The sequence below is a fragment of the Mesorhizobium sp. USDA 4413 genome (genome assembly GCF_056280365.1).
Genome location: NZ_JBVPRP010000001.1, coordinates 3,554,051 through 3,663,107 on the forward strand (window position 1 = coordinate 3,554,051; position 109,057 = coordinate 3,663,107).

Annotated in this window: 113 protein-coding genes and 1 pseudogene (2 of these 114 cut by a window edge); 55 read left to right on the forward strand and 59 right to left on the reverse strand. The window is 64.8% G+C overall.

The window, feature by feature from the left end; genetic code table 11:
* Window positions 1–943, forward strand: partial view of a DMT family transporter gene (locus ACVMIM_RS17170; protein WP_476113420.1) — the 3' portion only. Its footprint begins 14 nt before the window's first position; only the last 943 of its 957 coding nucleotides appear in the window; the start codon falls outside the window, past its left edge; the stop codon is at window positions 941–943.
* Between the two features lie 150 nt (window positions 944–1,093).
* Window positions 1,094–2,653, forward strand: coding sequence for a bifunctional AfsR/SARP family transcriptional regulator/alpha/beta hydrolase (locus tag ACVMIM_RS17175; protein WP_476113421.1), 1,560 nt, complete (start codon window positions 1,094–1,096; stop codon window positions 2,651–2,653).
* An 18-nt stretch (window positions 2,654–2,671) separates the two neighbouring features.
* Here ACVMIM_RS17175 and ACVMIM_RS17180 read toward each other — a convergent pair whose 3' ends face one another.
* The 14 genes from ACVMIM_RS17180 to ACVMIM_RS17245 all read right to left on the reverse strand — a co-directional run bounded on the left by ACVMIM_RS17180 (window position 2,672) and on the right by ACVMIM_RS17245 (window position 13,685).
* Window positions 2,672–2,851, reverse strand: a complete 180-nt coding sequence (locus tag ACVMIM_RS17180; protein ID WP_476117471.1) for a hypothetical protein — start codon at window positions 2,849–2,851, stop codon at window positions 2,672–2,674.
* The gene (locus tag ACVMIM_RS17185) at window positions 2,812–3,129 is read right to left on the reverse strand and encodes a MaoC/PaaZ C-terminal domain-containing protein (protein ID WP_476113423.1); all 318 of its coding nucleotides are present in this window, start codon (window positions 3,127–3,129) and stop codon (window positions 2,812–2,814) included. The genes ACVMIM_RS17180 and ACVMIM_RS17185 overlap by 40 nt, the downstream gene beginning before the upstream one ends.
* The gene (locus ACVMIM_RS17190; RefSeq protein WP_476113425.1) at window positions 3,126–4,421 is read right to left on the reverse strand and encodes an NAD(P)/FAD-dependent oxidoreductase; all 1,296 of its coding nucleotides are present in this window, start codon (window positions 4,419–4,421) and stop codon (window positions 3,126–3,128) included. Before ACVMIM_RS17190 ends, ACVMIM_RS17185 begins: the two co-directional genes overlap by 4 nt.
* A 12-nt stretch (window positions 4,422–4,433) precedes the next feature.
* Window positions 4,434–5,660: a flavin-containing monooxygenase gene (locus ACVMIM_RS17195; RefSeq protein ID WP_476113426.1), complete on the reverse strand. Its 1,227-nt coding sequence runs from the start codon at window positions 5,658–5,660 to the stop codon at window positions 4,434–4,436.
* Window positions 5,661–5,725: 65 nt separating this feature from the next.
* Entirely contained in the window at window positions 5,726–6,304 is a 579-nt protein-coding gene (locus ACVMIM_RS17200) for an OsmC family protein (RefSeq protein ID WP_476113428.1), read from the reverse strand.
* A gap of 246 nt (window positions 6,305–6,550) precedes the next feature.
* The gene (locus ACVMIM_RS17205; protein WP_476113430.1) at window positions 6,551–6,799 is read right to left on the reverse strand and encodes a YjiS-like domain-containing protein; all 249 of its coding nucleotides are present in this window, start codon (window positions 6,797–6,799) and stop codon (window positions 6,551–6,553) included.
* A 180-nt stretch (window positions 6,800–6,979) separates the two neighbouring features.
* Window positions 6,980–8,137 (reverse strand): ABC transporter ATP-binding protein, encoded by a 1,158-nt coding sequence (locus tag ACVMIM_RS17210; protein WP_476113431.1) that lies wholly within the window; start codon window positions 8,135–8,137, stop codon window positions 6,980–6,982.
* Complete coding sequence (locus tag ACVMIM_RS17215; protein WP_476113433.1) at window positions 8,130–9,272, reverse strand: extracellular solute-binding protein; 1,143 nt, start codon at window positions 9,270–9,272, stop codon at window positions 8,130–8,132. The genes ACVMIM_RS17210 and ACVMIM_RS17215 overlap by 8 nt, the downstream gene beginning before the upstream one ends.
* Complete coding sequence (locus tag ACVMIM_RS17220) at window positions 9,269–10,111, reverse strand: ABC transporter permease (RefSeq protein ID WP_476113434.1); 843 nt, start codon at window positions 10,109–10,111, stop codon at window positions 9,269–9,271. The genes ACVMIM_RS17215 and ACVMIM_RS17220 overlap by 4 nt, the downstream gene beginning before the upstream one ends.
* Window positions 10,108–10,986, reverse strand: coding sequence for an ABC transporter permease (locus ACVMIM_RS17225; RefSeq protein ID WP_476113436.1), 879 nt, complete (start codon window positions 10,984–10,986; stop codon window positions 10,108–10,110). Before ACVMIM_RS17225 ends, ACVMIM_RS17220 begins: the two co-directional genes overlap by 4 nt.
* 139 nt (window positions 10,987–11,125) lie before the next feature.
* Complete coding sequence (locus ACVMIM_RS17230) at window positions 11,126–11,419, reverse strand: hypothetical protein (RefSeq protein ID WP_476113437.1); 294 nt, start codon at window positions 11,417–11,419, stop codon at window positions 11,126–11,128.
* Between the two features lie 84 nt (window positions 11,420–11,503).
* Complete coding sequence (locus tag ACVMIM_RS17235) at window positions 11,504–12,013, reverse strand: class I SAM-dependent methyltransferase (protein WP_476113439.1); 510 nt, start codon at window positions 12,011–12,013, stop codon at window positions 11,504–11,506.
* Between the two features lie 104 nt (window positions 12,014–12,117).
* Window positions 12,118–12,540 (reverse strand): nuclear transport factor 2 family protein, encoded by a 423-nt coding sequence (locus ACVMIM_RS17240; protein WP_476113441.1) that lies wholly within the window; start codon window positions 12,538–12,540, stop codon window positions 12,118–12,120.
* Window positions 12,541–12,626: 86 nt separating this feature from the next.
* Window positions 12,627–13,685 carry a class I SAM-dependent methyltransferase gene (locus ACVMIM_RS17245; RefSeq protein WP_476113443.1) on the reverse strand — a complete coding sequence of 353 codons (1,059 nt, stop codon included), beginning with the start codon at window positions 13,683–13,685 and terminating at the stop codon, window positions 12,627–12,629.
* Window positions 13,686–13,839: 154 nt separating this feature from the next.
* Here ACVMIM_RS17245 and ACVMIM_RS17250 point away from each other — a divergent pair, with 154 nt between their 5' ends.
* Together ACVMIM_RS17250 and ACVMIM_RS17255 are read left to right on the forward strand one after the other, a co-directional pair.
* Window positions 13,840–16,386 (forward strand): BTAD domain-containing putative transcriptional regulator, encoded by a 2,547-nt coding sequence (locus tag ACVMIM_RS17250; protein ID WP_476113445.1) that lies wholly within the window; start codon window positions 13,840–13,842, stop codon window positions 16,384–16,386.
* Complete coding sequence (locus ACVMIM_RS17255; RefSeq protein ID WP_476113446.1) at window positions 16,328–17,707, forward strand: tetratricopeptide repeat protein; 1,380 nt, start codon at window positions 16,328–16,330, stop codon at window positions 17,705–17,707. The genes ACVMIM_RS17250 and ACVMIM_RS17255 overlap by 59 nt, the downstream gene beginning before the upstream one ends.
* Before the next feature lie 316 nt (window positions 17,708–18,023).
* On the opposite strand, the gene ACVMIM_RS17260 is transcribed toward ACVMIM_RS17255, so the two are convergent.
* The 3 genes from ACVMIM_RS17260 to eglC are packed head-to-tail and all read right to left on the reverse strand — an operon-like array spanning window position 18,024 to window position 22,529.
* Window positions 18,024–19,340 carry an HlyD family type I secretion periplasmic adaptor subunit gene (locus ACVMIM_RS17260; protein WP_476113448.1) on the reverse strand — a complete coding sequence of 439 codons (1,317 nt, stop codon included), beginning with the start codon at window positions 19,338–19,340 and terminating at the stop codon, window positions 18,024–18,026.
* Between the two features lie 12 nt (window positions 19,341–19,352).
* Complete coding sequence (locus tag ACVMIM_RS17265; RefSeq protein WP_476113450.1) at window positions 19,353–21,089, reverse strand: type I secretion system permease/ATPase; 1,737 nt, start codon at window positions 21,087–21,089, stop codon at window positions 19,353–19,355.
* 12 nt (window positions 21,090–21,101) lie between these two features.
* A complete protein-coding gene (eglC, locus tag ACVMIM_RS17270) occupies window positions 21,102–22,529 on the reverse strand; it encodes an endo-1,3-1,4-beta-glycanase EglC (RefSeq protein WP_476113451.1) in 1,428 nt (475 codons plus the stop codon).
* 400 nt (window positions 22,530–22,929) lie between these two features.
* Here eglC and ACVMIM_RS17275 point away from each other — a divergent pair, with 400 nt between their 5' ends.
* Both ACVMIM_RS17275 and ACVMIM_RS17280 read left to right on the forward strand, forming a co-directional pair.
* A complete protein-coding gene (locus ACVMIM_RS17275) occupies window positions 22,930–23,373 on the forward strand; it encodes an SRPBCC family protein (RefSeq protein WP_041001510.1) in 444 nt (147 codons plus the stop codon).
* Window positions 23,374–23,459: 86 nt separating this feature from the next.
* Window positions 23,460–23,690 (forward strand): hypothetical protein, encoded by a 231-nt coding sequence (locus tag ACVMIM_RS17280; RefSeq protein ID WP_041001508.1) that lies wholly within the window; start codon window positions 23,460–23,462, stop codon window positions 23,688–23,690.
* 37 nt (window positions 23,691–23,727) lie between these two features.
* On the opposite strand, the gene ACVMIM_RS17285 is transcribed toward ACVMIM_RS17280, so the two are convergent.
* Window positions 23,728–24,432, reverse strand: coding sequence for an SDR family oxidoreductase (locus tag ACVMIM_RS17285; RefSeq protein WP_476113453.1), 705 nt, complete (start codon window positions 24,430–24,432; stop codon window positions 23,728–23,730).
* Window positions 24,433–24,600: 168 nt separating this feature from the next.
* Entirely contained in the window at window positions 24,601–25,500 is a 900-nt protein-coding gene (locus tag ACVMIM_RS17290; protein ID WP_476113455.1) for an SMP-30/gluconolactonase/LRE family protein, read from the reverse strand.
* Window positions 25,501–25,599: 99 nt separating this feature from the next.
* On the opposite strand from ACVMIM_RS17290, the gene ACVMIM_RS17295 reads away from it, so the two are divergent.
* The 7 genes from ACVMIM_RS17295 (at window position 25,600) to ACVMIM_RS17325 (ending at window position 32,029) form a co-directional block, all read left to right on the forward strand.
* Window positions 25,600–26,319: a FadR/GntR family transcriptional regulator gene (locus ACVMIM_RS17295; RefSeq protein WP_476113456.1), complete on the forward strand. Its 720-nt coding sequence runs from the start codon at window positions 25,600–25,602 to the stop codon at window positions 26,317–26,319.
* A gap of 15 nt (window positions 26,320–26,334) precedes the next feature.
* On the forward strand, window positions 26,335–27,537 hold the full coding sequence (locus ACVMIM_RS17300; RefSeq protein ID WP_476113457.1) for a mandelate racemase/muconate lactonizing enzyme family protein: 1,203 nt from the start codon (window positions 26,335–26,337) through the stop codon (window positions 27,535–27,537).
* A 22-nt stretch (window positions 27,538–27,559) separates the two neighbouring features.
* Window positions 27,560–28,537 (forward strand): substrate-binding domain-containing protein, encoded by a 978-nt coding sequence (locus ACVMIM_RS17305; protein WP_476113459.1) that lies wholly within the window; start codon window positions 27,560–27,562, stop codon window positions 28,535–28,537.
* A gap of 143 nt (window positions 28,538–28,680) precedes the next feature.
* A complete protein-coding gene (locus tag ACVMIM_RS17310) occupies window positions 28,681–29,658 on the forward strand; it encodes an ABC transporter permease (protein WP_041001498.1) in 978 nt (325 codons plus the stop codon).
* 3 nt (window positions 29,659–29,661) lie between these two features.
* Entirely contained in the window at window positions 29,662–30,393 is a 732-nt protein-coding gene (locus ACVMIM_RS17315; RefSeq protein ID WP_476113460.1) for an ATP-binding cassette domain-containing protein, read from the forward strand.
* A 10-nt stretch (window positions 30,394–30,403) separates the two neighbouring features.
* The gene (locus ACVMIM_RS17320; RefSeq protein ID WP_476113461.1) at window positions 30,404–31,159 is read left to right on the forward strand and encodes an SDR family oxidoreductase; all 756 of its coding nucleotides are present in this window, start codon (window positions 30,404–30,406) and stop codon (window positions 31,157–31,159) included.
* Between the two features lie 12 nt (window positions 31,160–31,171).
* Entirely contained in the window at window positions 31,172–32,029 is an 858-nt protein-coding gene (locus ACVMIM_RS17325; protein ID WP_476113462.1) for an aldose 1-epimerase, read from the forward strand.
* Window positions 32,030–32,042: 13 nt separating this feature from the next.
* Here ACVMIM_RS17325 and dinB read toward each other — a convergent pair whose 3' ends face one another.
* The gene (dinB, locus tag ACVMIM_RS17330) at window positions 32,043–33,308 is read right to left on the reverse strand and encodes a DNA polymerase IV (RefSeq protein ID WP_476113463.1); all 1,266 of its coding nucleotides are present in this window, start codon (window positions 33,306–33,308) and stop codon (window positions 32,043–32,045) included.
* 268 nt (window positions 33,309–33,576) lie between these two features.
* Window positions 33,577–33,957, reverse strand: coding sequence for a cupin domain-containing protein (locus ACVMIM_RS17335; protein WP_476113465.1), 381 nt, complete (start codon window positions 33,955–33,957; stop codon window positions 33,577–33,579).
* Between the two features lie 405 nt (window positions 33,958–34,362).
* Here ACVMIM_RS17335 and ACVMIM_RS17340 point away from each other — a divergent pair, with 405 nt between their 5' ends.
* From ACVMIM_RS17340 to ACVMIM_RS17350, 3 genes are all read left to right on the forward strand, one after another.
* A complete protein-coding gene (locus tag ACVMIM_RS17340) occupies window positions 34,363–34,554 on the forward strand; it encodes a hypothetical protein (RefSeq protein ID WP_476113467.1) in 192 nt (63 codons plus the stop codon).
* A gap of 354 nt (window positions 34,555–34,908) precedes the next feature.
* Complete coding sequence (locus ACVMIM_RS17345; RefSeq protein ID WP_476113468.1) at window positions 34,909–35,169, forward strand: polymerase; 261 nt, start codon at window positions 34,909–34,911, stop codon at window positions 35,167–35,169.
* A 29-nt stretch (window positions 35,170–35,198) separates the two neighbouring features.
* Complete coding sequence (locus ACVMIM_RS17350; protein ID WP_278050150.1) at window positions 35,199–35,435, forward strand: hypothetical protein; 237 nt, start codon at window positions 35,199–35,201, stop codon at window positions 35,433–35,435.
* Window positions 35,436–35,460: 25 nt separating this feature from the next.
* On the opposite strand, the gene ACVMIM_RS17355 is transcribed toward ACVMIM_RS17350, so the two are convergent.
* A complete protein-coding gene (locus ACVMIM_RS17355; protein WP_476113470.1) occupies window positions 35,461–36,678 on the reverse strand; it encodes a TadE/TadG family type IV pilus assembly protein in 1,218 nt (405 codons plus the stop codon).
* A 346-nt stretch (window positions 36,679–37,024) separates the two neighbouring features.
* On the opposite strand from ACVMIM_RS17355, the gene ACVMIM_RS17360 reads away from it, so the two are divergent.
* Genes ACVMIM_RS17360 through ACVMIM_RS17370 form a run of 3 tightly spaced genes read left to right on the forward strand, consistent with a single transcriptional unit; the run spans window position 37,025 to window position 39,058 of the window.
* Complete coding sequence (locus ACVMIM_RS17360) at window positions 37,025–38,206, forward strand: pilus assembly protein TadG-related protein (protein ID WP_476113472.1); 1,182 nt, start codon at window positions 37,025–37,027, stop codon at window positions 38,204–38,206.
* Between the two features lie 5 nt (window positions 38,207–38,211).
* On the forward strand, window positions 38,212–38,652 hold the full coding sequence (locus ACVMIM_RS17365; protein WP_476113473.1) for a TadE/TadG family type IV pilus assembly protein: 441 nt from the start codon (window positions 38,212–38,214) through the stop codon (window positions 38,650–38,652).
* Entirely contained in the window at window positions 38,642–39,058 is a 417-nt protein-coding gene (locus tag ACVMIM_RS17370) for a TadE/TadG family type IV pilus assembly protein (protein ID WP_476113475.1), read from the forward strand. The genes ACVMIM_RS17365 and ACVMIM_RS17370 overlap by 11 nt, the downstream gene beginning before the upstream one ends.
* A gap of 169 nt (window positions 39,059–39,227) precedes the next feature.
* On the opposite strand, the gene ACVMIM_RS17375 is transcribed toward ACVMIM_RS17370, so the two are convergent.
* Entirely contained in the window at window positions 39,228–39,518 is a 291-nt protein-coding gene (locus tag ACVMIM_RS17375) for a hypothetical protein (protein ID WP_476113476.1), read from the reverse strand.
* A 362-nt stretch (window positions 39,519–39,880) separates the two neighbouring features.
* Between ACVMIM_RS17375 and ACVMIM_RS17380 the strand changes: the two genes are divergently transcribed.
* Complete coding sequence (locus ACVMIM_RS17380) at window positions 39,881–40,735, forward strand: hypothetical protein (protein ID WP_476113477.1); 855 nt, start codon at window positions 39,881–39,883, stop codon at window positions 40,733–40,735.
* Window positions 40,736–40,826: 91 nt separating this feature from the next.
* Here the strand turns inward: ACVMIM_RS17380 and ACVMIM_RS17385 are convergent, their stop codons facing one another.
* Entirely contained in the window at window positions 40,827–41,039 is a 213-nt protein-coding gene (locus tag ACVMIM_RS17385) for a hypothetical protein (protein WP_476113479.1), read from the reverse strand.
* A 49-nt stretch (window positions 41,040–41,088) separates the two neighbouring features.
* Complete coding sequence (locus tag ACVMIM_RS17390) at window positions 41,089–41,793, reverse strand: DnaJ domain-containing protein (protein WP_476113480.1); 705 nt, start codon at window positions 41,791–41,793, stop codon at window positions 41,089–41,091.
* A 235-nt stretch (window positions 41,794–42,028) separates the two neighbouring features.
* Here ACVMIM_RS17390 and ACVMIM_RS17395 point away from each other — a divergent pair, with 235 nt between their 5' ends.
* Complete coding sequence (locus ACVMIM_RS17395; protein ID WP_476113482.1) at window positions 42,029–42,436, forward strand: hypothetical protein; 408 nt, start codon at window positions 42,029–42,031, stop codon at window positions 42,434–42,436.
* Window positions 42,437–42,701: 265 nt separating this feature from the next.
* On the opposite strand, the gene ACVMIM_RS17400 is transcribed toward ACVMIM_RS17395, so the two are convergent.
* Window positions 42,702–43,049 carry an exopolysaccharide production repressor protein gene (locus tag ACVMIM_RS17400; RefSeq protein ID WP_476113484.1) on the reverse strand — a complete coding sequence of 116 codons (348 nt, stop codon included), beginning with the start codon at window positions 43,047–43,049 and terminating at the stop codon, window positions 42,702–42,704.
* 289 nt (window positions 43,050–43,338) lie between these two features.
* Window positions 43,339–44,481 carry a DUF1236 domain-containing protein gene (locus tag ACVMIM_RS17405; RefSeq protein WP_476117268.1) on the reverse strand — a complete coding sequence of 381 codons (1,143 nt, stop codon included), beginning with the start codon at window positions 44,479–44,481 and terminating at the stop codon, window positions 43,339–43,341.
* A 39-nt stretch (window positions 44,482–44,520) separates the two neighbouring features.
* Between ACVMIM_RS17405 and ACVMIM_RS17410 the strand changes: the two genes are divergently transcribed.
* Together ACVMIM_RS17410 and ACVMIM_RS17415 are read left to right on the forward strand one after the other, a co-directional pair.
* Window positions 44,521–44,820 (forward strand): DUF1236 domain-containing protein, encoded by a 300-nt coding sequence (locus tag ACVMIM_RS17410; protein ID WP_224529617.1) that lies wholly within the window; start codon window positions 44,521–44,523, stop codon window positions 44,818–44,820.
* Between the two features lie 217 nt (window positions 44,821–45,037).
* Window positions 45,038–45,259, forward strand: coding sequence for a hypothetical protein (locus ACVMIM_RS17415; RefSeq protein WP_041002718.1), 222 nt, complete (start codon window positions 45,038–45,040; stop codon window positions 45,257–45,259).
* A 188-nt stretch (window positions 45,260–45,447) separates the two neighbouring features.
* Here the strand turns inward: ACVMIM_RS17415 and ACVMIM_RS17420 are convergent, their stop codons facing one another.
* Window positions 45,448–45,753: a DUF982 domain-containing protein gene (locus ACVMIM_RS17420; RefSeq protein ID WP_476113486.1), complete on the reverse strand. Its 306-nt coding sequence runs from the start codon at window positions 45,751–45,753 to the stop codon at window positions 45,448–45,450.
* A 254-nt stretch (window positions 45,754–46,007) separates the two neighbouring features.
* On the opposite strand from ACVMIM_RS17420, the gene ACVMIM_RS17425 reads away from it, so the two are divergent.
* The 3 genes from ACVMIM_RS17425 (at window position 46,008) to ACVMIM_RS17435 (ending at window position 46,998) form a co-directional block, all read left to right on the forward strand.
* Window positions 46,008–46,307, forward strand: a complete 300-nt coding sequence (locus tag ACVMIM_RS17425; RefSeq protein WP_476113487.1) for a DUF1236 domain-containing protein — start codon at window positions 46,008–46,010, stop codon at window positions 46,305–46,307.
* A gap of 123 nt (window positions 46,308–46,430) precedes the next feature.
* Window positions 46,431–46,640 (forward strand): hypothetical protein, encoded by a 210-nt coding sequence (locus ACVMIM_RS17430; RefSeq protein ID WP_476113488.1) that lies wholly within the window; start codon window positions 46,431–46,433, stop codon window positions 46,638–46,640.
* Between the two features lie 103 nt (window positions 46,641–46,743).
* Complete coding sequence (locus ACVMIM_RS17435) at window positions 46,744–46,998, forward strand: DUF2934 domain-containing protein (RefSeq protein ID WP_476113490.1); 255 nt, start codon at window positions 46,744–46,746, stop codon at window positions 46,996–46,998.
* 197 nt (window positions 46,999–47,195) lie between these two features.
* On the opposite strand, the gene ACVMIM_RS17440 is transcribed toward ACVMIM_RS17435, so the two are convergent.
* The 4 genes from ACVMIM_RS17440 to ACVMIM_RS17455 form a co-directional block, all read right to left on the reverse strand.
* Window positions 47,196–47,405 (reverse strand): hypothetical protein, encoded by a 210-nt coding sequence (locus ACVMIM_RS17440; RefSeq protein WP_041001461.1) that lies wholly within the window; start codon window positions 47,403–47,405, stop codon window positions 47,196–47,198.
* Window positions 47,406–47,556: 151 nt separating this feature from the next.
* A complete protein-coding gene (locus ACVMIM_RS17445; RefSeq protein WP_476113492.1) occupies window positions 47,557–47,901 on the reverse strand; it encodes a hypothetical protein in 345 nt (114 codons plus the stop codon).
* A 171-nt stretch (window positions 47,902–48,072) separates the two neighbouring features.
* Entirely contained in the window at window positions 48,073–51,654 is a 3,582-nt protein-coding gene (locus ACVMIM_RS17450) for a tetratricopeptide repeat protein (RefSeq protein WP_476113493.1), read from the reverse strand.
* 234 nt (window positions 51,655–51,888) lie between these two features.
* Window positions 51,889–52,521 (reverse strand): LexA family transcriptional regulator, encoded by a 633-nt coding sequence (locus tag ACVMIM_RS17455; protein ID WP_041001455.1) that lies wholly within the window; start codon window positions 52,519–52,521, stop codon window positions 51,889–51,891.
* A 205-nt stretch (window positions 52,522–52,726) separates the two neighbouring features.
* Between ACVMIM_RS17455 and ACVMIM_RS17460 the strand changes: the two genes are divergently transcribed.
* From ACVMIM_RS17460 to ACVMIM_RS17470, 3 genes are all read left to right on the forward strand, one after another.
* Window positions 52,727–53,056: a hypothetical protein gene (locus ACVMIM_RS17460; RefSeq protein WP_476113495.1), complete on the forward strand. Its 330-nt coding sequence runs from the start codon at window positions 52,727–52,729 to the stop codon at window positions 53,054–53,056.
* Between the two features lie 86 nt (window positions 53,057–53,142).
* A complete protein-coding gene (locus tag ACVMIM_RS17465; RefSeq protein ID WP_476113496.1) occupies window positions 53,143–53,946 on the forward strand; it encodes a GcrA cell cycle regulator in 804 nt (267 codons plus the stop codon).
* Between the two features lie 132 nt (window positions 53,947–54,078).
* Entirely contained in the window at window positions 54,079–54,675 is a 597-nt protein-coding gene (locus ACVMIM_RS17470) for a DUF6456 domain-containing protein (RefSeq protein ID WP_476113498.1), read from the forward strand.
* A gap of 229 nt (window positions 54,676–54,904) precedes the next feature.
* Here ACVMIM_RS17470 and ACVMIM_RS17475 read toward each other — a convergent pair whose 3' ends face one another.
* The 4 genes from ACVMIM_RS17475 to ACVMIM_RS17490 form a co-directional block, all read right to left on the reverse strand.
* Window positions 54,905–56,185: a DUF763 domain-containing protein gene (locus ACVMIM_RS17475; protein WP_476113500.1), complete on the reverse strand. Its 1,281-nt coding sequence runs from the start codon at window positions 56,183–56,185 to the stop codon at window positions 54,905–54,907.
* A gap of 86 nt (window positions 56,186–56,271) precedes the next feature.
* Window positions 56,272–56,631, reverse strand: coding sequence for a hypothetical protein (locus tag ACVMIM_RS17480; protein WP_476113502.1), 360 nt, complete (start codon window positions 56,629–56,631; stop codon window positions 56,272–56,274).
* A gap of 142 nt (window positions 56,632–56,773) precedes the next feature.
* The gene (locus ACVMIM_RS17485) at window positions 56,774–57,100 is read right to left on the reverse strand and encodes a hypothetical protein (RefSeq protein WP_476113503.1); all 327 of its coding nucleotides are present in this window, start codon (window positions 57,098–57,100) and stop codon (window positions 56,774–56,776) included.
* A gap of 147 nt (window positions 57,101–57,247) precedes the next feature.
* Window positions 57,248–57,565, reverse strand: coding sequence for a hypothetical protein (locus ACVMIM_RS17490; RefSeq protein WP_476113505.1), 318 nt, complete (start codon window positions 57,563–57,565; stop codon window positions 57,248–57,250).
* A gap of 262 nt (window positions 57,566–57,827) precedes the next feature.
* On the opposite strand from ACVMIM_RS17490, the gene ACVMIM_RS17495 reads away from it, so the two are divergent.
* The gene (locus tag ACVMIM_RS17495) at window positions 57,828–58,181 is read left to right on the forward strand and encodes a cupin domain-containing protein (protein ID WP_476113506.1); all 354 of its coding nucleotides are present in this window, start codon (window positions 57,828–57,830) and stop codon (window positions 58,179–58,181) included.
* A 53-nt stretch (window positions 58,182–58,234) separates the two neighbouring features.
* Here ACVMIM_RS17495 and ACVMIM_RS17500 read toward each other — a convergent pair.
* Both ACVMIM_RS17500 and ACVMIM_RS17505 read right to left on the reverse strand, forming a co-directional pair.
* Window positions 58,235–60,236 (reverse strand): annotated as a pseudogene (locus tag ACVMIM_RS17500) (acyltransferase family protein).
* A gap of 384 nt (window positions 60,237–60,620) precedes the next feature.
* A complete protein-coding gene (locus ACVMIM_RS17505; protein ID WP_476113507.1) occupies window positions 60,621–60,842 on the reverse strand; it encodes a hypothetical protein in 222 nt (73 codons plus the stop codon).
* A gap of 307 nt (window positions 60,843–61,149) precedes the next feature.
* Between ACVMIM_RS17505 and ACVMIM_RS17510 the strand changes: the two genes are divergently transcribed.
* On the forward strand, window positions 61,150–62,082 hold the full coding sequence (locus tag ACVMIM_RS17510; protein WP_476113509.1) for a hypothetical protein: 933 nt from the start codon (window positions 61,150–61,152) through the stop codon (window positions 62,080–62,082).
* 854 nt (window positions 62,083–62,936) lie between these two features.
* Window positions 62,937–63,059 (forward strand): hypothetical protein, encoded by a 123-nt coding sequence (locus tag ACVMIM_RS17515; protein WP_476113510.1) that lies wholly within the window; start codon window positions 62,937–62,939, stop codon window positions 63,057–63,059.
* Between the two features lie 25 nt (window positions 63,060–63,084).
* On the opposite strand, the gene ACVMIM_RS17520 is transcribed toward ACVMIM_RS17515, so the two are convergent.
* Window positions 63,085–63,312, reverse strand: coding sequence for a hypothetical protein (locus ACVMIM_RS17520; RefSeq protein ID WP_476113511.1), 228 nt, complete (start codon window positions 63,310–63,312; stop codon window positions 63,085–63,087).
* A gap of 484 nt (window positions 63,313–63,796) precedes the next feature.
* On the reverse strand, window positions 63,797–64,726 hold the full coding sequence (locus tag ACVMIM_RS17525; RefSeq protein ID WP_476113513.1) for a LysR family transcriptional regulator: 930 nt from the start codon (window positions 64,724–64,726) through the stop codon (window positions 63,797–63,799).
* A 132-nt stretch (window positions 64,727–64,858) separates the two neighbouring features.
* Here ACVMIM_RS17525 and ACVMIM_RS17530 point away from each other — a divergent pair, with 132 nt between their 5' ends.
* From ACVMIM_RS17530 to ACVMIM_RS17540, 3 genes are all read left to right on the forward strand, one after another.
* Window positions 64,859–66,301 (forward strand): MFS transporter, encoded by a 1,443-nt coding sequence (locus ACVMIM_RS17530; protein WP_476113514.1) that lies wholly within the window; start codon window positions 64,859–64,861, stop codon window positions 66,299–66,301.
* A gap of 761 nt (window positions 66,302–67,062) precedes the next feature.
* Complete coding sequence (locus tag ACVMIM_RS17535) at window positions 67,063–67,254, forward strand: hypothetical protein (RefSeq protein ID WP_476113516.1); 192 nt, start codon at window positions 67,063–67,065, stop codon at window positions 67,252–67,254.
* A 127-nt stretch (window positions 67,255–67,381) separates the two neighbouring features.
* Window positions 67,382–67,693, forward strand: a complete 312-nt coding sequence (locus ACVMIM_RS17540) for a hypothetical protein (RefSeq protein ID WP_476113517.1) — start codon at window positions 67,382–67,384, stop codon at window positions 67,691–67,693.
* Between the two features lie 93 nt (window positions 67,694–67,786).
* On the opposite strand, the gene ACVMIM_RS17545 is transcribed toward ACVMIM_RS17540, so the two are convergent.
* The 5 genes from ACVMIM_RS17545 to ACVMIM_RS17565 all read right to left on the reverse strand — a co-directional run bounded on the left by ACVMIM_RS17545 (window position 67,787) and on the right by ACVMIM_RS17565 (window position 72,710).
* On the reverse strand, window positions 67,787–68,629 hold the full coding sequence (locus ACVMIM_RS17545; protein WP_476113518.1) for a slipin family protein: 843 nt from the start codon (window positions 68,627–68,629) through the stop codon (window positions 67,787–67,789).
* Between the two features lie 359 nt (window positions 68,630–68,988).
* Window positions 68,989–71,283 carry a xanthine dehydrogenase family protein molybdopterin-binding subunit gene (locus ACVMIM_RS17550; protein ID WP_476113520.1) on the reverse strand — a complete coding sequence of 765 codons (2,295 nt, stop codon included), beginning with the start codon at window positions 71,281–71,283 and terminating at the stop codon, window positions 68,989–68,991.
* Complete coding sequence (locus ACVMIM_RS17555) at window positions 71,280–71,582, reverse strand: hypothetical protein (protein WP_476113521.1); 303 nt, start codon at window positions 71,580–71,582, stop codon at window positions 71,280–71,282. The genes ACVMIM_RS17550 and ACVMIM_RS17555 overlap by 4 nt, the downstream gene beginning before the upstream one ends.
* Window positions 71,560–72,264 carry an FAD binding domain-containing protein gene (locus tag ACVMIM_RS17560; RefSeq protein WP_476113523.1) on the reverse strand — a complete coding sequence of 235 codons (705 nt, stop codon included), beginning with the start codon at window positions 72,262–72,264 and terminating at the stop codon, window positions 71,560–71,562. Before ACVMIM_RS17560 ends, ACVMIM_RS17555 begins: the two co-directional genes overlap by 23 nt.
* Window positions 72,264–72,710, reverse strand: coding sequence for a (2Fe-2S)-binding protein (locus ACVMIM_RS17565; protein WP_476117270.1), 447 nt, complete (start codon window positions 72,708–72,710; stop codon window positions 72,264–72,266). Before ACVMIM_RS17565 ends, ACVMIM_RS17560 begins: the two co-directional genes overlap by 1 nt.
* A gap of 364 nt (window positions 72,711–73,074) precedes the next feature.
* Between ACVMIM_RS17565 and ACVMIM_RS17570 the strand changes: the two genes are divergently transcribed.
* On the forward strand, window positions 73,075–73,671 hold the full coding sequence (locus tag ACVMIM_RS17570; protein WP_476117272.1) for a TetR/AcrR family transcriptional regulator: 597 nt from the start codon (window positions 73,075–73,077) through the stop codon (window positions 73,669–73,671).
* Between the two features lie 155 nt (window positions 73,672–73,826).
* Window positions 73,827–74,657 (forward strand): aldo/keto reductase, encoded by an 831-nt coding sequence (locus tag ACVMIM_RS17575; protein ID WP_476113524.1) that lies wholly within the window; start codon window positions 73,827–73,829, stop codon window positions 74,655–74,657.
* 57 nt (window positions 74,658–74,714) lie between these two features.
* Here ACVMIM_RS17575 and ACVMIM_RS17580 read toward each other — a convergent pair whose 3' ends face one another.
* Window positions 74,715–75,014 carry a hypothetical protein gene (locus ACVMIM_RS17580; RefSeq protein WP_041001420.1) on the reverse strand — a complete coding sequence of 100 codons (300 nt, stop codon included), beginning with the start codon at window positions 75,012–75,014 and terminating at the stop codon, window positions 74,715–74,717.
* A 137-nt stretch (window positions 75,015–75,151) separates the two neighbouring features.
* Between ACVMIM_RS17580 and ACVMIM_RS17585 the strand changes: the two genes are divergently transcribed.
* Window positions 75,152–75,754: a sulfotransferase family protein gene (locus ACVMIM_RS17585; RefSeq protein ID WP_476113526.1), complete on the forward strand. Its 603-nt coding sequence runs from the start codon at window positions 75,152–75,154 to the stop codon at window positions 75,752–75,754.
* Window positions 75,755–75,956: 202 nt separating this feature from the next.
* On the opposite strand, the gene ACVMIM_RS17590 is transcribed toward ACVMIM_RS17585, so the two are convergent.
* On the reverse strand, window positions 75,957–76,739 hold the full coding sequence (locus ACVMIM_RS17590; RefSeq protein WP_278050180.1) for a DUF2270 domain-containing protein: 783 nt from the start codon (window positions 76,737–76,739) through the stop codon (window positions 75,957–75,959).
* 119 nt (window positions 76,740–76,858) lie between these two features.
* The gene (locus tag ACVMIM_RS17595; protein WP_201414746.1) at window positions 76,859–77,065 is read right to left on the reverse strand and encodes a hypothetical protein; all 207 of its coding nucleotides are present in this window, start codon (window positions 77,063–77,065) and stop codon (window positions 76,859–76,861) included.
* Window positions 77,066–77,373: 308 nt separating this feature from the next.
* Between ACVMIM_RS17595 and ACVMIM_RS17600 the strand changes: the two genes are divergently transcribed.
* A complete protein-coding gene (locus ACVMIM_RS17600; RefSeq protein WP_476117274.1) occupies window positions 77,374–79,605 on the forward strand; it encodes a cation:proton antiporter domain-containing protein in 2,232 nt (743 codons plus the stop codon).
* A gap of 35 nt (window positions 79,606–79,640) precedes the next feature.
* Here the strand turns inward: ACVMIM_RS17600 and ACVMIM_RS17605 are convergent, their stop codons facing one another.
* Complete coding sequence (locus tag ACVMIM_RS17605; RefSeq protein ID WP_476113528.1) at window positions 79,641–80,849, reverse strand: MFS transporter; 1,209 nt, start codon at window positions 80,847–80,849, stop codon at window positions 79,641–79,643.
* Window positions 80,850–81,117: 268 nt separating this feature from the next.
* On the opposite strand from ACVMIM_RS17605, the gene ACVMIM_RS17610 reads away from it, so the two are divergent.
* Window positions 81,118–81,537, forward strand: coding sequence for a VOC family protein (locus ACVMIM_RS17610; protein ID WP_476113529.1), 420 nt, complete (start codon window positions 81,118–81,120; stop codon window positions 81,535–81,537).
* Here the strand turns inward: ACVMIM_RS17610 and ACVMIM_RS17615 are convergent.
* Window positions 81,527–82,135, reverse strand: a complete 609-nt coding sequence (locus ACVMIM_RS17615) for a DUF922 domain-containing Zn-dependent protease (RefSeq protein WP_476113531.1) — start codon at window positions 82,133–82,135, stop codon at window positions 81,527–81,529. The genes ACVMIM_RS17610 and ACVMIM_RS17615 overlap by 11 nt on opposite strands.
* A 115-nt stretch (window positions 82,136–82,250) precedes the next feature.
* Between ACVMIM_RS17615 and ACVMIM_RS17620 the strand changes: the two genes are divergently transcribed.
* The 4 genes from ACVMIM_RS17620 (at window position 82,251) to ACVMIM_RS17635 (ending at window position 84,815) form a co-directional block, all read left to right on the forward strand.
* On the forward strand, window positions 82,251–82,484 hold the full coding sequence (locus ACVMIM_RS17620) for a hypothetical protein (RefSeq protein WP_476113532.1): 234 nt from the start codon (window positions 82,251–82,253) through the stop codon (window positions 82,482–82,484).
* 90 nt (window positions 82,485–82,574) lie between these two features.
* The gene (locus tag ACVMIM_RS17625; protein WP_476113534.1) at window positions 82,575–83,675 is read left to right on the forward strand and encodes a flavin-containing monooxygenase; all 1,101 of its coding nucleotides are present in this window, start codon (window positions 82,575–82,577) and stop codon (window positions 83,673–83,675) included.
* Window positions 83,676–83,836: 161 nt separating this feature from the next.
* Window positions 83,837–84,469 carry a glutathione S-transferase family protein gene (locus ACVMIM_RS17630; protein ID WP_476113535.1) on the forward strand — a complete coding sequence of 211 codons (633 nt, stop codon included), beginning with the start codon at window positions 83,837–83,839 and terminating at the stop codon, window positions 84,467–84,469.
* A 118-nt stretch (window positions 84,470–84,587) separates the two neighbouring features.
* Window positions 84,588–84,815, forward strand: a complete 228-nt coding sequence (locus ACVMIM_RS17635; RefSeq protein ID WP_041001406.1) for a hypothetical protein — start codon at window positions 84,588–84,590, stop codon at window positions 84,813–84,815.
* A 14-nt stretch (window positions 84,816–84,829) separates the two neighbouring features.
* On the opposite strand, the gene ACVMIM_RS17640 is transcribed toward ACVMIM_RS17635, so the two are convergent.
* From ACVMIM_RS17640 to ACVMIM_RS17650, 3 genes are all read right to left on the reverse strand, one after another.
* Complete coding sequence (locus ACVMIM_RS17640; RefSeq protein ID WP_476113536.1) at window positions 84,830–85,831, reverse strand: aldo/keto reductase; 1,002 nt, start codon at window positions 85,829–85,831, stop codon at window positions 84,830–84,832.
* A gap of 66 nt (window positions 85,832–85,897) precedes the next feature.
* Complete coding sequence (locus tag ACVMIM_RS17645) at window positions 85,898–87,181, reverse strand: D-tagatose-bisphosphate aldolase, class II, non-catalytic subunit (RefSeq protein WP_476113538.1); 1,284 nt, start codon at window positions 87,179–87,181, stop codon at window positions 85,898–85,900.
* Window positions 87,178–88,155 (reverse strand): tagatose kinase, encoded by a 978-nt coding sequence (locus ACVMIM_RS17650; protein WP_476113540.1) that lies wholly within the window; start codon window positions 88,153–88,155, stop codon window positions 87,178–87,180. Before ACVMIM_RS17650 ends, ACVMIM_RS17645 begins: the two co-directional genes overlap by 4 nt.
* Window positions 88,156–88,435: 280 nt before the next feature.
* Between ACVMIM_RS17650 and ACVMIM_RS17655 the strand changes: the two genes are divergently transcribed.
* From ACVMIM_RS17655 to ACVMIM_RS17680, 6 genes are all read left to right on the forward strand, one after another.
* Entirely contained in the window at window positions 88,436–89,755 is a 1,320-nt protein-coding gene (locus ACVMIM_RS17655) for an ABC transporter substrate-binding protein (RefSeq protein WP_476113542.1), read from the forward strand.
* Between the two features lie 248 nt (window positions 89,756–90,003).
* Window positions 90,004–90,774 carry an L-iditol 2-dehydrogenase gene (locus tag ACVMIM_RS17660; protein WP_476113543.1) on the forward strand — a complete coding sequence of 257 codons (771 nt, stop codon included), beginning with the start codon at window positions 90,004–90,006 and terminating at the stop codon, window positions 90,772–90,774.
* 31 nt (window positions 90,775–90,805) lie between these two features.
* Complete coding sequence (locus tag ACVMIM_RS17665; protein ID WP_476113545.1) at window positions 90,806–91,816, forward strand: zinc-dependent alcohol dehydrogenase family protein; 1,011 nt, start codon at window positions 90,806–90,808, stop codon at window positions 91,814–91,816.
* 105 nt (window positions 91,817–91,921) lie between these two features.
* Entirely contained in the window at window positions 91,922–92,932 is a 1,011-nt protein-coding gene (locus tag ACVMIM_RS17670; protein WP_476117276.1) for a LacI family DNA-binding transcriptional regulator, read from the forward strand.
* A 124-nt stretch (window positions 92,933–93,056) separates the two neighbouring features.
* Window positions 93,057–94,211, forward strand: coding sequence for a hypothetical protein (locus ACVMIM_RS17675; protein ID WP_476113547.1), 1,155 nt, complete (start codon window positions 93,057–93,059; stop codon window positions 94,209–94,211).
* Window positions 94,204–94,941 (forward strand): ABC transporter ATP-binding protein, encoded by a 738-nt coding sequence (locus ACVMIM_RS17680; protein ID WP_476113549.1) that lies wholly within the window; start codon window positions 94,204–94,206, stop codon window positions 94,939–94,941. Before ACVMIM_RS17675 ends, ACVMIM_RS17680 begins: the two co-directional genes overlap by 8 nt.
* Before the next feature lie 64 nt (window positions 94,942–95,005).
* Here the strand turns inward: ACVMIM_RS17680 and ACVMIM_RS17685 are convergent, their stop codons facing one another.
* The 4 genes from ACVMIM_RS17685 to ACVMIM_RS17700 all read right to left on the reverse strand — a co-directional run bounded on the left by ACVMIM_RS17685 (window position 95,006) and on the right by ACVMIM_RS17700 (window position 99,936).
* Window positions 95,006–95,503, reverse strand: coding sequence for a GNAT family N-acetyltransferase (locus ACVMIM_RS17685; protein ID WP_476113551.1), 498 nt, complete (start codon window positions 95,501–95,503; stop codon window positions 95,006–95,008).
* Window positions 95,504–95,653: 150 nt separating this feature from the next.
* The gene (locus tag ACVMIM_RS17690) at window positions 95,654–96,862 is read right to left on the reverse strand and encodes an FAD-dependent oxidoreductase (RefSeq protein WP_476113552.1); all 1,209 of its coding nucleotides are present in this window, start codon (window positions 96,860–96,862) and stop codon (window positions 95,654–95,656) included.
* Between the two features lie 267 nt (window positions 96,863–97,129).
* Window positions 97,130–98,407 carry an FAD-dependent oxidoreductase gene (locus tag ACVMIM_RS17695; RefSeq protein ID WP_476113553.1) on the reverse strand — a complete coding sequence of 426 codons (1,278 nt, stop codon included), beginning with the start codon at window positions 98,405–98,407 and terminating at the stop codon, window positions 97,130–97,132.
* On the reverse strand, window positions 98,404–99,936 hold the full coding sequence (locus ACVMIM_RS17700; RefSeq protein WP_476113555.1) for a glucosamine inositolphosphorylceramide transferase family protein: 1,533 nt from the start codon (window positions 99,934–99,936) through the stop codon (window positions 98,404–98,406). Before ACVMIM_RS17700 ends, ACVMIM_RS17695 begins: the two co-directional genes overlap by 4 nt.
* A gap of 246 nt (window positions 99,937–100,182) precedes the next feature.
* On the opposite strand from ACVMIM_RS17700, the gene ACVMIM_RS17705 reads away from it, so the two are divergent.
* Both ACVMIM_RS17705 and ACVMIM_RS17710 read left to right on the forward strand, forming a co-directional pair.
* Complete coding sequence (locus tag ACVMIM_RS17705) at window positions 100,183–102,288, forward strand: GumC family protein (protein ID WP_476113557.1); 2,106 nt, start codon at window positions 100,183–100,185, stop codon at window positions 102,286–102,288.
* 1 nt (window position 102,289) lies between these two features.
* Window positions 102,290–103,609, forward strand: coding sequence for a VpsF family polysaccharide biosynthesis protein (locus tag ACVMIM_RS17710; RefSeq protein WP_476113558.1), 1,320 nt, complete (start codon window positions 102,290–102,292; stop codon window positions 103,607–103,609).
* Window positions 103,610–103,730: 121 nt separating this feature from the next.
* Here the strand turns inward: ACVMIM_RS17710 and ACVMIM_RS17715 are convergent, their stop codons facing one another.
* Complete coding sequence (locus ACVMIM_RS17715) at window positions 103,731–105,002, reverse strand: glycoside hydrolase family 5 protein (protein ID WP_476117278.1); 1,272 nt, start codon at window positions 105,000–105,002, stop codon at window positions 103,731–103,733.
* Window positions 105,003–105,013: 11 nt separating this feature from the next.
* Entirely contained in the window at window positions 105,014–106,201 is a 1,188-nt protein-coding gene (locus tag ACVMIM_RS17720) for a DUF1972 domain-containing protein (protein WP_476113559.1), read from the reverse strand.
* A 354-nt stretch (window positions 106,202–106,555) separates the two neighbouring features.
* On the opposite strand from ACVMIM_RS17720, the gene ACVMIM_RS17725 reads away from it, so the two are divergent.
* The 3 genes in view from ACVMIM_RS17725 to ACVMIM_RS17735 are tightly spaced (at most 9 nt apart) and all read left to right on the forward strand, a layout consistent with a single transcriptional unit that may run on beyond the window.
* A complete protein-coding gene (locus tag ACVMIM_RS17725; protein WP_476117280.1) occupies window positions 106,556–107,740 on the forward strand; it encodes a glycosyltransferase family 4 protein in 1,185 nt (394 codons plus the stop codon).
* Window positions 107,737–109,044, forward strand: coding sequence for a polysaccharide biosynthesis protein (locus tag ACVMIM_RS17730; RefSeq protein WP_476113561.1), 1,308 nt, complete (start codon window positions 107,737–107,739; stop codon window positions 109,042–109,044). The genes ACVMIM_RS17725 and ACVMIM_RS17730 overlap by 4 nt, the downstream gene beginning before the upstream one ends.
* Before the next feature lie 9 nt (window positions 109,045–109,053).
* Window positions 109,054–109,057, forward strand: the 5' portion of a protein-coding gene (locus ACVMIM_RS17735; protein ID WP_476113562.1) for a GNAT family N-acetyltransferase. 1,217 nt of this gene lie beyond the right edge of the window; the window shows 4 of its 1,221 coding nt (coding positions 1–4); the start codon lies at window positions 109,054–109,056; the stop codon falls past the right edge of the window.

Sequence of the window (109,057 nt, forward strand, 5' to 3'; positions counted from 1 at the left end):
GATAGCGCATCCGGCGGAGCAACCTGCCGCGATCTCGATAACCTCCGGGGGCGGCTATCCCACCGCCGTGCTATGCTGGCTGCTGTCGGCGGGCGTCTATATCGCGGCCAAATGGGTGGCGCCGGAAATGCCCCCCTGGGGCCTGTGCTTCTGGCGGCTCTTGCTGGCCTGCGCCGTCCTGTTGCCGATCGTGCACCGCCATCACGGCGCGATGATTGCGCTGCTCAAATCGCGGCCGCTGGAGATCGTTGCCGTCGGCGCCATCGGCCTGACGCTTTGCCAGGGCATGATCTACAATGGCCTGAACGACACCGATGCGACCACCGCCGGCATCATCATGGCGATGTCGCCGATCATGACCATGGTGCTCGCGCGCCTCGTGCTTGGCGAACCGCTCGGCCTCTGGAAGTCGCTCGGCGCGGTAGCAGCACTAGCCGGTATGCTGGTAATTGTCGCGCATGGCAACTTCGCGGCGCTGGTGCAACTGCGCTTCAACATTGGCGAATTATGGATCGTCGGCAGCGCCTTCTGCTGGGCGCTCTACACAGTGCTGCTGCGTCGCTCCAAATTCGGCCTCGAGCTCCTGCCGCTGGTGGTCCTCCTGCTCGGGGCCGGCGCGGTGGCGGCGCTGCCGTTCCATCTGTGGGAAATCGTCAACGACGAGCGATCGGCCTTGAACGGCAACGGCCTGCTTGCGCTTGCCTATCTGGCCGGCCCCGGCGGCGCGCTGATGTATTATCTCTACAACAAAAGCGTGGAGATGCTGGGCGCGAGCCGGGCAAGCATGCTGCTCTATCTGCAGACTCTTTTCGTCGCCATCCTCGCCTATCTGCTGCTCGGCGAAAGCCTGCACGACTACGATCTGCTCGGCGCGGCCTTCATCGTGGCCGGGGTCGTGCTGTCCACCGTCATCAAGCCGAAGACGGCTCCGGCCAAGGCGTGAGGAGCGGCGAAGGGCGTCATTTCAGGTCCTCGTGCCTTGGGCGCTCTGTGTCACGCTTTCCTAAATTACCCGATTTTGCTATTGGCTGCCCCTTCGCAGCGTCGGCCAAGGCCGAAGGTGGATCATGGCGATCGACAAGCGCGTGGACGCATGAGCGACAGTCCGCATATCGGAGTGCTGAAGCTGCGCGTGATTGGCGATTTTCAGGTAACGCGCGACGGCCAGCCGCTCGACCTGCCGCCGTCGCGCAAGACACGGGCGCTGCTCGCCTACCTCGCCGTCACCGCAAGGCCGCACCAGCGCGAGCGGCTGTGCGAGATATTCTGGGACATCCCTGACGATCCGCGCGGCGCCTTGCGCTGGAGCCTGTCCAAGATTCGCCAGGTGCTGGGCGGCGACGAATCCGTCCTGAGCGCCGGTCGCAACGCCGTCGCGCTCAACCTCGAGACGGATTATGCACGGCTGGCGCCGCTGGTGAAGTCCGACCTGTCAGCCCACTCGACCGAGGAACTCGAAGCCGCCCTGGCCTCGATCCGCGGCGGCTTTCTCGCCGATCTCTCGCTCGAGCGCTGCTTCGACTATGAAGCCTGGCGGCAGGCCATTGCGAGCGAAGTCGAGATCGTCGAGCTCGGCATTTTGCGCGAGCTGGTCGAGCGCTTGGAGAATGAGCCGCGACGCGCGCTGCCGTTCGCTCAGCGCCTGCGCCGCCTCGTGCCCCACGACGTCAGCCTCGCCGCCGAGATCGAGATGCTGGAGGAGAAGGTCCGGTCGGCGGCCGCGCAAGCCAGTGGCCGCGCGCCGCAGCCTGCTTCCCCCGCGCCCCCGCAGGGACCGTCGAAACCCGCTGCGTCGCCGCAGGATCCCGGCCGCGCCGTGCAGTTCTGCCGTGCTCTCGACGGCACAAGGCTCGCCTATGCCAGCACCGGCAATGGCCCGGCCATCCTGCGCGCCGCGCATTGGATGTCGCATCTCACCTTCGACTGGGACAGCCCGATCTGGCGGCATTGGATGCGGGAACTGTCGCGCAATAACCGGCTGGTGCGCTATGACGAGCGCTGCAACGGCCTGTCGCAGAGGCATGTCGTCGATATCTCGTTCGACACCATGGTGTCCGACCTCGAATGCGTGGTCGAGGCGACAGGTCTCGACCGCTTCACCTTGCTTGGCCTGTCGCAGAGCTGCGCTGTTTCGATCGCCTATGCCATCCGCCACCCCGACAAAGTGTCGGGCATGATCCTCTATGGTGGCTACGTCCAAGGCTGGAGGGCGCGCGGCGACGCCGGCGAGATCGCGACGCGCGAGGCCGTCGCGACGCTGATGCGTGAGAGCTGGGGCAAGCCGAACCCGATGTTCCGCCAGGCCTTCTGCTCCATGTTCATCCCCGGCGCCACGCACGAACATTTCGCCTGGATGGACGATCTGATGCTGCGCACCGTCTCACCTGACGATGCCTGGCGTCTGCAGAACGCCTTTTCGGTGATCGATGTCAGCGGCTTGCTGGAAAAGGTGCGCGTGCCGACGCTGGTGCTGCATGCGCGGGACGACAATGTGGCGCCGGTGGAGTCGGGCCGCACCATGGCCGCCGGCATTCCCGGCGCGCGCTTCATCGAGCTCGAAAGCCAGAACCACATTTTGCTCGAAATTGAACCCGCCTTCGAGGAGTTCATCGATCACGTCCGCGCCTTCATCGCCGAGACAGCGGGCGCGTGACGAGGCATCGAAGAGAGCTCAGCCCCGGGCCAAAGGCACGGTGAACACCGTGGCGTTGCCGGTGAGGCAAAGCTCGCCGGCTTCGTTGCGCACCGCAGTCTCCAGCTTGGTGATCGGCTTATCGGCACGCACCTCCGTGACTTCAACGCGGCCGGTGATCAGCTCGCCGAGGCGCCGACCGCCTTGACGAATTTCCACGAGACTTCGAGGAATACCGAGCCGGGGCCGGGAAGATCCTCCGCCACCACCGCGTTCAGGATGCCGGAGGTGACGCCGCCCTGCACGATGACCTTGCCGAACACCGAAGCCTCGGCCAGCGCCTTGTCGTAATGCAGCGGGTTGCGGTCGCCGGTCATCTCGGCGAAGGCATCGATATCCTGCGGCTGCGTGCGCCGCGAACGCTCCGCGAAGGCGCCCACTCTTGGACGCCCGTTGATGACGCCGGCCCAGCCGTCCTTCATTAGATGCACAGTCATGATCTTGCTCCGGTTCGGTTGCGAGTGAGGTTCGACGGGGCCGCGGCCGGCGGCTCGTCCTGGTTGGCCGGCGCCCGGTGGGCTGTCGGCTGCGATGCAGAGGAAGGGGCGCGGCGAGCCGGCAAGGGCTGTCCGGCCAGCGCCTGCACCTCTGCCTTCAGCACCGCGCTGAAACGGCGATGCCGCTCGCCGATGTCGTCGAGCGTCCAGTCGAAGCCGGCGACGGCGTCCGTGGTGTCGAGGATCTGGTTGGCAACGATGTCGCGCTGTTGCTGCCAGACCGCGAATGCCGCGTCCGAGCCGTCGAGGATGGCCCGCGCCAGGCTCTCGGCGTCGCGCAAGGCGTCGGAAATGCCGTGCGAGGTGATCGGGTCGCGGAAGAAGCCGGCGTCGCCCACCAGCGCCCAGCCGGGGCCGTGCGCCTGGCGGATATAGCCCGGCACGCCGCGGAACGCCTGCAGGCGGGCATCCTTCGGCGCCTGGGTCGCCTGTGCGGCCAGCGCCGGTGAAAGCGCCTCCAGCACATCCATGCGGGCCCGCGCGTGGCCGAGGCGGAAGCGTTGGTCGAACAGGCTTGTCGGCACAGAGGCGACGATGCAGCCGAGACCATCATTGGTCGGGATGAAGGAGCCGGCGATTCCGTCGCGGAAATACCAGTGATAGCCGGCGCCCGGCTCGACCGGCGCATAGCCATAGACATGAGCAGCCGACACCGCGCCGCGCCGCAAGGTCTGGGCGTCGACGCATTTTGCCACCAGCGAGCCGATGCCGTCTGCACCGACCACGATATCGGCGCTGACCCGAAGGGACGCACGGCCGGCGGTGCGGATCTCGATGCCGCGCACGCGGCCGCGCGTGTCGGCGAAGAGATCGCCGACCGCCACCTCATGCAGCACCTCCGCGCCGGCCTTGCGCGCCGCATCCACCAGGATGCGGTCGAGCACGGTGCGCCGCGGCGCGATCAGGCCGGGCAGGTCCGAACCGGCGGCGAGCGGGATGGTGATCTCCTCGTCGCCATAGTGGAAGGTCGTCGTCTCGATGAGCGGCGTGCCGGCCATGAACAGCGGATCGAGCAGGCCCCAGCGCCACAATTGCAGAACCGCGGGCCGCATCAGCGCATGCGTCGACAGCGTGTCGGATCCATAGGGCTTGCGGTCGATCGCCAGCACCTTGAGGCCCGCGCGGGCGAGCAGCATCGCCGTCGCCGCACCTGCGCAGCGCGCTCCGACGATGATGGCGTCGTAATGGCCACGCTTGGGAGTTGCCATGAGGGAGATGAGGTTGCTTGCCATGTTCAAATGTCCTCAGGCCGCCTTGCGGCCGTTGCAGTCGAGATAACGGGAGATTTCGGCGGCGATCGCCTCGGCATCCGTACCGACGCCGCCGATGAAGTTGGAATCGCGCTTGCGCAGGAAGCGGAAGCCGAGCGCGTAGAGGCCGGGCACGCTGGTGACGCCGCCCTGATGTGCGAGCTCGCCATCGGCGCCGAGCGCCAGCGGCTCCAGCCAGCCGAATGAGCGCGCATAGCCGGTTGCCCAGACGATGCTGCGGATCGATCCGTCGGTCAGCGAAAGCCGCTCTGCGCACGTCGCCGGCATCGCCACCGGCTCGGGCCGGTAAGGCGTCGCCGTCCCCACCAAGCGGTCGATCTGGTCGAGCAGGCGTGTCTGCTTGGCTTCCGCCGCCGCGATGTGCTGGCCGAGATCGCCGGCGAAGGCGATCTCGCGGTCGCCGACGCCGCACACCCGCCCGGTCAGCTCCACGCCGAGCGCCTGCAGCGTGGCGAGATCGACGTCGGCTCTGTCCGGCCGGCCGGCGAGCTGCAGCGAGGGCTGGCGCCTGGCGCTTTCGGGATCGGCAAGCTCCTCCCGACGCTGCGCCATCAGGCCGATTGCGCAGAGCCAGAAGAAGATATCCTGGCCGCGCCATGTTCTGGGCAGGCGCGTATGCTTGCCGACCGAAAGCACCACGCGCCGCCCGGCGCGGGCGAGCTCGTCGGCGATCTGCACGCCGGAGGACGAGGCGCCGACGACCAGCACGCCGCCGCCCGGCAGCTCGCCTGGCGAGCGATATTGCGAGGCGTGGATGCTGAGCGGTCCGCGAAGGGTCTCAGCCGAAAAAGGAATGACCGGCCGGTCGCAATGTCCCGTCGCGACGACAACGGCGCGCGCCGACCAGTCGCCGGCGGTGGTGCGCAAGGCAAAGCCGTCGCTGGTGCGCTTGGCGGCGACGACCTCGACATTGGTCTCGACGGGCGCATGCCATTGCCAGGCGTAGCGCTCCAGGCTTTCCACGAAAGTCCCTTTGCTCATGAAGCCGTCGGGATCGCCGCCCTTATAGGGCGAGCCGGGCAGGGCGTTCAGCCAGTTCGGCGTGAGCAGCCGAAGCGAGCGCCAGCTCTGCGAGCGCCAGCGCTCGCCGATGCGGCCGCGCTCCAGCACGGCATGGTCGATGCCGGCCTGGCCGAGGCAATGGCTGAGCGCAAGGCCGGCCTGGCCCGCGCCGGTGATGACGACGTCCGCGCGTCTCATGTTTCATTTCCGTCGACAGGAGGGGAGGCAGCCCGGACCGACTCCGGGCCGCCTGCCGGCTTCAGCTACTGGATAGTCTTGATGCCGACGGTGACCGGCACGCCCTTGGTCAGCACGTCGAACACGGCCGAACGGGCGCGCGATTGCTCGACCAGCTGCTGCAGCTTTTCGGGCGGCGCGTCGCCTTCGATCTCGAATGACACTTGGATGTTCTGAAAGCCGTTGCGGACCTCGTCGGAAATGCCGAGGATGCCGCGCAGGTCGATGTCGCCGTCGACCGAGCACTTCACCTTAGTGAGCTTGATGCCGCGCGCCGCGGCGATGTTGGCGACGCCCGCCATCAGGCAGCCCGCCAGCCCGTGCAGCAGCCACTCGACCGGTGTCGGCGCATTGTCGGCGCCGCAGAGAATCGCCGGATGGTCGGCGTCGGCATAATGCGGCTTCTCATGCTTCTGCTCCTGGCCGGCGCCGAAGAAGCCGTTCATGACGGTCTTGCTGTGCGTGCCTTCGATCCACTCGTTGTGGGCGCGGAACTGGAACCTGGCCAGCTCCGGCTGCCCGGCGACGAAATTGATCGTCGCCAGAAGATTCGGCGTGTCGACGCCATTGAGCGGAAGCCGTGCAGGTTTGGTGGTGGGTTGCATCTTCGTCTCCAAAGGTTGGTTTGCGGCTTGGTTGCCGTGACGGCCTTTGTTTGCCGATGGAGCGTTTGAACGAGAGTGGTTGCGGCCGTGGAATTTTTCCTAGGCCCACCGTGGAAATTGGCGTGGAGATATCGTTTGAAACGACATGGCCCATCGCCTGAACCGAATGCGCCGGAACGCAAAACCCCGGGCGTTGGGAAGCGCCCGGGGCTTGTCGACGGCGTGGTCATGCTCGCCATAGGCGGGTCATCTGATGTTGCCGATATCCATCCGTTCGGCATCGGACGCCGCGTAGCGTATCGAGGTGTAATGGTCGATTTCCGAACGGGCGATGCCCATGTCCTTGAGCAGATAGTCGGGCATGGCCTGCATGGCGGCGCGGTCGCTGCGCATCCTCATCGCGCGATAGAAAAGCCTAAGCGCGCGGCTGGCAAAATCGATCGGGCCGAGGCCCGATCGGCCGGTTTCATAAGCGGTATGTTCCAAACTCGTCATCGTCGTCTCCATCTTTTGCGGCGCGACCGTTCGCGCCGTCGATGGCAGGACTTGTGGCTTACGAACGGGGGAGCCAGCGTTGGAGCGGGCGTCGAAATTGCCGTGGAATCGAGGTTTCGCGACTGACGCCCTGCCGGTCGCGCGTCGATTAGAAGCGGACCGGAATCGAGGATAGCGACCTCAGGAAATCCGCCGTCCGGCCTCGTCCAGCAAAACGCAATCGTTCGGGTCGAAGCCGAGCTCGACCGCCTCGCCTTCACTGAGCACGCGGCCGCCGATCGCGACGTTGGCGCGAATGTTCGTCTTGTCGCCTATGTCGACCTCGTAGATGGCGCTGCCGCCGAGATAGGAGGCCGACACGACCCGGCCGGGTAACCGGTTGGCGCTCGTTCCACCCACCGACAGTTTTTGCGGCCGCACCACGACCGTAACGGCGCTTCCCTGCGCCAGCGCCTTGGGTGAAAGCACATTGACTGTCTGGCCGCTGGCCAGCGTGACAATTATCGGCCCGTCGGACCGGCTTACCGTGCCTGAAAGCATGTTGGCCTTGCCGAGGAAGTCGGCGACGAAGGCGGTGGCGGGCCGCTCATAGACCTCCTCCGGCGTGCCGATCTGCTCGGCCGAACCGGCGTTCATCACCACGATGCGGTCCGACATGGAGAGCGCTTCTTCCTGGTCGTGCGTGACGAAGATGGCGGTGATGCCGGTCGCTTTCTGGATCTTCTTGATCTCGACGCGCATCTCCTCGCGCATGTTCGCGTCGAGTGCCGAGAGCGGCTCGTCGAGCAGAAGCACCTGCGGCTCGAAAACGATGGCGCGCGCCAGCGCGATGCGCTGCTGCTGGCCACCCGATAGTTGCGAGGGCAGTTTCTTCTCGCTGCCCGGCAGCCGCACCATGTCGAGCGCTTGGCCGACCTTGCGCGCGATCTCGGGCTTGGGCACGTTGCGGTACTTCAGGCCGAAAGCGACATTGTCGAACACGGTCTTGTGCGGAAAGAGGGCATAGCTCTGGAAGACAAGACCGATATTGCGCTTGTAGATCGGCACGTCATCGACGCGGCGCCCGTCGATCATGATCTGGCCGCCCGAAATATCGACCAGCCCGGCGATGGAGCGCAGGATCGTCGTCTTGCCGCAGCCGGACGGCCCGAGCAGTGTGACGAAGCTGCCCTTGCGGATCGACAAAGAGAAATCGCGCACCGCGACGAACTTGCCGTAGGCGATGTCGATGTTGCGGAACTCGACCGCCGGGCTGTTGGCCCCGGCGGCCGCGCTCGCGCTGACTGCCCCGGCCCACGTCGGCCGGGGATTGGATAGCGTGTCCTGGCCGTCAGGCACCTTTCGAGATCCTGTTCCACTGCTTGGTCCAGGCGTCCTCGTTGGTCGCCCAGTAGACCGGATCGGCGAAGGTAAGCGCCTTCATGGTGCCCGTCGGATCGAAGGCCGGCAGCTTCTCGATCTTCTCGGTGAGCTTGACCTTGGTCGGGTCGAGCGACGGCGGGTAGCTCTGCCCTTCGGCCACCGCGATCGAGGTCGCCGGGTCGAGCATGAAGTTGATCAGCTCCTCGCATTCCGCCATCGGCGAGCCTTTCAGGATCAGCATGTCCTCCATCCAGGCATAGGAGCCGGCTGGGTCGAGATAACCGATCGGATGGCCCTGGTCCTGCAGGGCGGCGACTCGGCCCGACCAGGCGTCGGTCACCACGATCTCGCCCTTGGAAAGCAGATCCATCAGCTCCGCGCCGGAGCTCCAGAATTTTTTGGCTAGGTCGCGCGTCTCGCGCACCTTGGCCCAGATCGTCTCCATGTCCTTGATGTTGTTCGGGTCTTGCCCGGTGGCCAGAGCCGCGTACCAGACACGCGTGGTCATGTCGGCATAGCCGCCGACCTTGCCGGCATATTTCTTGTCGAGCAGCAGGCTGGCGCCCTTCTCCTTCGCCTCTTCGGGCGATATCACCTTGGTGTTGTAGGCAATGCCGGTGGTGCCGTAGTCGTAGGGCACGGCCGAGAGCTTCGGCGTCAGCTTGCGGAACGGTTCGATCATCGGCTGCAGCACATTCGCCATGTTGGGAATGTTGGCCTCGTTGATCTCCGAGTTCATGCCGGCGTTCACGTATTTGATGTAATAGTTCACGCCGGACGAATGCACGATCTGGAAGTCGCCGGGTTTCGCCGTCTTGATCTTGGTGATGATCTCGTTCTCGTCGCCGAACGTGCCTTGGACCACCTTGATCTTGGTCTTGGCCGTGTAGGGCTGGAAGGCATATTTGTCGATCGCGTCCTGCACCGTGCCGCCCCAGCCGTCGAAGCGGACCTGCTCGACAGCCGCGAGCGCCTTGCGCATCCACGGCATGTCTAGACCGGCGGCGGCCGCCGCGGCGGCGGTCAGCGTCAGGAAAGTGCGGCGGCTCAGATCGCCATTGGCATATCGGTCGTGCAGCCGTTCAAGCCGCTTGGTTGTCGTCAGTTTCATCGTGCTTCCTCCTTTGGTTCTCCGCGTCTTTTCAACTTGGTCAGGCTCTGCAGGATCAGGCCGCCGAGCAACGGAATGCCGACGGTCACCAGGATCATCACGGTGCCGAGCGCGTTGATCTCCGGGCTGATCGAGATTTTCAGCATGGAGAGAATCTGGGTGGGCATGGTCTCCACGCCAGCCGGCCGCCAGAACAGGCTAGCCGAAGTGTTGTCGAACGAGATGGTGAAGGCGAGCAGCGCGCCGCCGACGACCGCAGGGATGAGCAGCGGCAATGTGATCTCGCGGAAGGACGAAAAGCGCGAGGCGCCAAGCGAGAGCGCCGCCTCCTCGTAGACGCGTCTTATGCCGACCATCCGCGCCTGCGCGATCAGCACCACATAGGGCACGGCCAAAAGGATATGGCCGAGCACCAGAAGCAGCATGGTGCGCGGTTGGTCGATCGCCTTGATCAGCACCAGCAGGCCGACGCCGAGGATGGTCTCCGGCACCAGCGCCGGCAGGATCACCAGCGTGCTCAGCGCCTGCTTGCCGCGGAACTCGAAACGCACCAGCGCGAAGGCCGTGACGACGCCGATCGCCGTGGTGGCTATCGCTGTGACCAGCGCGATCCACAGCGAGGTGCGGAAGGCCGTCAGCACCGCGTCATTGTTCATCAGCTTGGCGTACCATTGCAGCGAAAAGCCGGTCATCGGGAAGCCGCCGAACATAGAGGCATTGAACGACAGGATGACGGTCGCCGCGATCGGCGCGAACATGAAGATGTAGACGCAGAGCGTGACGAAGCCGGTCAGCCGCCAGGCCCATTTGCCCTCTTTCTTCGGTCGTGCAGCCTTCATCCGCCCAACCCTTTGACAATCTGCGACATGCCCATGTAGCGGGTGTAGATCGCGGCGAAGAAGCCGAGAACGAGGAACAGCACGATCGACAGCGTGGCGCCCATCGGCCAGTTCAATTCGCCCATGATGGTGTCGTAGATCAGGTTGCCGAACAGCGCGTCGCGGCCCGAGCCGAGCAGTTGCGGCGTCACATAGCTGCCGGCCGCCAGCACGAAGCAGAGCAGCAGCCCGGCCGCGAGGCCCGGCAGCGACAGCGGCAGGGTCACCTCGCGGAACGCCTGCGCGCTGGTGCAGCCCATCGAGCGGGCCGCCGAAATCAGCGTGCGGTCGATGCCCTCCAGGCTCACATAGACGTTCAGGATCATGTAGGGCAGAAGGAAGTGCAGCAGCCCAAGGATCACCGCGCCCTCGTTGTAGAGCATCGGCAGCGGCTCGCTGATGATGCCCATCTTGAGCAGCGTGACATTGATGACGCCCTGTTCGCCCAAGATATTGACCCACGAAAAGGTGCGGATCGTGAAGCTGATCCAGAACGGCACGATGAGCAGGAGCAAGAGCAGCCATTTGTGCCTGAAGCTCGTCGCCCAGATGAAATAGGCCGGGAAATAGCCGAGCACCCCGCACAGCAGCGCGGTGATGGCGCCGACCCGCAGCGTCTTCAGCAGGAAGCCTGAATAATAGCTGTCGGTGAAGAATTCGTGCCAGTTGGCGGTGGTCAGCGCGCTGGTTTCGACGCCGGCGGTGACGAAGGTGACAAACGTATAGGCCGCCATCACCGCGATCGGCAGCACCAGGAAGAAGATCAGCAGCAGAAGCACCGGTGCAACCAGCATCCAGGCCAGGCGTGGATCGTACAAGGTCCAGCGATTGTTCATGCGCACCTGTGCGCTTTCTTCGAAGCGCTTATTGTTCCCGCGGGCAGATTGGGTGATTGGCGCCGCGATGTCTACAGGCGGCGATTGAGCCAGGGATACGTTCGCGATCCTGCCAGGATCGACGACGCCGGCGCTCCGCCTAGCGCTCCCGCCTCGCGGTCACTTTCCACGAGCTGGAGCCCATCATGACGCCGCCGGGCGTCCGGTAGGGCTTGAGTTCGGCCTTGAGCGCTTCGGTTATTCGCGCGTGCTGCCGGATGGCTTCGTCCTCCGCCTCCCGGAAGACCTCGCCGGCCGGTCCGAGCGCGAGCTGGAATTCGACGGCCTCGTCGAGGTCGCGGCCGACAAGCACGTCGGCATCGATGCGCTCGAAGGAAATCCGGCCGTAGCCGGCGCCTTCGAGGAGGCGTGTGACGACATCGGGATCGGCCATCGAGAAGGGCCCGGGACCGCAGGTGCGGGCATTTTCGCTCGGCCGCGGCAGGAAGCGCAGGACGACGTCCTTCGGGATCGACAGTCACGGATTTTCGGCCAGCTCGCGCCAGACGATCATCGTCATCGTGCCGCCGAGCCGCAGTCCGGCGCGCATGTTGCAAAGGGCGGCAACCGGGTCCTCGAAGAACTGGGTGCCGAAGCGCGAGAAGCAGAAATCGTGGATCGGTTCGAACGGATAGGTTTCGACATCGGCTTCGAGAAAGACGGCGTTGCGGATGCCGGCGCGGGCCGCATCGCGGCGAGCATGATCGAGAAAGGCCTCGCAGCAGTCGAGCCCGACAACCAAACCCGAGGGGCCGACGATCCTGGCGAGCTGGAGCGTCGTGTCACCGAAGCCGCAGCCGGCATCGATCACCCTGTCGCCGAGGCCTACCTCCAGCGTCGGGAACACCTGTGCGCTGTGCTGCGCCAGGCCGTCGACGACGATGTGCTTCCAGCGGATGAATTTCGGAACCAGCACGTCGTTCCAGAAGTCCGTGTAGCGCGTTGCGATGAAATGCGGTGGTTGTTGGATCGGTGCCGGGCTGCTCACGGGTGTTTCTCCTTGTTGTCGCGGGTGCGAGCCGGCATCGGCGCCGGCCCGAACCGGAATGGTCGTTGGCGCGAGCCGGCCCTGGGGCCGGCGCGCGGGGTGGATCAGTTCTTGGCGGGTTTCGGTTCGGCGACGAAAGCGAGCGTCAGGTATGCGATGTGGCCGTCCCGGACCACGAAGGTGTCGGCGCCGAAGGGATAGCGGCCGGATGGCGTGTCGCCTTGCCAGAGGAAATAGGCGACGGAGCCGTTCGCCGTGAACTGGCCAGACGTGAATGTCGCGCCCGGTTCCGAGAAACTCTTCACGAAAGTCGTCAGCAGCCCGCGCAGGTTTTCTGTCCCGCTGATCGGCGCCTGGGCGGGCAGTATCACGACGGCGTCGTCGGTAAACGTTTTCAGCATCGCCTCGACGTCGCGCGCGTCCCAAGCCTTCAGATACTGCCTGACCGGCGCTTCGCTGGGGGCTTCATCCGCCATCGCGACAACTGGTACACCGGCTGTTGCGACGAGCACGGTGGCGGCAAGCATTTGCTTCAATCTGGTCATCGTTCTTCTCCTTGCGTGGTGGATTTGCTTCTTGGGTATTGCCGTAGCAGCAGCGATTGCCCGCGGTTTCAGGGCCGTGCTTCGAGGATCATGTTGAAAGGCGTCTCGGTGGCACGGCGGAAACGGCTGAAGCCGCCGGCCTTCGCCACCTCGCGCAGCCTTGCCTCGCCGGCCTGGGCGCCGAGCGCGAGGCCGACCTCCTGGTCGAGCGATGTCGGGGTGCAAACCATGGTCGATCCCGCGTAGTAGATGCGGCCGACCGGGTTGAGGTTATCTTCCAGGCGATCGCCGGCGAATGGCTCGATGATCATCAGCGTGCCGTCGGGCGCGATCGTCTTGCGCACATGCTTCAGGGCGCCCACCGGATCGCCCATGTCGTGCAGGCAATCGAAGAAGCAGACGAGATCATAGCCCGTGCCGGCGAAGGCCTTGGCGCTCTGAACTTCGAATGTCGCGCGCTCAGTGACACCGGCGGTATCGGCAGCCTTGCGCCCTGCCTCGATCGAGCCGGGATGGGCATCGAAGCCGAAGAAGCGCGACTTGGGGAAGGCTTCCGCCATCAGCAATGTCGAGACGCCGTGCCCGCAACCGACATCGGCAACGATAGCTCCGCGTTCGAGCTTCTCAACGACACCGTCGAGCGCCGGCAGCCATTCCTGCACCAGATGATGCAGATAGCTGGTGCGGAAGAAGCGCGCGGTGCCGCAGAACAGGCAAGGGTGGCGCTTGTTCCATCCGACGCCGCGGCCCGTCCGGAAGGCCTCCTCGATCTTGTCGCCATCCATCACCGTGGCGGCGACGATATCGCCGAGCGCGGCCATGAAGACCGGGCTGTCGTCGTCGGCAAAGACGGTTGCCTGCTCCGGCGCCATCGAGAACCGGCCGGACGTGGCATCGTAGGTCACGTATCCGGACGCTGCCTGGGCCGCCAGCCATTCGCGGATATAGCGTTCGGCGGTACCCGTCCGGCCGGCGAGTTCCGACGGGGTCATCGGTCCGCCCGCGGCGAGCGCCTTGTAGAGACCGAGCCTGTCGCCCAATTGCACCAGCGACGCGTTCATCGCGGCGCCGATGTCGTCAAGCATCTTGCCGAGAAAGGCGTTGAGTTTGTCCTGGTCGAGCTGCATTGCATCCTCCGTAGTGACAGTGCCTCGGGAGGATGGTTTACCGGTGTGCCGTCAAAGAACGTCGCGGCGAGCGTCAAAGCTTCGTCAAAAAGAGAACTGCCATCTTTTGTCCGCCCATTGGCGGCTCTATCCTGCGCCGGTGGGGCGAAGCGCGATGGCGAAGATCCGGCTCAGCACCTTCGGCGGTCTTCAGGTCTTCTCAGCGGAAGGCCGACAGATCGCGGTTGCTTCGCGCAAAGCGCAAGCGTTGCTCGTCTATCTCGCCATGGCTGGAGGTCGCCCGCAGTCGCGCGACAAACTGGCCGCGTTGCTGTGGGAGGATCGTGGCGAGGTCCAGGCGCGGGCCAGCCTGCGCCAGGAGCTTCTCGTGCTGCGCCAGGCCCTCGGATTGAAAGGGTCGGAATTGGCGGGAGTCTCCGGGGAGGGGATCGTTCTCGCCCCTGATTGCATCGACGTCGACGCGCTCCACTTCGAGCAACTGCTGGCGGCCCGAACACCGCGAGCGGACGAGGAGGCGGCGGCGCTCTACCAGGGGCCGTTCATGGAAGCTTTCAATCCGAAGGCGCCGGCTTTCGAAAATTGGCTTAGGGCTACGCGGCAGCATCTGAATGAAATGGCCGTCAAGGCGCTGACGGCTTTATTGATAAACCAGATGGCGTCCGGCTCGTCCGCAAGAGCGCTCGAACTGGCGCTCCGCCTGCTGCCGCTCGACCCGCTACAGGAAAATGTTCATCGGGCGTTGATGCAGCTCTATGCCCGTCAGGGTCAAATCGGCGCGGCCCTTCGGCAGTTTCACGTCTGTCGCGAGATCCTGCAGCGCGAGCTCGGCGTGCGGCCCGAGCCGGAGACCGAGCAGCTCTATCAGGAGATTCAGCAAAGGCGGCGCGAGCAGTCCCGGCCTATCGCTGCCGGCCCCGCTGAAGCGGCAAGGTCTTCACGTCAGGAGCCTCAGACCCCCAGCACGGAAGCTACGACCGTGGCGGAGCCGCCGGGACCGGCATCGGAGCTGCGTCAGCTCGTAGTCATGTTTGTCGAGATGGGCGACTTGTCGTTTCTCGCCGACGAGGACGATCCCGAGCGGGAGCGGGCCCTCTCTGCTCGCTTCGCGGACATCGTGCACCGGGTCGTCGCAGACCACGCGGGCATGGTCGACAGGCAGCTCGGCGGCACCACCATCGCCTTTTTCGGCTTGCCGGTTGCCCACGGCAACGACGCAGAACGCGCGTTGCGGGCTGGCTTTGAGATTGTGAGGGCGGTTCGGGCGGCGGAAGACCGCATCCCTCCGGCCCGGATCGGGTTGGCGAGCGGCCGAATGCTGGTCACGAGGCTCGATCAGGACGGCGCGGGCACGCTCACGGTAACCGGCGGCGCCATCCATCTGGCCGGCGCACTCGCCGGAGCGGCGGATGCCGAGGACGTGCTGCTGTCGGACTCGGTGCACCAGTCGGTCGCGCACCTTGTCGACCGCGCCGAACTCCGCACCATCGCTGCCCGGGTTTCGGAAAAGCCGATCGAGGCTTGGCGGCCGGCTGGCCTCTCCTCCGAGGGTGTCGCCAGAACCGCCTTTGTCGGCCGGCAGGTCGAGCTGGCGCAGTTTGCCGGCGCTTTGAAAACGTGTCTCGAAACTGGACGCGGGCTCGTCGTGCATGTCCGCGGCGAAGCAGGAATCGGCAAGACCCGGCTGATCGAGGAATTTCAGAAGCTTGCCGTCGAGCAGGGATTCGAGTGCCACACCGGCCTCGTCCTCGACTTCGGCGCAGGCGCCAAACGCAATGCAATCCGCGCTCTCGTCGAAGGTCTCGCAGTCGAGCCGCGCATCGCCGTCGACAGCGGCCTCGTCGACGCCGATCTGGAAATCCACCTGTACCGGTTGCTGCAGCATTCCCTGCCCGAGGACCGGCGGGCGCTCGATGACGCGATGGACAATGCGGTTCGCCTCAAGGGGCTGGAACAGACATTGCTGCAGTTGGTCGGTCGCGCAAGCGCTCGCCGGCCTCTCGTCCTGACCATTGAGGACGTGCAGTGGGCGGACGCTGAGACGCTGGCGCAGGTCGATGTGCTTGCCGCCTCGGCAACAACGGGCCCGGTACTCGTCGTCACAACTGCGCGCACGGAAGAGGAACCTTCCGGGCCGGCCCGGCAAATGCGAGCCGGCGAGGGGCCGAGGCTCACGCTCGATCTCGCGCCGCTCTACCGCCAGGAGGCCTTGGCCCTCGCGGGTAAATTCCTTGCGCCAACCGATGCTTTCGCCGTCAATTGCGTCGAGCGCGCTGGAGGCAATCCTCTCTTTCTCGAACAACTGCTTCGAAGCGGCGACCGGGGGCCGGACCGGTTACCCGATACCATCCATAGTGTCGTGCTTGCCCGGCTGGACATGCTGCCGCCCGGCGATCGTCACACGCTGCGCATTGCCGCTGTGCTCGGCCAGCTTTTTGCTCCCGATGCCCTCGGCCATCTGCTGGAAAATTCCCGAGCAGGACTACAAGGCCCTGATCCGGCGTGGGTTTCTGAAGCCCGCCGGCAACGACCTTCTGTTCGCGCATGCGCTCATGCGCGATGGCGCATACCTGTCCTTGCCGCGGGAGGAACGCCGAGCGCTGCACCGCCGCGCGGCGCAGTGGTTTGCCGAGCGCGATCCGATCATGCGCGCCGAGCATCTCGAGCGGGCCGAAGATCAGGCCGCGCCCCGGGCTTTCCTTGACGCTGCCGGCCGCGAGAATCGTGCTTATCGCTATGGGCGAGCATTGGAGCTGGTGGAGCGCGGTCTGCGGCTTGTCGGTGATGACGAAACCCATTCCGCGCTCTTCTCATGTCGCGGCGAGATTCTGCTAAGTCTCGGTCGCACCGGTGAAGCCGGCGTCGCATACAGCGAGGCGCTGGCCCTGGCGGACGGTGAGCGCGGGCGCTGCCGGGCGCTCCTCGGTGTGGCAGCGGTCAAGCGCATAGCCGATGATGTCGACGGCGCCTTGGCGGACGTACGGGCCGTGGAGGGCATTGCCGAACGCTCCGGGCTGGACGAGGAAGCCGCCCGAGCGCATTTTCTCCACGGCAATCTGCTGTTTCCGCGCGGGGATATCGACGGCTGCCTGGAACAACATCGGTCGAGCCTCGAACTCGCGCGCCGGGCAGGGTCTACCGAGATCGAGGCAGCGTCATTGGGCGGCATCGGCGATGCGCAGTACATGCGCGGCCGGATGCTCAGCGCGCATCGGCAGTATCGGTCGTGCGTGGAAATCAGTGAGCGCAACGGCTTCGGCCGCATCGCGGTCGCGAACCGCTCGATGGTTGTGGCGACCAGCCTCTATATCGGCGATATCAACGATCTGCTCAGAGAGGCGCTGGCGGCAATCGAGGCGTCGAGGGAGATCGTCCACCAGCGCGCAGAACTGATCGCCCATATGAACGCCTATCTCGCCTGGTCTTCGTTGATGGAACTCGACAGGGCGCTGGCAAGCGCTGAAGCATCCCTCGATCTCGCCCGCGAGATCCAAGCCCCGCGCTTCGAGGCGGAGGCATTGGCTTTTCGCGGCGATGTGCACCGGCTGGCCGGAAGAAACGGCGAGGCCATCGCCGACCTGCAAGAGGCACTGCGCATGAGCCGCAGCACCGGGATGGTGTATCTCGGCCCATGGTATCTCGGCCTGCTGGCTGCGGCCGCCAACGATGCCGCAGCGCGGAAGGCCGCGCTCGAGGAGGGCGAAGCGATGCTGGCGTCGAACGCAGTGAGCCACAACCATCTCCAGTTTCGGCGCTACGCGATCGATGCCTGCCTGGCTGCCGGCGACTGGGCTGGCGCCGACCGCCACGCGGCGAGCCTCGACGCGTTCACGGCAGGTGAACCCTTGCCATGGGCAAGCTTCTTCAGCGCACGCGGCCGCGTGCTCGCGGCCTGTGGCGCTGGCATGCTCTCTCCTTCCCTGGGGAAGGAGCTTCAGGGTCTGTGCAAAGAGGCACGGCGGCTCGGCTTTATCGAAGCAGGCCGGGCGATAGAAGCGGCCGTTGAAGCCGGCGCGGCGGCGTAGTCGCGCGGGGTGCCGCGCGGGGGAACACTCGCGCCTGTCGCAAAGCGGCCGCCCGTTCGAAGCGATGTGCGGAAGAGCCGGAGGCTCCTGAAGCCTGACAGCATGTCGATTGCCCGGTTCTTGTGGAGCGTGTTCCGTACGATGATCGAAGCAAGGCCTGCCGCGCCGCCGCATGCACTGACGAGAAGTTACGTCATTAATCCAATATGAATTGGCCCTCAGGGTCGAGCGATGGACGCGGGGCTAAGCTAGCATAGGTGCGTTCTCGAATTACGGGGCGAGACAACCGATGGTGATCGTTTGGGTTATGGAAGCCCTATCGTTCCCTGAACGCCCGCGCGAAAGAATCCATCATCGGGCGTACCAGATACTCGAAGAAAGTCCGCTCGCCGGTGCTGATGAATGCGTCGACCGGGGTGCCGGGATAAAGCTGCTCGGCCTTCACGCCGGCGGGCAGGGCATCGGTGATCTTCAGCTTGGCGCGGAAATAGGGTTCGTGAGTGGCTTCGTCGATCAGCCGGTCGGCGGAAATCTCGCTGACGGTGGCCGGCACTTCCGGCGTGAGCCTGGTGTTGAGCGCGGAAAGCCTGAGCTTTGCCGGCTGGCCGACATGCACTTGGTCGATGTCCTTCGGCCGCAACCTGGCGTCCACCACAAGGCCGGAGGCCGTGGGCAGGATCTCCATGATCTTTTCGCCGGGCGCGACCACGCTGCCTTGCGAGTTGTAGGTCGAGGACACGACGATGCCCGCCGCCGGCGCGGTGATCGTCGTACGCTCCAGCACCGCTTGCGCGGCGCGCATCCGCTCCTCGATGTCGGCGAGATTGGTCCTCACATCGTCGAGCTTGGTCAGCGCTTCCTCGACGCGCTGCGTGGTGGCGCGCTCGGTCTGCGCCTCCGCCTCGACGATCTGCGTGTTGGCGGAGGCGAGGTCCGCCTCCAGCGCGCCCGCCTGGCCGACGAGGTCGGCCTCCGAGCGCAAGAGCTGCGAATATTCGGTGCGGTTGGTGAGGCCCTTGTCGAGGAGGTCGGTCTTGATGCCGAGCTCCTTCTTCACCACCTCGGCCTGCTGTTCGATTGCCGCCTTCTGCGCGTTCAGCCCTTTGACCGACTCGCGATGCATGGCGACGCGCTGCGCCAGGATAGACTGCTCGGATCGGAAGCGTGCAAGCCTGGCGTCGAACTCCTTCTGCTGTTCGCGGATCAGCTTCTGAAACTCCTGCTGGAACGGCGCCGGGGCGGGCTCGGCGATGGGCGCCAGCGTGGTGAGCCCGTCGCGCTCGGCCTCCAGCCGCGCCGCACTTGCCTTGAGCGCGATCCATTGCCTTGTCAGCCGGTTGAGATCGGCTTCCGCGGCGGTCCGGTCGAGCAGGATAAGGTCCTGGCCTTCGCGCACGCGGTCGCCTTCATGCACCAGCAATTGCTTGATGATGCCGCCCTCTCGATGCTGGATCAGGATGTTGCCGCCGGTCGCCGCGATCGTGCCTTGCGTGATCACCGCGCCGGCCAGAGGCGCTTTGGCCGCCCAATAGCCGAAGCCGCCGGCGAGCAGCGCGATCGCGGCGTAGCCGGCGAAGGCGGTGCGGCGGAAATTGGTGCGCGGGCTGCCGTCGAAGGTGAGGCTCTGCGCCATCGTTCAGGACCCCTAGCGGATGGTCGGCGCGGCGCGGATGGTCGGCGCGAACGATCCTGTCGCCACCGTGCTCCGCTGCGCGGCTTTACCCGGCTGCCGCAACACCTCCGCGCTTGGCCCGAACGTCTCGATGACGCCGCCGCGCAAGACCATCACGCGGTCGCAAGCCACGGCGATCGAAGGGCGATGCGTGATGACGATCGTGGTGACGCCCGCGGCGCGGGTGGCGGCAAGCACGGCTTCCAGCGCGGTCTCTCCGGCGCCGTCGAGATGCGTGCTGGGTTCATCCAGCACCAGGATGCGCGGATTGCCGTAGAACGCGCGCGCCAGCCCGATCCGCTGCCGCTCGCCGCCCGACAGCGTGCCGGCAATCGCCGTCTGGTAGCCGTCGCGCAGCGAAAGGATCAGCTCATGCGCCTCGGCGCGCCTTGCCGCTTCGACGATTGCCGCGTCGTCGGCCTTCGCGTCGAAGCGCGCGATGTTGTCGGCAATCGAGCCGGGGAAAAGCTCCACCTCCTGCGCCAGATAGCCGATATGCCGTCCAAGCTGGTTTTCGTCCCAGGTCCTGAGTTCGGCGCCGTCGATCCTGACCGAACCGCCGCTCGGCTGCGTGGCGCCGACAAGCAGCCGCGCCAGCGTGGATTTTCCGGCGCCGCTCGGGCCGACGATCGCCACCGCTTCGCCGGCGGCTATCGTGAAGCTCAACCGCTTCAGGATCGGCTCGGCGCCGAAGGTGGCATTCGGCGCGATGAAGAAAAGATCCTGCGCGGAGATCGCGCCGGTCGGGTCGGGCAGGATGAGCTTGCTCGCCTGAACCGGCTGCGCCGCCAGGGCTCCTGCGAGGCGCGTCCAGGCGCGCCTGGCCTCGACGAGCTGCCGCCAGGAGCTGATCAACTGGTCGAGCGGCTGCAGCGCGCGCGACGACACTAGCGAGGACGCGAAGATCATGCCGGCCGTCATCTCGCTCTTGAGCACCAGCCAGGCGCCGGTTCCGAGGATCGCCAGCTGCAACATCATGCGCAGCGCCCTGGAAGCGCCGCTGAAGACGGCGTTGGCGCCGGCCGAGCGGTCATGCAGGACAAGCGCCTCGGCCACATGCCGCCCCCATGTGCGCGCGGCGTTTTCCACCATGCCCATGGCGCGCAGCGTGTCGGCGTTGCGGGCAAAGGCCTGCTCGGCCCGGCTCGCCAAGGCCGAACGCTCCGCCGAGAGCGCATCGTTCTTGCCGATGGCAAACTGATTGGCGAAGACCAGCACGACGAGCAGTGCCGCGCCGCCGAGCGTGACCCAGAACAGCAGCGGATGGATCAGGTAGAGCAAGGCGAGAAAGACCGGCGCGAAGGGCAGATCGAAGAGCACCGAGACACCGCGCGAGCGGATGAAGGCGCAGACCGAGGCGAGGTCGGTGAGCGGCGACGGCGCATTGCCGGAGCCGAGCGAAGCCGCGAACGTTCTGGCGCCTAGCCTGTCATTGACGGTCGCGGCGACCCGCTGTGTATAGATGGCGCGGACGGCGTCGAGGAAGCCAAGGAAACCAAGCGCCGCGACCGCGATGACCGAAAGATAGACGAGCGTCTCGACACTGGAGGAGGGCAGCACGCGGTCATAGACCTGGAGCAGGTAGAGCGGGACCACCAGCAGCAGAAGGTTGATGAGCAGCGAGAACAGGCCGACATCGGTTACGGCGCGCAGAAACATCGACCGCAGGCCGGCCTGCCTGATCGCACCCGGAGCGCTCTCCCGTGACATTGGCTCGGCCGCCTAGGCTGTGTGTTCGCCTGCGACGTTCAAATGGCTCTGCTGAAGCTCATCCAGCGTATAAGCATGGATATAGTCGATCTTCATCTGGGCCGGCGTGGCGAGGTGGTCCGGCGGCGCGCCGGCCTGTCCGCCGATCGCGAGATCGACCAGCATATACATCGGCTTGTTCATGTCGGACGGCGTCGCCGCTTCGGCGACCTGCACGCCGTCATAGGTCCACACCAGCTTTTCCGGTGTCCACAGCAGGCCATAGGTATGGAAGCCGGCCGTGTCCATGACGTTCACCGTCGATCCGACCGTCGTGTGCTGCCCCGTTTCGTTGGTATGCGCGGTCACCAGCAGCGAATTCGGCTTCTGGCCATATTTTTCCACCACGTCGAGCTCTGGCGGCCACGAGCCATCTTCCGGCAGCAGCCAGAAGGCCGGCCAGGCGCCGGCGTTTTCCGGCAAGTCGGCCTTCATTTCGAAATACCCGTAGGTCTGCGAAAAGGAGTCGTGCGTGGTCAGGATGCCGGATGTGTACTCGTAATTGTTGATCAAAGGCTTGATATCGGCCGGCGCCTGCGCCGCGGTGATCGTCAGCACGCCATTGTCGACGCTGAAGGGATGCACCGAACTGGTCGGGCCGTAATTGGCGTCGATGTACCACTGCAATTCCCCATTGCGGGTGAGCGTGCTGCCGTTCGGTGCGCCCCACCAGAAATTGGTGTCCCAGGTGCCGCCCTGGGCATTGTGAAGATTGAGCGTGTTGAATTCGTCGCTGAAGGACAGCGTCATGCCGGACTTGTCGATCGGCAGCTCGAATTGGCTGGGCTGCAGCTTGTCGATCGTCATGTTCTTGAATTCGAGGATTTCGCCCGATCCGAGGTTGAGCAGCACATTGGGTCCCGCCTGGATCAGGTTCTCGTGGATGGCGGCGAACGACGTGAACCCGTAGCCATCGAGGCGCACGGTATCGTTCGAGGCGAAATTGACGATCAAGTCGCTCCCGTTGCCCTTCGCGATGATGAAAGTGTCGGCACCGCCGCCGCCGTCGATCAGGACATCGTTGCCCGCGCCGCCGTCCAGCGTCTGGCCGCCCGCCGTGGCGGTGATGATGTTGTCCAGCGCATTGCCGAAGGCGTAATTATGAGCGTTGGTGACGACGAGGTTTTCGACATTGTCCGGCAGCGTGTAGCTCATCCATGTGTTGATCGTGTCGACGCCCTGGCCAGGGTTCTCGACCACCTTGTTGCTCGCCGAATAGAGGTAATAGATGTCGTCGCCTGCGCCGCCATACATGGTGACGTTGACGCCGCTGGCGCCCCAGATGGAATCGTTGCCGCTGGTGCCGTTCAAGGTCGGCCCGGACGAGGACGCCGAAAACCAATGGTTGGAAGCGCCGCTATAGTAAAGAGGAACGCCTATCGCGTTGACGACGAAGCTCATCGGACACTCCTTCCGCGCTGCCCCGCCCGGTGGCTCATTGCAAGTTCAAGTGCCTGGTCCGAACCAACTTGCAACACGGGCTATCGTTCCCGAAAACAAACATTTAGTACAGCGAAAATTGCCGCTATTTTTGTCGATATTTTTGCGCAGATAGAGTAAGCGGAATCTAATACAATTATGGCGCGAGCCATTCTCAATTTTACTTAATTTTGCAAGGTTTTCTGCCAAAAGATTGTGCAGGCAGCCGTGAATGGATGCATTTGTCGCAGCAGGGCGGCCGATTGCCTCCGTTGTAGAGCGGCACGGTAGCGGCGGGACGAAAAATTTGACAGCCTCTGTCGGACCGGCCGAAGTCCGCCGGTCCTTGGGGCATCGATCAACAAAGGAAGGATATCGAGATATGCCCAGCACCATCCAACTGCACCGCGTCCTGGCGACCAAGCCGGAGAAGGTCTACCGCGCATTCGTCGAAGCCGATGCGCTGGCGAAGTGGCTGCCGCCGAACGGCTTCACCTGCACGGTGCACGAGTTCGAGGGCAAGGTCGGGGGCGCCTACAAGATGTCCTTCCGCAACTTCACCACCGGCGACAGCCATTCCTTCGGCGGCGAATTCGTCGAGCTCGTCCCGGGCGAGCGCCTGCGCTACACCGACCGTTTCGACGATCCCAACCTGCCGGGCCAGATCGAAGTGACCGTGATCCTGAAGAAAGTGTCGGTCGGCACCGAGATCAACATCACTCAGGCCGGCATCCCGGACGCCATTCCCGCCGAGGCCTGCTATCTCGGCTGGCAGGAATCGCTGCGCAACCTTGCCAAGCTCGTCGAGCCGGAGATCAACCAGTAAAATGATGGTAAGGCGGCGCCGGTCTCCCGGCCGCCGCCTTACCCAAGGTAAGCAAAACTTCACCAAGCGCTGATAAAAGCCGCTCGATGGATCGCGACAAGAACAACGACCTCTTTGTCCTGATGGCGGCGCTCGCAGCGCTGGCGATCTACAACATTGCCTGCGGCATCAAGACAGGCGAAGTCCGGGGCAAGTTGCATTGGGTCGCGCTGGCGGACGACCCCACTCGCTTTTGGAATATCGTGGTCGGCAATTCGATTGTCTTGGTGGCTGCCATAGCCTTTTTGTGGGTTCTCAATTCCCGCAGAGCGGGATGACCCGAGGCGGCGTCCTCTTTGACCGCATGCTGCCCTTTCACACCGCTCGCGTGATGCCCCCGTCGACGCGGATGTTCTGGCCCGTGATGTAGGCCGCCCCGTCCGAAGCGAGGAACGAGATCGTCGCGGCGATCTCCTCCGACGTACCGTAGCGCTTCATCGGCACGCTGTCGCGGCGCTCATTCGTCGCCGGCAGGCTGTCGATCCAGCCGGGCAGCACATTGTTCATGCGGATGTTGTCGGCCGCGTAGGTGTCGGCGAAGATCTTGGTGAAGGCGGCAAGCCCGGCGCGCGCCACGGCCGAGGTCGGGAACATCGCGCTCGGCTCGAACGCCCAGGCGGTCGAGATGTTGATGATGGCGCCCGATTTCTGTTTCTGCATCACCGGCGTCACCAGCCGGGTCGGGCGCACGGCGTTGAGGAAATAGGTTTCGATGCCCCTGTGCCAGTCCTCGTCGCTGATCTCGATGATCTGCGCGCGAGGCCCGTGGCCGGCGCTGTTAACCAGCACGTCGATGCGGCCCCAGCGTTCCAGCGCGCCGTCGGTGAGGCGCTTGAGGTCGTCGTTCGACTGGTTGGAACCGGTGACGCCGAAGCCGCCGAGCTCCTTGCCCAGCGCCTCGCCCTTGCCGGAGGAAGAGAGCACGCCGACCTTGAACCCATCCGCCGCCAGCCGTTTCGCCGCCGCGGCCCCCATGCCGCTGCCGCCCGCCGTCACCAGAGCTACTTTTTCGCCTGCCATGTCGCTGTCCATCTGTTGGAATTCCCAAAAGTGCTTCTGTTAGCATGGAGCGGGGAGGGCGCGAACCGGATTGGATTGCGCCAACGCGGTCTAGCGATGGGCGGATCGCGCACCGCTCACATCCTAATGGCGCTCATCGCCGCCTTCGACAGTCACATGCAGGGGAGATCATCCGAAGCGGTTGGCCGGAACGCCGCGCATGCCGGGCTTGAGCGAGAACAGGCCGCCCTCGAAAGGGTTGGCGGCAAGATGCTCGGCGCTCATGGTGAAGCGCGCGGAGGTGACGAACAGCGTGTTGAGGTCCGCGCCGCCGAAAGCGCAGCTCGTCGGCCAGCTGCAGGGCAACTCGACGATCCGGTCGAGCCTGCCGCCGGGCGAAATGCGCACGAGGCAGCTTCCGCCCACCACTCGGCAGTTCCAGACATAGCCCTCGGCGTCGAGGCATGAGCCGTCCGGCAGGCCGCGCTCGAAGCCGGCGAAGAAGGGACGCGCTTCGCCGAGCCGTCCAGCCTTCCGGTCCCAGCCATAGCTATAGAGCGCGTTCTTGATCGTGTCGGCGGTGATGAAGCGTCCGTCGGGCAGCCACACCATCGTGTTGGTGATGCCGAACCGGTCCTCGCTGAGGAGCCTCACATCGCCGTCTGGGCAGATCCGGTAGAGCTGGCCCTCATCGCTCGTGATCGCCACCGGTGCGTCGTCCGGCCCGATATTGTTGGCCATGGTGCCGACCCAGAACGACCCGTCCGGCGCGACCACGCCTTCGTTGAGCCGCGTGGCCGGCCGGTCGGCCTCGATCGTCGTGAATGTTCGGAATGGCCCGCCGAAATCCCAGAGCGCGATGTCCTTGCGCAGCCCGACGAGCGCGCCGCCATCGGCGCGCAATCCGATCGACGTGACGAGGTCGCTCGTCGGCCAGCTTTCATGCGCTCCACTTGCCGGATCGAGCCGATGGATCCGGCGGCCGATGATGTCGACCCAGACCAGCCTGCCGACGCGCTCGTCCCATTCCAGGCTCTCGCCGACCACGTCGCGCGCGTCGAAGATCAGGCCGGCTTCCGTTCCGCTCATCGAGTCCCTCCAGATCTGGAATTACGCTTGACACATATCTTTTGCGTGAATTATGAGCAATTCAATAATAACCTGTCATACAGGTCTTGGGGGAGCGGAATGCAAGAGCAGGCGGACCCACCGGATGAGCCGAGCCCTGGCCTAGTCAGCACCGCGATTCAGGCGATCACCCAGCACATCCGTTCCGAGGGCCTTGCGCCAGGCGATCCGCTGCCCAGCGAAGCCGCCATGACGCGCCAGCTCAATGTTTCGCGCACCGTCGTGCGCGAGGCCTTCCGCTCGCTGTCGGCGATGCGCCTGATCGATATGAGCGCCGGGCGCCGTGCCACCGTTGCCAAGCTCGATACCGGCGCCATGTCGATGGTGATCGAGCACGGCATCACCACCCAGCAGATCAGCGTGCAGCAGGTTTATGACGTCAGGCGCACCATCGAGATGCGCACCGTCGCGCTCGCCGCGCTGCGCCGCACCGACCAGGAGGCGGCGGCCATTGGCCGATCGGCCCGGCAGATGCGCGAGAGTTTCAGGAACCCGGAAGCCGTCATGGAGCATGACATCGCCTTCCACGAGGCGATCGCGGCGGCCTCGCACAATCCGGTCTTTTCGCTGATCGTCACCGCCTTCAGCGGCGTCACCCGCCGCACCTGGGTGATCGGGTGGCGCACCCGCTCCTCCGACGAAGCCCAGCTCAAGATGATCAAGGGCCATGAGGACATAGCCGACGCCATCCTCAAGGGCGATCCGCGACTGGCCGCCGAGCACATGGCCGAGCATTTCGACAAGAGCGTCAAGGCGCTCATCGATGCGGGGATCGCCTAGAATGGGGGCAGCCCGATGAAGATCACCGCCATCGAAACAATCCGCATCGAGGAGCGACCGAACCTGCTCTGGGTCGAGGTCCATACCGACGAGGGCATCACCGGGCTCGGCGAGACGTTCTTTCTGTCGCGCACCGTCGAGGAGTATCTGCACGAATATGTCGCGCCCAGGGTGATCGGCCGCGATCCGCTGCAGATCGACCTGCTCGCAGCCGACCTCGTCGGCTATCTCGGCTTCCGGTCCAGCGGTGCCGAGGTGCGCGGCAACTCGGCCTTCGACATCGCGCTGTGGGACATTTTCGGCAAGGCGACCGGCCAGCCGGTCGCGCAATTGCTCGGCGGCTTCAGCCGCCGTTCGATCCGCACCTACAACACCTGCGCCGGCACCGAATACATCAAGGACGCCAAGGGCCAGACGACGGCCAATTACGGCATCGGCGGCGGGCGGGACTATGACGACCTCAACAGCTTCCTCACCCGCGCCGGCGAACTGGCCGAGGAACTGCTGGAGGACGGCATCAGCGCCATGAAGATCTGGCCGTTCGACCACGCGGCCGAAAAGGCGCGGGGCAACGACATCTCGGCCGCCGACCTGAAGGCGGCCCTCGAACCATTTGAAAAGATTCGCAAAGCCGTCGGCGACAAGATGGACGTCATGGTCGAGTTCCACTCCATGTGGCAGCTCCTGCCGGCCATGAAGATCGCGCACGCTCTGCAACCCTACGCGACTTACTGGCATGAGGACCCGATCCGCATGGACAGCCTCGGCGACCTCAAGCGCTACGCAGCCGCCAGCCCGGCGCCGATCTCGGCCTCGGAGACGCTGGGCAGCCGCTGGGCTTTTCGCGATCTATTGGAGACGGGAGCGGCCGGCATCGTCATGCTCGACATCTCCTGGTGCGGCGGCCTCTCGGAAGCGCGCAAGATCGCCTCGATGGCCGAGGCCTGGCGATTGCCGGTCGCGCCGCATGACTGCACCGGGCCGGTCGTGCTCGCCGCCTCGACGCATCTGTCGCTCAACGCGCCCAACGCGCTCGTCCAGGAAAGCGTGCGCGCCTTCTACCGCACCTGGTACCGCGACCTGGTGACCGTGCTGCCGGAGGTCAAGGACGGCATGATCACCGTGCCGCCCGGGCCGGGCCTGGGACTGGCGCTCAATCCGGACCTCGGCCGCGCCTACACCGTCCACCGTCGCGTCAGCGACAGGACAAGCATCTGAAGATCCAAAGGGAGGAACAGATATGAAGAAACTCACCGCAATGCTATTGCTCGGCGTCGCCCTGATCGGCGGCCAGTCCGTTGCCCGCGCCGACGGGCTCAACATCGTCTTCACCCACCATTCGTCGGCCTCGAACACGTTCTGGCAGGCGGTGAAGAAGGGTTTCGACGATGCCTGCGGCAAGGTTGAGGCGACCTGCAACATGGTCTTCACCCAGACCGAGGGCTCGGTCGAACAGCAGGTCGCGAACATGCGCGCAGCCCTTGCCGCCAAGCCTGACGCGCTTTTGACCTCCATTGTCGACGACCACGCTTTCGACGACGTCATCAAGGAGGCGCGCGACGCCGGCGTGCTGGTGATCGCCGTCAATGTCGACGACACCGAGGGCGCCAAGGGCAATGCGCGCCAGGCCTTCGTCGGCCAGGGCTTCAAGCCGGCCGGCTATTCGCTCGCCAAGGCGATTTCCGAGAGCTTCCCGAAGGACGGCCCGATCAAGGTTCTGGTCGGCATTTCGGCCCCCGGCCAGAACTGGTCGGAAAGCCGCGGCGCCGGCATCATTCAATTTGTCGAGGAGTACAAGGCCGCGCATAAAGACCGTGACGTGTCGTGGGAGCGCATCGACAGCGGCACCGATCTCGCCATCACCTCCGACCGCGTCGGCGCCTATCTGAACGCCCATCCCGACACCACGGCCTATTTCGACACCGGCTTCTGGTGCGCCGGCGTGGCGCGCGTGCTGGCCGATCGCGGCGTGGCGCCCGGCAAGGTGCTGCTCGGTGGCTTCGACCTCGTTCCGGAAGTGCTGCAGCAGATGCAGAAGGGTTATGTCCAGGCGCTGGTCGACCAGCAGCCCTACATGCAGGGCTTCATGCCGGTGATGGAGGCCTATCTGAACAAGAAGATCGGCCTTGCTCCTTCGGACATCGACACCGGCCAAGGCATCGTGCGGCCGAAGGAAGCCGACAGCATCATGGCGCTGTCTGCCCAAGGTATGCGCTGAGGTCGCATGCCTTTGAGATTGGCCGAGACGCCCGTCACCGAAATGCTGGCGGGACAGCCCCCCCTCTGTCCGGCAGGACAGAGGGGGTGTGAAGGAACGCGGCGCCCCAGTACTTTTCTCAATCATCGCACCGGAGCCTTTCGTTGAAGCGCCTGTTCAAGACCTATCTCGAAAAACCGGAGCTGGCCGGGCTGATCCTTCTGGTGCTGCTCATCATCCTGTTCCAGGTGCGCTCGCACGGCGTGTTCCTGAACGCCGACAATCTGCGCGGCATCCTTGGCATCCTGCCGGAGGCCGGCCTCGTTGCCATCGGCGTCACCATCCTGATGATCAGCGGCGAGTTCGATCTTTCGGTCGGCTCGGTCTTCGCGCTGATGCCGATGACCATGGCGGTGCTGATGGTGCATGGCGCCCCGTTCCCGCTGGCGTTGCTCGCCGGGCTGCTGGTCTGCGCGGCCATCGGTTTCATCAACGGCTACGTCACCATCCGCTTCGCTATCCCCAGCTTCATCACCACGCTCGGCATGCTGTTCATGGCGCGCTCGCTCACGGTCGTCGTCTCCGGCGGTTTCCCGCCGCTGCTGCCCATCGACCTGCCCAACTGGCTGTTCACCTCCTTTGTCGGCCCCGGCAACATGTTCCGCATGTCATTCCTGTGGTTCGCGGCGGTCGCGGTGTTGACCTCGCTGATGCTCTCGCGCACCAATTTCGGCAACTGGATCAAAGCCACCGGCGGCTTCCTGCCGGCCGCCGCCTCGATGGGCATCCCGACCGCCAGGGTCAAGATCGTCTGCTTTATGCTGTGCTCGGTGCTTTCCGGCTTCGCGGGCATGCTGCAGGTGCTGCGGCTTGGCTCGCCGCTGCCCTCGATCGGCGAGGGGCTGGAATTGCAGGCGGTTGCCGCCGCTGTCATCGGCGGCGCCTCGCTCACCGGCGGCATCGGCACCGTGATGGGCGGGATCATCGGCACGACGCTGATCCGGGTCATCGACAACGGGCTGGTGCTCAGCCATGTCGACGCCAACTGGTTCAAGTTCGCCATCGGCTTCCTGACCATCTTCGCCGTCGTCGCCAATGCCTGGATGCGCAAGCGCGCCAAGGCCATCAAGATGGAGGCTTAAGCCGTGGGTGACGCGATCATCTCGGTGCGCGACCTGCACAAATGGTATTCCGGCGTGCATGCGCTGAAGGGCGTGACCCTCGACTTCCGGCGCGGCGAGGCGCTCGGTCTGGTCGGCGACAACGGCGCCGGCAAGTCGACCTTGATCAACATCCTGTCCGGCGTCCACCGGGCGGACAAGGGTGAGATCAAGGTGGAGGGCAGGGAAGTCAGCATCGCAACCCCGCGCGACGCGATGGATCTCGGCATCGAGACCATCTACCAGTACAACTCCATGGTCCCCACCATGTCGATCGCCAGGAACCTGTTCATCGGCCGTGAGCCGACCCGGTTCTCGATCCTCGGCGTCGGCATCCTCGACCAGAAAAAGATGGCTGAGGAGAGCATCCGCGCCATCGCCAATGTCGACCTGCATCTGCGCTCTCCCGACGCGCTCGTCGGAGAGCTGTCCGGCGGTCAGCGCCAGGGCGTCGCCATAGCCCGAGCTATGCATTTCAAGTCCAAGGTGATGATCCTCGACGAGCCGACCAACCATCTGTCGGTCAAGGAGACGAACAAGGTGATCGGCTTCGTGCGCGGCCTGAAGGAGCAGGGCGTGACAGGCGTCTTCATCAGCCACAATATGCACCACGTCTTCGACTGCTGCGACCGCGTCGTGGCGATGGCGCGCGGCGAGGTCGTGCTGGACAAGCGCGTCGCGGACACCTCGATCGACGAAGTCCACTCCGTTTTGTGAGGAGGAGCCGATGACGATGCTCGCTGGTCGCAAAGTGCTGCTGACGGGTGGCCTAGGCTCGCTTGGCCGGGCTCAGGCTGTGACGCTGGCGCGGGCCGGAGCGCGCGTTCTGGTGCTTGACCGTCCCGATGCCGCGAATGCGGTGGAGATCGTCGCCGGGCTGGCCGGTCAGGCCGGCGGCGATATCGCCTTCGTCGGCTGCGATCTCAACCATCTGGCCGCGGCGGAAGCCGCGGTTGCCGAGCTGGCGGCGAAGGAAGGCGGCATCGACATCCTGATCAACAACGCGGCGCTGATCATCAATCGGCCGTTCGAGGAATTCTCGCTCGCCGAGTATGAGGACCAGATCCGGGTCAACTCCTCGGCCGCCTTCGCGCTGGCGCGGGCTTGCGCGCCCGGCATGAAGGTCAAGGGCTACGGCAAGATGGTCAATTTTTGCTCGATCACGCTCAACGGCCGCTGGGACGGCTACGTGCCCTATGTAGCGTCGAAAGGCGCCATGCTTGGCCTCACCAAATCGCTGGCGCGCGAGCTGGGGCCGCATGGCATCAGGGTGAACGCCGTGTCGCCGGGCGCGGTGGTCTCGGAGGCGGAAGAGCGCGTCTTCGGCGACCGGTTGAAGGAATACAATGACTGGATCCTCGCGAACCAGAGCCTGAAGAAACGCATCGAGCCGGACAATGTCGCCGATCTCGTGCTGTTCCTCGTCTCGCCTGCCTCCGACATGATTAGCGGCCAGAACATCGCCGTCGACGGCGGCTGGTGAGAGATGGCCGGCATGATCGAGCTGAATGACGGGCAGGCGAGGCTGGTCGTGGCGCCTGAAACGGGTGCGGCGATCGCCCGCTATGACGCGCTCGCCGCCGGCGCCGCGCCGGTTCCGCTCCTGAAGCCGGGGGATGGCGGTGGCGCTTCAGGCTGCCAGCTCCTTGTGCCGTGGTCGAACCGCATCTCGGGCGGCGGCTTCACTTTCGACGGCCGCTTCCATGCCGTCGCGCCGAATGTGCCCGGCGAAGCCTTTCCGATCCATGGCGACGGTTTTCAGAAGCCTTGGCGGCTTGCCCGCCGCACCGATACCGAGGCGGAGCTGCTGCTCGACGAGGGCGCTATCGGGCCTTACCGTTATGAGGCTACCGTGACTTATGCGCTGCGCGACGGCGCGCTGGAGGCGCGCCTCAGTGTCGAGAACCGCGCCGGCATGCGCCTGCCTTACGGTCTCGGTTTCCATCCCTGGTTTCCGCGCGGCGAGACAACCACGCTGCAGGCGAAGGCGAGGCGTGTCTGGCTGGAGGACGAGCGGCATCTCCCCGTCGGCGTCGTGCCGGTGAGTGAGCGCCCGATCTGGGATTTCGCGCAAGCCACGCCGCTGCCGCCGGCTTGGGTGAACAACGCCTTCGAGGGCTGGGACGGCCGCGCCACCATCGCCCAGCCGGAGCAGGGCGTCGCGGTCACGCTCGCCGCCTCGCCGGAGCTCGACGTCTACATCCTTTATTCGCCGTCACCGGATGCCGGCTTCTTATGCTTCGAGCCGGTCTCGCACACCGTCGATGCGCATCACGGCGAGGGGCTGACGGTGCTCGCGCATGGGGAGACGATGAGCGCGGCGATGCGGCTGGACTGGGCGGAAACCGATTGAGGGCGCTCCGATCTCACAGCTCCTTCTCCGCCAGTTCCCTGAACCCGTCGGGCACCGAGCGCGTGCCTTCCAGCGCCACCGTGCCGTAGCCAAGCGCCTCCCTGCCGAAGCGCTGGCGGATCTTGTCGATGGCGCGGTCGGCGCCGAAGCGGGCGAGACCCTTGCGGCTGCCGGGCTTCAGCTTCTCGTCCGCCAGGCCGAGCGGCAGTTCGAGCTGCAGTTCGGCTCCTTCCTCCAAATGCGAGACGGAAATCGCCAGCAGCGAGATGTCCCTCTCGCCCGGATGGGCGGCGAGCACGCCGCGAACCAGCTCCTCGGCGATCTCGGCGAGCATCGTGGTGGCCTGGATCGGCTGCTCCAGCGTGACGGAGCGGGTGACCGCGCGCATGTCGGCGAACCGCACGCGCACCGTGACCGTGCGGCCGGGCCGGTCCTTGGCGCGCAACCGGCTGGCGACGCGGTCGGCCAGATGTAGGAGCGTCGGCAGGAAGACGCGCGGCAGCGCGGGCTTCCGGCCAAGCGCCGACTGCGCGCCGGCGGAATGCGCTCGCCGATGCATATCGAGCTTCCGCGGGTCGCGGTTCCAGGCAAGGGCGGCGAGCTTCTGGCCGGCAGCATGGCCGATCAGCCGTTCCAGCGCGCCGCTATGGGTGCGCGCCAGTTGCCCGATCGTCTCGATGCCGATCTCCGCGAGCCTTGCCCTGGTCGCCGGGCCGACGCCCCACATCAGCGTGACGGGCAGGTCGTGCAGGAAGGCGAGCTCGCCGCCGGGCTCGACCATCACCAGCCCGTCGGGCTTCGCCACCTGCGAGGCGATCTTGGCGAGATGCTTCGTCCGCGCCACGCCGATCGAGATCGGCAGGCCGAGCTCTGCCTTCACCCGCTCGCGGATTTTTCGTGCGATCTCTTGCGGCGGCCCGAACAGATGCGTGCAGCCGGCGACGTCGGCGAAAGCCTCGTCGATCGAGATGCGCTCGACCAGCGGCGTGAAGTCGTCGAGCACCTTGATCGCCGCGTCGCCGAGCCGCTGGTATTCGCTGAAGCGTCCGCCCACGAAGATCAACTGCGGGCAGAGCTCCCGCGCCTTGCGGCCGGGCATGCCGCCGCGTACGCCGAAGACCTTGGCTTCATAGGAAGCCGCCAGCACAACGCCGCCGCCGACGGCGATCGGCTTGCCGCGCAGCGACGGATCGAGCAACTGCTCGACCGACGCATAGAAGGCATCGAGATCGGCATGCAGGATGGTGGCGGCACTTGAAGCGGCGTTCGTCCCGAGCATCCCGCGCTCCTGTCTGCGGCCCGCCGCCCTGCCGCGTTGCAGCATTAGATTTCTCTGTTGGAACAGGGCGGATTTCAGGAACAGAAAGAGAACAAAAGAAGTCTCGTGTCAAGGACGCGTAGGGCCGTTTCGTTTGTCTACAGGCAAACGAACGAGGTGCTTCATTCGAATGAATGAGACGGCGTTTGCACCTGCGAAAGGGGTCGGAGCGACGGCTCGCCCCGATCCCACGGCATCGCCTGCCTTAGCGGCGGGTCTATAAGCCGTCCTACGCCGGCTTGGCGTATTCTTCGGCGCTCAAGAACTCGATGCATTGGAACGGCTGGTTGCCTTCGACCCAGGCGTCGTGGCCGGGCGGGATGGTGTAGGAAGAGCCGGCCTCAAAGGTCTTTTGCGTGCCGTCGGTCAGCCGCACCGTGATCGAGCCGGATACGACATAGCCGACATGCGAGACCTGGCAGCTGTCGGTCTTGACCACCGGCTTAACGCATTCGGACCATTTCCAGCCCGGCTGCATGTTCATGCGCGCCAGCGAGTAACCCGGCAGCCGGACGATCTCGACACGCGTCTTGGCGGGCGCGCGGACCTCGTCTGGATTGTTGTGCGATTTGGATTCGAGCTTCGTCACATTCACAGCAGTTTCAGCCACGGCATCCTCCCATGTGTGAAGCGGCGCCTGACGTTGCGATCGTCGGCGACCGCTGTCTCATACATACGCCTTGTTATGAGGGTTCGCTAATATAATTGGAGGCACGCTCGGCCCTGAAGATTTGGCGCTTCTTGTCGAAAGTTATTGCGGACCTGATCGCCGGGTGCTTTCCTGTTTTCGCGCTGGCACGGCGGTGGTTGAGGGACCCATCCGTTCTCGCCCGACAGGGAGAATTCGATGCGACCCTCGGCAACGATTAAGGCGATACCGTCGCGGCTTTTCGCAATCCCCATCAGCATTACGTCCACCTGCTCAGCGCTGGCCGAACGCCGCGCCGGCGCGACATAGCAGGGCAAGGGGACAAACTTTTGGGCGGAGATAATCAACACCACCAGGAGGAAACCAATGCTTGATCCAGCCGTGAAAGGCTATTCGCGCCCGCCGGTCATTGCCGCCCGTCGCGGCCCGCCGGCGCTTCGCCAATGCTGCGACAGCTATGTCTGTCCGGTCTGCAGCCAGGTCGTCGAACTGAAGGATTATCGCCAGGTGCTATGGCACCAGCAGCCCGGCCATCAGCAGATGGACCTCGAGGACTGAGTATCGGGCTCAATCGCTCGGACATACGGCGCGACTAGATGCTCGGTGTGAGATCTACCGTTCAGGGAACGGCCTGCGGTTCGCAAGAACACGCGGACCGAGAGTGAAGCAGCGAAAACCAACGCTTCGCCGGGCACTCGGCTGCATGCATATCAACGGTCTGGGACCATCTTCAGACTGAAGTCTCACCCATCGAACGCAGAGGCCCGAGACATCGATTTGTAAGAAACAAGAGGACATCAATTTCATTTGGTAGCAAGCCGCCGGACAAAGTCCCTTCATCGGCGGTTGACCACGGAGTGCCTGCCATTCCTGCGATATGGCAGGCACTCCTTCCCTCGTGAACCCGGCAACATGATCGCGAACCTGTTTGCCGCGCTGCTTCTGGCGGTATTGATCGGCGGCGTCTTCCTCCTCTTCGGCAGGCCGCTCTGGCCACAACGCGATGCCGAGATGGTGATCCTCCTTCCGATCGACGCGACCGCGACAGGCTCGGTGCGCAGGGCCTGTGTCGAGCCGTGCCTGCCGGCCCGCTTCGATCTCAAGCTCGCGCCCGTCAGGTCACCCGATGAAGGCGGGCGGGGGAACCAGTCCGCGGCTCATGCCGTTGATTGAGCGAAGGGATGGCGCTGGCGGAGGCCGCCATGGGTAATTTTGAACTCATCGATCTTTTGTGCGTCATCGATGCATGCGCGAGCGACCCTTTGGCCGGGCGTGTCGTGCCGATGTCCAAGGCAGTCGAGGAATTGCGCGTGCTGACCGGCGATTTCGTCTCGTCGGATGAGGACGCGACCAACGCCTTGACACAGGTCGCGCTCGAGCGCGGCTGCGCGGTGCTCTTCGACGAGCAGGCGGGCGCGGATATCGTGGACCAGGCGTAATCTCCTCCAGACGGGAGACTGGCGCTCATTTCGCCAGGGTGATCATCCGGCCCGCATACGCCGCCCGGCCTGCGAGTTCGGCCGTGCAATCCGACTTTACGGCCGAGTTCCCTATCATTGCTACAGTATCGCCGACCAGCCTCAGGCAACTGCCCTGGGCTGTCATATCCGAATTTCCGGTATAGGTGATGGCGGCGTCCGGAGCATAGATGAAGCCGCTCACCACCGAGCCGGATCCGCCGTTGAGCAGCAGGGGCTGAGTGTTGCCATGCGCCTGGAAGATGGTGATGCCGGCGTAAGGACCGCTCGTCGGCGGCGAGAGGTTCACCTGCTCGTTGGCGTTGATGGTGAGCCGCGAATTCTCCATCAGGAAGATCGTCACGCCCTGTCCGCTCAGGCTGCCGTTGCCCCCCGGCTTTATGGTGACGTTGCGCATGAGGTAGGTGCCAGGATTGAGGGTGATCTTTCCCGACAAGGTCCTGTCGCAATAGGTGCCCGGCGAGAGCGTCACCGTTTTGCCATTGGGCACCGGCAGGCAGAGCGTGTAGGCAGGCGGAACGACATCCGCCAGCGGATCGAACGAGGCATACTGGTTCTCTTGCGGCGCGCCGCAGGAAAGCGTGGCGTTGGGCGGCGTCAGCCCCTGCGTGCCGCCGACGGTCGAGACGCAGCCGGCGCTGACGATCGCCGAACCTCCTCGGCTGACGGCGTCGGGCGCGTCCGAATTGGCCGCTATCACGCAGCCATTCATCGTCACATCGGTCGAGCCCTGCAGGTTGACCGCGCCGTCGGCGTGCTGATCGAGCGCGAGCACGCAGGCTTGCGCGCCTGGTTTGAGCTTGACCGAGGCGGTGCGCGTCGCCTGCCAGGCCGGCATGCCGCTGACGAAGGCCGGCCGGCTGATGCTCGACGACAGCGAGATGAAATAGGCGCCCGGACCGCCGCTTGCGCTGGCCTGGAAAGCGGCGAGGCTGCCCGACAGCTCCTGTGCGTCGGCTGCGCTCATATTGGCGGCGAAGAAGGTCTGGCCGAGCTGCTGCACGTCGCTCGCCGACATGCTCGCCTGATATTTCGTGCCGATCGCCAGGCCAGCCGCGTCCAGCGAGTTCTGCAACTGCGCGGCGTCGTCGCTCGTGCCTATCAGGTCGATGGATGCCGCGACGCCAAGCATAAGCGGCACCATGGCGACTGCGGCCGCGATCGCGAAGTTGCCGCGTCTCGATGCCAAAAAACGTCCCAACATGAGTCATCCTCGCCGATATGCGGTATGTGATATGCGCGCCGTCTCAACGAGCGATTTGCAAAAAAGATAAAATGCAGAAAAGCTAAAACATTAGCTTCTACAGATGGTTACGCCTTAAGTCCGATATGTGTTGGGCCTTAGGTCTGAGTCTGTGCCGCGCAAGGTGGGAACAAGGGAGCGCTGGAGGCCCACCGGTGCAAATCGAGCGAAATAATTAGGCATTCGTTCACATCGCAATGATGACGTGGCGGCTGGGATAGCTTGGGTGCGCTCGGCCATGGCCTCTTCGGGTCGTTTCTTCAGACATCTTTTTTCTCGAGTTTCTTTTCGACGCTTTTGCGAAGGCATGGGCGGCAATGTCGCGACCATATTCGCGCTCACCCTGCCGGTCGTCGTCGGCGGCGCGGGGCTCGGCGTCGAAACCTCCTATTGGTACTATTCGAGCCTGAAGCTGCAGGCGATCGCCGACGCGGCAGCTTATGCCGGGGCGTTGGAAAAGGTCCAGGGGTCCGACACCGCGGCGATCACGGCGGCTGCCACGTCATCGGCCGCCTCGAACGGGCTGGGCGAGGGCACCATCATCGTCAATACGCCGCCCATTTCGGGGCCGAACACGGCCAAGAAGGCGGTGGAGGTCATTCTCAACCAGAATCTCGACCGGATGTTCACCTCCATCTTCACGCAGACAAAGGTGCCGGAGCGGGCGAGGGCGGTGGCCCTGATCACCGACGCTTCGAAGGCCTGCAACCTGGCGCTCAGTCAGTCGGCCTCGCAGGCAGTGCTCTATTCCGGCAGCACCAGCGTCAAGCTGACCGGCTGCGTCATCATGTCGAACTCTATTGCGAACGATGCCATCAAAGTGCAGGGCGCGGCGGGACTTCAGGCCGATTGCCTGATTTCGGCCGGCGGCATGGTGCTGAACAACCCGGTGACTACGGTATGCAAGGCCCCGATCACTCAGGCCCTGCCGGCGGCCGATCCGTTCGCCAGTCTGCCGGCGCCCGCGAGTAGCGGCTCCTGCCAGAACGTCAACGGTGGTAAGTCGACGCAAACAATCCAGCCCGGAACCTACTGCAATGGCATGAACCTCAACGGCATTGTCACGCTTTCTCCCGGCGTCTATGTCGTCCAGGGCAATTTGAAGATCAACGCGGGCGCGGTCGTCCAGGGCAGCGGCGTAACCATCTACATGGCGGGCAGCAACACCGTCAGCATGAACGGCAACGCCACCGTGACGCTGAGCGCGCCGACCTCGGGCACCTATTCCGGCGTGCTGTTCTACGGCGACAGGACCGGAACCGCGGCGCAGAGCACCTTCAACGGCACTGCGACCTCGCTTTTGACCGGCGCCATCTATTTTCCTAGGCAGCGGGTCAATTACCTTGGCAATTTCTCGGGTCAAAACGGCTGCACCCAGGTTGTTGCCGACACTATCCAGTGGTCGGGCAATTCGACCATCAACCAGGATTGCTCGAGCCTTGGGATGAAGGACATTCCGGCGGCACGGTCGGTCGCGGTCGTCGAGTGAAATTTATGGCCAGGCAACTCCTTACGGCCGTTCGCGACAAGACGGGCATAGCCGCGGTGGAGTTAGCGCTGGTCCTACCGGTCCTATGTGCAGTGTTGCTCGGAATCATGGACGGCTGGTCCTATGTCGCCAGTTCGCTATCGATGCGCGCCGGCGTGAAGACGGCAGCGAACTTTGTGATGGCAGGATCCGTCGATGACAGCGCGACCCAGACTGTCGCGCTGGCGAGCTGGGAGAACAAGCCTTCCGACGCGCAGGTCACGATCAGTCGCATCTATAAGTGCGGCACCACCGTGGTCGATGCATCGACCTTATGCAGTGGACCTAAAGCGCCGTCCGTCTACGTCCAGATTCAGGCATCCGGCACCTGGATTCCGCCCTTCACCTTCGGCCCATACCCGGACAATACCGCAATCGGCCATGTGCAGGTGGTCCGTGTGCGCTGAACGAAGACTCCGGCTTTCGGCATTTGCGGCTAATGAAGCGGGCGGCGCGGGTCTGGAATTCGCGCTGATTGCGCCTTTCCTCATCATGCTCCTGTTCGGCATCTTCGCCTTCGGCTGGTCGATGAACAGCATATCAAGCGTGCGCTACGCCCTCGAAGCTTCCGCGCGTTCGCTGCAACTCAACAACGCGCTGACCCAGGCCGACATCCAGGCGGTCGCGACGCAGAAATTGCAGGCGCTCGGACTGCAGAATGTGAATGTCACCATCACTATCGACCCCGCGAGCGGCGGCTTCCGCATGGCCCACGTCAACGCCAGCTATGCCTTCGTCATCAGCTTCCCCTATTTCAGCAATTTCCCGATCAGCTACACCACCTCGGTGACCGTGCCGCTGGTGGGCGGTTAGGCAATTCCAGGAAAACCGTGGGCAGTCGGGGCCGGATGCCGGCGGCGCAAGGGCCAGAGCGGTCCGGCATACGCGGGATCGCCGAACCGCTGCGAGCCCCTGTTTTTGCGCAATTCCGGCAGAACCGCTGCGCATTTTTCCTGGAATTGTTTAGCTGTGCCCGCTCAGGCTAGCAGCCTTCAGTTGTCGTTTTCATCTGGCCGGGAGCATTCGATTTCGCGCTTGTGTCCTGCTGCCCAGGCGCTGCCTGCTTTGCGCTGCCGGCCTGCTGCCCGGGCGCGCAATCCTTCGCCGAATTCGCGTTGGTCGAATTCGTCGTCGTCTGGTCCGTGCCTTGGCTGCTAGGCATTGTGGTCGTGGTCGACGATGACGAAGAGGTGCCCGACGACGTGCCCGACTGGGCCGTGGCCAGGCCACAGGACAAAGCAACAAAGGCGGCGGTGAGAAGAATTCGGCTCATGATGACTATCCTTTTAGGCAATGTCCCTTCGCTTGTTTAACCCTGACCTTCGGGCAGAGTTCCGACTGATGCATAGGTTGCCGAACGCGGAGATTTCGCGGCTGCAATTACCTCTTCGGACCATGGTCCGGCGGGACAAGGGCCCTCATTGTTCCAAACGGCCCAAGGGCGCTAAGCCCTTTGTATTTTCGTTAAAATTCAACGAGTTAAAGCGATTTTTCGCGAAAGCTGCCAAGCGGTGGCTGCTATGCTCTCATTTCGCGACCGCGATTCCTTAAAGTTTATCCGACGCCGTTAGGAAATTCTCATAAGACGCTGCCTAGCGGTTGGGCCATGCGTCGATTCATCTGCGGAGAAGCACAATGACATTGCGAAAGACACTCCTGGCATCCCTTGCCATTCTTGCGCTCGCGGCCGCGCCGGCGCTTGCCGGCCCCGGCGGTAATGGTGGCGGCCACGGCAATGGCGGCAGCCATGCCGGCGGCAATGGCAATGGCGGCAACGGCGGTAACGGCGGTAACGGCAACGGTGGTAATGGAAATGGCGGGGCCAGCGGCAAGAGCGGCGCCTCGCATGGCAAGTCGGCTTCGGCTCCGGGCCACAACAAGAGCGCCGATGCCAGCACGTCGGATGACAGCTCGACCGACGACACGACAACTGACGATACGACCACGGCCGCCACGCCGAAGGAAAAGAATATTCACGCCAAGCTCGGCCGGCTGAATTCGCTGCAGCGCAACATCAACGCCTACATGAATTCCAAGAGCAAGAAGTTCGCCGGCATCCAGGCTTACGTCACGCAGGCCGCGGCGGCCAAGAACGCTCAGGCCGCGCTCGACGCGGCGAACGCCCAACTGGCCGCCGACCAGAGCAAGCTCGCCGACCTCACTCAGCAGCTCGCTGATCTCAATGCGACGGACACAACGGGCTTCACGCCCGACCAGCAGGCGGCCCTCGATGCGCAGATTGCTGACGTTCAGGCACAGATCGACGCGCAGAACACGGCAATCACGGCCGACAACCAGGCGGTCACCGATGCTCAGACTGCGGTTGACAACACGCCCGCCCCGACCGATGCCTCGTTGGATACGGCTCTCACCGACATGGCCAACAAGCCGGTCGACGCCGACGTCACCGCCTGGGCCAAGGATACGCTGGCAGGCAAGATCGACGCCGTTGCCGCCGCCACGACGACCACAACGACGACAACCCCATAAGGCGGGGCGAACCGACCAGAGGGTGAACGAAGACGCCGCCGGGCCTCGCCCGGCGGCTTTTTTGATACGCCGGCGACCGCGAATTCGCGTCTCAGAAGAAAAATGGCTCGCCTCGGCCCAATGCGTCGGCGCGTCGGACCTCAGCCGCCTTGTATTTGGTGAAGCACAACGCCAATGTAACCGTGCGCTCCCTGTTCTTGCCCGCCATGGTGCATGGCTTAGACTCCGCCCCGGCGAACCGAGCCCAGCTATGGGGAGTTAAGAAGACGACAGTCGATTCCTCGGGGATGTAGCTGTCCTTCATCGAGCCCGCCACTGGTTCAGCGCCAGTAGGCGGGCTTTTGATGGTCGGTCTAATCGGCGTGATCGAGGAGGCGGGTGGCATCGGCTCGCTCTCCGCCGCGTTTCATCCCGGCGTGATCGATGCCTTCGACGGTGATGGCGAATGTTCCGTTCTCGGTCCTGCCGATGAAGCCCTTCGCCTTGAGGTACCACAGATGGAATTCCAAGTGCTCGCGAGGGCAGCCCGACAGGCGTTCGAGCTCTTCGTCGCCGATGCCCGGATTGTTGACGTCCCGCCGGCGCCTCACATAGAGAAGCGACAGCAGATTGGCCTGGATAACGCTATCCCTCTCCATGCCGCCGCCGTCGCGCGCTCCTTCCGTGAGTTCGTGGCGAAGGCCCAGATGCTCGCGATAAAGGATATCGTACTGTGCCCGTTTGACCGGATCGCGAAGTGTATTGTGAGCTTCCACGATCTCGCTGAAGCGCGATTCATTGCCGGTTTCCCGATTGTCGGGATGATAGCGCATGGCAAAGTAGCGGAAGATCCGCTCGATGGTCTCAGAATTCGCGTTCGGGCTTATTTCCAGAAGTTCGTAATAGTCGATGAACATGTAATCGTGCTTCCGAATTACGGAAACCACTCCCCAATGCCAAGCATTGCCCAAATGCCGCGCGCTTGCAAGGCGCGCCCGGGCTGAAGATCGGACGCTGAAGCCGCGCGGATTGAGAGCTTGCCGGATTGATCTGCCATCGCGGTGGAATAAATCCCGCACTCTGCTACGTTAGCCATGTTTGAATTCAGGTAGCAACCTGGATGGGAGCCGACCTCAAGCCCGGCTCTCTTTTTGGCTCGCCTCGAAAGAGGCGAGCCTTTTTTCGCAAAGTTGCCGGCCCATCTTGCAGCTTTCGCCCGAAAGCGGCAGCGACTTAGGTGCGCCATGGCTAATATGGCTTATGGGATGTAGACTTCGTAGAGTCGGGTTTACAGAGGCATTGGGAGGACAACAAATGCCACGCGTATCGGAACTCTTTTTCAAGACGGCCATCGTCTTTCTCATCCTGGGCATCGCCGCCGGACTGCAGATGGCGATTTCGGGCGATCACGGGGCCTTCCCGGCGCATGCTCACATCAACCTTCTTGGCTGGGTCACCAGCGCCATCTTCGGCGGATATTACGCGCTCAACCCGGCCAAGGCCGAGCGCCGCATCGCCATGATCCATTATGGCCTCTATACGGTCGGCATCGTGATCATGCTGCCGGCGCTCTACTGGATGCTGGCGGCAGGCCATCCGGAGATCGAGCCGGTCGTGGCAACAGGTTCGCTGATCGTCGCCGCCGCAGTGCTGGTCTTTGGCTTCGTCGTCTTCTCGTCTTCGGAAACGGTGCGCTCAGTCTCACCGGCTGCCGCGCGCTAGCCTAGCTCGGCAAACCCGGCAGGATTACAGCGAGCCCGGGCTGCAGTTCCGGCGACTGCAAGTTTGCCGTCTGAGTTGCGCCGCTGTAGCTTCGGCAAAGGCGGTCGGCGGCGTGCAGGTTGCCGGCGCTTCGAGGCCTTGAGGCGTAGACCGGCTCCTGCATTCCTTCGAGCAAAGGATGCGGCGTGCCGGGCTATTGCAGCGCGGCCGCCTCTCGAAAAAGGTGAATAGCCCTCGGCCGACCGCGAGATGCCACGCGAAGTGATCAGGGAAGCAGTTTCGGGAAAAGCCGCAAGATGAGAGCGTGGATGATGCCGTCCCGTTCGAACGGGCCGGGTATCTTCGCAGGCGCCGAGCTAGCTTCCGCCTTGCCTTCGTCGCTCACGCGGGTCTCGTCGTGCACGAGCCAGAGCACGGCCACGAAATAACCGGCCTGCAGAACCACGGCCGCCAGGAACGTCCAGCCGATCGCCACCCAGAAAGACCCCGTGGACATGAAGGTCCAGCCGAGGATGGCCAGAAGCGTCGCCACCATTCCCACAAGAAACTGCGGAAAATACATTTGCCCAACCGAGCGCCCCGACCAAATCCGATCGTCGACGATCTCGCCCATGTCTCTACCCATCGTGACCCATGCACCTTTTCCCGGAGGACCGCAAGCTTGAACGATTTGCCGGCGGGCCTATCGCCCTTTCGTCCGGCCCCGATAGGGACGGCGGACGCAGGACTTCCGTTGTGACAACTGTGAATTGCGCCGGATCGTTCCCTCGGCAACGGGAGTAAACGCACATCGAACAAACTGCAGTGCATGTGCAGGCGGATGCCGGGCGTGTTCGGATGTCCCTCTCCCACGCAAAAAGGCCCGCCGGTTGGGCGGGCCCCTATTCGCTATGCTGGCCGGATCAGCTCAGGATCACGACGATCTTGTAGGTGTCCGGGTCGACAATGACGATGCGTCCGTCGGCCAACACGAAATACTCATAACTCTCGTAAGCCGGAACGATCTTGACGATACGGGCCGGCAGGCGATGCAGACGCACCTTGTGGCGCGGCACCTCGACGCCGACGGAGATTTCGAAGCTGACGTCGCGCACCGGCTCGACATGGGTCTCATGAATGACCTGCGTGATCTGCGTCTTCTGCTCCACCGTCACATTGTTGATCGAGGCCGTCTTGTTCTGGTCGGTCTCGACATTGGTGTTACCCTGGGCGTTCTGCTCGGTCTGCATCTTGGTGGTGCCCTGAGCATTCTGGTCGGCGGTTGTGCCGGTCTTGCCCTGGGCGTTCTGCTGGGTCTGCAGCTTGGTAGTGCCGCCCTGAGCGTTCTGCTCAGTGGTTGTGCCGGTCTTACCCTGGGCCTGCTGATCGGTCTGGGTCTTCGTCTTGTCCTGGGCATTCTGCTGGGTGGTCGTACCGGTCTTGCCTTGGGCGTTCTGCTCAGTCTGCATCTTGGTGTTGCCCTGAGCGTTCTGCTCGGTGGTGCCGGTCTTGCCCTGCGCCTGCTGCTTCTTCTTCAACTGTGTGTTGTCCTGGGCGTTCTGGTCGGTACTGGTGCCGGCCTGACCCTGGGCCTGTTCATCGGTTTTCATCTTGGCCTTGCCCTGGGCCTGCTCTTCCGTGTTGGCGCCGGCCTTGCCCTGGGCGTTCTGCTGAGTTTGCGACTTCATTTCGCCTTGGGCCTGGCCGCCGGCCTTGCCACCCTTCTGGCAATCGGCTGTGCCGGCCGCGCAATTGTTGTCGCCGCCGCTCGGCTGCGCGGATTCGGTTTGCGCCATCGCGGCGCCGCAACCGACGCCGAGCGCGATCATGCTTGTGATCAGCAGATGTTTCATTGGATTTTCTCCTCGGAAAGTCGGTCCCTTCGCATGGGTAACCCCGCCCGTAACGCATTGTTCCGAAATTGCCGTGCCGGGCGAAGACGATGATTTCGCGGAAGACGGCGGCAGTTGCTTTGCAAGCGCCAGTCCAACTTTTTGCAGGAACAAGGACAGGCGAATGGCGTTACGACAATGCCGACCCGCTGTGGAAAATCGCAGGCCCAGCATCAAGGCGATTGATTCAAATCCACATAGGAGAGACGACCAATGAAAATGCACCTCACCTCCGCCGCCGCCGGGTTCCTGCTTCTTGCGGGCATTGGCGCGGCTGCCGCGCAGGATGTCGTCATCGCGCCGGAGCAGGAAACCGTTATTAAGGAATATGTGCACAAGCAGCCGCTGGCCTCAGTGAAGGTCCCCGGGGTCGAGTTGAATATCGGCAGCACGCTTCCCGATACGGTCGAGCTGCACGAGGTACCGAACGTGAAATACCGTTACGTTGTCGTCGATAATCGGACGGTTATCGTCGACCCGGGTACGCGAAAGATCGTCAAGGTTCTCGATTAATTGATATCGCGCCAAATCGGATGGCCCGCCGCCGCTCCCGGCGGCGGGCCGTTAACCGATTATTATTTTGTTACCATACACTAACGGAACCTTCCCCCTGCGCTTGAGTTAGCGGCTCTGGATCCGCGCTGTCTCATAGACAACACAAATCGATGGCAGGGTGAAGATTCGGGCGGCGGCGAACAGGTATGGGCGGGCGAGGAGGAGACTAACCGACATGTCGAAACGAGAAATCGGAACATCCCGTTCGCTCGGGATGCGGGTCGCCGATCTGAGAGCCAGGATGCGGGACGCCCGGATCACCGAGCATGAGATGAAGACCTTCCAGAAGGTCGCGGCCATCATGGGGGGCGGCGAGGGCTCCCTACGCATCGAAGCGGACGACCTGATCGCCGCATCCTTCGTCGCCGAGGCGCCGGGCGAATCGACGCCGACCTGACAGCGGCCACCAGCCGAAAAAATATCAGGAATGCAACCGACCGCCAGACGGGAGGCGGCGGGCTGCAGGTGTGCAACTGTACGGGTGCCGCAATGTTTGTCGGCAAAGTCTTTTAATGCGCACCACAACGCAGAGCGGCGCAGGCGACCAAAAGGAGGCAGCCTTGCGCCGCTTCGGCGCGCTGGCGCCTATCCAGGCACGTGTCGGTTCTGCGCTCGGTTTTCGCGCGCCCGGCTGCGCCTGATCTTTGCTTCGCGCAGCACCACGACCGGATCGGCGCCGGTCCACTCGATTCCCGCCTTCTTCGCAAAAATCAGGAATGCCTGCCGCGCCTTGTCCAGATCGATCTCACCGGCCCGCGCCGCCTCGCAGGACCGCAGCGCCGTGATGTAGCTCTCGTCCCGAGCAGCCGGCGGCCATTCCTTGAGGAAGTTCTGCATCGCGGTCAGTGAGGTGATCTCGCGTTTGAAACCGGCGCCGACCGCGATCGCCACCGGGGCTCGAAGTTCGATGTCGCTTCTGATGGAACCTGATCGCATAATTCGCCGCCCTATGATTTCAAAGTCTTGGGATTCAATGCCTTCCAATGCGGGGCGGATGCGAAGGTTCCGCTAAATCAATTAGTCGTCGCTGACGGAACAACACCTTGCCGGGGGCGTTTGCCCCGGGAGCTCCAATGTTCGACCTGCCGGTGTTTCCGCCCCCGCGGAGGCAGGGCGGAGCTCGCCAACGCAACAGGAGAGAAACGATGAAAACCACCCTCATTCCAGCTGTCGCCGGCCTGGCTCTAATGGCCGGCATCGGCGTCGCGGCCGCGGACGAGGTGATCGTCACGCCTGAGCAGCAGACCGTGGTCAAGGAATATGTCCACAAGCACCCGATCGCCTCGGTGAATGTGCTTGGTCTTGAGCTCGGCGTCGGTTCGACCGTACCGGATACTGTCGAACTGCGGGAGGTTCCGGATGTGAAGTACCGTTATGCGGTCGTCAATGACCACACGGTGTTGATCGATCCCGGCACGCGCCGTGTCGTCCAGGTGATCCAATAACACCTGCTCCCTTGAAGAGCCCGATCCTCGTCATCGCAGGATCGGGCTCTTCTCGCATCCGGGCTTAACGGCTAAAATGGTCAGCGGTTTGGGAGGCAACGAAGCGCGGAAGGAGTCGTTGCCATGCATCATCCACACGTCGAATCACCTAGTATCGCCGCCATGGTCGACAAGCTGCTGGCCGAACACAGGACCGGCCTACTGTCGATGCAAGAGGCAATTTCGCTGCTGCGCCAGCGTACAGGGACCGACCGCTCTGACGCGGATTTGGCCGGGTTGATTACAAAGAAGGCAGCGCATCTGGGCGTCGCGGTTGTCGTTGACAGACGCTGAGCGAAATTGCCCTCAAAGTCGGTCGCTATATGCGTGATAGCGAAGACGCCGCGCGAAAATTCGGCTAATGTTCGCGCCGGGGAACCGACATCAGGAGGCGACAGTGACGGACGACAGGCACGAACGCATTCGCCAGCGGGCGCATGAGATCTGGGAGCAGGCCGGTCGGCCGGAAGGCGCGCATCTCGAGCACTGGGATCAGGCGACGGCCGAGATCGATGCGGCGGGCAAGCCGAAGGCGAAGAGCACGAAGAAGGCCGCCGCCGCGAAAGTCGAAAAATCGAAAGTAGCGGCGAAGGCCGAAAAGCCGGCCAAGCCCGCCAAGGCTAAGGCGACCAAGCCCAAAGCCAAGGGCTGAGTCCGTTAGGCGACCGCTTGACCGCCAAGCTTTATTCGATCCTCGGAAGGTGAAGGCGAGGCAACGGCGCCCTTTCGTGTATCCCCCGGTCGCGCTGATTTCTGACGTGCCGATTTGCAGCGTCCTTCAGCGCGCCAAGGCAGCCGGCAGCCAGGTCGGCGGCAATGCCGGGCTGCAGTTCAACTGGTAGGAGGAGGCTACCGCCTTCCTTGATTTCCGGCGTATCGCGCGACCGCGCACAGGAATGCCAGCGCGGCCGTGTCGCAGGCGGCACGCGACGGCGACGGACCCTTGGCGAAAAGAACCGCGTCCGCGACGGGGATCGTCAAGCCGTGCTTCCGGGCGAATGAGGTGACTTCGTAGGGTTGATCGTCGGGCTGTATGCCGATGTCGATGCGCTGGTCCATTAAAACGAATTCCTCCCTGATGTGCGGCTTACCCTCCTTCGCCTGAGAGGAATTAATCACCGGCCGCTCGCGCGCGTCCACCAATTGGCAATTGTGTGAAACGATGCATTTTTCGGCAGGTGGCCTAAGGGTTGTAGCGACTGTCTGGGGCTCACCACGCGTCGCTCGACCGGGCAAACCTCACCCCCGCCGCGATCATCGCGCTTTCACATTCGCTGATCAGCCTCAGATTGCGTGAATACCGCGCCACCGTCTCCGGCAGCCAGGCCGCGCAGGCCTCCACATAGGCGCGGCCATGCACCAGCGTGCCGGTCGAAAGCCGCTCGTCCTTCTCCGCGATCACTTTCAGATATTGCCGGATGAAGCGGATGTCGTCGGCGATATCCTGGCTCGCCATGCGCCAGGCGCCGGCAAGACGTTCGCGCTCCGCGAGCGGCAGTGGCGACAGCAAGGGGCGGGAGAGGTCGGCGAAAGCGGCATGGTTCGCGGTGTCCAAGCAAGTCCCCTCAAAAAGAAGAGAAGTATCGTACTTTATGTACGAAAAGCAATCAAGTACCCGTTCGTACAATTTGAACGACAGGCAGTTATCCGGATTTCCAAAGTTATGAGCAGGATGTTCGGCAACAGCCGACGCCGAACCACAAGGCGACTGGCGGCGCTGCCGAACCTAATCCTTCACAATGGCATAGAGCAGGGCGGTTTTGACATGTCTTCCAGCTTCGCCCGGCAGCGAGAGGGCCGCCGCAAACAGTTTTGCCGTTGCGGGGCACAGGCCAGCGAAATCCTGATTGGCGTTCGCTATGGCCTCCATCTCGGCCGGCGTGCCGCCGTTTTTGGTGAAGGCCTCGGCGACGAGCGACCAGTCCTGATCCTCAGGTTCGGCAGCCGGCAGACCGCTTCTTTTGGCGGCGCCAAGGGCATGCAGCAGCGTTGCGCCGATCCTGTCCAGATGCACCAGAAATTCACTGTCAGGCGCGCTGACCGCGTCCGGCCCAATGCGCAGGTAATTGTTGCAGGTGGCTGGCGTTTGCCGCGCGATCAGATGGTTGAGCATGGCAAGCTGGGCCGAGAGCGCCTGCGCGGCTTCGTTATCCGGAGTGGAAGGCAAAAGCGGCGCATATTTACGCCGCAGTTCGGCGGCCGCAACCCGGCTGGTGTTTCGCACCGCCTGCTTGCCGCCCAAGCGGGCCACGACCATGACGTTGTCAATCAACGCGCTGTAGTCGTCCGGGAACTCCTCGGCGATTGCTTTCAATATCTGCGATTTCTGCTTCTGAACCTCGGCGTTAATGTCGGCTCTGGTCAACGCTTGGGGCGCGGGCGTCTGCTTGCCGGCTTGTCTGGCGAGCTTGCCTGACGTCTTCGAGGCAAGAGCCTTTCTCTTGGCAGCCATCGCCAATTTACGACCTTGCCGGGCCATGTCGGATTTAGGATCGAGCCTGAGAGCCCGGTCGAGATCGGCGGCGGCGCGATCGAAGTCCCCGATAGAGTACCAGGTGCTGCCACGCCCGAAATAAAGCGGGGCAAAGTCCGGCTTCATTTCGATCGCACGGTTGTAATCGGCAATGGCTTTTTCCGGCTCGCGCTTCTTTATCAGTATAAGAGCGCGGGCATGGTAGGCCGTGATGTAGGATGGATCGATCTCAAGCGCTCGGTTGACGTCCGCCAAGGCCCCGTCATAGTCGCCCTGTTGCATACGCGCCCTGGCGCGCGCCGAATAGTTCGACGGTTCGTTTGGCGCGAGCGCCACGGCGCGGCTGTACTCAGTGGCGGCGCGATCGTATTTGCGTTTCCTGTAGAACGCGTCGCCGCGCTCGAGCGCCGCCGCCAAGGCCACCGGATCCGGAGCGGTTTCGGCCGTCGCCGCTTCGTTTTCGCCTTTCGCCGCTACCGCCGCCTTGCGGGCTACGGTGTAATCACCATTGCCGGGATCGAGTTTGAGCGCTTGGTCGAAATCGGCGATGGCACCGGCATAGTCCTTGCGGTCGGCCCGCGCCATGCCGCGCGCATAGTAGCTGCCGTCATCCTTGGGATCGATACCGAGCGCCACCGAATAGGCGGCGATGGCGCGTCCGGCATCGCCCTTGGCGTGCCAGGCCATGCCTTTGCAATAGTGGGCGTCGCGCGCCTTCGGGTCGAGCGTGGCGGCCCGCTCGCAGTCGGCAAGCGCGCCGTCGACATCGCCGGACGTCACCTTGGCGAGGCCGCGGCCAGAATAGGCCGCAGCGAAATTGGGCGCGAGCTGAATGACCCTGTCAAAATCGGCGATCGCCTGGGCGTAGTCGCGTGTGGCTGCCCGGGCTCTGCCGCGGCCGAAATAGCCGAAGCGGTTGTCGGGTTCGAGCGCGATCACCACGTCATAGGAACCGATCGCCTTGTCGTATTTGCCCATGTCCAGCCAGGCATCGCCGCCGAGGATCGCTTGCAGCGCGCGCTGGTCTTTTGTCTCCAGAGACTTTGCAGCCAGAGTGTCGTCCGTGGCCGCCAAATTCGGAAGTACGGGTTGCGGGACCGAAGCGGCGCCCGCCGGCTTGGGCTGCCCCAGGTCTGGCGCCGGGGCGGCTTTGCCCTCATCGCCGGCAGCCTGCTGGTCGCAGCTTCCCGACCGCACGGAATCCAGCTCCATAGCACGCCGGCAATCCGCCGCGGCGCCGGCCTGGTCGCCCTTGAGCGACTTGGCGCGGCTGCGGCCGAGATAAGCATCGGCATTGTTGGGATCGAGGCTGATCGCCTTGTCGAAATCGAGCAGCGCGCCGTCGACACCATATTTTGCCAGACGCGCTCCTGCGCGTTCGACCAGTATCCTGGCGGCGGCCCTATCCTGGGCAGCCTGGTCCTGTGTCGTGGCGGCCGGAACGGTTTGAGCCATGAGCGCGGCGCACGCGTCGGCGCGTTTCGGATCCAGTTCGACGGCGCGCCGGCAGTCGCTGGTGGCGAGGGCATCGTCTCCTTGCGAGGCCGCGGCGACCGCTCGGTCGTAATAGGCCTCGGCGTTGTCCGGATCGAGCGAGATGGCATAGCCGAAGGAAGCGATTGCGCCCGGCACGTCGCCGGAGACCTGCTGCTTCAATGCATCCCGGATTTGCGCGGCAGCATCTTTGGAACGGATCTGCCTGCCAGTGGCCTCCAACTGCTTGGTCAAAGCAGAAAGATCCGGCTTGGTCGTCGTTTCCGCGGCCGGCGCCTCGGCGTCGGCGGGTCCCACATCACAATCACCGGCCTTTTCCGGCTTGAGCGCGATGGCCTTCCTGCAATCGGCCGCCGCGCCGGCCGCGTCGCCGCGCCGCGCTCGTACCAGCGAGCGGGCGAACCAAGCTCCGGCATCGTTCGGATCAAGTGCGATCACCTGGCCGAAATCGGCAATGGCGCGGTCGTCGTTGCCTTTGCCCGCCCAAGCGACGGCTCGGTAGTAATAGCCGTCGACGTTTCCAGCATCGAGCTCGATCGCCTTGTTGGCGTCAGCGATCGCGCGAACCCACTCCTTTTTGTTGGTCCAGGCGGCGCCGCGTTTGGCATAGGCGTCGGCGCTCCTGGGGTCGATGTCCAGGGCCGTGTCGTAATCGGCAATAGCACGGTCGAATCCGCCCTTGGCGGCGTGGGCGATGCCGCGGTTGACCAAGGCGGTCACGTCCGTCGGATCGATACGGATCGCCTCGTTATATGCGGCGATCGCCTTTTCCTGATCGCCCGTCGCGGCCAAGGCGGAGCCGAGTTCGGCATGCGCCCTGCCGTTTCCCGGATCAGCCTCGATCGCCTGCTGGAAGTCGAGGATGGCCGCGTCAACCTTACCCTTGTGCAGGAAGGCCGAGCCCCGGCTGGAATAGGCTTGGCTGTCGGACGGCTCCAGGCTGATCGCAATGTTGAAGTCCGCGATCGCGCGGTCGTCGTCGCCTTTGTCGAACCAGTCGGCGCCGCGGTTGAAGTAGGCCGAAGCCCGCTTGGGATCGAGCGCGATCGCCTCGCCATAGTCGGCGATCGCGCCATCCCAGTCTTGCATGTCGTCCCGAGCCCTGGCCCTGTAGAAATAGGCCTTGGCGCGCAAAGGCAATGCCTCGGCGACGTCCTCGGCAATCGCGGTGCAGGCGGCAATGCGGCGGTCGGCTGCGGCTTTGGCATCGCCGGCGCTTTTTTCATCGCCGAAACAAAGGGCAGGGTCTTTGACAACAGCGGCCGCCGGTTCGCTCAGCCCGCCAAGCACCAGCATCACCGCCAGGACCACCAGCGGCCCGCGCGAAATCCCTCCAAACAAGCGCGCGCAAAAACGCGCCGATGCGGCGTAACATGATGGATCCTCCCCCCGGAGTTACCGCGGCTGCTGCCGTGGCTGCCTATATAGTTCTGTTTTTGTTCCGGAATGCAAGCAGAAATTGTGAAGGCCGCATTGGGGCGCCCAGCCCGCGCTAAGCGGGACCGCCCAGAACACTTGCCGCCGAAGGCCGGCGCGAAGGATCGCGGCCTTTGCCGGAGGCCTCTGGGCTATCCCTCACATATCGATCATCGACCGCTTCACCCGCCCGATAATGGTGATTGCTCCCTCCAGCTCCGGCGGCGGGATATCCAGATAGGACGCGGGCTGGAAGGGCGGATTGTCGTTCGGGCGGTAGCGCTTGTAGGTCGCGCGTCCTGTCTCGTCGGCAATCACGTAGCAGCCATTGGTCACCAGCCGCTTGTCGCGCAAATTGACGAAGATGATCGAATCCGGAGGCGAGATCTTGTTCATCGATGGACCGTCGACGCGCAGCGCAATCCATTCGCCTTCCTCGAGGTCGGCGGTGGGGATGGTCGGATAGTCGGAAAGGTTGACCACGCTGTCCTGACTGCCGAGCTCGCCGGCGCTGATCCAGGACACGATCGGCACGTCGACGGTGACGGGCGCCGAGGCGAGGCTGACCGGCGCCGCTTCCGTGCCATCGGCATTGAACAGCAGCCAGCCGGGATCGACGCCGAACAGCCGGCCGTATTTCTCGGCCGCTTTCCGGGACAACGGCCGGTTGCCGTTCTCATGGCTGATGAGGGTATTCTTGTTGATGTCGCGCAAGGCCCGCGCCGCATCGCTGGGCGAAGCATAGCCGGCCTGGGCGCGCGCCTGCTGCAATCTATGCCGGGAATCCATCATCGTACAAAATGCCTGAAAATAATCGTCCAAACTGTACGATTTCGCTTGCGCGGCTTTCGTACATAACGTACGCTTAGCGCATGAATGAGCATCCCGCAAGCATTTCCGCACTGCCCGTGATTCCCGCGCCGCCCATGAGCATCTCGGGGCTTGTCGCTTCCCGGCTGAGCATGGGCGCTTTCGCCGTCCCGCAAGGGGAGGCGGCATGAACGCGCCCGTATCTTTCCAGTTCGAACCGTCTTCCCCATTCGAATCGCCTGTCGAATTCCAATCGTCCGGACCGTCCTCCTCCCCGGTCCGGGCGCATTCCGGGGCGCTTGCCCCGGATCCGGTCGAACCGCCCGCACCCCGGTTCACCGGAACGGCCGGAGCCGTTCCTCCCCCGGCTCCGGCCGCCGCTTGTGGGGGCGCATCATGCATCCGCACCGAGGACGGCACCGTCATCCTGTTCGACCGTACGACGGGCCTTGCGGTATCGGGCCTGACCCGAGCCGCCGCCGAAGCGACCCTGCTTCGGCTGACCGTCGCCGCCTGACTTCAACCGATCGCTGACCTGACTGCGGCCTCGCGGCCGAACCCCGGCGCTCGTCCGCGCCTTCGACAAGCAAATGGAATGAGACGATGACCGCCGCCTACACCGAAAAGGAAATCGACGAGATCGCCGCCTGGTTGAAGGAGGGGCTTTCGGCCTCGCGCATCGCCGGCCGCTTCAGCGCACTGCGCGGCAGTCCGGTCTCGCGCAACGCCATCATCGGCATCGTGCACCGCAACGCCGGCTTGCGCGCTATCGGCTTCGCCAATCCCAAGGGCGGCCGCGCCGGCGGCAGACCGAGGAACCATGCCTGGCCCGATCGTCCTGGCCGGCGGGGCAGGGTGGCGGCCGGAGGTATGGCGCTCTCCGAACCGGCAGCACTTTCCAGGCATGTCGAATTGCTGGAGGCCGCCGGCGCTGCAACTGCCAATCTCCCCCCTTGCGGAGGAGATGTCCGGCAGGACAGAGGGGGGCGCTGTCCCGCCGACATAGCGATCCATGAGGTGCCCTCACGGTCAGATCACGTCACCGCCTGCACCCCCAAGCCCAGAAAGCCCAAAGCCCGCAAGCCCGCACGCACGCTGCCACCCGCCTGGCTCGCACCCAGCGCCCGCGAGAAATCCGAAGCACATCTCTACAAGCTCCCGGCGCCGCCGCCTCCGGTAAACCCCGGCCGCCAGCCGCATGTCGCCGCGATGCGCTTTCTCGACTGCCTTTTCGGCCGCTGCCGCGCGCCGCTCGACCTCGCGCTGCGCGAGGATGCCGAAGACGATCCCGCCGGCGCGCGCCCGGGACCGGACATGCTCTGCTGCGGCCTGCCGACGTCGGCTACGCGCTCCTACTGCACGCATCACCATGCAAGGTTCCATGGCCATCGGGGGAAGGGGATGTGAGGGCGAGGCGGCGAACGTGCCGTCGCCGGAACCGCTGATCTCCCATTGCGAGGGAGATGTCCGGCAGGACAGAGGGGGGCTGTCCCGCCGGCCTTTCCAATTTCCATTCTCGCCAAACAAGGACCCGCATCCATGCCCCGCAAATCCGCCAAAAAACCGCAGCCTCCGAAACTCCCCAAGGGCGAGGCGGAGCAGGTGCGCATCCGCCGCGAGATCGGCCACGACTTCGCACTCAAGCAAGACGCCTTCGGTCGCCAGCGGCTCGCGTCCGGCACGGCCGAGGCGCGGCGCGTCTACGAAGTGTCGAACGGCGGCTACACCTCCACTGGCGGCGTCGTGCGCCTGCGCAATGTCGATCCGCTCACCGGCATCACCTCGCTCAGCCGTCAGCAGCGCGAGGCCGGCCAACGTTTTCGCGACGATTTCGAGCGCAGCCAGCGTGAGGGCCTGCAGCCGCAATCCTGGAGCGAGCGCGTCGATAGCGGACGCGTCGGCGGCGGCATCCCCGACCGGGTGCTCTCAGCCGGCCGCGCGCACGCCCATGCCGCGGCAGCGCTCGCCCACTGGGAGGTGGCGGAGGTGGTGCGCAAGGTCTGCCTGGACGGACAGTCAGTGAAGGCGATCGCTGAGCGTAGCGGCGATGGGCGCGACGTCGTGGTGAAGTTGCTGAAGGTGGGGCTGGATCTGCTGGCGGTGCATTACGGGATGATGGGGAGGAAAGCTGGGTAGGGGGCGGCATGGACGTGGCCAAATCAAGGGTTTGGCAAAGAAAAGTGACTCACGATCTGAGGTGGCTGACGTGAACTTCCAGAGACATGACGTTGCCCTTGATCCGCCCTTCGGGACCCCTCCCGCCGTAAACGGAGCGAAGGAGAGGCGCGACGCCGGCGCAGCCGCTTTCTCCTCGTTTACGAGGAGAAATGCCCGGCAGAGCAGTGGGGGCGCGTGACCTTCGACGTTATTTGCGGAGTCCGGTATGAGTTTTGGAGGTTGACTCCTCGCCACCCTCAGGTGGTGGTTCCCACCCAAACACACTCCGCCCGCCCAGCAGATGCGACTGGTCCATTTCCCCCGCCACGATCTCCTTCAGGCTCGGCCCCGTCACATAGCGCTCCATCCGGCGTGACTCACCGTCCAACCGCCTCAGTGCCTCCAGTTCCTCGCCGCGCCCAAGCTTGGCCTTCCCCACCGCCGATTTCAGCACGCCGATCGTCTCGTCATAGACCTTCAGCGGCACGGGGAAGGGGTGGCGGTCCTTGCCGCCATGGGCGAGCGAGAAGCGGGCCGGGTCGGAGAAGCGGTAAGGCGCGCCATGCACCACTTCCGAGACCATCGCCAGAGCCCGCACCGTGCGCGGACCGACGCCGGGCACCAGCAGCAGTTCGGGAAAGTCCTTCGGGCCGCTTTCGATAGCAGACGCGATATTGCCGTGCAGGCGGCGCATGACGATGTCGCTCTCGCGCACATCGTGATGCGCGGGCATGACGAGGTTGGGCAAGAGCGGCTGCGCGGCAGGCTCGGGTTCGGGTTGCGGCTCCAGTACGGCAAGCTCGGTCAGGATCTTTTCCGGGCTCATGGTCTTCAGAAGCTCGACCTGCCCGCTGCGGGCCTTTTCCGCGCGACGGTCGGTGAGATTGACGATCTCTCCCTGGCTCTCGCCTTCGATGGCTGCATGCGGCTGGTCGACGAAGCTTTTGAGTCCCTCCGACAGCCAGTGGTAGCGGCGCGCCTGGCGGGCGTCGCCGTTCATGCCCTGCTGCACCACCACCCAGCGCCCGTCATCGGCGACGATGAAGCCATGCAGGTAGAGGTCGTAGCCGTCCTGCACGGCGGCGCTGTCGACCTTGGCGACGAGCCGGCTGGCGGTGGCTAACGCTTCGCCGTCCAGGCCGACGCGGTCGCCGATCGCCAGCAACTCGCCCGGCGTCTTGCGCGAATGCGCGCCGCGCCCGCCGCAGACGTGGATGCCGAGCTCATTGCTGAGCGGATTGAGCCCGCGCTTCAGCGCCCCGATGACGGAAGTGGTGATGCCGGATGAATGCCAGTCCATGCCCATTACGGCGCCGAAGGACTGGAACCAGAAGGGATGGGCGATCCGTCTCAACAGCTCGTCGCGGCCGTAATGGTGGACGATTGCTTCGCACAGCACCGCGCCGAGCTTCGTCATGCGCTCGCCCAGCCATTTCGGAACCCGCCCGCCATGCAGCGGCAGGTCGGCGCTGCCGCTTCGCTGCGTCACTTTTGCTTTCCCTTATGGATGCCGGCTTTTAGATGGCACTTTGGCGGGAATTTGCAAGGCGACGCAGCGGCCCATATCCGGCCTTGTCAGTAACGGCAAACCCGAACCCGTTCCAGCACCCGGCGGTGATGGTGCCAGTGCCTCACCCACTTCACGCGGCAACGGTGGTAGTGGCGGTGCCGGTGGTAGTAGCGATGTGGGTAGCGGGCCATGTAGTCGGGATAATAGCCGCGATAATAGCGCGGACCGTAATAGCGGCCGCCATAGTCGTAGAACGGGCCGCCGCCGTAGAAGGGGCCACCGTAGAACGGGCCGCCGTAGAACGGGCCGAAGCCGCCGAAAGGACCGAAAAAACCGCCCGGACCGAAGAACTGCGCATCTGCAGGCGCGACCGTGGCTGCGGCAGAGGCAATGGCAATCACCGAAGCAAGTAACAGTTTTCTCATGGCAACCTCCTCCTGAAGGCCGATCACTGGATAAACGCGCTGCAGGAAGCGTGTGTTCCCACTCGCTGACACCCGCTGAGGGCGGCGCTCGCCCTCGAGAATGGTCGCAAGAGCGGCTAGGAAGTCAGCTTGCCAATCAGACTCAGTACCGGCAGACGCGGATTGCCTCGTACACCCGGTGGTGATGACGCCAGTGTCTCACATATTCGACTTGGCAACGCCTGTGGTGCCGGAAATAGTAATTCCGGTAGTAGTGCGGCCTGTAGCTGTAATATTGGCCGTAGTACGGCTGATATAGGTAGCGGTCGCCGTAATAGTCACCGTAGTACGGTCCATAATCATCATAGTCATCATCGTAATAGCCGTCGCCGATGCCGATCCCGAATTCGAGGCGTCCGGCATTGGCCGGGCCGATTACGGCGGACGCGGACGCAATGGCTATTACGGAGGCAAGCAGGAGCTTTTTCATGACCACCTCCCTGGGGTTGATCACCCCATAAACGCCCGGGAGGCAGCGTATGTTCCGAATCGCTAATATTCGCCCGCCCATCGCTGGGAATGGGCGGGCGGTCGTCTCCGCTCGCCGCGGAGATCAGCCAATTGCGGCACTACTCGATCAGCGCTCGCAAATGCGGATTTTTTCAATGACGCGGTGGTGATGGCGCCAGTGCTTCACGATCTTGACCCGGCAATTATCGCGATAATACCGGTTATGATAGCGAACCACATAACGCTCACGATCGGGGGCGTAGTAGTCGTCATCGTAGACGTGCCGGTAATAGCGGTGAGGATAGTATCCGCCATAATCGCCGTAATAGTCATCGTCATAGCCAGGACCGATGCCGATACCGAGCTGCACGCCACCAGCGTTGGCCGGCGCGATCGCGAACGCCGAGGCGATGGCGATCATCGAAGCAAGCAGAAGCTTTTTCATCGCTGCCTCCTTGAGTTTCGAGGACGCCCCTTCGAGGAGTAAACGGTTTCGAGGTAACCGGTGTTCCGAGGAAAATGGCGTGGCCCTATCTTCCCACGTGCTGGGGACGAGCCCGTTCGCAAATGCAAGAAAACGCTCTCTCCCCCTGCAAAGGGTGTATGGATCAGGGAGGATAGCGCCGCGCGATGTCGCACCACCGCTCGCGACTGTTGGCGCCGTCGGCTATGCCTCATCTGACCCAATCCCAACCACAGGAGCCTCCATGACGAAGAAAACCATTCTAAAATTCGGCCCCGTCGAGCAGGCCGATGGCGGCGACCTGCCGGGCTGGATCGCGGTCGAGGGTTCCCCCACCATGCAGACCGCCGTGCAGCACACCACCGACGACGGCAAGGTGATGTCCGGCACCTGGCGCGCGTCGCCCGGCACCTACCACGCCACCTACACCGACTATGAGTTCGTCCACATGATCGCCGGCCGCATCATCATCACGCCCGATGGGGGCGAACCCGTCGAGGTCGGCCCCGGTGACGCTTTCGTGGTCGAGGCCGATTTCAAGGGGACATGGAAGATCCTCGAGCCGGTGACCAAGCATTTCGTCGTTGTGATTGGATGAGGGCGCCGGCGCTGAAGCTGCTGATCTCCCCTACAGGTGCGAGATTGGCAGCTTCACCGCCCTACTTTCGAAATCACCCTTTTCTCGACCTCCGGCTCCAGCGATTCCGCGAAGGGCGTGGCCAGATGGTGCTGATCGCGGAAGGCGAGCTTGCCGTCAATGAAGACATGGCAGGTGGTGGCGCTGCAGAAACGGTCGGTGAGATCGACGTAAGCCGCGTTGGGGATGCTGTCGACGATGTCGCGTTCCACCGCGGCCATTCGATCGTTGGCGGCATAGGCCCGCGTCTGGTCGCAGCGCGAAGGCGTTTCGTTTCGCCAAAGCGCCCGCGCCACGCAGGTGTCGACATTGGCGTTGTTGAACGGCACGTCGCGGATGAAGGCTACCTTGAGGCCGGCTTGGCTCAGGCTGGTGAGCGTCGAGCGCAGGCCCGCCCGCCAGTCGGCGTCCTGGCTGTCCGTGTTGCCTGCGCGCCCCGCCATCTTGCGCCCGCTGGTCAGCGCCAGCTCCGAGATGACCACCAGCGCCGGCCTCGCCTGGATGATCTCGTTGATCGCCTGCTCGCGCCAGCGGTCGCACTCGCTATAGGGACGCTTGAGCTCGGACGACCACACGCTGATGCGTGAGGCGCGGCAGGAGTTCTTCAGCCAGGTCACCACCCGGTAGCCGTTTTTTTCGACCCGCCTCGATCAGCGGCGTCGACCAGTGGTCGGCGTGGGAATCGCCGAAGAGAGCGATGACGCGCCGCCCGTCGCCGAACACGCAAGGGGTCGGCGTCACGCTCTGATAGTCCTGTACGCAGCCCGCTTTGGCCCGGGCTGTGGACGGTTCCGCGGCACTCGCCGCGATGATGCGTTGTTCCGGATCGAGGTCATGCACGGCGAGCCTGGCATTGCCGTAGGCGGCTGCGACGCCGGTGCCGGTCAGGAGGAGGGCCGGCACCAGCGCCCGCGCCGCATTGGCCATCAGCCAGCCGTTGCGACGGATCGGGTTTTCGATGAGGTGGTAGCTAAGCGCGGACAGCGCCAGCGTCAGCGCAAGGCAGTAGAGCCGCTCGGCGGGCGTCAGTTCCGGCACCAGCATGCCGGCATAGACGATGACCGGCCAGTGCCAGAGATAGAGCGAATAGGAGAGCTTGCCGATCCATTGCAAAGGCGGCAGCGCCAGGGCGGCGTTCACGTAGTTCCGTTCGGAATTGCGTGGACGAGGAGTGCCGTCCCTGGCGCCGGCCGCTCCCGCCTTGAGCAGAAGGACAGTACCGACCACAGGCAGAAGCGCCAGAAAGCCGGGGAAGGGAGCGTCCTCGCTGAAGGTGAGATAAGCGGCCCCGATCATCGCCAGTCCGGTCAGGCTTAACGCCCGCCCCAGCCGCGGGCGCTCCTGCAATAGCCGCGCCGGCACCATCGATGCGAGGCCGCCGGCGGCAAATTCCCATGCGCGCAGCGGCGAAAAGTAAAAGGCCCAGGGCTGCGAGACGCTCGTCAGCCAGGCGCAGAGAACAAAGGAAGCGACGCCGACAGCGGCGATCGCGACCACGATGGCGCGCCTGCCGGGCTTCATCCACCAGGCCAGAATCAGCAGCGCCGGCCAGGCGAGATAGAATTGCTCCTCGACCGACAGCGACCAGTAGTGAATGAACGGATTGCTGGTGGCATCATTCGCAAAATAGTCGAACGACCAGCGGATCAGCCACAGATTGATTATATAGGCCGAGGCGAACATCGCTCCCTTGGAATAGAGCGCCTGTTCCTCCGGGGACAGGATGACCGCGCCCGCGGCAAGCGTCGCCGCGATAACGAAAAGCGCCGCCGGCAACAGGCGCCGCGCGCGTCGGGCATAGAAACGCACCAGATCGAGCCGGCCGGTGTCGGAAATCTCGGCGACAAGATGGCGGGTGATCAGGTAGCCCGATATAACGAAGAAGATGTCGACCCCGGCAAAGCCGCCGGGCAGCCCGGTGAGGCCGAAATGGAAGGCGACTACGCCCGCCACGGCCAGCGCCCGCAACCCTTCTATGTCGGGTCGGAAATCCTGCGCCGATGCTGACACGAACACGAACCTCGTAATGTCCGTTCGTATCCCGCCTGCTGCAAACCCTCGTCCCTATGCTCTGATATCGCAATGCAACAAATCTAACGCGGTGCAACATAAGGGGAGGTGGATTGACCATTCGCCGAGAGTGGCCCGGGATTTGCAGAACAATGATCTGAGCTTACTGCCGGAAGCCTTGCCCGCGCGGACCGTGGCCTTGGATCCGCGCGGGAAACGCCGCCCCGCCGGCGGCGCCAAGCCCCAGCCCTCGGGCTGGCCGGGTGGTTTGGCCCTCCGGCTGCTCTTCCCCGTCGATCCCGGATGGTGAATCGGCTATGGGGCCGCCGGAATGGCTTTGTCTTACGCGGTTACGGATCAAAATCGCCGAGCGCGGCTCCCGCAATTGCTCTAGAAGTGAAGATCCAGCGGTTGCGGATAGGCTTGGCCCGGGTCGGCGTCCTTCGCCGTCGGGCCCGCCGAGGGCGCGATGCCGCCGGTGGCCGTCTGATCGAGCGGCGGCCGGCTTTTCTCGTGGCCGGTCTTTGTCTCGGTTTGCGGGATTTTTGTTTTGGCCTCGGCAGCTTGCGACAGCGCAAGCGCCACGACAAGCGCGGATAGAACGAGTTTCATGACGGCTCCCCTGTATTCATCCCGAATGCATTCATCCCGAAGCGACCCTAGCGGCGGTCGCCGGGTCGCAAAGACGGCGCGCGTGGAATGCAGTGGAATTCTTTGGATTTCCTGTAACATTAGGGAGTGGAAATAAGAGTAGCCGGCAATGCAGGCCGTTTGCCGGCGCTGAGCGAAATCGTGGGCAATTCGTCTGTTCCCGCCAGATACCGAAATGCTCTGGCGGCGAAGGCGTCGCCTTAGTGCTGCCCGAAGAGCGACGACGAAGAACAGCACATAACGGTATAATGGCAAAGGGACTTGTGGCATGGCGCAGCACATCGCGCAAAAATTAAGACTGACTTCGGCCTTGCTGGGTACGGTGACCCGCAAGGATCTCGCGGCGGCATTCCGCGCCGTCAATCCCAGAACGGCATTCGACCTCGGCCGCGCCGACAAGTGGCTGCAGGGTCGGGCTCATCCGCGCGAGCTCAGCGTCTACGAGGACTGGGCAAAGCTGCTACAACTGGAGCAGCCCGGCGTGTGGATCGCCGAGAGCGATCTGCCGAGCTTCACCGCCGCCGTCTGCGCCCGTCACGGTATGGACCGGGGCGCGCTCGAACGGCTCGCCGCGCAGCAGTTCGAGACTTCCGCACATGACGACCGCGCCCAGAGCATCGCGCTGATCGGAAGCTATGCCTGCTATTCGCGTGCCTGGTCGCCCTACTATCGCGGTCAGCTTATCAAGGGCAGCCTGTCGATCGAAGGGGGGCCGGGCGTGCACGGCCTCACCGCCCATTACCGTGAGGCCTTGCCGACCGGCCAGCTCGTTCTGGGCGGCCCCGTGACGCCCGCGAAGCGCGGCCTGTACGTCCATGTCAGGGAGGTCGGCGGCGATGCCCAGTTCTTCTTCAGCCTGTTCCCCCAGTCACAACCGGGCAGCGTGCTCGGCGGCTATATGTGCGGTACGGCCATCATCGGCCCGGAAGCGCAGCCCTCGTTTACCAGGATCCTCATGGTGCGCCTGCGCGATCCGGTGCCCGGCGCCCCCGCATGGGGAGGATATCTGCTTCCGCAGGGATCGATCGCCGCCGACCTGGCGGCGCTCGGCATAGCCACCGAAAATCCGGAGGCCGTCGACCGGCTGGTCGGCCGGTTTCTGGGCGCCGACGGCGAGGGCGACGTCGGCCAGATCCCGCCGGCTGAGTTCCGCGCCATCCTCGACATGTTCGACCGCCACTGGCTGCGGCACGTCGGCTAACCCGGGACCGTCGCGGCAGTCCTAGGCTCGGGCCCGATCTGACGCTTCGTCTCCTGACCGGACGGCGCCGAGAGCCTGGCCGGCCAGATTTCTCCCCGCCTGATGTCTCGTCGCCAGATTCTCGTCGCTTGACGCGGCGGATGCGGAGCATAGTTGCTGTCCCGATCTCATCGTCGACCGGATCGAGGCAGTTGATGAAGAAGCCATATTGCAAACCGACGCTGGCCAGACGTGACAGGCTTTCGGCGGCGACCGCAGCCGTGCCGTCCTCCGGCTTCACGTTCTGAGATTTTTCAGAACGCACAGGTTGGCTCGATTGACTTAAGGCAAGCTGTTCTTAAGCTGGAAGCCTTGCCGGCCAGGAGCGGGCGGTACACTTGCGCAGGTGCCCGCCCGTCCGGCGCCGCCGCCAAGCTGCTGAAACCCCGTCCGTCCCCAACAGCAACGGTCATGGCGTGACCAGTGGTTGCGGAGTGCCATTGGCGAGGGGTCCTGTCAACGCCCGCCGGCGAGCGGCCTGGGAGCGTCTTTTTAGCCGCTTTTCGTGCCCGAAACACGCTTTGCGGCCATGCCGGAACCATGGCGAAGAGCCGCGAAATGGCGCAATTCCGGGCTTTCCGATATCGGGCAGGCCGCGCCGCACATATATGCTTATCCACTTGAACAGGCTGATTTTTCGCCGGCCGGCATGTCTCTTCGACCCCGACTTTTTTTGGGTGCAATTCGGCAGCGCAGCATCGGCGCTGGTGGCGGCGGGGTTCCCCAGAGAGCGGCACCGGAGGCATCTGTGAGCCGTTTCATGATCGCTCATGAAAGACGTGATAGAGTGCCGCCGGCGAATGGGGGAAGTTGCGATGGCCAATCGGTTGTTCGACGTTCTTGCCAGACGGCGGTCATGGCCGGATCGGGTCGCATTGGGGTTGCTTGTCTTCCTGGCGACCTTGGTCGCGGCGCTGATGGGCGGCGCCAGCGCCTAACATGCGACGGAGCAAAGCGGTCGCCCTAGTTCCTGTGTCCGATCGCCTTGAATTCGAAGATCGCGGGCCTGAGCCTCACTGGCCGCGGCCGCTCGGTGAGGTCGACGACACGGACCCACTTGTCGGCGCCGGCGCGCAAGGTGACTTTCTGGCCAAGCGCTTTCTCAGCCGCCTCGAAAGGTGTCTTGGCTTCCGCCGAATGGACCGCGACGACGGCTTCGCCGTCCATTTCCTCGACGCGATAGGTTTTCATGCGCGTCTCCAGGGCGTCCGCCGCTTCGCTTCCTGCGCGAGCGCCTTTATAATTAGAAATATCGAATAAAGGGCAAGGCGCCCAGACCCGGCATCGTCTGACCGAGGAAGCCCGAGTTTAGCCTATTTGTTGGCGGGCGTTGTAGCCGCGCAGGCCCGTTCCGCTGCAGGCCTGGCAGGAAACCCGTTGTCCCGGGCAATTGTCGCGCAACGCGCCGGCGGGGCAGCACGTGCCGTTCGACGCAACCTGTTTCTCCGCACTCGAACACCTTGCCGGCGCCCAGGCACCGGGGAAGGTGAACTTTCTGAATTCGCTCAAGGAGAGCTCCGGCTGTTTCACAGGCGCCCGGCAACGCGCTGACGGTGCCGCGGGTTGGATGACAGACACGGTTTGTCCTGCGTACGGCGATGTAGGTTAGTAATCGCTACTGTTATGGAGGTATCGCCTGCAACGCACGGTTGGCTCCTGGCGTTGCGGCGGCGCATCAGGGCATGGGTTTCCCGCCACCGTGAGATGGGGGAGGGGAAAGGCGACACACCTCTCTCACCAGCCCCCGCAGCCAGCGATGCGCCGGATCGGCCTCGAGCCTCGGATGCCAAAGAAGCGAGATCGTCAGCGCAGCGAGCTTCACCGGCAGCGTGAAGGTGAACAGCCCGTCGCGCAATGTGCCGGTATAGCGCTCCGGCACGGTGGCGATCAGGTCGGAGCTGCGCGCCAATGCCAGCGCCTCGGCAAAGCCGCCGACGACGGTGACGACTGTCCGGGTCAGTCCGGCAAGTTCCAGCGCGTCGTCCACCGGGCCGCGATCCAAGCCGCGACGCGAGATCAGTATATGCCGGCCGGCGGCGAAGCGGGCGGCGGTAACGCGGCCTTCGCTTAACGGATGGCCGGCGCGCACGACGCCGACGAAGCGGTCGCGGAACAGCGCCTGCGCGCGCACCTCCGGCCCGGTCGAGCCGCCGACCACGCCGGTCTCCAGATCGACCGTGCCCTCGCGCATCGGGCCGCTGTCCTTGTCGGGCTTGGGCACGAAGCGCAACTGCACGCCCGGCGCTTCCTCAGCCACGCGGGCAAGCAGCGCCGGGCCGAAATTCTCCACGAAGCCGTCGCTGTTGCGGAGCGTGAAGCTGCGGGTGAGCCGCGTAAGGTCGAGCCGCTCGGCGGGCCGCAGCACCGCTTCCGCCTCCTTCACCAGCCGGCCGACCTCAGCGCCGAGTTCGATCGCGCGCGGCGTCGGCACCAGGCCGCGCCCGGCGCGCACCAGAAGCGGGTCGCCGGTCGCCGCACGCAGCCTCGCCAGAGCCCGGCTCATCGCCGAGGGGCTGAGCTTCAGGCGCCGCGCGGCTCGAGCGACGCTGCCTTCGGCAAGCAGCACATCCAGCGTGACAAGCAGGTTGAGATCGGGTCGCGGCATGGGGCAACCATAGCATGGATAATCCAAACAGACATGGCGTTTGATGCACTATTCAACTGCAAATGGTGCGCGTTCCGCCATGTCACCCGCCCGCTTATCTTCCCGGCGAGTTCAGCCGAAGGAGAAGAAATCATGGCCGACATCGCCGAAACACGCGCCGCGCCCGGAAGCTATTCGACGGCGTGGGCGCTGGCCAGCCTGTCGCTTGCCATGCTCGTCTCCTCGCTCGCCACCAGCATCGCCAATGTCGCGCTGCCGACGCTGAGCTTGGCCTTCGCCGCGTCCTTCGCGGCGGTGCAATGGGTGGTGCTCGCCTATCTGCTCACCATTACCGCGCTGATCGTCAGCGTCGGGCGTCTCGGCGATCTCGTCGGCGGCCGGCCGCTGCTGATTGTCGGCCTGGCGCTGTTCGGCGCCGCTTCGTTTGCCGCGGCGCTCGCGCCGTCACTGGCCCTGCTGATTGCCGCCCGCGCCGCGCAAGGCCTGGGCGCGGCGGTGATGATGGCGCTGACGATCGCCTTTGTCGGCGAGACGGTGCCGAAGGAACGCACCGGCAGCGCCATGGGCCTGCTCGGCACCATGTCGGCGATCGGCACCGCACTCGGGCCTTCGCTCGGCGGCGTGCTGATCACTGCTCTGGGCTGGCGCTCGATCTTCCTCGTCAACGCCGGGCTCGGCGCCGTCGCGCTGCTTGCCGCCTGGCGCTTTCTTCCAGTGGCGATGCCCGCCGGCGAAGCGGCGGGGACCGTCCGTCGGGCGGCAACCGCAAGGACCCGCTTCGACATACTTGGCACGCTGCTACTCGCCGCCACGCTTGTCGCTTACGCGTTGTCCATGACCATGGGGCGGAGCCATTTCGGCGGCCTGAACATGGCGCTGCTCGGCATGGCCATAGTCGGTGCGGCGTTGTTTGTCCTAGTCGAGGCCAAGGTGGCGTCGCCGCTGGTCAAGCTCGCGCTGTTGCGCGACCCGGTGCTGGCACCCAGCCTCGCCATGAACGTGCTGGTCTCGACGGTGATGATGGCGACATTGGTCGTCGGCCCGTTCTTCCTGTCGCGGGCGCTCGGTTTAAGCGAAGCGGCGACCGGTGCTGTACTGTCGATCGGTCCCGTGGTCTCGGCACTATGCGGCGTCATTGCCGGGCGCATCGTCGACCGCCTCGGCGCGGCGGCGATGGTGGTTGCCGGGCTGGCGCTGATGGCCGCCGGTTGCGTCGCGCTCGCAGCGTTGCCAAGCCTCTTCGGCAATGCCGGCTATGCGGCGGCGATCATCCTGCTCACGCCCGGTTACCAGCTCTTCCAGGCGGCCAACAACACGGCAGTCATGGCCGATGTCGACAGGAACGAGCGCGGCGTGGTATCGGGCATGCTAAGCCTCTCGCGCAATCTCGGCCTCGTCACCGGCACGGCGGTAATGGGCGCGGTGTTCGCCTTCGCCGTGGGGACGAAGGATGTCGCGGCGGCAGCGCCGGCAGCCATTGCGGGCGGCATGGGCTTCACCTTTGCGGTAGCCGCGGGACTGGTCATAGTGACGATCGGGATAGCGGTGGTTGGGCGGAGACGGCGCAGCGTATAGTCTCTCCCCTGCGGGGAGGTGGCCGCGAAGCGGCCAGAAGGGTATCGTCACACGCAGAGCCCGATCTCGTTGGCGTCGCAGAACGTCGGTGCTCCAAGCGCGGCGCACCCTCCGTCCTCTTCGGCAACATCTGCCCTCGATAGGGGAGATCAGGCGCTTCCGCGATCACGCAATTTCGTCTCCAAGCGGGAGCTCTATTGTCGCCAGCGGCGGTGCCCATTCCGCCTTCGGCCGGTGCTTCGGCTGCCCAACGAACCCCCACCGCTGTGGCACCGGCCTCATTCATCGTCTCTCGCAAGGCTTCCCCTGCCGCAAGGCACGCGGCCTCCAATTTCCAGTTCCGTCAGTCTCGACTTGATTTCATGCGGCCCCACGTCGTTGCGCGTCCGGCGAAGCGCAATGACGATCTCGTCGAGCTTCGCGTGAATGTTCCGGTAGAAAGAGCAGACGGTTCATCAGCCGCCTACCCCAGCAGGAAGCCGGCTATCAGCACGGTGAGCAGCATCGAGGCCGGCACGGCAAGGAGCCACCGCGCCTCCAGCACACTGTTGCGGTCGTCATTCATGTCGATGCTCCTGTTGCCGGTGCTGCGAATTCCAGGTCGGAAAACGAGGGCCGAGAGTCTTCGTTCCGCCGCTCGGGCGACGGTCTGAAAACCTCATCGGACTGAAGTCGGGCAGGCCTGCGAAGAGGGCCGGGCGCGGCAACCAAAGCTGCTGTTTCGCATTTGGGGCGTTCTCGCATGCCAACAGGGAGCCGACATGAACCTCGATAGACCGGTAGATCCGGAAGACCAGCCCTACGAGCCGGCATTCTTCGCCAGCAAATACGGTCTGCCGCCGCGGCTGGCCAAGACGATGATAGAGGCCAATGGGGGTGGGCGACGCGCCTGCGACGCCGCAGCCATGACCTATCTCCGCTTTATCGCACTTCGACGCCAGCAGGGCAGCTGAACCCGGTGCCGGCCGGCTGAGCCGCCCGCATCGGTGGCGTGTCGGGAACGAACATCAGCCCGGAACCAAAGCGGCGAACGGCGGTTTATCCCGGCGAAGGGATGATTCAGGAATTAGGAAAAGAGCAATGAAAACAGTGCTTTTTGCGGCCCTGGCGCTCTGTGTCGCCGCGCCTGCCGTGGCTTCCGCAGCAGAGGCCGACGTCGTCATCAGGACGCATCACAGGCATCATCATTACCACCGGCCGGCAGTCGTCATCAATGACGAGGGCCACCGACTGCACCACCGCCGTCACGGCACCGTCGCCTTCTATGACAATGGCGAACGCGGCTGGCGTCACCGCCATCACCGCCGCGATGACACCGTCGTCGTCACGGGTTCGATCGGCCATCGGCACCATCACCGTCCGGTCGTCGTCGAGAGCGGCTCCGACCACTGAGCTTCCACTTATCCCTGAAAACAATTGCGGTCCGGCACGCGCCTCATGGCGCATAAGCCGGACCGTTTTTTCATCGGGGAGACGCAATCTTCGCTACGCCGCGCTTTTGAGCACACCGGCCTGAACCAGGGCCGTCGCCGGGTTAAGGCTGTCCACCAGGCCGGTCGGGATCAGGATGGTGGCGCCGCGCTCTTTGGTCGTCTCACAGATGATGTTCATGGCGCGCAGCTGAAGCGCAGCCGGATGGTCGGCATAGGTGGTGGCCGCCTCGACGAATTTGGCTGCGACTTCCGCCTCCGCCGAACCGAGGATGACACGCGCTTCCTTCTCGCGCTCGGCCTGCGCCTGGCGCGACATGGCATCCTGCAGCGCGACGGGAATGGCGACGTCGCGGATCTCGACCGACATCACCGTGATGCCCCATTGCGCCGTCTTGGCGCCGATGACGTCGCGCAGATGCTCATCCGCCGCCCTGCGATCGGACAGCAGCGAGGACAGCATCGAGGAGCCGATCATCTCGCGCAGCGAGGTCTGCGCCACGCGGTCGATCGCCTCGCGGTAATTGGTGATTTCCAGCGCCGCCTGGCGCGCGTCATGCACGTGCCAGAAGATGACCGCGTCGACATTGACGGGCACCGTATCCCTGGTCAGCGCCTGCTCTGCATTGAAGGCGGTGGTCTGGATGCGCTGGTCGATGACCGCCACGACATTGTCGAGGACCGGGACGATCATGAACAGGCCGGGACCGCGCACGCCAAGCAGGTTGCCGGCGCGCAGCACGACGAAGCGCTGCCAGGTGTTGGCCATCTTCAGCGAAGCGGCGATCAGCGCCGCGATGACGAAGAAGGGCGCGCCCGCCCATGGCCCGGCCAGCGCGCCAATGCCGGCGCCGACGAGCACGAAGACGGCGGTGAGGAAAAGGGTGATCGGATTCATCGGAATAGCTCCTTCTCGCGGCCCGTTTGTAGGTCGCGCGATGCCGCAAACGGGCCTCGCGAGGAGCGCCGGCGACCCAGGATGGACCGCCTGGCCGGCATGTCTCGGATCGGTCACGCTTGTCGCGAGGACAATGATCGCCGGCAGGAAATCATATGGTGCGGGGCGAGAGAGTTCGCCACGGGGGGAAGGGCGAGGCTGATCTTTCTCCTTGAGGGGAGATGACCGCGGAGCGGCCAGAGATGGCGTCTCACAGGGAGCGCCAATCTCGCGCGGCGTCGCAAAGGAAGCCGGCGCCTCACCCGGCTACCTCTGTCGTATTCTGCGGCATCCCCTCCTCGAGGGGAGTTAATGTTGACTTAAATCAACTTCTCCAGCGTGATCGGCAAATCCCTTACCCGCTTCCCCGTCGCGTGGAACACGGCGTTGGCGATCGCCGGCGCCACCCCGACGATGCCGAGTTCGCCAACGCCCTTGCCGCCGAGGACGGAGGAGTGCGGGTCGGGGATGCCGACCGAGATCGTCTGGATGTCGGGAATGTCGGCATTGGTCGGCAGCATGTAGTCGGCGAAATTGCCGTTGACGATGCGGCCGTGTCGGCGGTCGACGATGCCTTCCTCGAGCAGCGCCTGGCCGATGCCCATGATGATGCCGCCCTTCCACTGGCTCTCCGCCAGCTTCGGGTTGTAGAGCCGGCCCGAATCCAGCGCCGAGACTACGCGCGAGACGCGCACCGTGCCGAAATCCTCGTCGACTCGCACCTCGACGAAATGTGCACACCAGGAATAGCGCGAATAGTCGCCCTCAGTGTGCGGCAGCGCCATGGCGATGGTGGTGTAGTTATTGTAGCGCTGCTCCGGCGTGAAGTTCGGCGGAACGGTGTCGCCCTTGGCCTCGATCCGCTCGCGGCCGAGCATGCTCATCAATTCGGCGATCGCCAGCTCCGGCCCGTCGCCGCGCGGCGAGGCGATGCGGCCGTCCTGCACCACCAGCGTGTTCGCCTGCAGCCCATGAAAGGGCGAGCGCGGATTGGAGAGCGCCAGCCCGATCAGCTCGTCCAGCGCCTGGCTCGCCGCCTCGTAGACGGCCCCGGTCATGACGCCGGCGAGCCGTGAGCCGCCGGTGACGCCGGCGCGGGCGAAATGCGAATCGCCGAGCTTCACCGAGACTTGGCTCACCGGCACGCCGAGCGTTTCGGCGGCGGTCTGCGCCAGGATCGTATAGGTGCCTTGGCCCATGTCGATGGAAGAGCTTTCGACCTCGACGGAACCGTCGGCCAGGAGCTTCACCACAGCCTCGCCATGGGCGCGCCGCACCGGATAGGTGCCGGCCGCCACGCCCCAACCGATTAGCTGGCGGCCTTCGCGCATCGAGCGCGGCTGCGGCGGACGTTTCGCCCAGCCAAAGGCTTCAGCGCCGGCGGCAAAGGCTTCGCGCAACTGCCGTGTCGACCACGCCTTCTTCGCATGCGGATCCTGTTCGGCATAGTTGATCAGCCGCATCTCCAGCGGATCCAGCCCAAGCTCATGGGCAAGCTCGTCGATGGCGCATTCGATGCCGAAGGCGCTCGGGTTCTCGCCCGGCGCGCGTTTTGCTCCTGGCACAACCGTATTCACCCGCACGACATTCTGCTTCGAGGAGAAATTGGGCGTGGCGTACATGATCGAGGTGACGGAGCCGAGCGGCTCGACCCACATGCCGTCGACCGCCGTCTCGTTGACGCCGCGATGCACGATAGACTGGATGCGGCCCGTCTTGTCGGCACCGATCGCCACCGTCTGGCGCGTCGCGGCGCGGCCGCCATAGGAGGTGAAATTCTGCGGGCGGTTGAGCACCAGCTTCACCGGTCGTCCGAGCATCTTCGCCGCTGCAGCCGTCACCGCGCTATGCGCCAGCGCCAGCGCCTTGGAGCCGAAGCCGCCGCCGATATAGGGCGAGACCAGCCGTACGTTCCGGAACGGAATGTCGAACCATTCGGCATAGGTGCGCGCCATGCCGTCGAGCCACTGGCTCGGCTCCCAGACGGTCAGCTCGTCGCCTTCCCAGCGCGCGATCAGCCCATGCGGCTCCATCGCAGCCTGGAACTCGCGCGGCGTGTTGTAGGCGGCGCAGATGCGCACCGGGGCGGCGGCGAAGGCGGCCTGCGCGTCGCCCCATTCCTTGGTCATGGCTTCGATCGGGATTCCGTCGCCTGCCTTGCCGTCGCTCAGGTCGACGATGGCTGGCGTCTCGTCATACCAGACCTTGACGAGTGCGGCCGCCGCCACCGCCTGCTCGAAGGTCTCGGCCACCACGGCGGCGACATGCTGGCCGGAGAAGGTGATCTCGCGGGCGAGGGGACAGTAGGTCGACAATGCCGGCGGGTTGCCGAACCAGTCCGACGCGCCCTTCAGTTCCATGATGGTCTCGGGCGTCAGCACGGCGAGCACGCCGGGCGCGGTCTCGGCCGCGCGGGCGTCAATCGCCGTGACCTTGCCGGCGGCAATCGTTGCGCCGACCAGCACCGCATGCGCCAACCTTTCAAGCTGCTGCTCGAAGGCGTAGTGGGCCGCGCCAGTGATCTTTGCCGGGCCGTCGACGCGCGACAGGCGTCCGCCGACCGCTTCGAGGCGCGCGCTGTCGGACGCGGCGTGTTTCATGTCATGAACGGTCATGCCGTCTCTCCCAATTTGAGGATGGCGCGCGCGATCACACGCGGCGCCAATGCGATCTTGTAGTGGTTGGCGCCATGGTCGACGGCGCCCTGCATGGCGAGCTCGCTCGCCTCGCGGATCGTCGCTTCATCGAGCGCTTCGCCTTTCAGCGCGTCCTCGACGGCGCGCGCCCGCCACGGCTTGGTGGCGACGCCGCCGAGCGCGACGCGGATGTCGCGGATGGTGCGGCCGTCGCCTTCGAGTTCCAGTCCGACCGCTGCACTTGCCGCAGCGAACTCATAGGAGTGGCGGTCGCGCACCTTGACGTAGGTCGAGCGTCTGGCCGCGGCCGAGCCGGGAATCTCGATGGCCGTGATCACCTCGCCCGGCGCGGATGTCGTGCTCCTGCTCGGCCGTCGCGCCGGGGGCCAGGAAGAAGTCCTCGACTTTGAGCCGCCGCTCGCCGAGATCGACCTCGGCGTCGAAGGCGACCAGCGCTACGGCGAGATCCCCCGGATAGGTGGCGATACACGCTTCGCTCACGCCGAGCACCGCATGGCCGCGCGTCACGCCGCCGATCGCCGAGCAGCCGCTGCCCGGCTCACGCTTGTTGCAGGCCGGGAAATTGGCGGGATCGCGGAAGTAGGGACAGCGCGTGCGCTGCATCAGGTTGCCGCCGATCGTCGCCATGTTGCGCAATTGCGCCGACGCCGCCTGCCAAAGCGCTTCCGAGACCGCCGGAAACAAGCTCTTCACTTCGGCATGGTCGGCGACGTGGCTCATCTTCGCCAGCGCGCCGATCAAAGCGCGGTCGGCGGTGACGTCGATAGCGTTGAGCCCTTCGATATGGCTGATGTCGATGACGGTGGCGGGTTCCGCGACGCCGCATTTGGCGAGGTCGATAAGCGTCGTGCCGCCGGCGAGCAGCATGGCACCGGGAAGGGCGGCCGCGTTGCGCGCAGCCTCGATATTGTCGGCGCGGAGGTAGGAAAAATCTCTCATCAGCGCAGCTCCTGTGCGGCCTGGCGGACGGCGGCGACGATGTTCGGATAGGCGCCGCAGCGGCATAGATTGCCGGCCATGTATTCGCGGATTTCGTCGTCGGAGCCGGCATGGCCCTCACGGATGCAGGCCACCGCCGACATGATCTGGCCCGGCGTGCAATAGCCGCACTGGAAGGCGTCCTGCTCGAGGAAAGCCGCCTGCACGGCGTGCAGCGTGCCGTCCTCGTCGGCGAGCCCTTCGATGGTGGTGATCGTGCGGCCTTCGACCTGGGCCGCCAGCGTCAGGCAGGCCAGCACCCGCTCGCCGTCGACATGGACGGTGCAGGCGCCGCACTGGCCATGATCGCAACCTTTCTTGGTGCCGGTGAGATGAAGCCGCTCGCGCAATGCGTCGAGCAGCGTCACGCGCGGCTCGATCTCGAGCGCGTGGTCGCGGCCGTTGATGGTGAGACGGAGCGAAAGCGTGGTGGGACTGGGGGTTGAGCCCTTGGTGGCAACGCCATTCCTGAAATGGCCGTCTTCGGGAGGATCGATGATGATCTGGCTGGTCATGGGGCGTCGGGCTCCGATTGCTGGACGCTAGGATGGAAATGGGACTTGGGGAGGGGAGGGGCAAGACATAGAAGCTGCTGATCTCCCTCATGGGGAGATCACGCTCTCATCGACACGTGACATACCGCTTCCCCTGGTTATATGATAAAAGCACTCCACTAAAACGGAGGTGCCTCCGTTTATTTAACTGGGGTCTGGCCGGTCATGGTTCAACCCCCATATTGCGCTGGTGGAGAAAAAAGTGCCCGAGCAGGAAATGACCACCGAAGCGACCCGCGACGCGCCGGCGCAAAAGCCGTTGCGCGCCGATGCGCAACGCAACCGCGACAAGCTTGTCGAGGTGGCGGCGCAAATGTTTGCGAGCGACGGCGTCGACGCCTCGCTCGAGGAGATCGCCAGGCGGGCAGGGGTCGGCATCGGCACGCTTTACCGGCATTTCCCGACGCGTGAGCACCTGGTCGAGGTGGTCTATCGCCGCGAGGTGGAAGGGCTCTGCCACGCCGCCGCCGAACTTGCTCGGCTGCATCCGGCCGATGTCGCGCTGGAACTCTGGATGCAGCGCTTCGTCGACTACATCGCCACCAAGCGCGGGCTGGCCACCAGCCTGCGTTTGTTGCTCACCACAAACTCGGCGCTGTTCTCCGACACCTCCGGCCGTGTCTCCGGTGCCATGCGAGGCCTGATCGAGGCCGCCGCCGCTGATGGAAAAATCCGCGCCGATGTCGACGCTTCCGATGTCATGCATGCACTCGGCGGAATCTATTCCGCGCCGAACACGCCCGACTGGCGCGAGCGGTCGGGGCGGCTGGTGAAGCTGCTGATGGACGGGTTGCGGTTCGGGGCGAAGGGCTGAGGCGCCGAAGCTGCCAATCTCCCCGCTTGCGGGGGAGATGTCCGGCAGGACAGAGGGGTGCTGTCCCGCCGACATTTCCACGACTGGCATTCCCCGACCCGCGGCCTACATAGTCGGCACCATCCTCCCTCCCTCCCTCCCAAAAGGAACCTCCCATGCCTGAACAGCTCAAGCTCAACGACGGCTCGACCATCCCGCAGATCGGGCTCGGTGTGTGGCAGGTCGATCCGGACATCACCGCCAAGGTCGTGCGCTGGGGGATTGAGGCCGGCTACCGGCTGATCGACACCGCCGAGGGCTACCGCAACGAGGAGGGCGTGGGCGAGGCGATCCGTTCGGCCGGCGTGCCGCGATCCGAACTCTTCATCACCTCCAAGCTGCGCAACGGCGGGCATCAGCGCGATGCTGCGCTGCGCGCCTTCGACGACACGATGCAGAAGCTCGGCATCGACCAGATCGATCTTTTCCTCATCCACTGGCCGGTGCCCAGCCAGAACAAATATGTCGAAGCCTGGAGGGCGCTGGTCGAACTGCAGAGGGCCGGGCGCATCAAGTCGGTCGGCGTCTCGAACTTCAACCAGGACCATCTGGAGCGCATCATCGGCGAGACCGGCGTGACGCCGGTCGTCAACCAGATCGAATTGCACCCGCGCTTCCAGCAGCGCGACAAGCGCGACTTCCACAAGAAGCACAACATCCATATCGAAAGCTGGAGCCCACTGGGCAGCGGCCGGCTGCTTGCCGACCCGACGTTGGAAAAGATCGCCGCAAAGCACGGCAAGTCGGTCGCGCAGGTGATCATCCGCTGGCATCTGCAGGAAGGGCTCATCGTCATTCCGAAGTCGATCCACCAGGAACGCATCGCCGGTAATTTCGACGTCTTCGATTTCGAGCTGGATGCGGACGACATGCAGACCATCCGCCGCATGGACTCCGCCGACGGCCGAACCGGACCAAACCCGGCGACGGCGGCGTTTATGTTCTGAGGGCCTAGGCTCCCCTTGTCCCACTTTGGCCCAAAGGGAGAGAAGAGGAAGCTGCGTCTAAATCCCCTCGCCATCCACCAACGGCACGTCGTCGCCCTCCCAGGGGCTCGGCATCGAACCGCGCCCCGCGGTCGGCAACGGCATCCAGCATCTGAGTTCCGGTTCTGCATATTCGACGATACGGCCGGGCGAGGAATCCGACGCCCGCCAGCCTTCGTCGCCGTACTGATCGGCGCGCGACCAGTAGGCCATGTCGACCTCGGCCGGTCCCTGCTCGGAGGAACGCACCGTCACCAGGATGCGGCTGCCGTCCCGCGGCGCGCTCGCCATGTTGCGCCACTGTTCGGTCTCGTCCATGCGATCTCCTCCTGCCTCAAGCAACTACAGAAAACCCGGTCGTCGCAATAGTCGCCGCCCGCCGGGGAGGGGTCAACCCGAACTTGGGCCGCGACAGTCGTTTCATTAACAGCTAACATTCGTGCAGGAGGATGGCGATGTCGCTGATGGTGATTGGAACCGGTTTCGGCCGGACCGGTACGGATTCGATGCGCGAGGCATTGACCATGCTCGGCTTCGGTCCTTGCCATCATATGTCGGAAGTGATGGCTCATGCGGAGCAGAAGCGGTTGTGGCGCGCACTGGCCGGGGGCGAGGCGCCCGACTGGGACCAGCTCTTTGCCGGATACAAATCCTGCGTTGACTGGCCGTCGGCGCACTATTGGCGCGAGCTGATCAAGATTTACCCGCAGGCGCGCGTCATTCTCACCTGGCGTTCGCCCGAAAGCTGGTGGGAGAGCTTCGAAAAGACCATCCTGCCAGCGATCGCCGGCAGCACGGACCAGGAGTCGCTAGGCATCGCGCTTGTTGCCAAGCAGGTCTTTGGCGGCCGTCCGCAGGATCGCGCCCATGCGATCGCCGTGTACCGCGACAATGTCGAAGCGGTGCTGAGCACCGTGCCGGCGGAGCGACTGCTGGTTCACAAGCTCGGCGACGGCTGGGCACCGCTCTGTGCCCATCTCGGCGTCCCCGTCCCGGACGAACCCTATCCGAGCCGCAACTCGACCCGGGAGTTTCGGACGGCGCTGTCGCTGCAGTGAAGGGAGTAGGGCAGTAGGGGAATAGGGGAATAGGGGAATAGGGGAATAGGGGAATAGGGGAATAGGGGAATAGGGGAATAGGGGAATAGGGGAATAGGGGAATAGGGGAATAGGGGAATAGGGGAATAGGGGTGGAGGTCGAGGCCTTCGCGTAATCTGATTTTCTTACTCCCTTACTCCCTTACTGCCCTACTGCCCTCCTTCACACATGCACGTTGCCGAAGGACAGCTCCCCGTCATCGGCGTGGATCAGGAAGGCGGCGGCAAGCAGCGCGAGATAGCAGGCGGCCACGCTGCTTACCACGATGACGCCGGGGATAGGCCCCAGCGTCGCCACCCGGAACGTATCGATGAGCGAGGCGCCGAAGCCGATCGGTGAGCCTTCGCGCGACAGGCTCGGCGTGGTGATCTTGAGGATCCAGGCAAGCAGCAGGATCGTGTACATGAAGATGTAGTTGCGGCGCAGACGGCGGATCAGCGCCGCACGCTGCGAGATCAGGAAGCGCGGCGAGCGCAGCCCTTCGCCGAGGATGGCAAGCCAGTTGGAAGCGTAATCCGGCTGCGGCGAAAAGATCTGCGCGAAATAATAGCGTTCGAACTGCCGCACGCGGGCGCGGTAAACGTCAAAAAAACGGTAGCGCCGCGCCTCGATCCACAACAACAGCGTGATCAGCAGCATGGCGAACAAAAGCACGCCATGATGCGCGCTGGGGGTCGACAGCGATACCGACAGCATCGCCGCCACCACGGTGATCGCCCAGTTGCTGGTGCGGTCGAGCCGGTCGCGCCACCCGGCCATGCGCGCGATCTCGGCGCGGTGGAAATGCGACAGCGTCGTGGTGAATTCGGACGAGCTGAGCTTCAGCGCCAGCGTGTCGGACGCTCTTGGGGGGGCGGCTTTCTCGGTGGATTTCGCCGGTGCAGCCGCTTCTGTCGACTTCACCACAGCCGCGCCAGTGGAATTTGCGGCCTTCGTCCGGGACATTCTGCCGTGCGCCTCCCGCCGCCATGGCCGGTCGTCCTCGTCTTAACATCGACCGGCCACACCCCGGTTTTTATAACGTACGGCCGGCCAGAATGTTCCCGCTTTTTCAGACGGATAAGTCAGGATGCAAGCGGGGGAAGACCGCCATTCGCGCGCCGCGGAAAGGGCAGCACGTCGGCCATCGGCCTGGCATGCTGGGCCGCCGCCACAGCCTCGATCACAAGGTCGAGCGCCGCAAGCGCCGCGCGGCTCGTTTCGTCGTCGCCACGCAGATAGTGGCACGCCCGGTCGAGGTGCAGGTGGGCGGCGGCAAAGTCGCTTTTCATTAGCTTCTCCTTATTGCCCCGCCTTGGCGGCCAACATCGTCGAGTCGCTTTACCGGGAAGCAAAGATCGGCGGTGGCATTTGATTAGATTTGTAGGGAGCGTTTCCTCGCCCCGCAAAGTGGGGGCGGTTTCCGCGAACCGGCGGAGAGAGGCGAGGAAAACGGCTGGCAGGCACCCGTGCAACCGATCCTCTGGCCAAACCGTTGTGCCGATGCAAGGAATGAGGGGTGCACAATTTGTCCAACATGCTCAATCGGCGGCGGTCGCTGTGGATCTGGGTCGCGCTTGGTCCCGCGGCGCTCACACTGATGCCCGCCATCGCCTTTGCCGCCGAGAAGACCGGCGTGTCGTCGGAGGGCATTTTCGTCGCCGAGCTGGTCTTGCTTCTGGTCGTCGGCCGCGGCATCGGCGAAGTCCTGGAGGCGCTTGGACAGCCGGCGGTCATGGGGCAGTTGATCGGCGGCATCCTGCTCGGGCCTTCGCTGCTCGGCTGGGTCTGGCCGGCGGCCGAACGGCTGATCTTTGCCGGCGACCCCTCGCAGAAATCGATGATCAACGCCATCGCCCAGCTCGGCGTTTTGATGCTGCTGTTGCTCACCGGCATGGAGACGGATCTGCGGCTCGTGCGCCGTGTCGGCCGCGCCTGCTTTTCCATCTCGGCCACGGGCGTCGCCGTGCCCTTCGCGCTCGGCTTCATAGCCGCGCAGTTCATGCCCGACACGCTGCTAGCCGCCGGCAGCGAGCGCATCGTCGCCGGGCTGTTCCTCGGCACCGCGCTCTCCATTTCCTCGGTCAAGATCGTCGCCATGGTGGTGCGCGACATGAACTTCATGCGCCGCGACCTCGGCCAGGTCATCGTCTCCTCGGCGATCATCGAGGACACCATCGGCTGGGTGATCATCGCCATCACCATCGGCATCGCCACCAAGGGGCGGATCGAGCTCGGCAGCCTGGCCTTCACCATCGCCGGCGTCGCCCTCTTCATGGCGTTTTCCTTCACGCTCGGACGCCGCATCGTTTTCGACGCCATCCGCTGGACCAACGACACTTTCCGATCCGAATATGCGGTGGTCACCGTCATCCTCGCCATTATGGGCGTGATGGCCCTGATCACCGACCTGATCGGCGTGCACACGGTGCTCGGCGCCTTCGTCGCCGGCATATTGGTGGGCGAGTCGCCGATCCTGTCGCGCCACATCGAAGGACAATTGCGGGGCATCATCACAGCTCTGTTCATGCCGGTGTTCTTCGGCGTCGCCGGACTGTCGGCCGACCTCACCGTGCTGGTCGACCCGCAGCTTGCAATGCTTACGGCTGCCCTGGTGGTGATCGCCTCGATCGGCAAGTTCGGGGGCGCCTTCGTTGGCGCCGAGGTCGCCGGCATGAGCCGCGCCGAGGGCATCGCGGTCGGCTGCGGCATGAATGCGCGAGGATCGACGGAGGTCATCGTCGCCTCGATCGGCTTGTCGATGGGCGTGCTCTCGCACAACCTCTTCACCATGATCGTCACCATGGCCGTCATTACCACCTTGGCCATGCCGCCGACATTGCGCTGGGCGCTGCGGCGGCTGCCGATCGGCGAGCGGGAAAAGAAGCGGCTGGAGCGCGAGGAGATCGACCAGCGGGGCTTCGTCGCCAATCTGGAGCGGCTGCTGGTGGTGGTGGACGAGGGGGTGGTCGGCCGCTTCGCCGCCTATCTCGCCGGCGTCATCGGCGCCGGCAAGCCGACGACGGTGCTGCATTCCAGCGGCGAGATCGATGCCGAGCCGACGGAAGGCCTGCATCTGGAAGAGATGGAGAAAGGTGCGGAGGACAGCCGCGAGGCGGCCAAGAAATCCGACGAGACGCCGGTGCGCGAAGCGCCGGTCACGCGCCGCCAGCACGAAGTGCTTTCCGCCGAGGCGGTCGCGAAGGAGGCGCGCAAGGGCTACGGCATGCTGCTCGTCGGCCTTGGCCGCGCGGTCACCTCCAAGGGTGCTTTCTCGCATCGGATGAACGAGGTTACGAGCTCCTTCGACGGTCCGCTCTGTCTTGTCCTGAAGCCGGCGACAGCAGGGCGCCAGATCCCGCACCTCGGCCCGGAATCAGGCAAGATACTGGTGCCGGTCAACGGCACGGCGGTTGCCCGCCGCGGCGCCGAGCTGGCCTTGGCCATCGCCGCCGTCACCGGCACGCCGGTCAAGATGCTCTATGTCGCGCGCGCCGGCCGCGAGGAACCGCGCGACATCGTCTCGCATCGCCGCAGGGAGGCCGTGCTGAAGGATATCGTCGCGCTCGCCGACCGCTATGGCGTCGAGATCGAGACGGCGATCCGCTCGAGGGCCGCCGCCGCCGATGCCATCGCTCGCCAGGCCGGCCGCAACGTGGCGCTGATCGTCATGGGCGTGGCGCGGCGCCAGGGCGAAGAACTGATCTTCGGCGAGACGACGACGGGCGTCCTGCGCCGCAGCCCCTGCCCGGTTGTGCTGATCTCCGACGAACGGGTGAAACGCGACGAGAGCGACCGCGAGGCCGTGCGCACGGGCACGGGGACCGGGTGAGCGGCTGATCTCCCCTTGGAGAGATCAGCAGTTTCTCATGCCATCTGCAGCTTCTGCCGGCTCGGCTGCGGCGGGAAGGCGATGGCGATGCCGGCCGCGCCCAGTCCGATCAGCGCCGAGCCGATGAACAGCCAATGATAGCTGGCGGTGGCGTCGTAGATCATGCCCCCGGCGAGCGGCCCGAGCGACATGCCGAGGCTTGAAAGCATCGTGGCCGCGCCAAGCACCGTACCGAGGATGCGCAGGCCGAAATATTCGCGCGCCAACACGGCGTAAAGCGGCATCACGCCGCCATAGGTGGCGCCGAAGATGACGGCTAGAAGGTAGAACTGCTCGAGCTGGCCGACGGTGAGGTAGGCGGCGATCACCAGTCCCTGGATGGCGAGGCCGGCGACCAGAACCGGCTTGACGCCCAGCCGGTCGCCGAGCACGCCATAAAGAACACGCCCGCCAAGGCCGGCCAAGCCCTCGACGCTGTAGATCGATACGGCTGCCATCGGAGCGACACCGCAGGACATGGCGTAGCTCACCATGTGGAAGATCGGGCCTGAATGCGCCGCACAGCAGGCAAAGAAGGTGAGGCCCAGCACGATGAATTGCGGCGAGCGCAATGCCTGGCCGACGCTCATGCCGGGATCGTCGGTGACGGGCGCCGGCGCGCCGTCCCTTGCCGCGACCGCCGCCGCCGGCTGGCGCACCAGCAGCACGGCGGGCAGCAGCAGCACCCAGGCCATCACGCCGATGTCGAACATGGCGGTGCGCCAGTCATAGGCGGTGATGAGCCAACGGGCGAAGGGCGAGATCGTCATCGGCGCGACGCCCATGCCGGCCGAGACCAGCGAGACGGCGAGGCTTCGGTTGGTGTCGAACCAGGCGGTGGTGAGAGCGATCATCGGCGCGAAGAAGGCGCTGGCCGCAAGGCCGACAATGACGCCGTAGCTCAGCTGGAAGACGATGAGCGAGGTGGCGCGGCTCGCCACCACCAGCGACAGGCCGAGCAACACGGCACCGGCAAGCACGACCGGCCGCGCGCCGACGCGGTCATAGATCGCCCCCCAGGCGAAACCGCCGAGGCCCATCACCAGGAAGTTCAAGGTCATGGCGCTGGAAATGCCGGTACGCGACCAATTGGTGTCGAGCGACATCGGCTCCAGGAAGATCGCCAGCGAAAACATGGCGCCGAGCGCCACGCAGGTCATCAGCGCGCCGGCCGCGACGATGACCCAACGATAGGAATGGTTCATGGTTCTGCTCCCATGCCGTAAGGCATCCTGTTTGATGCGGCACGGTTTTTCCAGTCCACCGGGCCGCTTGCGTCCGAAGGACGCTGGAGCGGGGGCCGATCCTACAATCCGGTTGCATTTTTTATCTAGTTTTTTGAAAGAGCGGATAGTTCGCTTTCGCGCGCAAGGCCGAGCTCCTGTCCCGCCGACGTGTCAGCAGCCTGTAGCACCCGCATTGACCACGATCCCCTCCCATCTAAATTGACCCGTCTCAACCAGGAGAACCCGCATGGAACTCTATCGCGGCCGGCTCATCGACCACATCCAGCTCGTCGTGCGCGACCTCAAGGCCAGCCGGCCTTTCTACGGCGCCCTGTTCGAGGTGCTGGGCATCCCGATCGGCGGCGAGGCGCAGGATTATTTCTGGGCCGACGAATTGTTCGTCTCCAGTGCCGACAGCCGCGCCGCGCTCGGCGTGCTCACCGGACGCCACCACCTCGCCTTCCAGGCCAAGGACCGCGCCATGGTCGATGCCTTCTATCAGGCCGGCCTCGCCGCCGGTGGCAAAGACAATGGCGCGCCTGGCGAGCGCCGCTACCACCCCGGCTACTACGCCTGTTTCCTGCTCGATCCCGACGGCAACAATATCGAGGCGGTGTTCCACGGCGAGGCCAGGCGAAGCGCCGCGGCGGTGGAGATCAGTTTTTAGGCGGAGCGTCCAAAAACGCCGCGATCAGCTTCAGCATGTTGCCATCCCGGCCGAACTCTACCCTATCGAAGTCGTGGCTGCCCTGGCGCTGCGCCTTGGAGAGTTGGTCGAGATAGGCCGTCAGCTCCGCCCTGACCTTCTTGCAGCCGGGGTCGTCCTCGGCGGTCAGACCCGTACTGAAGGCGACGGCTTTGTCCACCATGTCGACGATGCCGGCACCATGCACCTTCTCATGCGCAATGAGCCCGGCGGTGAAGGTGTCCCAGCGTGCCTGCAAGGCGGGCGCGAGCTTTCCGGCCGACTTGGGCAGTGTGTAGGTGATGATGAGCTTCGGCCGCGCCGTCCTGAGCACGCAGGCATTGCCTTGCGGCTGGTAGTCGCGCTGCCAGGTCAGCTTGAAAAAGGTATGCGCGATGACGCGCCGCGCCTTGCCGGCCGAATCCTTGCCGATCACCGGTCCCTTCTCGCCGATCGACAGATAGAGCTGCTCCGCGCTTTCGCCCGAGACGGCGTAGGTCTCGATCTTCTCGATGGGCTTCCATTCGGCAAGCGCCGGCGTGGACAGGAGCAGGGCGGCGAGGAGGAGGGCGGGCTTCATGGGCGACCCATAGCATTGGGCCTCGCTTGGTAGAAGCCGCCCGCGGATTTTCGGAACCCGCTCCGCCGCCAGCCGTTTCCTTGCGCAATCACCCCGACCCATGGGGGAGGACAAGATGACCCGCAACGACATCATTTCCGTGCTTGGACCGGTTGACGAGGCCGTCATCGCCGATATCGCGCTCACCGGCGCCAGCCTCGAGGAATTGCGCGAGGCCTTCGCCTGGATCGGCGCCGACGAGGCGCTGGTCAATGAAGGCCGCGCCATGCCCGGCGCCCGCGTGGCGAAGCTGATCGAGATCCTCGATCCTCCCGACGACGAGCCCGAAACGCCCGGCGCGATGGAGTAGAGGCGGCATCCTCTAGGTGCTTCTCCCTACTTGTCGCCCGCATATCTCCCGTCATAGCTTCTTCCGCTTGGGCGGCGGGAGGAGAGGCCCTTGGACACCAATGTCGTCATTGTCGGCGCCGGCCCTGCCGGGCTCGCGGTCGCAGCCTGCCTGAAGCAGGCGGGGCAGGATTTCATCATATTTGAAAAGGCCGATGAGGTTGCGCCCTCCTGGCGCCGGCATTACCGGCGGCTGCACCTTCACACGGTGAAATCCTTCTCGTCGCTGCCTTTCGCGCCGTTTCCGAAGAGCCATCCGCGCTATGTGCCGCGCGAGAAGGTCGTTGCCTATCTCGATGCCTATGCCGAGCGTTTCGGCCTCGAGCCGCGCTTCGGCGTAACGGTGAAATCCATCCGCCGCGAAGGTGATCGCCTGCTGGTCCAGACCGATGCCGGGCTTTTCAATGCCCGCAAAATTGTCGTCGCCACCGGCAACAATGCCCAACCCGTCATGCCAGGCTTCCCGGGCGTCGAAGCATTCAGGGGCAAGGTGCTGCACAGCGCCGCCTACACGGAGGCAGCACCCTATATCGGCAAAAACGTGCTGGTCGTGGGCATGGGCAACACGGGCGCGGAGATCGCGCTCGATCTTGCCGAGAGCGGCGCCCGCCCGACCATCTCGGTGCGCAAGGGTGTCCACATTGTGCCGCGCCAGTTGTTCGGCGTACCGATCCAGATGGTGGGCATCGCCAGCCGGGCTATGCCGCAGGCGTTGAACGACTGGATGTTTCCCAAGATCCTCGACCTGGCGCTGGGCCGGCTGGAGAAACACGGCATCGTGCGGCCGAAACAGGGCATCCTGCAAGGGATCGAGGCCGGCCGCATTCCGGTGATCGACGTCGGCACGGTGGCGGCGATCAAGCAGGGTCGGATCGGCATCGGCCCGGATATCGCAAGCTTCACCGGGGACGGCGTGAAATTCGCCGACGGGGTGGAGAAGAAGTTCGACGCGGCGATTTTCGCCACCGGCTACCGTCCGGGCTACGACACCTTCCTGCCGGCGGAGCTTAGCCCGAAGAAAAGCGGGGTGAACGCCCGCGCGACGGAGCTCGGCGTCTATCTCGTCGGCTTCTACAATCCGGTCACCGGCCTGCTGCGCGAGATCGGCATCGAGGCGCAGGCGGTGGCGAAGGATATTGCGGCGCGGGCGTAGCAATTGCACGAGCTGCAATAGCGTTCTGGCGAATGACGGCGGGACAGAGGAAGGTGCCTAGCGCTGACCGCCCGCTTGCTTGATGCCTCGAATGCGTGAATCGGGTGGCGCATCCCGGCACCGGATGCGAAGCCATTGCTGACCAAAGGAGGGGATGCGCCATGCTCACGCTCTACGATTATCTCCCGTCGCAAAATGCCTGGAAAATTCGCGTCCTGCTCGGCTTGCTCGGCATCGCCTACGAAACCCGCATCGTCTCGATCTTCGAGGGCGAGAGCCGCACCGAGGCTTTCCTGAAGCTCAATCCGGCCGGCGCGGTCCCGGTGCTTGCCGTCGAGAATGGCCAGGCGATAGCCGAGTCGAACGCGATCCTTGTGCTTGTCGCGGAAGGAACGCCCTATCTGCCGGCGGACCGGCTTGCTCGGGCCAAGGTGATGCAGTGGCTGTTTTTCGAGCAGTATTATGTCGAGCCGGCCATCGGTTCGCTGCGCTTCTGGACACTGACCGGCCGTCTGGAGCGCAACCAGGCGCTGGTTACCGGCAAGCGCGACGCGGGCGTGCGGGCACTTGGCGCGCTGGAGCGCAGTCTTCAGGACGCGCCGCCTTTCCTGGTCGGCGATACGCTCACCATCGCCGACATCGCCGTGTACGCCTACGGTCACCGCGCCGAGGATTGCGGTTTCTCGCTTGCCGACTACCCGGCGGTAGAAGCCTGGGTGGAGAGGGTCGGCGAGGCGATCGGGCCGGGCTATCCGGTGCATCCTTACAGCATCGATCCACACTCGCACGCTTGAGCCGCCGGAACACAGCGGCGGACAGGGCGTTCTCCAAATAGCAGCGTGTCGGGCGTCGCCTCGATCAGCGCCCGCCTGTTTTTGCGTTGCGTTCCAATCAAAGGCATGGAGGTCCGCAATGGTTCGCACCGTCACCGTCGCAATCCTCGCCACCGGCATGATGAGCATGCCTGCCATGGCGGCCGAGCAATACTGGGTCGCCCGGGACGCGGTATCGAAGCAGTGCGAGATCGTGCCCAAGAAGCCCGACGGCACGCTTGTCGTCGACCTTGGGAAGAAGAAGTACGCCAGCGAGGGAGAGGCCAGGAAAGCGATGGAGGCGATGGCGGATTGCAAGAAGAAGTAGGCGCTGGATAACGCCTACCGGTCCACCAACGACATCGTCCGTTCGTTGTAGCGCGGCCCCGACACCTTGTCGCGCGTCAGCGCCATGTCGAGCCCCAGCATCTCGGTGGCGTCCAGCGTGACGTCGGCCGCCGCGACATTCTCCTCCAGATAGGCCCGGCGTTTGGTGCCGGGGATCGGCACGATGTCGATGCCGAAATCCGGGCCCTTGGCGAGCAGCCAGGCGATCGCGATCTGGCCGGGCTTGACGCCCTTGGCGTCGGCAATGTCGCGCACCGCGGCCGCTGCCGCGACATTCAGGTCGAAATTCTCGCCCTGGTAGCGCGGGTCGCCGCGCCGGAAATCGCCTTCCGGATAGTCTTCCGCGCGCTTGACGTCGCCGGCGAGGAAGCCGCGGCCGAGCGGCGCGAACGGGACCAGACCGATGCCGAGCTCCTTCAGCGCCGGGATGATCTCTGGCTCGAGGTTGCGTTCCCACAGCGAATATTCGCTCTGCAGCGCCGAGACGGGATGCGCGGAATGCGCGCGACGAATGTTGGCGATGCCCGCTTCCGACAGGCCGAAGAAGCGCACCTTGCCCTCGGCCACCAGTTCGCCGACCGTGCCCGCGACGTCCTCCATCGGCACGGCGGGATCGACCCGGTGCTGATAGAGGAGATCGATGCGGTCGGTGCCGAGCCGCGAGAGCGAGGCGTCGACCACCTCGCGTATATGCTCGGGCCGGCTGTCGAGGCCGGCCTGCTTGCCGTCGACAATGCGGAAGCCGAATTTCGTCGCGATCGTCACCTCGTCGCGCCGGCCTTTCAGCGCGCGCCCAAGCAACTCCTCGTTGGCGAAGGGCCCGTAGACCTCGGCCGTGTCGAGAAAGGTGCAGCCGAGTTCGATTGCCCGGTGGATCGTCGCGATCGACTCCGCCTCATCGGCCGGACCATAAGCCTGGCTCATGCCCATGCAGCCGAGGCCGATGGCAGAGACTTCGAGCCCCTGGCTGCCGAGTTTCCGTTTGCCGAGGCTCATGCTCTTTTCTCCAGCCGAATTTTAAATCCGGCTAAATTATAGGGCTGGGAAAGGAAGCGTCCAGCGTCAGGCCTGGCGGCAGGCGGCGTCGTAATCGGCAAGCACCAGGTCGACGGCCGCGAGCAGGATCGCCTCGGGATCGCCGGCGGCGCCGAACTCCGCTGGCAGCGTCGGCAGGAACTGCCGCATCAGCGTCTCGGGAATCGCGACGCCGCTCAGCGCTTCGCGCAGGCGCGCGACCGCGACGCTTGCCGCGGGGTTGCTCCAATAATAGCGGATGCGGTCGCTGTAGCTGTAATGCCGCTGCAGATAGAGGCGCCTGTCGTTACCATGGTAGTGGCTGCGCCAGTTGCCTGGCGCGGACAGCATCAGCGTTTCCATCGCCTTGGCAAGCGAGCGCTCGCCATAGCCGGAAACCATTTCGGAGGCCACGAGATCCAGCCGGTAAAGCGCCTCGCGCAGTGCGAAGGTCAAGCCGGGCCCCACTTTGAGGATCGGGAAACCATTGGCGACCAGCGCCGTCAGCGCCGAACGGCTCTGGTAATCTGTCGAATGCGCTTCGTAGACGAGAGCGGTTTCATGGTCGAGGAGGGCGGTCAGCGGAGCGGATGCCTCTGGCCTGTAGGCGACGACATTTTCGCTGCCGAATTCGACGCCCGGCTGCACGACCACGGCGATGACACGGCCGAATGCTTCCTCCAGCCCCTCACGGGAAAAGATCTCGCGATGGATGTCGATGGTGCGGCGCGCGGCGGTCGCCTCCGTCGGCTTCAGGTCGCTGATGGCATGATCGGCGCCGCCCGGCACCGGCACCTCGGTGCCGATGATGTAGAGCGGCGCAGCACCGCCACGCGAGCGCGCCGCCTTTTCCGCCGCCTTGGCAAGCCGCGCGGCGCGCGTCGCGATGGTCTCGTCGTCGAGCGCCGCTGGTTCGCCTGCACAGCCCATCGAGGCATCGAGATGGATCTTGCTGAAACCGGCCCAGACATAGGCCGTAACCATCGCTTCGGCCTTGCTCATCGCCTGCGCCGCCGGCTCGGCCTTCCACGGGTTCGGCCCCAGATGGTCGCCGCCGAGGATGATGCGCGAGGCGGAGAGTCCTTCGCGGCCTGCAATCTCCTGCACGAAGGCGACGAACAGATCGGGCGTCATGCCGGTATAGCCGCCGAACTGGTTGACCTGATTGCAGGTGGCCTCGATCAGGAGCATGGCGTCTTTGTCGGCGACGGCGCGCCGGACCGCTGCCTGGATCACCAGCGGATGCGCCGAGCAGACCGAGGTGATGCCGTAGGGCCTGCCGTTGCGGCGGGCAGTCGCCAGGCCTTGAAGCGGGTTGGCCGTCATCGTCATTTGGCCCGGTCCGTCCCGGCTATGAACCGATCGAGCGCGTCGAAGCCGGCCAGCCCTTCCATCGGCCCGAGCCGCGTCACGTTGAGCGCGCCGGCGGCATTGGCGTAAAGCAGCGCCTTGCCGGGCTCGATACCTTTGCGGCGGCAGGTGAGATAGGTTGCGCCGAAACAGTCCCCGGCGCCGGTCGGGTCGATCTCCTCGACCAGGAAGCCGGCGCAGTCGGTGCGGCTGCCATCGGCGCCGAAGCGGGTAGAGCCTGCAGCGCCGCGCTTCAGCACGATCTCACCGACACCGCGCGCAATCAGCGCTGCCACCGCCTGCCGCTCGTCCGCGACGCCGGCCGCCGCGAGCAGTTCGTCGCCGGAGGGCAAGAGCAGGTCGGCGTCGTCGACCAGCGCGGAAAACTGCGCGCCGTCTGCGCCGTCGATCAATTCCTTGCGCACATTCGGATCGAAGGAGGTCGAGCCGCCGCGGGCGCGCACGGCCTTCGCGGCATAGGCGACGATCTCCTTAAGCCCGGCGATCGACAGGGCCGAGCCCATCACGTGAAGGTGACCGGCGCCGTCGGCCAGCCGCCGCGCTTCTTCCGTCAGGCCAATGCGCCCGGCGGCGGATTCGGCGATGTTATAGACGAAGTCGCGGCCGCCGTCGGGTCTGTAACGCACGAAGGCGCTTCCCGTCGGATAGCGCTCGCTGATCGACACAGCCGAGACGTCGACACCGTCGCGCCGCAGCCGTTCCAGGTTGATGGTGCCGAAATCATCGCGGCCGACGCAGGCGATGATGCCGGCGCCGCCGCCGAGCTTCGCCACCTGGTCGATGAAGATGGCCGGCGCGCCGCTGGGGTAGGGGCCGGTCAGCGCCAGCGGCTCGAGGAAGCCTTGGCCGCGCTCGCTCGCCATGATCTCGACCAGGATTTCGCCGGCGACGATGGTGGGCCCGGTCGCTTCGGCGGCAATCTCCCCTCGGCTCATCGATGCAATTCCTTCTCCCCCAGCCGGACCGGCGCCAGCGGTCCACGATTGCGCCGGACTCGATCGAGGTAAAACGTGGCAGCGATGATGTCAATAAAAACTATACGCGTGTTCACTTTCGTGTCACGTGAGGTGCATTTCCCACCTGAACGAGAAGCCCCGTCGTATGGGGACCTCCTGCGAAGCTAGGATCGTGGGGCTTGACTATGCAATCCTGTAGCGCGATAGAATATGAACGCATGTTCAGTTTTTCATGCGCATTCGTAAAGGAGGAGACGGAATGCCAATGCGTAGGCTTATGGGAACTCTCACTGCGGCCACTGCGGCCTCGGCGCTGATGGCAGGCGCTGCCCTGTCGGAGGAAATCACGGTCGCCACGGTCAACAACGGCGACATGATCATCATGCAGAAACTGGCGCCGGAGTGGGAAAAGGCGACCGGCAACAAGATCAACTGGGTGGTGCTCGAAGAGAACGTGCTGCGCGAGCGCGTCACCACCGATATCGCCACCAAGGGCGGCCAGTTTGACGTGATGACCATCGGCGGCTACGAGACGCCGATCTGGGGCAAGGCTGGCTGGCTGACGTCGCTCAATGATCTCGGCGCCGATTACGACTATGACGATCTCATCGCGCCGGTGCGCAGTGGTTTGACCGTCGACGGCAATCTGTATGCGGTGCCGTTCTATGCCGAGAGTTCTTTCACGCTCTACCGCAAGGACCTGTTCGACGCCGCCGGCCTCAAGATGCCCGAGCAGCCGACCTACGACCAAATCACAGAATTCGCCAATAAGCTCACTGACAAGTCGAAGGAACAGTATGGGCTGTGCCTGCGCGGCAAGCCGGGCTGGGGCGAGAACATGGCTTATATCGGCACGCTGGTGAACACCTTCGGCGGCCGCTGGTTCGACATGGATTGGAAGCCGCAGCTCAATTCCGAAGCGTGGAAGAAGGCGATCGGCTGGTATGTCGACACGATGAAGAAGGACGGCCCTCCGGGCATCAGCTCCAACGGCTTCAACGAGAACCAGACGCTGTTTGCCTCGGGTCATTGCGCGATGTGGATCGACGCCACGTCCGCCGCCGGCCGGGTCTACGATCCGAAGCAGAGCAAGGTCGCCGACAAGGTCGCCTTTGCCAAGGCCCCGGTCGCGGTCACGCCAAACGGTTCGGCCTGGGGCTGGGCCTGGAGCCTGGCCATCCCGACCTCGACCAAGAAGGCGGACACGGCGAAATCCTTCGTCAAATGGGCGACTTCGAAGGCCTATGTCCAGCGCGTCGGCGAGACCGAGGGCTGGGTTGCGGCACCGCCGGGAACGCGCAAATCCACCTATGCCAGCGCGGATTACCAGAAGGCGGCGCCCTTTGCCGCAACCGTGCTCGCCGCGATTGAATCCGCCGATCCGACCAAGCAGACCAAGGATCCGGTGCCCTATACGGGCATCCAGTTCGTCGCCATACCCGAGTTCCAGGGCATCGGCACGCAGGTAGGCCAGGCGATCGCGGCGGCCGTCACCGGCGAGCAGTCGGTGGACGACGCGCTGAACGAGGCCCAGGCTTCCGTCGAGAGGACGATGGAGGAGGCGGGCTACATCAAATAGGCACAGCCGCTCAAGCCGGGAAGCGGAACGTGCGCCGCCTCCGGCCATCCGGCCCGCCGCGGAACTCCCCCGCGGCTGGCCGGAGGATGCGCGGATCCGCCTGGGCAATTCGAGGAGAAGCGCGTAGCGTTTCATTCTTCGGAATTACCTGAGCAAAGGTGGGTCCGTGCCTTCCTCAATAACCGATCAGACAAACTGCCCCCACGCCCGGCAAACATTTTCGAAACGCGGAAGAATTGGAAACTGCAATGAAGCTGAAGGACAAAATCGCCCTGATCACCGGCGGCGCGCGCGGTATCGGCCTCGGCTTCGCACAGGCCTTTGCGCGTGAAGGCGCCAAAGTGGTGATCGCCGACATCGACATCGAACGCGCAACGCGGGCGGCCAGGGAAATCGGTCCCGCGGCAAGCGCGAGGAAGCTCGACGTCACGGACCTTGCCGCGATCGAAAATGTCGTCGCCGAAATCGACCGCGAATTCGGCGGCATCGACATTCTCGTCAACAATGCGGCCATCTTCGACATGGCGCCGATCACCGACATCACCGAACAGAGCTATGAGCGCGTCTTCGGCATCAATCTCAAGGGCCCGCTCTTCGTGATGAAGGCGGTGGCCAACATCATGATCGCGCGGGGCCGTGGCGGCAAGATCATCAACATGGCGAGCCAGGCCGGCCGCCGCGGCGAGGCACTGGTGACGCTCTACTGCGCCTCCAAGGCGGCGATCATCTCGGCCACGCAGTCGGCCGCGCTTGCGCTGGTCAAGCACGGCATCAATGTCAACGCGATTGCGCCTGGCGTCGTCGACGGCGAGCATTGGGACGTGGTCGATGCGCATTTCGCCAAATGGGAAGGCTTGAAGCCGGGCGAGAAGAAGGCGGCGGTGGCGAAGTCGGTGCCGATCGGCCGTTTCGCGCGGCCCGAAGACATTGCCGGGCTGGCCGTTTTTCTCGCCTCGTCCGACAGCGACTACATCCTGGCCCAGACCTACAATGTCGACGGCGGCAACTGGATGAGCTGAGGGCAATCATCTGGTTTCGAGGGAGACGACAATGAAGGCCATCCGATTTGCCGCGGCCGGCGCTGCCGGCATGGCGGAGCTCGAAATGCCCGCAATCAGGCCCGGCCACGCTCTGCTGCGGGTGCACGCGGCAGGGCTCTGCCACACCGATATCGACGTGCTGCATGGTCGTTATGGGTCGGGCGCGTTTCCGCTGGTGCCCGGCCATGAATATGCCGGCACGGTCGAGGCCGTCGCCGAGGACGTGACGGCGGTGAAGCCTGGCGACCGCGTCGCCGTCGATCCCAACATCCCCTGCGGCCACTGCCCGTCCTGCGCCAAGGGTCTCACCAATCTCTGCGCCACGCTGAAGGCCTATGGCGTGACGGAGAATGGCGGCTTTGCCGAATACAGCCTTGTTGCCGTCGATCATCTCCACCCGATCGGCCATCTCGCTTTCGAGACGGCGGCGCTCGCCGAGCCGCTCGCCTGCGTGCTCAACGGCCTCGGCGCGGCCGGGGTAGGGACCGGCGGTCACGTGCCCGGCAACGCGCTCGTCTTCGGCGCGGGGCCGATCGGGCTTCTGATGGCCTTGTCGCTCAAGGCGAGAGGCGTGACGAAAGTGGCGGTGGCCGATATAAGTGAGCCGCGTCTCGCCTTCGCCGCCTCGCTCGGGCTGGAGCCGCTGGTGTCCGGCTCACAAGATCTTGGGGCGCGGGCGAGAGGTTTCGACTTCGTCGCCGACGCCACCGGTATCGCCAAGGTCGTCGAAGGCATAATCGGCCTCACCGCCGATGGCGGCACGGCGCTGGTCTTCGGCGTCTGCGCGCCCGATGCCAGGATTGCGGTCGCCCCGTTCGAGATCTTCCGCCGCCAGATAAGGCTGGCCGGCTCGCATTCGCTGAACCGCAACATCCCGCAGGCGCTGGAGATCTTAAGCCGCGACGACGGCACCATGGCAAAGCTGGTCAGCCACCGCCTGCCGCTCGGCGAAGTGCTGCCTTTCTTCGCCAAGAGCGGCAATCCGGCGATGATGAAGGTCCAGTTCTCAGCCGAGGCTTGAACGGGAGAGCACGATTGCTTGCCTTTGCGTCGCGGAGTGACTCAAGTAGACAGTCGTGACGGCGGTACCGACAGGGACAGAAGGATGGCAAAGACGATCAGGACGATGGAGGATTTTTCCGCCTTTGTCGGCCTGTCCCGCACCACGGTCTCGAAATACTTCAACGATCCCGCCTCGGTGCGGCAGAACACGCGCAGCACCATCGAGGCGGCGCTGAAGAAGTCGGACTTCCGCCCCAGCATGTTCGCGGTCAATTTGAACCGCCGCCGCTCCAACATCCTCGGCGTCATCATCCCCAATTCGACCGATCCGTTCTACATGGCGCTGACGCGCCGCATAGAGACGATCGCCAACGAAGCCGGCTTCCTCGCCTTTGTGCTGTCTTCCGACGGCCGCGCCGAGATGGAGGACCAGGCGATCCAGACGTTCCGCTCGATGAACATCGCTGGCGCCATCATCGCGCCGCTCGGCGTGCGCTCGCACCACCGCGTGCTTGCAGAGCTCGGCGCTTCGATCCCGCTGATCTATGTCGATTCCCCGCTAGACGAGACCTCGTCCTTCGTCGGGACCGACAACCGGCAGAGCTTCCGGCTGATCGTCGACTATCTCTGCCGTTCCGGCGAGCCGCCCTGTTATTTCGCCATGCCGCTGGTCAACAACAACGCTTCCGCCCGGCAGGAGGCCTATGTCGAGGCGATGCATGGGTTCAAGATGACGCCCTCGATCGTAGCGGTCGAGGATGTCAGGTCCTGGGACTTCGAGAAATTCGGCCATGACGAGGCGCTGCGCATCCTGAAAGGGCAGGGCTTCCCCACAAAGACCGTGCTTTGCGCCAACGACCGCATCGCCTTCGGCGTCATCAGCGCCGCCTATGAGCTCGGCCTGAAGGTGGGGCATGGCGCCGACTGCGATCTGCGCGTCGCCGGCCATGACGACCATCCTTTGTCGCGCTATGCCTGTCCGCCGATCACCACCGTGGCACAGAACTACAACGAGATCGGCCGCCTGGCGATCGAGCTCCTGCTGCGGCGACTGGACGAGAATGCACCGGCGGCCAAGCGCGACAACGCGCGCGTCCTGCTCAACGCCGAACTGATGCTGCGCCGTTCGGCTTGAGGGCGCTCGCTGCGCAAATCTGGACGGATGATCTCCTTTCTGGCTTGCGTCAGAACGGTTGTCGCCTAACTCACGGCACAATTGCCATGACTTATTTCGGTGTCGGAACCATGATGACGGATCGATGCGGCACGACAGGCTTGTCCTGATATTGCTCTGGCGTGAGCTGGTCGCCGGCTTGCGCGCGATGCGGCGCCGCGACCTCGCCTGGATTGCGCTCGGCGGCGGTGGCCTTCTGGCCTATGCGATCGCCGATCTCGTGGTCGCGCTGCATGCCGCAGCGCCGAAACTGCGGAACGACCAGCTTCTGTGGATGCTTGCGCTGCCATTGGTCTTGGCGGTGCTCGGAGCGCTCGCCGGAAACGCGGTCTCGGGGCTCTGCCTGCGGCGCGCCTTCGCGCCCTTCCTCAAGGCGCTGCCGCTCGCTGCTGGACGGCGCCGCCGACTGGCCGGCGAGGCGACCCTCGTGCTTGCCGGACCGCTTGTGCTGCTGGTTGCTCTTTCGGTCGGCTTCGCCTGCGCCGTCATTGGAAAGCCGCTGGCGCCGACCTGGGGCTTGAGCGCGGCGATCTTGTTTGCCCTCGGCTTCGGCACAGCAGCCCTATGGCGCCTGCGGCGGCGGCCACGCCTTCTCCTTGATGAGGCGGCAAGGGAGGTGGCTCCGGTCGGAAGGCCCTGGCTGCGCTGCCTCGACCGTGCGCGGCCGCGCTGGTTAACCAGCTGGGCCTGGAAGCTACCGGCCGGCCATATACGGCCGTCATGGAAGCTGGCTGCCGCTGGCCTGCTGCTCGCGCTCGCGGCCATCCTCGGCGCTTGGGCCAGCCTGGCCGGCCGCTCGGCCGCGCCGGCGGCGGTCGCTGGCCTGGCGGGCGGCATTCTTGTTTTCATGCTCAGCCTGCGCTGCCAGCCGCTCGGCTCGCCGGTGCTGCGCACGGCGCCCATCGGCTTTGTTCGCGTATGGCTGCGGCTGGTGCGATTGCCGCTGCAGCTGTCGCTCGCCTTCTTCCTGCTGCCGGCCGGCGCGGCACTCGCGGCAGAGCCGTCGGCCTGGTCGGTGCCGGTCGCGAGCGGGCTCTGGCTGCTGGTGCTGAACGGCGCCTATGCGGTGTTCGGCGCCTATTTCCTCAACGCGCCCTTCGTCGCCATGCTGAGCTTTGCCGGCGCGCTTGCCTATGCCAGCTATGAGACGCTGGAATATGGCCGCACCGTCCTCATTGGTCTGGCAGCGCTTGTGTTCTTCTTGTGGCATCGAACCCGACAAAGGTATCGCAATGGCTGAAGTCCTCAGCATCGAAGAACTCAGCGCTGGCTATCGCGGACGCATTGTCGTTCGCGGCATCGATCTTTCGCTCCGCCGGGGCGACATCCTCGGCCTGCTCGGCGCCAACGGTTCGGGCAAGTCGACGCTGATCAGGGCGATCACCGGCCAAATCCCCTTGATCGGCGGCAGCGTGGCGATAGACGGAATCGACCTCGCCGCCGCGCCGGAGCGCGCCAAGGCCGGCTTCGGCCTCGCCATCGAGCCGCACGAACTGCCGGCGTCGCTTTCGGGACGCCAGTATATCGAGCTCGTCGCCTCGATCCGTGGCTGCGCGCCGGACGAGCTGCCGAGCGGCGATCTCCTGGAGCGGCTCGAGCTCGGGCGCTGGATCGACTGCCCGATCGCCGAATATTCGCTCGGCACGCGAGCCAAGGCCGCGATCGTCGCAGCGCTTCTCGGCCGGCCGCCGCTTCTGATCTTCGACGAGACGTTGAACGGCCTCGATCCGGTCGCCGCCTGGGAGGTGAAGCGCGTCATCACCGCGCTCTGCGCGAACGGGCGGCACGCCGCCATCATCTCGACCCATGTGGTCGAGGCCGTCCCGGTGCTCTGCAACCGCGCGGTGCTGATGGCCGAGGGGAACCTGAGCCGGAGCTGGGATGCGGCCCAATTGGCCGAAGCAGGCCGGACAGCTGGGGCGTTTGAGGAAAGCGTCATGCAGGCGTTGCGCATTCGGGCAGCCGCCTGATCTAGAGCAATTCCAGGAAAGGTGTGAGCGGTTTTCCGCCTGGAATTGCGGCAAAAACAAAGCCCTATGCCATCGGCAGCAGGCGGCGCATGATCAGCGAGGCGTGGCCGCCGACGCCATGGGCCGCTTCCCGACGTTCGACCACCTCGAAGCCGTGCTTGCGATAGAAGGCGATCGCGCGGTCGTTGCCCTCGATCACCTCCAGCGCGATGCTCGGAACGCCGGCATGGGCGGCAAGCACCGCATGCAGAAGGTCGACCGCGAGGCCGCTGCCGAAAGCCTGCGGCTCGATATGCAGCCGCTCCAGCATCACCTCGCCTTTCTCGTCCATCGCCGCCATGGCATAGCCGGCGATCGAGCCGTCGGCGCGTTCGGCGACGAAGGACATCTTGTCCTCGTCGTCGAGCTCGGCCGCGAGCCGTTCCGGCGCGTGCCTTTCGTCGGAGAGCCTGGCCACCGTCTCGTCGCCCATGATCGGTGCATAGGTCCGCCGCCAGGATTGGCCGAGCAGCCGTGACACGTCGGCAAGGTCGTTCCTCGTCATCGCCCGGATGCGGGTCATGGTCGTCACCCTCGTTGGAATCTCGAAAATAGGGCGACGCGACCGATATAGCCAATCTCGGCGCTCACAGACCTGCGTCCTCGCCCGCCAGAGGCGGGGAGAGAGGTGGCTGCGAAGCGGCCGGAGAGGGGGACTTCGCAGGGCGTTTCCTCAGGCCGCGCTCGGCGTGGGCAGCTCTTTGCGGCGGCTTATCTTGCGGCCGAGGATCATCAGCTGGCGGGCGGTGTTGTTGCGCAAGCGGCGCAGCCGCCATTCGAGTCCCGTCTCGGTGGTGATGCGCTTGGCGTAGATGCTGGAACGCATGCCGGCTGTGTCGGTCGCGACCTTCACCGGGTCGTCGTAGAAGGCGCAGATCTTTTCGGCGCCCATGCCTGGCGTCGAGAGCCAGGCGGGAATATAGGTCGAAACAAGTCGGTCGACATCGGTTACCACGCGGTTGATGCCGACGCCCGGCGTCGGGCATGTCGTCCAGAACGCATCGCCGATGGCCACGACGCCGGCGCGGCGATGCGCCCTGGTCGTCGTCAGGCTGACCTGTCTCACCTCGACCGGGCCGGCGACGGCGAAATTTCCGCATTGCGCGGCCACCTCCGGCATGACCTCGCAAAGCACCGCTTGCGGATTTTCGCGGAACGCTCGCGTCCACTCTTCCGCCACGGTGCGGTAGAGGAAGAGGTTTGCCCGCATGCGGTTGTGGATCGGGAAGACGCTGAGATAAGCAATCCGATGCGCCGGGTTCCTGGCGTAGCAGATGATCGCCGGATAGGGGCATTCCCGCGGCGTGATCGCAAGGTCGAACCCGATCGACATCGAATGCGCCTTCGATTCCTCGACGCGCTCCATGCCGATGGCGCGCCGCACAGCCTCGCTGTAACCGGTCGCCACCACCAGCAGGCGGGCTTCTATCACGGCGCCGCCGGCAAGAACCAGGCGCTGCCGGTCCGGCCCGGTCGAGACCTCGGCAACCTTGCCCACGGTCAGCGGAACTTCGGCCGGCAGGGCTTGCCTCATCCCATTGACCAGCGCGCCGTAGGAGAAGCCGAATTCCCATTTCCGTTCGCGCTCGAAAAGCTGGCCGAGGCGGAAGACATGGGTGCCGGTCACCGGCGTGACCAAAGGCCTGACAGCAGGCCCGAGGCCAAGCTTCTCGAATGCCTGCATCTCGTGCATGCCGATCTTCTCTGCGCGAAACTCCTCGTGATGGACCAGATGCGGATCAATCAGCACCACCTTGCGGCCGGCCTTCCCCAGCACCGCGGCCAGGCTCGTGCCCGCCAGCCCGGCGCCAACGATCGCCACGTCGACTTCGGCCGAACCAGCCTGGAAAGCAGGTGTTTCGTGGCCCTGCGCGGTGTTCATCTTGTGCTCCATAGCTTACGCTATGAATATCCCGGGTGGTAGGAACAATCTCAAGCAACCCAGGCGCGAGCCGGGTAGCAATGAAAAATTAGGTTAATCCGCTTGTGAGAGCCGCCACTCGATAGCCCGCTGCCGAACCGATAGAGGCGGCAGCGGGCCATTGATGCGACGGGAGTGCTGTCCCGCCGAGCAGGAGACACTGCTCAAGGCGATCTAAACCGGCTTCGCCGGGAATCACGACTTACGGATTCGTAAGCTCACTCACGATTATGTTCCGAGGCCCGGCCCGGCGGGCAATTCCTGACCTGCCTTGTCGGTGTGGTCGAAAGCAACTCCTGTTGCGCCCCCGGCGTCACTCCGCTTTCCCGCCTCGCGGAACCGGCGGGCAAAGATCATCAAATGACGCGCGGTGTTGTTGCGCAGGCGGCGTAGGCGCCACTCCAGCCCGGTCTCGGTGGTAATCCGCCTGGCATATATGCTGGCGCGCATGGCTCTTTCGTCGGCGGCGATCTTGATCGGATCGTCATAGAAGGCGCAGATCTTGTCGGCCGCCATGCCGGGCGTTGCGAGCCAGGCGGGAATGTGCGTCGAGCTGAGGCGATCGACATCGGTTAGCACCCGGTGGATGCCGTCGCCTTGCGCCGGGCAGGTCGTGGCGAACGCATCGCCGATGAAGACGACGCCGTCCCGGCGGTGCCCCTGCGTCGTCGTCAGGCTGACCTGCCTCACGTCCACCTCGCTGGCGATCGCGAAGTTGCCGCATCGCGCGGCAATCTCCGGCATCAGCTCGAGCAGGATTTTTTGCGGGTTTTCGCGGAACGCCCGCACCCACGGATCGGCGACGGTCCGGTAGACGAACATGTTGGCCCGCATCCGCTCGCCGATCCGGAAGATGGTAAGAAAGGCAATGCGATCGACGACCCTCCTTGCGTAGAAGGTGAGGGACTGCAGGCCGAATTCCTGCGGCGAGATCGCGAAATCGAATCCCATCGACAGCGAATGCGCCTTCGATTCCTCGATGCGCTCGACGCCGATGGCGCGCCGCACAGCCTCGCTGTAGCCGGTGGCCACCACCAAGAGCCGGGCCTCGATGACGGAGCCGTCGGTGAGCACCAGGCGCTGCCGGTCCGGTCCGGTCGAGACCTCGGCGACCTTGCCCACCGTCAGCGGCGCTTGCGGCGGCAGCGCCGCGCGCAGGCCGTTGACCAGCGGCGTGTAGGAAAACGCGTATTCCCAGGCCTGCTTGCGCTCGAACAACTGGCCGAAGCGGAAGACATGCAAATCGGTCATCGGCGTGACGAGCGACCTGAAAATCGGGCCGAGCCCGAGCTTCTCGAACAGCCCCATCTGCTCCGCGCGGGTTTTCTCGGCCCGGAATTCGTTGTGGTGGATGCGATGCGGATCGACCAGCGCTATTTTGCGGCCCGCATTGGCGAGCGTTATCGCCAGAACGGTTCCGGCGAGGCCCGCACCGACGATCGCCACTTCGACTTCGGTGCGGCTGGCCGGCACGGCAGGCGTTTCGCGATCTTCTGCGATGCTCATGTCTTGTCTCCATGGTCGGCGGGCATAGCGTCACGCCGCTGGGTCTGCTTCCAGCGGGGCGCCATTGCCGAACCATCTAAGAATTCCAGTCCGCCCGCCTCGTTGAGCGTGTGCAGCTTGCGGCCGGCCCAGCCTGCGCCGGGGTTGAGGATCGTTTCGACGACCTGCTCGAAGCCGCTGTCGTCAAGCTGTGTGACGCGCGCGATGCCAAGCGCGGCGCCGTAGCTCCTGCGGCAGTCCTGCACCGGGCGCAAAAGCTGGCCGCCGCGGCTGACCATGCGGCCCGCCGGCCGCGCCGACGCGATGTCGATCAGCAGCGGATTCTTCGGATGCGGCGTCCACGGCCCGCGGAAGTCCGGCGCCGACCACAGATGCAGCTGATCCGAGAAGGCGCCGCCGCCATCGCGCACGGTGGCGAACATCCACCAGCGCCCGCCATGCTCGACGAGCGTGGCGTCGCTGGCGGCGATATCCGCCAGGAGCGTCGCTTCCTTGACCCAGCCGCCCGGGAACGCGGTGGCGCGGTACAGGTCGACCGTCCGGTTGGCGGAGCTTTCCGGCACCATCCACATCTCGCCGTCGCGCTCGAACACGAAGGGATAGGAGAGGTGATAGGGCAGCTCCAGCACCGGCTTCGGCCGGCTGATCGGTCCGTCCGGCCCGAAGGCCACCGCCGACAGGATCGCCTTACCGGTGCGATGGATGTAGTCCTCGACGAACAGCGTCACCTGGCCGCGATAGAGTACCGGGAACGGATCTGCGTAGAAGCGGCTGCCGTCGTCGGGCAGGTCGCGCCAGCCCGATTGCGGATGGGCGCGCAGCTCGTAGAGGTCCTTGCCTCCGGTCTCGCGCCAGCCAACCCGCCAATGCGGGGCGTTGTAGCACAGATGGTATATCTGCTGGACGATGCGGCGGACCGTTGCCTTGGCCGCCCGCACACCGAGCTTCGTGGCCGACGGCATGGCCGGGGCCGGCGCCTCGGATGGCGGTTCGGGCAGCACCGGAAGCGACGAGCGCGCGGCGCCGCCGACCGCCGCGACGATTAGGCTGGCGGTGCGCGCCAGCATGTCCTGGAAGGAAGCCAGCGCGATACCGTGATATTCGGTGCCGAGCCGTCCTTCGGAGACCGTCGCGCCGTGCTGTTCCAGACGGACGAGCGGCGTGCGGCCGGCAAGGATGAGCGCCAGCAGGGCCTCTTCGCCGCAGACGCCGTCATAGGCAAGGCGCCAGACCCGCCGGCCCTGCGGCTCGACATCGCCGACGAGATCGATCGTGAGATCGGCCGGCGCGGATGGTCTCGCATGGCTGGTCAGTGTCGAAACTGGCACACGCTTTGCCGTCCCATTGGCGGGCAGGCGATGGATGAGCGTTTCAAGCTGGAACAGCGCTTCGGCACTGCGCGGCACGCCGCCAGGCGCCGGACTGGCGTCCACGGCAAGCTCCACGCGGGGCAGCCGCGACAGCCGTTCGGCCAGCGCCACATGGAAAGCGCGCACGCAATCGCCGTTGAGGCGCAGCGTCAAACGCATGACCGATCCCCGGGCGACTCATATCGGGTGTCGGCGGCCCGGCTGGCCAGGTCAAGCTTCCGCCGCATGCGCGCGATGTCTCCAATTTAGGCTGCACTCAAATTCCACTGTTTAGGTGCAAACTTCGTGCCAGCGCGGCATCAATTTATGAACATAATTAACAGTGTTTTAATCGTTGCCGGGAATAGCTAGGTCAACGCCGCATTCTCATCTTTGCCGGCCGATGGAGCGTTGTCGGAGCGACCTTTGCAACCACCCCTGCTTATGGTGCCTCAGCAGAACGCTCCGGAGGCGATTGCGCCGGCGCCGGCCTATTACGCGCACGCGCCTGCGCAAGCCACGGTCGAGCTTGGCGATCTCGGCCGCATCCTGCTGCGGCGCCGCTTCCTGATCCTTGCCGTCACCGCGCTGCTCACCGCCGTGACGCTTGTCTATGCCATGCTGACGCCGGCGCTCTATTCCTCGACGGCGCAGATCATCATCGATCCGCAGGACCTCCAAGTCATCAACAACGACGTCAATCCAAGCCGCATTTCGCCCGATGGCGGTATCACCCAGGTCGAAAGCCAGGTGAGCGTGGCGCAGTCGAACGGCGTCCTGCTGCGTGCTATCAAGGCCACCAACCTGACCGAGAACCCGGACTTCAACGGGCAGGGCGGGCTCGGCCGATGGCTCGGCATGCTGTTCGGCTCCGACGACGGCGACAGGACGGCGCAGACGCTCGATTCGCTGCGCCGTCGCCTGGCGGTGAAGCGCGATGACAAGGTGCTGGTCCTCAATATCATCATCACCGCCAAGAGCGCCGATCTGGCGGCCGAGCTCGCCAACGCCATTGCGCAGGCCTATCTCGACGACCAGGCGGAAGCGCGGTCGAAGGCCGCCGCCGACGCATCCGACGCGATCAGCGCCCGGCTGGAGGACCAGCGCAAGCGCGTCGAGCAGGCCGCCAATGCCGTCGAGGCCTACAAGGCCGAGCACAACATGGTGATGGCCGCCGGCAACCTGGTCAGCGACCAGGAATTGACCGACCTCAACACCCAGCTGACTGCCGCCCAGACCCGCACCGCGCAGCTCAAGGCGCAAGTCGACCAATTGCGCCGTCAGGGCAGCGCGCCGGATGCGACATCGGAGGCGATGCGCTCGCCGGTGATCGCCAGCCTCAGGGCGCAGGAGGCAACGCTCGTCGATCAGATCTCGCAGTTCGGCACCGCGCTCGGGCCGCGCCACCCTTCGATGATCTCGGCGCAGCAGCAACTGAGCGATCTGCGCAAGCTGATTTCGCGCGAACTCGGCCGCCTCGTCACCGCAGCGGAGACGGACTACCAGCGCGCCTTGGCCAACCAGAAGGAACTGGAGGCCAAGGTGGCGTCGCTGAAGGGCAAGTCGCTCGACACCGACCAGGCATCGGTCAGGCTGCGCGAGCTGCAGCGCGACCTCGACGCCGTGCGCACCGTCTATGCCAACTACCTGCAGCGCGCCCAGGAAACGCGCGAGCAGACCAACGTCAACAGCACCAATGCCCGCATCATCTCATATGCCATGCCTGCGCTGAAGAAGAGCTGGCCGCCGAAGGGGCTGCTTGTCTTCGGCGCCATTTTCGGCGGACTGGCGCTGGGCATCGGCATGGCGCTGATTGCCGAATATATTTCGCCGACCGTGCTTTCCGCCAATCAGATGCAGTCGGCCATCGAGGCGCCGGTTCTGGGCGTGTTGCCGGGCAAGGCGCCGCGCCGCCGCTGGGGCCGCTCAGGCGCCGCGGCCCAGAAGACCGACGCCGTGGCGGGCCTTGCGCTGCAGCGCATCGCCGCCGCCACCAGGCGCCCGGCCGATTGGCCGCTGGTGCCCTCGATCCTGGTGGCGTCGCCGCCTGAGGACAAGGCGCAGCGCTCGAGGGTTGCATGGCAGCTCGCCAACGCCGCGGCCGCCAGGGGCCGTCGCGTGCTGTTCATCGACATCAATGCCGGCAAGGGCCAGAAGGACCCGCAGCCCGGCGTGCTCGACGTGCTGCGGGGCGAATATGCGCTCGACGCGGTCAGCCGCTACGCGCCCGGCAGCCCCGTGGCGCTTGTCGGACGGGGCCGGCCGACGGCGGTGTTCCAGGAAGCGCAGGCGCTCTATTTTGCCCATCGCATGCTGGCCGAGGCCAACCGCAATTTCGAGCTCGTCGTCGTCGACGGCGGCGCGCTGGCCGACGACCTCAATGTCCTGCCGCTGGTCGCCATGGCCGACGAGATACTGCTCGTCGCCAGGCTGAATGCGACGCCGATGCGCGACGTCGCCTCGACCTCCGAAGCGGTCTCCGTCATGGGGCGGCTGCCGACCGGCGCCATGCTGGTCGACGAGGCGGCCTGACATGGCCTCGATCCTGGCTGGCCCGGCCCGGGCTGTCCCGGCTCCGGGCTACGGCATGGCGGGCCCGCGCACTGTCCCGGTAGACACGCTGACCCGCCTCGGCATCACTGTCGCAGTGCTGCTCCTGTTTTCCGTCTCCGGCGGCATGCTCTGGCTGGCCGGCTACAACTACGACGGCCTGCAGGGCAGTCCGCTGAGCAAGATCCACCCGTCCACCTATCTCTTCGTTCTGGTGTTCGTCTGGCGCTCCTGCACCTTCGGCAATCCAGTCGGCTATGTCGTCCATGTCACCAACAAGCGGCCGGCGACGATGCTGATGGCAGTGATCTCGACGGTGCTTCTCTTCGTCGTCATCATCAGGCAGCGCCCCGGCATGGCCGGCATGATCGACACGTTTGTCGCCCCGGCGCTGGCCGTGCTGCTGCTCAGCGAGGACGACGAGAAGACCTTTGCTTGGCTGCAGCTCGTCATCCATGTCGTCATGACCGCGAATGCGCTGCTGGCGCTGTTCGAGTTCGGCACCAAGCATCTGGTGTTCCCCTACAGGTTCGACGGCGCGGTGTTCGTCAACGATCTGCGCTCGACGGCGCTGCAGGGGCACCCGCTCTCCAACGCCACGGTCACCTCGATCTATGTGCTGTCGCTGCTGTCGGGCTCGCGCGCCTTGCCGACGCTCCTCAGGCTGGCGCTCGTCGGCCTGCAGTTTTGCGCACTGGTCGCCTTCGGCGGCCGCTCTGGCATGGTGCTGACGGTTCTGCTCGGCGGCGTCTATCTGCTCATCCAGGGTCTGGCGCAGCTCAGGACCGGGCGCGTCAACCTTCTGGGCGCGGCCTTGGTGATCATGCTCGCCGCGCTGCTGCCGCTGGCGATCGCGCTTGCCGGTTATTACGGCTTCTTCGACGCGCTGCTCGAACGGTTCGTCTCCGACAGCGGCAGCGCCAATGCCCGGGTCGAGATGTTCGATCTTTTCAAGCATCTGGAACTGCGCGACCTGATCGTTGGGCCCGATGTCGACCTGCTCGACAGCATGCGCCGCATCAGCGGCCTGGAGCAGGGCATCGAGAATCCGATCCTGCGCCTGACGCTCTACCAGGGCGCATTCTTCACGCTCCTGATCTTCTTCGGCTTCGCGCTGTTCATGCACGAGGTCGCGCGCCGCTGCCATCCGGGCATCTGGCTGCCGATGCTGGGCTGGCTCATCCTGCTCAACACCTCCGAGAGCATCGCCTCCAAGACGACGCTGATGACCAAATTCGTGGTGATCGCGCTGGCGCTTTACCGGCCGGTGAGGACGATGGTGCGTCAAAGCACACGGGCGTAGCGCTCTACGGCGCCCCTCTGTCCTGCAGGAAAAAGGGGCGCGAAGGATCGCAGCGATTCCCGCTAAGCAGCCGCCGCCAGATGGAAACCAAACCCTTAGCGCGACTTGGCGATTCAACAAATCAAGCGCGCGGCATCCTCAGCCCGAGCGCCTCGACCATCGCTGGATCGAACACGCGCGTGGTGTCGTCCATCATGCCCATGCCGTCGAACAGGTCCCAGAACGCCCAGGGAAAGCCGACGGCCTCGGCGCTTTGCCGGACATCGGCGATGTAGCGGGCCCGGTCGGGATTGGGTGCTGCGGTGTAGCGAGCATCGGTGCGCAACGCGCCGAACTCGCCCATGATGATGCGCTCGCGCGCGATGCCATGGGTCTGCGCCCAGTCACTCACCTGCTTGAGATAGCGATCGATGAAGCGGCGATCGGGTTGCGCATCGAAATAGACTTTGAGCACCTTTTCGGTTTCTTCGTAGGCGGTTTTCTTCTCCTCGTCGGACCTCTCGGAATCCTGCGCCATCCTTGCCCTGACCGAGGCCAGTGTTCTTTCCAGCGTCCCGGCTGAGGCCGGCCACGGCACGTTGTTCAGCGCGCGGTATACCGGCTCTCGCATCCATGGGGCGCCCTGATGGCTGAACAGATAGGGCTCGTAGAAGTGGAAGGTGAACAGGATCGGCTCGAAATCCGCCAAAGGCGCGGGATCGAGCGCCGTCAAGCCGCGCACCATGGAGCCGCAGCCACCGGTGACGACGAGCGGCACGCTCGGCCCCAAAACCCTGGCGGCCGTCAGCAGCGAGGCCTGCACGGCCCGCCATGCCTCGGAAGAACAGTCCTGCGGCGGCTCGTTGACAGGCTCCAGCGCCACCATGCCGGACGTCTTTGTCTGCAGCCTCCCGGCGATTTCACTCACCAGGGCCCGATAGGTTTCGAATTCCGGCGCCGCGGTGCTGGAATACATGCGATCGGGATTCCAATAATGCGTGGCGCCATTGGCCTGGACGTTGACGATGACGCCCAGATCGGCAGCGAGAGCCGCATCGACGGCTGCGTCGAGCATGTCCATCAGCTCGGCGCGCTGGCCCGCGTCGGCGGCAAGGAACGGCCCCGGATCGACAGGCAGGCGAATGAAATCGAGCCCGCTGGCGCGCAGTCGGACAAGGTCGGCCGGCGTCGGCACGGGCCGCTGCGATTGGAAGGGCGGCCAGTCATAGTCGGTGCGGGGCGCGGGAAATTCGCGCGTCAGGGCAAACCATGGCCAGGTGTTGACGCCGCGCCTGAAAGGCCATTCGCCGGCGGCTCGAGCTCGAGATACGAGCGGTGGAGCCGTAGCCGCCAGTGGTGCTGTTGCCGCGACCAGCGCCGCGCCGAGGATCCGCCGGCGCGACCAACCGGTCATGCGTGGGCCGGTCATGCGTGCTTGGCGCGGTCGGCTTGCGCAGGCGCGGCGGTGGCAACACCGAGCTGCCGCTGCGCTTCCTTTTCATAGGCGCTAAGCACGTCTTCCCAGCGGAAAGCCTCGCGGGCGCGTGCCCGCGCCGCCTGGCTGCAGCGCGCTACCAATGCGTCGTCAGCCAGTGCGTCATCGATCCGTTGGCTCAGGCTGTCGGTGTCGCTGAAATAGATCGCCGCATCGCCGGCGACCCAGCGGTTGTAGCGGTTGTCATGCGCGATCACCATGTTGCCTGCGGCCAGCGCCTCGACCAGCGAGGGGTTGGTGCCGCCCACCGTGTGGCCGTGCATATAGGCGCGCGCATGGTAGCGCAGAGCCTTTACCACCGCCTGGTCGTAGATCGCGCCCGGCAGCATCACCACCGAACCTGCCGCTTCGCGCACCGCGCGATGATAGGGGATCTCGTCGTTGAGCGTGCCGAGCACCACCAGCTTCATGTCGCCGCGATCGCGGCGGCGGAAGGCTTCGATGATCGGCAGGATGTTGTTGTCGGGTTCGATCCGCGCGATCGAGACCAGGTATCTGCCGGGCTCGAGCCCGAGCGCGCGAATGGGTTCCTCCGGCGCCGAGGTCACCGGGTCCGCGCCGTAAGCAATCGTGGCGATGGCGCTGCGCGGCCGCCTGGTCGCCAGGTGATCGGCGATCGCCGGGTGGTCAGCCACGAGCCTGTGCGAAAGCCAGGCGCCGATCCATTCGTTGAGCCAGAACCAGCTGCGCGCCGCCGGTCCCCATTTCGGCCGCCGCCACTCGATCCCGTCCATGTTGGTGATGATCCTGCGCCGCATGAGCCGGAGCCAGGTCAGGAACACCGCGCCATTATAGCCCAGCACAAGGCATACGCCCGGCCGCCTGGCGGCGTCGAGCACGCATTGCCAATCGAATTCCAGCGTTGCGCGCGGACCCTTGGAGGCGACCTCGATGGTGATGAGCTCGATGCCGCGCCAGGTCTCGCTCGTCACCCTTTGGCCGACGCGCTCGACCTCCTTTTGGCAGTAGACGCCGACCTTCCAGCCGCGTCCGGCCAGGAAAAGCGCCAGCCGCTCGGCGAAAGTCTCGAAGCCGCCGTGAGAAGCCGGAATGCCGCGCGTCCCCAGGATCAGGATCGAAGGCTGTTCGATCAGGTTGGAAGGTCGTTCCGGTTTCAAAATAAAGGATTCCCCGAGGTCCGGTCATGGTTGTTGTTACGTCAATGACACGCCCAGCAACTTCTGTGCCAGGGTACCCCCAGGGCGAATACTCGCATGAAGGTGTAAAATTTCTCTTCAGAAAGCATGGCTTGCTTCATTATCGGTCAACTTTCGCGACGTATCTGTACCGATACGGGGCACGACTGGGGTTCCGGGTCGCAGCAGGGCCTTCAGGAACCCGGCATGATCCTTGCTACCGGGCCTGCGGTTGCCACCGCTGGCTAGAGCGGCGTGCGGATTCGGCATGAAGTTTCTTCCGCGCTTGAAGGTCCGTTGCTGAGCGGACTCGGGGTGCAAGGTGTAAAGAGAGTGATGCGCATTGCCTGCGTTCATCAGGGCTATGAGCTCTACGGTTCGGACCGCAGCTTCGCGGAGAGCGTAGCTGCGCTGCGCGCCGCGTTTCCGGCCGCCGAGATCGAGGTCGTGCTGCCGCGCGAGGGACCGATTGTCGATATCCTCAAACCGCATGCCAGCCATATCGTGTTCGAACCGCTTTGGGTGCTGAGGCGCCAGGCGATGCTCAGGCTCGCCACCGTCGAGATGGCGCGGCTGCCGGCGGCGCTCTGGCGCGCCTGGCGGCGCATGCGGAGCAGTGACCTGACCTATATCAACACCTCGATCATTGCCGATTATGCGCTGGCCGCGCGCCTCTTGCCGCGCAAGGCGCTGCTGCATATCCACGAGATTCCCGAGGGCATCCTGCGCAAGGTGCTTGTCGCCTTGATGCGCTGGAGCAAGGCCGATCTGATCTTCAATTCGCGCGCCACGCGCGCCACCTTCGGCGACCCGCCGACCGTCGATGCCAAGGGACGGCGCACGCATGTCGTCTATAACGGCGTTGCCGGACCGGCGGTCGCCCTGCCGATGACTTATGACGGCAAGCGGTCCCTCAAGGTCCTGCTGCTTGGCCGCGTCAACCGCATCAAGGGGCAGGAGGTGCTGCTCGAAGCGGTCGCCTCGCTTCCCGCCGCGTTGCGCAACCGTGTCGAGGTCCGCCTGGTGGGCGGCGCCTTCGAAAGCGTCGAGCGCGAAAAGGCATTGGCCGAGTTGGTCGGGCGCATGGGCCTGACCGGGCATGTCGAGGTGCTGCCTTTCGTCTCCGACCCCGCCGATCACTATCGCTGGGCCGATATCGTAGCGGTGCCGTCGCGCCGCCCGGAATCGCTCGGTCGCGTCGCCATCGAGGCGATGGGATGGGGGCGGCCGCCGCTGGTGTCGGCGATCGGCGGGCTGGTGGAAGTCGTGGCGGACGGCGAGACCGGCTGGCATGTGCCGCCCGGCAACGCCGCCGCCCTTGCCGGCAAGCTCACGGAGATCATCCTGCGGCCGAACGTCTGGCGCGGCTTCGCAGCCGCCGGCCGGGCGCGCTACGAGACGATGTTCAGCGAACATATCGCCGCTGCCGCGATCGTGGCGATCGTGGCCGACAAGCTGAAGGCGGTAACGCCGCGGCAGGGGCGGGCGCACATTGCCCGCGAGGCGGAGACGAGCCCGTGAAGTTCACCTTCCCGGCCCATCTGGTGCGGCGCCTCATGCTGATGATCGGCGGCGAGGCGATGCAGAGCGGCTTCCATTTCGCCCTCAACATCGCGCTGCTGCATCTTCTGTCGGCCGAAGGCTACGGCCTCTTCGCGCTAGCCATGGTGATGGGTGGCGTCGGCCTGTCCTACATCCGCTCGCTTACCGCCGTTCCCGCCACCATATGGATGAGCAAGAGCACCAACAGCGCCGGCGTCGACGCCCATGACGTTACCTTCGGATCGGCGGCGCTGGTGGTGGCGCTGCTGATGGGGCTGGGCACGGGATTGCTCATGCGCGTCCTGGGCGATCCGAACGGTATCGGCGCCGCCTGCTTCGTCTGTGCCTGGTCGGTGCGCAGCCATATGCGCACGGCATTCTTCGCGCGCCGCATGCAACTCGTGGTCTCCATCAGCGACGCCGCGTTCACGATCGCGGGCATAACCCTCGCGGGGACGGCGATCTGGTTCTCCACCGATGCGCTCCAGGCCACTTTCTATGCGCTTGCCGCGGCCAATGTCGTCGGCATCGCCGTGCTGGTGAGATTGGCGCGCCGCAGGCTGCGCATCTCCTTCCGCGCGCCGACCTGGCGGCGCTATGCAAGGCTTTGGCCGCAGCTCTGCTGGTCGGGGTTCAGCGCCACCACGACCAATATCCAGGGGCAATCCCTGGCGCTTCTGGTCGCAGGTATCGCCGGACCGGCTGCTTACGCGCCGCTGGCGGCGGTGCTAGTGCTGTTTGCGCCGCTGCGCATTTCCAGCCTTGCCTTCTCGAACATGACGCAGCCGGAACTTGCGAAGCTGGTGCGCAACAAAGAGTTCGACCGCGTATGGACGCAGGCCAAGATCTGGGCTCTCGTCATGGTCCTCGGCAGCCTGGCCTATGGCTGCGGCGTCCTGTTCGTCCTGCCGATGATCAGATCTCAGGCCCTGCAGCATGCCTCGGTCAGCCTGATCGGAATTTTCGCCATCGCCAACTTCGTGCCGATCATGGGCTATGTCATGCCGCGCGTGGTCCTCGAGATCGTCGGCGATTTCCGCATCGTCGCCTTCATCACCATGGCCGGCGCGATTGTCGGGCTCGCGACGATCGGCATCCTGTTGGCCGTCGCGCCGCCGACATGGTCGCTGGCCGGCGCCGCGGTGTCCGAAGTCTTCGTGCTCGCGGCCTCATGGTATTTCGCGGCCAACCGCATGTGGAACCTCAAGCACCCGAGCGAGCAGCGCCCCACGATGGTCGGCGCCTGGCGCCGCGCGGCGACGCTCGCCGTGCAGAGACGATAGGAGAACGATGTGG

What these genes read in the sequence shown, in the direction of transcription:
- ACVMIM_RS17175 (WP_476113421.1), top strand. Translation starts at nt 1,094, where the DNA reads ATGAGCGACAGTCCGCATATCGGAGTGCTGAAGCTGCGCGTGATTGGC.
- ACVMIM_RS17185 (WP_476113423.1), bottom strand. Translation starts at nt 3,129, where the DNA reads ATGACTGTGCATCTAATGAAGGACGGCTGGGCCGGCGTCATCAACGGG.
- ACVMIM_RS17190 (WP_476113425.1), bottom strand. Translation starts at nt 4,421, where the DNA reads ATGGCAAGCAACCTCATCTCCCTCATGGCAACTCCCAAGCGTGGCCAT.
- ACVMIM_RS17195 (WP_476113426.1), bottom strand. Translation starts at nt 5,660, where the DNA reads ATGAGACGCGCGGACGTCGTCATCACCGGCGCGGGCCAGGCCGGCCTT.
- ACVMIM_RS17200 (WP_476113428.1), bottom strand. Translation starts at nt 6,304, where the DNA reads ATGCAACCCACCACCAAACCTGCACGGCTTCCGCTCAATGGCGTCGAC.
- ACVMIM_RS17205 (WP_476113430.1), bottom strand. Translation starts at nt 6,799, where the DNA reads ATGACGAGTTTGGAACATACCGCTTATGAAACCGGCCGATCGGGCCTC.
- ACVMIM_RS17215 (WP_476113433.1), bottom strand. Translation starts at nt 9,272, where the DNA reads ATGAAACTGACGACAACCAAGCGGCTTGAACGGCTGCACGACCGATAT.
- ACVMIM_RS17220 (WP_476113434.1), bottom strand. Translation starts at nt 10,111, where the DNA reads ATGAAGGCTGCACGACCGAAGAAAGAGGGCAAATGGGCCTGGCGGCTG.
- ACVMIM_RS17225 (WP_476113436.1), bottom strand. Translation starts at nt 10,986, where the DNA reads ATGAACAATCGCTGGACCTTGTACGATCCACGCCTGGCCTGGATGCTG.
- ACVMIM_RS17230 (WP_476113437.1), bottom strand. Translation starts at nt 11,419, where the DNA reads ATGGCCGATCCCGATGTCGTCACACGCCTCCTCGAAGGCGCCGGCTAC.
- ACVMIM_RS17240 (WP_476113441.1), bottom strand. Translation starts at nt 12,540, where the DNA reads ATGCTTGCCGCCACCGTGCTCGTCGCAACAGCCGGTGTACCAGTTGTC.
- ACVMIM_RS17245 (WP_476113443.1), bottom strand. Translation starts at nt 13,685, where the DNA reads ATGCAGCTCGACCAGGACAAACTCAACGCCTTTCTCGGCAAGATGCTT.
- ACVMIM_RS17250 (WP_476113445.1), top strand. Translation starts at nt 13,840, where the DNA reads ATGGCGAAGATCCGGCTCAGCACCTTCGGCGGTCTTCAGGTCTTCTCA.
- ACVMIM_RS17255 (WP_476113446.1), top strand. Translation starts at nt 16,328, where the DNA reads ATGCGCGCCGAGCATCTCGAGCGGGCCGAAGATCAGGCCGCGCCCCGG.
- ACVMIM_RS17260 (WP_476113448.1), bottom strand. Translation starts at nt 19,340, where the DNA reads ATGGCGCAGAGCCTCACCTTCGACGGCAGCCCGCGCACCAATTTCCGC.
- ACVMIM_RS17265 (WP_476113450.1), bottom strand. Translation starts at nt 21,089, where the DNA reads ATGTCACGGGAGAGCGCTCCGGGTGCGATCAGGCAGGCCGGCCTGCGG.
- eglC (WP_476113451.1), bottom strand. Translation starts at nt 22,529, where the DNA reads ATGAGCTTCGTCGTCAACGCGATAGGCGTTCCTCTTTACTATAGCGGC.
- ACVMIM_RS17275 (WP_041001510.1), top strand. Translation starts at nt 22,930, where the DNA reads ATGCCCAGCACCATCCAACTGCACCGCGTCCTGGCGACCAAGCCGGAG.
- ACVMIM_RS17280 (WP_041001508.1), top strand. Translation starts at nt 23,460, where the DNA reads ATGGATCGCGACAAGAACAACGACCTCTTTGTCCTGATGGCGGCGCTC.
- ACVMIM_RS17285 (WP_476113453.1), bottom strand. Translation starts at nt 24,432, where the DNA reads ATGGCAGGCGAAAAAGTAGCTCTGGTGACGGCGGGCGGCAGCGGCATG.
- ACVMIM_RS17290 (WP_476113455.1), bottom strand. Translation starts at nt 25,500, where the DNA reads ATGAGCGGAACGGAAGCCGGCCTGATCTTCGACGCGCGCGACGTGGTC.
- ACVMIM_RS17295 (WP_476113456.1), top strand. Translation starts at nt 25,600, where the DNA reads ATGCAAGAGCAGGCGGACCCACCGGATGAGCCGAGCCCTGGCCTAGTC.
- ACVMIM_RS17300 (WP_476113457.1), top strand. Translation starts at nt 26,335, where the DNA reads ATGAAGATCACCGCCATCGAAACAATCCGCATCGAGGAGCGACCGAAC.
- ACVMIM_RS17305 (WP_476113459.1), top strand. Translation starts at nt 27,560, where the DNA reads ATGAAGAAACTCACCGCAATGCTATTGCTCGGCGTCGCCCTGATCGGC.
- ACVMIM_RS17320 (WP_476113461.1), top strand. Translation starts at nt 30,404, where the DNA reads ATGACGATGCTCGCTGGTCGCAAAGTGCTGCTGACGGGTGGCCTAGGC.
- ACVMIM_RS17325 (WP_476113462.1), top strand. Translation starts at nt 31,172, where the DNA reads ATGATCGAGCTGAATGACGGGCAGGCGAGGCTGGTCGTGGCGCCTGAA.
- dinB (WP_476113463.1), bottom strand. Translation starts at nt 33,308, where the DNA reads ATGCTCGGGACGAACGCCGCTTCAAGTGCCGCCACCATCCTGCATGCC.
- ACVMIM_RS17340 (WP_476113467.1), top strand. Translation starts at nt 34,363, where the DNA reads ATGCTTGATCCAGCCGTGAAAGGCTATTCGCGCCCGCCGGTCATTGCC.
- ACVMIM_RS17345 (WP_476113468.1), top strand. Translation starts at nt 34,909, where the DNA reads ATGATCGCGAACCTGTTTGCCGCGCTGCTTCTGGCGGTATTGATCGGC.
- ACVMIM_RS17350 (WP_278050150.1), top strand. Translation starts at nt 35,199, where the DNA reads ATGGGTAATTTTGAACTCATCGATCTTTTGTGCGTCATCGATGCATGC.
- ACVMIM_RS17355 (WP_476113470.1), bottom strand. Translation starts at nt 36,678, where the DNA reads ATGTTGGGACGTTTTTTGGCATCGAGACGCGGCAACTTCGCGATCGCG.
- ACVMIM_RS17360 (WP_476113472.1), top strand. Translation starts at nt 37,025, where the DNA reads ATGGGCGGCAATGTCGCGACCATATTCGCGCTCACCCTGCCGGTCGTC.
- ACVMIM_RS17365 (WP_476113473.1), top strand. Translation starts at nt 38,212, where the DNA reads ATGGCCAGGCAACTCCTTACGGCCGTTCGCGACAAGACGGGCATAGCC.
- ACVMIM_RS17375 (WP_476113476.1), bottom strand. Translation starts at nt 39,518, where the DNA reads ATGAGCCGAATTCTTCTCACCGCCGCCTTTGTTGCTTTGTCCTGTGGC.
- ACVMIM_RS17380 (WP_476113477.1), top strand. Translation starts at nt 39,881, where the DNA reads ATGACATTGCGAAAGACACTCCTGGCATCCCTTGCCATTCTTGCGCTC.
- ACVMIM_RS17385 (WP_476113479.1), bottom strand. Translation starts at nt 41,039, where the DNA reads ATGAAGGACAGCTACATCCCCGAGGAATCGACTGTCGTCTTCTTAACT.
- ACVMIM_RS17395 (WP_476113482.1), top strand. Translation starts at nt 42,029, where the DNA reads ATGCCACGCGTATCGGAACTCTTTTTCAAGACGGCCATCGTCTTTCTC.
- ACVMIM_RS17400 (WP_476113484.1), bottom strand. Translation starts at nt 43,049, where the DNA reads ATGGGCGAGATCGTCGACGATCGGATTTGGTCGGGGCGCTCGGTTGGG.
- ACVMIM_RS17405 (WP_476117268.1), bottom strand. Translation starts at nt 44,481, where the DNA reads ATGCTGGGCCTGCGATTTTCCACAGCGGGTCGGCATTGTCGTAACGCC.
- ACVMIM_RS17410 (WP_224529617.1), top strand. Translation starts at nt 44,521, where the DNA reads ATGAAAATGCACCTCACCTCCGCCGCCGCCGGGTTCCTGCTTCTTGCG.
- ACVMIM_RS17415 (WP_041002718.1), top strand. Translation starts at nt 45,038, where the DNA reads ATGTCGAAACGAGAAATCGGAACATCCCGTTCGCTCGGGATGCGGGTC.
- ACVMIM_RS17425 (WP_476113487.1), top strand. Translation starts at nt 46,008, where the DNA reads ATGAAAACCACCCTCATTCCAGCTGTCGCCGGCCTGGCTCTAATGGCC.
- ACVMIM_RS17430 (WP_476113488.1), top strand. Translation starts at nt 46,431, where the DNA reads ATGCATCATCCACACGTCGAATCACCTAGTATCGCCGCCATGGTCGAC.
- ACVMIM_RS17440 (WP_041001461.1), bottom strand. Translation starts at nt 47,405, where the DNA reads ATGGACCAGCGCATCGACATCGGCATACAGCCCGACGATCAACCCTAC.
- ACVMIM_RS17455 (WP_041001455.1), bottom strand. Translation starts at nt 52,521, where the DNA reads ATGATGGATTCCCGGCATAGATTGCAGCAGGCGCGCGCCCAGGCCGGC.
- ACVMIM_RS17460 (WP_476113495.1), top strand. Translation starts at nt 52,727, where the DNA reads ATGAACGCGCCCGTATCTTTCCAGTTCGAACCGTCTTCCCCATTCGAA.
- ACVMIM_RS17465 (WP_476113496.1), top strand. Translation starts at nt 53,143, where the DNA reads ATGACCGCCGCCTACACCGAAAAGGAAATCGACGAGATCGCCGCCTGG.
- ACVMIM_RS17470 (WP_476113498.1), top strand. Translation starts at nt 54,079, where the DNA reads ATGCCCCGCAAATCCGCCAAAAAACCGCAGCCTCCGAAACTCCCCAAG.
- ACVMIM_RS17480 (WP_476113502.1), bottom strand. Translation starts at nt 56,631, where the DNA reads ATGAGAAAACTGTTACTTGCTTCGGTGATTGCCATTGCCTCTGCCGCA.
- ACVMIM_RS17485 (WP_476113503.1), bottom strand. Translation starts at nt 57,100, where the DNA reads ATGAAAAAGCTCCTGCTTGCCTCCGTAATAGCCATTGCGTCCGCGTCC.
- ACVMIM_RS17490 (WP_476113505.1), bottom strand. Translation starts at nt 57,565, where the DNA reads ATGAAAAAGCTTCTGCTTGCTTCGATGATCGCCATCGCCTCGGCGTTC.
- ACVMIM_RS17495 (WP_476113506.1), top strand. Translation starts at nt 57,828, where the DNA reads ATGACGAAGAAAACCATTCTAAAATTCGGCCCCGTCGAGCAGGCCGAT.
- ACVMIM_RS17505 (WP_476113507.1), bottom strand. Translation starts at nt 60,842, where the DNA reads ATGAAACTCGTTCTATCCGCGCTTGTCGTGGCGCTTGCGCTGTCGCAA.
- ACVMIM_RS17510 (WP_476113509.1), top strand. Translation starts at nt 61,150, where the DNA reads ATGGCGCAGCACATCGCGCAAAAATTAAGACTGACTTCGGCCTTGCTG.
- ACVMIM_RS17515 (WP_476113510.1), top strand. Translation starts at nt 62,937, where the DNA reads ATGGCCAATCGGTTGTTCGACGTTCTTGCCAGACGGCGGTCATGGCCG.
- ACVMIM_RS17520 (WP_476113511.1), bottom strand. Translation starts at nt 63,312, where the DNA reads ATGAAAACCTATCGCGTCGAGGAAATGGACGGCGAAGCCGTCGTCGCG.
- ACVMIM_RS17525 (WP_476113513.1), bottom strand. Translation starts at nt 64,726, where the DNA reads ATGCCGCGACCCGATCTCAACCTGCTTGTCACGCTGGATGTGCTGCTT.
- ACVMIM_RS17530 (WP_476113514.1), top strand. Translation starts at nt 64,859, where the DNA reads ATGGCCGACATCGCCGAAACACGCGCCGCGCCCGGAAGCTATTCGACG.
- ACVMIM_RS17535 (WP_476113516.1), top strand. Translation starts at nt 67,063, where the DNA reads ATGAACCTCGATAGACCGGTAGATCCGGAAGACCAGCCCTACGAGCCG.
- ACVMIM_RS17540 (WP_476113517.1), top strand. Translation starts at nt 67,382, where the DNA reads ATGAAAACAGTGCTTTTTGCGGCCCTGGCGCTCTGTGTCGCCGCGCCT.
- ACVMIM_RS17545 (WP_476113518.1), bottom strand. Translation starts at nt 68,629, where the DNA reads ATGAATCCGATCACCCTTTTCCTCACCGCCGTCTTCGTGCTCGTCGGC.
- ACVMIM_RS17550 (WP_476113520.1), bottom strand. Translation starts at nt 71,283, where the DNA reads ATGACCGTTCATGACATGAAACACGCCGCGTCCGACAGCGCGCGCCTC.
- ACVMIM_RS17560 (WP_476113523.1), bottom strand. Translation starts at nt 72,264, where the DNA reads ATGAGAGATTTTTCCTACCTCCGCGCCGACAATATCGAGGCTGCGCGC.
- ACVMIM_RS17570 (WP_476117272.1), top strand. Translation starts at nt 73,075, where the DNA reads ATGACCACCGAAGCGACCCGCGACGCGCCGGCGCAAAAGCCGTTGCGC.
- ACVMIM_RS17575 (WP_476113524.1), top strand. Translation starts at nt 73,827, where the DNA reads ATGCCTGAACAGCTCAAGCTCAACGACGGCTCGACCATCCCGCAGATC.
- ACVMIM_RS17580 (WP_041001420.1), bottom strand. Translation starts at nt 75,014, where the DNA reads ATGGACGAGACCGAACAGTGGCGCAACATGGCGAGCGCGCCGCGGGAC.
- ACVMIM_RS17585 (WP_476113526.1), top strand. Translation starts at nt 75,152, where the DNA reads ATGTCGCTGATGGTGATTGGAACCGGTTTCGGCCGGACCGGTACGGAT.
- ACVMIM_RS17590 (WP_278050180.1), bottom strand. Translation starts at nt 76,739, where the DNA reads ATGTCCCGGACGAAGGCCGCAAATTCCACTGGCGCGGCTGTGGTGAAG.
- ACVMIM_RS17595 (WP_201414746.1), bottom strand. Translation starts at nt 77,065, where the DNA reads ATGAAAAGCGACTTTGCCGCCGCCCACCTGCACCTCGACCGGGCGTGC.
- ACVMIM_RS17600 (WP_476117274.1), top strand. Translation starts at nt 77,374, where the DNA reads ATGCCCGCCATCGCCTTTGCCGCCGAGAAGACCGGCGTGTCGTCGGAG.
- ACVMIM_RS17605 (WP_476113528.1), bottom strand. Translation starts at nt 80,849, where the DNA reads ATGAACCATTCCTATCGTTGGGTCATCGTCGCGGCCGGCGCGCTGATG.
- ACVMIM_RS17610 (WP_476113529.1), top strand. Translation starts at nt 81,118, where the DNA reads ATGGAACTCTATCGCGGCCGGCTCATCGACCACATCCAGCTCGTCGTG.
- ACVMIM_RS17615 (WP_476113531.1), bottom strand. Translation starts at nt 82,135, where the DNA reads ATGAAGCCCGCCCTCCTCCTCGCCGCCCTGCTCCTGTCCACGCCGGCG.
- ACVMIM_RS17620 (WP_476113532.1), top strand. Translation starts at nt 82,251, where the DNA reads ATGACCCGCAACGACATCATTTCCGTGCTTGGACCGGTTGACGAGGCC.
- ACVMIM_RS17630 (WP_476113535.1), top strand. Translation starts at nt 83,837, where the DNA reads ATGCTCACGCTCTACGATTATCTCCCGTCGCAAAATGCCTGGAAAATT.
- ACVMIM_RS17635 (WP_041001406.1), top strand. Translation starts at nt 84,588, where the DNA reads ATGGTTCGCACCGTCACCGTCGCAATCCTCGCCACCGGCATGATGAGC.
- ACVMIM_RS17640 (WP_476113536.1), bottom strand. Translation starts at nt 85,831, where the DNA reads ATGAGCCTCGGCAAACGGAAACTCGGCAGCCAGGGGCTCGAAGTCTCT.
- ACVMIM_RS17645 (WP_476113538.1), bottom strand. Translation starts at nt 87,181, where the DNA reads ATGACGATGACGGCCAACCCGCTTCAAGGCCTGGCGACTGCCCGCCGC.
- ACVMIM_RS17650 (WP_476113540.1), bottom strand. Translation starts at nt 88,155, where the DNA reads ATGAGCCGAGGGGAGATTGCCGCCGAAGCGACCGGGCCCACCATCGTC.
- ACVMIM_RS17655 (WP_476113542.1), top strand. Translation starts at nt 88,436, where the DNA reads ATGCCAATGCGTAGGCTTATGGGAACTCTCACTGCGGCCACTGCGGCC.
- ACVMIM_RS17660 (WP_476113543.1), top strand. Translation starts at nt 90,004, where the DNA reads ATGAAGCTGAAGGACAAAATCGCCCTGATCACCGGCGGCGCGCGCGGT.
- ACVMIM_RS17665 (WP_476113545.1), top strand. Translation starts at nt 90,806, where the DNA reads ATGAAGGCCATCCGATTTGCCGCGGCCGGCGCTGCCGGCATGGCGGAG.
- ACVMIM_RS17670 (WP_476117276.1), top strand. Translation starts at nt 91,922, where the DNA reads ATGGAGGATTTTTCCGCCTTTGTCGGCCTGTCCCGCACCACGGTCTCG.
- ACVMIM_RS17675 (WP_476113547.1), top strand. Translation starts at nt 93,057, where the DNA reads ATGCGGCACGACAGGCTTGTCCTGATATTGCTCTGGCGTGAGCTGGTC.
- ACVMIM_RS17680 (WP_476113549.1), top strand. Translation starts at nt 94,204, where the DNA reads ATGGCTGAAGTCCTCAGCATCGAAGAACTCAGCGCTGGCTATCGCGGA.
- ACVMIM_RS17685 (WP_476113551.1), bottom strand. Translation starts at nt 95,503, where the DNA reads ATGACCCGCATCCGGGCGATGACGAGGAACGACCTTGCCGACGTGTCA.
- ACVMIM_RS17690 (WP_476113552.1), bottom strand. Translation starts at nt 96,862, where the DNA reads ATGAACACCGCGCAGGGCCACGAAACACCTGCTTTCCAGGCTGGTTCG.
- ACVMIM_RS17695 (WP_476113553.1), bottom strand. Translation starts at nt 98,407, where the DNA reads ATGAGCATCGCAGAAGATCGCGAAACGCCTGCCGTGCCGGCCAGCCGC.
- ACVMIM_RS17700 (WP_476113555.1), bottom strand. Translation starts at nt 99,936, where the DNA reads ATGCGTTTGACGCTGCGCCTCAACGGCGATTGCGTGCGCGCTTTCCAT.
- ACVMIM_RS17710 (WP_476113558.1), top strand. Translation starts at nt 102,290, where the DNA reads ATGGCCTCGATCCTGGCTGGCCCGGCCCGGGCTGTCCCGGCTCCGGGC.
- ACVMIM_RS17715 (WP_476117278.1), bottom strand. Translation starts at nt 105,002, where the DNA reads ATGACCGGTTGGTCGCGCCGGCGGATCCTCGGCGCGGCGCTGGTCGCG.
- ACVMIM_RS17725 (WP_476117280.1), top strand. Translation starts at nt 106,556, where the DNA reads ATGCGCATTGCCTGCGTTCATCAGGGCTATGAGCTCTACGGTTCGGAC.